This is a genomic window from Natronococcus sp. CG52 (genome assembly GCF_023913515.1).
GTDB classification, from domain to species: Archaea; Halobacteriota; Halobacteria; order Halobacteriales; family Natrialbaceae; genus Natronococcus; species Natronococcus zhouii.
Map to the genome: position 1 here is coordinate 1,000,284 of NZ_CP099391.1, position 112,298 is coordinate 1,112,581.

General features: G+C 65.4%; 112 protein-coding genes, 3 tRNA genes, 1 other RNA gene and 1 pseudogene (2 of these 117 cut by a window edge). 57 read left to right on the forward strand and 60 right to left on the reverse strand.

Translation table 11 applies throughout. The features are described from left to right. Both NED97_RS05185 and NED97_RS05190 read right to left on the reverse strand, forming a co-directional pair. On the reverse strand, positions 1 to 129 hold the beginning of the coding sequence (locus tag NED97_RS05185) for a class I fructose-bisphosphate aldolase (protein ID WP_252489660.1). 660 nt of this gene lie to the left of the window's left edge; the window shows 129 of its 789 coding nt (coding positions 1–129); its start codon is at positions 127 to 129; its stop codon lies beyond the left edge, outside the window. 166 nt (positions 130 to 295) lie between these two features. Beyond that, positions 296 to 979, reverse strand: coding sequence for a DUF7409 domain-containing protein (locus NED97_RS05190; protein WP_252489661.1), 684 nt, complete (start codon positions 977 to 979; stop codon positions 296 to 298). 137 nt (positions 980 to 1,116) lie between these two features. Here NED97_RS05190 and NED97_RS05195 point away from each other — a divergent pair, with 137 nt between their 5' ends. After that, complete coding sequence (locus NED97_RS05195; protein ID WP_252489662.1) at positions 1,117 to 1,971, forward strand: 3-hydroxyacyl-CoA dehydrogenase family protein; 855 nt, start codon at positions 1,117 to 1,119, stop codon at positions 1,969 to 1,971. A 51-nt stretch (positions 1,972 to 2,022) separates the two neighbouring features. Further along, positions 2,023 to 2,472 carry a hypothetical protein gene (locus NED97_RS05200; RefSeq protein WP_252489663.1) on the forward strand — a complete coding sequence of 150 codons (450 nt, stop codon included), beginning with the start codon at positions 2,023 to 2,025 and terminating at the stop codon, positions 2,470 to 2,472. Between the two features lie 10 nt (positions 2,473 to 2,482). Here the strand turns inward: NED97_RS05200 and NED97_RS05205 are convergent, their stop codons facing one another. Beyond that, the gene (locus NED97_RS05205; RefSeq protein WP_252489664.1) at positions 2,483 to 3,529 is read right to left on the reverse strand and encodes a phytoene/squalene synthase family protein; all 1,047 of its coding nucleotides are present in this window, start codon (positions 3,527 to 3,529) and stop codon (positions 2,483 to 2,485) included. A 136-nt stretch (positions 3,530 to 3,665) separates the two neighbouring features. Between NED97_RS05205 and NED97_RS05210 the strand changes: the two genes are divergently transcribed. Next, the gene (locus NED97_RS05210; RefSeq protein ID WP_252489665.1) at positions 3,666 to 4,811 is read left to right on the forward strand and encodes an acyl-CoA dehydrogenase; all 1,146 of its coding nucleotides are present in this window, start codon (positions 3,666 to 3,668) and stop codon (positions 4,809 to 4,811) included. Positions 4,812 to 4,817: 6 nt separating this feature from the next. Here NED97_RS05210 and NED97_RS05215 read toward each other — a convergent pair whose 3' ends face one another. Both NED97_RS05215 and NED97_RS05220 read right to left on the reverse strand, forming a co-directional pair. Next, positions 4,818 to 5,120, reverse strand: coding sequence for a PadR family transcriptional regulator (locus tag NED97_RS05215; RefSeq protein ID WP_252489666.1), 303 nt, complete (start codon positions 5,118 to 5,120; stop codon positions 4,818 to 4,820). 32 nt (positions 5,121 to 5,152) lie between these two features. Then, entirely contained in the window at positions 5,153 to 6,049 is an 897-nt protein-coding gene (locus NED97_RS05220) for a DUF3267 domain-containing protein (RefSeq protein WP_252489667.1), read from the reverse strand. Between the two features lie 115 nt (positions 6,050 to 6,164). Here NED97_RS05220 and NED97_RS05225 point away from each other — a divergent pair, with 115 nt between their 5' ends. Next, positions 6,165 to 6,470: a DUF7111 family protein gene (locus NED97_RS05225; protein WP_252489668.1), complete on the forward strand. Its 306-nt coding sequence runs from the start codon at positions 6,165 to 6,167 to the stop codon at positions 6,468 to 6,470. Between the two features lie 78 nt (positions 6,471 to 6,548). On the opposite strand, the gene NED97_RS05230 is transcribed toward NED97_RS05225, so the two are convergent. The 3 genes from NED97_RS05230 to NED97_RS05240 form a co-directional block, all read right to left on the reverse strand. Beyond that, complete coding sequence (locus NED97_RS05230) at positions 6,549 to 6,830, reverse strand: hypothetical protein (protein ID WP_252489669.1); 282 nt, start codon at positions 6,828 to 6,830, stop codon at positions 6,549 to 6,551. A 105-nt stretch (positions 6,831 to 6,935) separates the two neighbouring features. Beyond that, positions 6,936 to 7,400 carry an ester cyclase gene (locus tag NED97_RS05235; protein WP_252489670.1) on the reverse strand — a complete coding sequence of 155 codons (465 nt, stop codon included), beginning with the start codon at positions 7,398 to 7,400 and terminating at the stop codon, positions 6,936 to 6,938. 293 nt (positions 7,401 to 7,693) lie between these two features. Beyond that, on the reverse strand, positions 7,694 to 8,023 hold the full coding sequence (locus NED97_RS05240) for a hypothetical protein (RefSeq protein ID WP_345781225.1): 330 nt from the start codon (positions 8,021 to 8,023) through the stop codon (positions 7,694 to 7,696). A 129-nt stretch (positions 8,024 to 8,152) separates the two neighbouring features. Here NED97_RS05240 and NED97_RS05245 point away from each other — a divergent pair, with 129 nt between their 5' ends. From NED97_RS05245 to NED97_RS05255, 3 genes are all read left to right on the forward strand, one after another. Further along, positions 8,153 to 9,592: a heme o synthase gene (locus tag NED97_RS05245; RefSeq protein WP_252490574.1), complete on the forward strand. Its 1,440-nt coding sequence runs from the start codon at positions 8,153 to 8,155 to the stop codon at positions 9,590 to 9,592. 76 nt (positions 9,593 to 9,668) lie between these two features. Further along, the gene (locus tag NED97_RS05250) at positions 9,669 to 10,016 is read left to right on the forward strand and encodes a hypothetical protein (RefSeq protein ID WP_252489671.1); all 348 of its coding nucleotides are present in this window, start codon (positions 9,669 to 9,671) and stop codon (positions 10,014 to 10,016) included. A gap of 111 nt (positions 10,017 to 10,127) precedes the next feature. Beyond that, on the forward strand, positions 10,128 to 10,775 hold the full coding sequence (locus NED97_RS05255; RefSeq protein ID WP_252489672.1) for a thioredoxin domain-containing protein: 648 nt from the start codon (positions 10,128 to 10,130) through the stop codon (positions 10,773 to 10,775). A gap of 130 nt (positions 10,776 to 10,905) precedes the next feature. On the opposite strand, the gene NED97_RS05260 is transcribed toward NED97_RS05255, so the two are convergent. The 3 genes from NED97_RS05260 to NED97_RS05270 form a co-directional block, all read right to left on the reverse strand. Then, entirely contained in the window at positions 10,906 to 11,904 is a 999-nt protein-coding gene (locus NED97_RS05260; protein WP_252489673.1) for an aldo/keto reductase, read from the reverse strand. A 63-nt stretch (positions 11,905 to 11,967) separates the two neighbouring features. Beyond that, positions 11,968 to 13,236, reverse strand: coding sequence for an MFS transporter (locus NED97_RS05265; protein ID WP_252489674.1), 1,269 nt, complete (start codon positions 13,234 to 13,236; stop codon positions 11,968 to 11,970). Positions 13,237 to 13,343: 107 nt separating this feature from the next. Beyond that, positions 13,344 to 14,300, reverse strand: a complete 957-nt coding sequence (locus NED97_RS05270) for a TIGR03557 family F420-dependent LLM class oxidoreductase (protein WP_252489675.1) — start codon at positions 14,298 to 14,300, stop codon at positions 13,344 to 13,346. 290 nt (positions 14,301 to 14,590) lie between these two features. On the opposite strand from NED97_RS05270, the gene NED97_RS05275 reads away from it, so the two are divergent. From NED97_RS05275 to NED97_RS05285, 3 genes are all read left to right on the forward strand, one after another. Next, on the forward strand, positions 14,591 to 15,532 hold the full coding sequence (locus NED97_RS05275; RefSeq protein WP_252489676.1) for an ABC transporter ATP-binding protein: 942 nt from the start codon (positions 14,591 to 14,593) through the stop codon (positions 15,530 to 15,532). Next, entirely contained in the window at positions 15,529 to 16,302 is a 774-nt protein-coding gene (locus tag NED97_RS05280) for an ABC transporter permease (protein ID WP_252489677.1), read from the forward strand. The genes NED97_RS05275 and NED97_RS05280 overlap by 4 nt, the downstream gene beginning before the upstream one ends. A gap of 208 nt (positions 16,303 to 16,510) precedes the next feature. Further along, positions 16,511 to 17,785 carry an LVIVD repeat-containing protein gene (locus NED97_RS05285; RefSeq protein WP_252489678.1) on the forward strand — a complete coding sequence of 425 codons (1,275 nt, stop codon included), beginning with the start codon at positions 16,511 to 16,513 and terminating at the stop codon, positions 17,783 to 17,785. A gap of 303 nt (positions 17,786 to 18,088) precedes the next feature. Here NED97_RS05285 and NED97_RS05290 read toward each other — a convergent pair whose 3' ends face one another. The 9 genes from NED97_RS05290 to ribH form a co-directional block, all read right to left on the reverse strand. Further along, on the reverse strand, positions 18,089 to 19,135 hold the full coding sequence (locus NED97_RS05290) for a S1C family serine protease (RefSeq protein ID WP_252489679.1): 1,047 nt from the start codon (positions 19,133 to 19,135) through the stop codon (positions 18,089 to 18,091). Positions 19,136 to 19,318: 183 nt separating this feature from the next. Beyond that, entirely contained in the window at positions 19,319 to 19,921 is a 603-nt protein-coding gene (locus NED97_RS05295) for a DUF420 domain-containing protein (protein WP_252489680.1), read from the reverse strand. A gap of 78 nt (positions 19,922 to 19,999) precedes the next feature. Continuing rightward, the gene (locus NED97_RS05300) at positions 20,000 to 20,272 is read right to left on the reverse strand and encodes a HalOD1 output domain-containing protein (RefSeq protein WP_252489681.1); all 273 of its coding nucleotides are present in this window, start codon (positions 20,270 to 20,272) and stop codon (positions 20,000 to 20,002) included. Between the two features lie 511 nt (positions 20,273 to 20,783). Continuing rightward, positions 20,784 to 22,964, reverse strand: a complete 2,181-nt coding sequence (locus tag NED97_RS05305; RefSeq protein WP_252489682.1) for a S8 family serine peptidase — start codon at positions 22,962 to 22,964, stop codon at positions 20,784 to 20,786. Positions 22,965 to 23,058: 94 nt separating this feature from the next. After that, on the reverse strand, positions 23,059 to 25,863 hold the full coding sequence (locus tag NED97_RS05310; protein ID WP_252489683.1) for a S8 family serine peptidase: 2,805 nt from the start codon (positions 25,861 to 25,863) through the stop codon (positions 23,059 to 23,061). A 597-nt stretch (positions 25,864 to 26,460) separates the two neighbouring features. After that, positions 26,461 to 26,563 (reverse strand) — tRNA-Gln (locus tag NED97_RS05315). Between the two features lie 35 nt (positions 26,564 to 26,598). Beyond that, positions 26,599 to 27,348, reverse strand: a complete 750-nt coding sequence (locus NED97_RS05320; protein ID WP_252489684.1) for an HNH endonuclease — start codon at positions 27,346 to 27,348, stop codon at positions 26,599 to 26,601. A gap of 124 nt (positions 27,349 to 27,472) precedes the next feature. After that, positions 27,473 to 28,621 (reverse strand): pyridoxal phosphate-dependent aminotransferase, encoded by a 1,149-nt coding sequence (locus NED97_RS05325; protein WP_252489685.1) that lies wholly within the window; start codon positions 28,619 to 28,621, stop codon positions 27,473 to 27,475. Beyond that, the gene (ribH, locus tag NED97_RS05330; protein ID WP_252489686.1) at positions 28,618 to 29,040 is read right to left on the reverse strand and encodes a 6,7-dimethyl-8-ribityllumazine synthase; all 423 of its coding nucleotides are present in this window, start codon (positions 29,038 to 29,040) and stop codon (positions 28,618 to 28,620) included. Before ribH ends, NED97_RS05325 begins: the two co-directional genes overlap by 4 nt. 249 nt (positions 29,041 to 29,289) lie before the next feature. On the opposite strand from ribH, the gene NED97_RS05335 reads away from it, so the two are divergent. The 17 genes from NED97_RS05335 to NED97_RS05415 all read left to right on the forward strand — a co-directional run bounded on the left by NED97_RS05335 (position 29,290) and on the right by NED97_RS05415 (position 46,950). Then, positions 29,290 to 30,453: a 5-(carboxyamino)imidazole ribonucleotide synthase gene (locus NED97_RS05335; protein WP_252489687.1), complete on the forward strand. Its 1,164-nt coding sequence runs from the start codon at positions 29,290 to 29,292 to the stop codon at positions 30,451 to 30,453. A 15-nt stretch (positions 30,454 to 30,468) separates the two neighbouring features. Then, the gene (purE, locus tag NED97_RS05340) at positions 30,469 to 31,101 is read left to right on the forward strand and encodes a 5-(carboxyamino)imidazole ribonucleotide mutase (RefSeq protein WP_252489688.1); all 633 of its coding nucleotides are present in this window, start codon (positions 30,469 to 30,471) and stop codon (positions 31,099 to 31,101) included. Positions 31,102 to 31,426: 325 nt separating this feature from the next. Continuing rightward, positions 31,427 to 31,840, forward strand: coding sequence for an NADH-quinone oxidoreductase subunit A (locus tag NED97_RS05345; RefSeq protein ID WP_252489689.1), 414 nt, complete (start codon positions 31,427 to 31,429; stop codon positions 31,838 to 31,840). Continuing rightward, a complete protein-coding gene (locus tag NED97_RS05350; protein WP_252489690.1) occupies positions 31,837 to 32,544 on the forward strand; it encodes an NADH-quinone oxidoreductase subunit B in 708 nt (235 codons plus the stop codon). Before NED97_RS05345 ends, NED97_RS05350 begins: the two co-directional genes overlap by 4 nt. Then, positions 32,541 to 34,199 carry an NADH-quinone oxidoreductase subunit D gene (locus NED97_RS05355; RefSeq protein WP_252489691.1) on the forward strand — a complete coding sequence of 553 codons (1,659 nt, stop codon included), beginning with the start codon at positions 32,541 to 32,543 and terminating at the stop codon, positions 34,197 to 34,199. Before NED97_RS05350 ends, NED97_RS05355 begins: the two co-directional genes overlap by 4 nt. After that, complete coding sequence (locus tag NED97_RS05360; protein ID WP_252489692.1) at positions 34,196 to 35,278, forward strand: complex I subunit 1/NuoH family protein; 1,083 nt, start codon at positions 34,196 to 34,198, stop codon at positions 35,276 to 35,278. Before NED97_RS05355 ends, NED97_RS05360 begins: the two co-directional genes overlap by 4 nt. Then, a complete protein-coding gene (locus tag NED97_RS05365; RefSeq protein ID WP_252489693.1) occupies positions 35,275 to 35,736 on the forward strand; it encodes a NuoI/complex I 23 kDa subunit family protein in 462 nt (153 codons plus the stop codon). The genes NED97_RS05360 and NED97_RS05365 overlap by 4 nt, the downstream gene beginning before the upstream one ends. Before the next feature lie 41 nt (positions 35,737 to 35,777). Then, on the forward strand, positions 35,778 to 36,050 hold the full coding sequence (locus tag NED97_RS05370; RefSeq protein WP_252489694.1) for an NADH-quinone oxidoreductase subunit J: 273 nt from the start codon (positions 35,778 to 35,780) through the stop codon (positions 36,048 to 36,050). Further along, positions 36,047 to 36,517: a hypothetical protein gene (locus tag NED97_RS05375; protein ID WP_252489695.1), complete on the forward strand. Its 471-nt coding sequence runs from the start codon at positions 36,047 to 36,049 to the stop codon at positions 36,515 to 36,517. The genes NED97_RS05370 and NED97_RS05375 overlap by 4 nt, the downstream gene beginning before the upstream one ends. Beyond that, entirely contained in the window at positions 36,514 to 36,819 is a 306-nt protein-coding gene (gene nuoK / locus NED97_RS05380) for an NADH-quinone oxidoreductase subunit NuoK (protein ID WP_252489696.1), read from the forward strand. Before NED97_RS05375 ends, nuoK begins: the two co-directional genes overlap by 4 nt. Position 36,820: 1 nt before the next feature. After that, the gene (nuoL, locus tag NED97_RS05385; RefSeq protein ID WP_252489697.1) at positions 36,821 to 38,863 is read left to right on the forward strand and encodes an NADH-quinone oxidoreductase subunit L; all 2,043 of its coding nucleotides are present in this window, start codon (positions 36,821 to 36,823) and stop codon (positions 38,861 to 38,863) included. Then, positions 38,860 to 40,389 carry a complex I subunit 4 family protein gene (locus NED97_RS05390; protein WP_252489698.1) on the forward strand — a complete coding sequence of 510 codons (1,530 nt, stop codon included), beginning with the start codon at positions 38,860 to 38,862 and terminating at the stop codon, positions 40,387 to 40,389. Before nuoL ends, NED97_RS05390 begins: the two co-directional genes overlap by 4 nt. Continuing rightward, complete coding sequence (locus NED97_RS05395) at positions 40,389 to 41,903, forward strand: NADH-quinone oxidoreductase subunit N (protein WP_252489699.1); 1,515 nt, start codon at positions 40,389 to 40,391, stop codon at positions 41,901 to 41,903. Before NED97_RS05390 ends, NED97_RS05395 begins: the two co-directional genes overlap by 1 nt. A gap of 128 nt (positions 41,904 to 42,031) precedes the next feature. Next, positions 42,032 to 43,522 (forward strand): DHH family phosphoesterase, encoded by a 1,491-nt coding sequence (locus NED97_RS05400; protein WP_252489700.1) that lies wholly within the window; start codon positions 42,032 to 42,034, stop codon positions 43,520 to 43,522. Positions 43,523 to 43,588: 66 nt separating this feature from the next. Next, positions 43,589 to 44,395 carry a CBS domain-containing protein gene (locus tag NED97_RS05405; protein ID WP_252489701.1) on the forward strand — a complete coding sequence of 269 codons (807 nt, stop codon included), beginning with the start codon at positions 43,589 to 43,591 and terminating at the stop codon, positions 44,393 to 44,395. A 70-nt stretch (positions 44,396 to 44,465) separates the two neighbouring features. Continuing rightward, complete coding sequence (locus NED97_RS05410; RefSeq protein WP_252489702.1) at positions 44,466 to 45,203, forward strand: NAD(P)-binding oxidoreductase; 738 nt, start codon at positions 44,466 to 44,468, stop codon at positions 45,201 to 45,203. 46 nt (positions 45,204 to 45,249) lie between these two features. Further along, positions 45,250 to 46,950 carry an acyl-CoA mutase large subunit family protein gene (locus NED97_RS05415; protein ID WP_252489703.1) on the forward strand — a complete coding sequence of 567 codons (1,701 nt, stop codon included), beginning with the start codon at positions 45,250 to 45,252 and terminating at the stop codon, positions 46,948 to 46,950. Between the two features lie 77 nt (positions 46,951 to 47,027). Here the strand turns inward: NED97_RS05415 and arsN2 are convergent, their stop codons facing one another. The 5 genes from arsN2 to NED97_RS05440 all read right to left on the reverse strand — a co-directional run bounded on the left by arsN2 (position 47,028) and on the right by NED97_RS05440 (position 50,264). Further along, the gene (gene arsN2, locus NED97_RS05420) at positions 47,028 to 47,474 is read right to left on the reverse strand and encodes an arsenic resistance N-acetyltransferase ArsN2 (RefSeq protein ID WP_252489704.1); all 447 of its coding nucleotides are present in this window, start codon (positions 47,472 to 47,474) and stop codon (positions 47,028 to 47,030) included. Positions 47,475 to 47,539: 65 nt separating this feature from the next. Next, positions 47,540 to 47,827 carry a DUF7520 family protein gene (locus tag NED97_RS05425; RefSeq protein WP_252489705.1) on the reverse strand — a complete coding sequence of 96 codons (288 nt, stop codon included), beginning with the start codon at positions 47,825 to 47,827 and terminating at the stop codon, positions 47,540 to 47,542. Between the two features lie 232 nt (positions 47,828 to 48,059). Continuing rightward, positions 48,060 to 48,311, reverse strand: a complete 252-nt coding sequence (locus NED97_RS05430; RefSeq protein ID WP_252489706.1) for a DUF6684 family protein — start codon at positions 48,309 to 48,311, stop codon at positions 48,060 to 48,062. Next, positions 48,308 to 48,709: a DUF7541 family protein gene (locus tag NED97_RS05435; protein ID WP_252489707.1), complete on the reverse strand. Its 402-nt coding sequence runs from the start codon at positions 48,707 to 48,709 to the stop codon at positions 48,308 to 48,310. Before NED97_RS05435 ends, NED97_RS05430 begins: the two co-directional genes overlap by 4 nt. Before the next feature lie 490 nt (positions 48,710 to 49,199). Beyond that, entirely contained in the window at positions 49,200 to 50,264 is a 1,065-nt protein-coding gene (locus NED97_RS05440; protein WP_252489708.1) for a polyprenyl synthetase family protein, read from the reverse strand. 158 nt (positions 50,265 to 50,422) lie between these two features. On the opposite strand from NED97_RS05440, the gene NED97_RS05445 reads away from it, so the two are divergent. Both NED97_RS05445 and NED97_RS05450 read left to right on the forward strand, forming a co-directional pair. Continuing rightward, positions 50,423 to 51,733 carry a M28 family peptidase gene (locus NED97_RS05445; RefSeq protein WP_252489709.1) on the forward strand — a complete coding sequence of 437 codons (1,311 nt, stop codon included), beginning with the start codon at positions 50,423 to 50,425 and terminating at the stop codon, positions 51,731 to 51,733. A 55-nt stretch (positions 51,734 to 51,788) separates the two neighbouring features. Continuing rightward, a complete protein-coding gene (locus NED97_RS05450; protein WP_252489710.1) occupies positions 51,789 to 52,577 on the forward strand; it encodes an NAD(+)/NADH kinase in 789 nt (262 codons plus the stop codon). A gap of 136 nt (positions 52,578 to 52,713) precedes the next feature. Here the strand turns inward: NED97_RS05450 and NED97_RS05455 are convergent, their stop codons facing one another. Together NED97_RS05455 and nth are read right to left on the reverse strand one after the other, a co-directional pair. Beyond that, positions 52,714 to 52,959, reverse strand: a complete 246-nt coding sequence (locus NED97_RS05455; protein ID WP_252489711.1) for a hypothetical protein — start codon at positions 52,957 to 52,959, stop codon at positions 52,714 to 52,716. 88 nt (positions 52,960 to 53,047) lie between these two features. Next, positions 53,048 to 53,731, reverse strand: coding sequence for an endonuclease III (gene nth / locus NED97_RS05460; protein ID WP_252489712.1), 684 nt, complete (start codon positions 53,729 to 53,731; stop codon positions 53,048 to 53,050). A gap of 139 nt (positions 53,732 to 53,870) precedes the next feature. Between nth and mvaD the strand changes: the two genes are divergently transcribed. Then, a complete protein-coding gene (gene mvaD, locus NED97_RS05465) occupies positions 53,871 to 54,854 on the forward strand; it encodes a phosphomevalonate decarboxylase MvaD (protein ID WP_252489713.1) in 984 nt (327 codons plus the stop codon). Positions 54,855 to 54,985: 131 nt separating this feature from the next. Here mvaD and NED97_RS05470 read toward each other — a convergent pair whose 3' ends face one another. The 3 genes from NED97_RS05470 to NED97_RS05480 all read right to left on the reverse strand — a co-directional run bounded on the left by NED97_RS05470 (position 54,986) and on the right by NED97_RS05480 (position 57,421). Next, the gene (locus NED97_RS05470; protein ID WP_252489714.1) at positions 54,986 to 55,300 is read right to left on the reverse strand and encodes a hypothetical protein; all 315 of its coding nucleotides are present in this window, start codon (positions 55,298 to 55,300) and stop codon (positions 54,986 to 54,988) included. Between the two features lie 261 nt (positions 55,301 to 55,561). Then, entirely contained in the window at positions 55,562 to 56,539 is a 978-nt protein-coding gene (gene fen, locus NED97_RS05475; protein WP_252489715.1) for a flap endonuclease-1, read from the reverse strand. Between the two features lie 309 nt (positions 56,540 to 56,848). Then, positions 56,849 to 57,421, reverse strand: coding sequence for a GNAT family N-acetyltransferase (locus NED97_RS05480; protein WP_252489716.1), 573 nt, complete (start codon positions 57,419 to 57,421; stop codon positions 56,849 to 56,851). A 212-nt stretch (positions 57,422 to 57,633) separates the two neighbouring features. Between NED97_RS05480 and NED97_RS05485 the strand changes: the two genes are divergently transcribed. The 4 genes and pseudogenes from NED97_RS05485 (at position 57,634) to NED97_RS05505 (ending at position 59,889) form a co-directional block, all read left to right on the forward strand. Continuing rightward, the gene (locus NED97_RS05485; protein WP_252489717.1) at positions 57,634 to 58,185 is read left to right on the forward strand and encodes a hypothetical protein; all 552 of its coding nucleotides are present in this window, start codon (positions 57,634 to 57,636) and stop codon (positions 58,183 to 58,185) included. Positions 58,186 to 58,256: 71 nt separating this feature from the next. Then, positions 58,257 to 58,625: pseudogene (locus NED97_RS23450) on the forward strand (DUF7344 domain-containing protein). Between the two features lie 40 nt (positions 58,626 to 58,665). After that, positions 58,666 to 59,388: a DICT sensory domain-containing protein gene (locus NED97_RS05500; protein WP_252489720.1), complete on the forward strand. Its 723-nt coding sequence runs from the start codon at positions 58,666 to 58,668 to the stop codon at positions 59,386 to 59,388. 207 nt (positions 59,389 to 59,595) lie between these two features. Continuing rightward, positions 59,596 to 59,889 carry a HalOD1 output domain-containing protein gene (locus NED97_RS05505; protein WP_252489721.1) on the forward strand — a complete coding sequence of 98 codons (294 nt, stop codon included), beginning with the start codon at positions 59,596 to 59,598 and terminating at the stop codon, positions 59,887 to 59,889. Between the two features lie 191 nt (positions 59,890 to 60,080). On the opposite strand, the gene NED97_RS05510 is transcribed toward NED97_RS05505, so the two are convergent. Next, positions 60,081 to 60,151, reverse strand: a tRNA-Gly gene (locus NED97_RS05510). Between the two features lie 73 nt (positions 60,152 to 60,224). Further along, positions 60,225 to 60,884 carry a class I SAM-dependent methyltransferase gene (locus NED97_RS05515; RefSeq protein WP_252489722.1) on the reverse strand — a complete coding sequence of 220 codons (660 nt, stop codon included), beginning with the start codon at positions 60,882 to 60,884 and terminating at the stop codon, positions 60,225 to 60,227. 258 nt (positions 60,885 to 61,142) lie between these two features. On the opposite strand from NED97_RS05515, the gene NED97_RS05520 reads away from it, so the two are divergent. The 5 genes from NED97_RS05520 (at position 61,143) to NED97_RS05540 (ending at position 66,392) form a co-directional block, all read left to right on the forward strand. Continuing rightward, positions 61,143 to 61,613: a DUF5793 family protein gene (locus NED97_RS05520; protein WP_252489723.1), complete on the forward strand. Its 471-nt coding sequence runs from the start codon at positions 61,143 to 61,145 to the stop codon at positions 61,611 to 61,613. Between the two features lie 87 nt (positions 61,614 to 61,700). After that, positions 61,701 to 62,873, forward strand: coding sequence for an ABC transporter ATP-binding protein (locus NED97_RS05525; protein WP_252489724.1), 1,173 nt, complete (start codon positions 61,701 to 61,703; stop codon positions 62,871 to 62,873). A gap of 98 nt (positions 62,874 to 62,971) precedes the next feature. Beyond that, positions 62,972 to 63,631, forward strand: a complete 660-nt coding sequence (locus tag NED97_RS05530; RefSeq protein ID WP_252489725.1) for a DUF998 domain-containing protein — start codon at positions 62,972 to 62,974, stop codon at positions 63,629 to 63,631. A gap of 69 nt (positions 63,632 to 63,700) precedes the next feature. Then, a complete protein-coding gene (locus NED97_RS05535) occupies positions 63,701 to 63,979 on the forward strand; it encodes a UPF0058 family protein (RefSeq protein ID WP_252489726.1) in 279 nt (92 codons plus the stop codon). Between the two features lie 37 nt (positions 63,980 to 64,016). Next, positions 64,017 to 66,392 carry a DUF7527 domain-containing protein gene (locus tag NED97_RS05540; protein WP_252489727.1) on the forward strand — a complete coding sequence of 792 codons (2,376 nt, stop codon included), beginning with the start codon at positions 64,017 to 64,019 and terminating at the stop codon, positions 66,390 to 66,392. A gap of 127 nt (positions 66,393 to 66,519) precedes the next feature. Here NED97_RS05540 and NED97_RS05545 read toward each other — a convergent pair whose 3' ends face one another. Further along, entirely contained in the window at positions 66,520 to 66,825 is a 306-nt protein-coding gene (locus tag NED97_RS05545) for a hypothetical protein (RefSeq protein ID WP_252489728.1), read from the reverse strand. A 339-nt stretch (positions 66,826 to 67,164) separates the two neighbouring features. Here NED97_RS05545 and NED97_RS05550 point away from each other — a divergent pair, with 339 nt between their 5' ends. Further along, a complete protein-coding gene (locus tag NED97_RS05550) occupies positions 67,165 to 68,529 on the forward strand; it encodes an adenylosuccinate synthase (protein ID WP_252489729.1) in 1,365 nt (454 codons plus the stop codon). 16 nt (positions 68,530 to 68,545) lie between these two features. Here the strand turns inward: NED97_RS05550 and NED97_RS05555 are convergent, their stop codons facing one another. Both NED97_RS05555 and NED97_RS05560 read right to left on the reverse strand, forming a co-directional pair. Next, entirely contained in the window at positions 68,546 to 70,624 is a 2,079-nt protein-coding gene (locus NED97_RS05555; protein WP_252489730.1) for a hypothetical protein, read from the reverse strand. Further along, positions 70,621 to 72,186 (reverse strand): sensor histidine kinase, encoded by a 1,566-nt coding sequence (locus NED97_RS05560; protein ID WP_252489731.1) that lies wholly within the window; start codon positions 72,184 to 72,186, stop codon positions 70,621 to 70,623. The genes NED97_RS05555 and NED97_RS05560 overlap by 4 nt, the downstream gene beginning before the upstream one ends. Before the next feature lie 253 nt (positions 72,187 to 72,439). Between NED97_RS05560 and NED97_RS05565 the strand changes: the two genes are divergently transcribed. Then, positions 72,440 to 72,634, forward strand: a complete 195-nt coding sequence (locus NED97_RS05565) for a methytransferase partner Trm112 (protein ID WP_252489732.1) — start codon at positions 72,440 to 72,442, stop codon at positions 72,632 to 72,634. Positions 72,635 to 72,653: 19 nt separating this feature from the next. Continuing rightward, positions 72,654 to 73,241 (forward strand): DUF7524 family protein, encoded by a 588-nt coding sequence (locus NED97_RS05570; RefSeq protein ID WP_252489733.1) that lies wholly within the window; start codon positions 72,654 to 72,656, stop codon positions 73,239 to 73,241. 25 nt (positions 73,242 to 73,266) lie between these two features. Here the strand turns inward: NED97_RS05570 and NED97_RS05575 are convergent, their stop codons facing one another. The 5 genes from NED97_RS05575 to NED97_RS05595 all read right to left on the reverse strand — a co-directional run bounded on the left by NED97_RS05575 (position 73,267) and on the right by NED97_RS05595 (position 77,309). Further along, positions 73,267 to 74,415 carry a DR2241 family protein gene (locus NED97_RS05575; protein ID WP_252490575.1) on the reverse strand — a complete coding sequence of 383 codons (1,149 nt, stop codon included), beginning with the start codon at positions 74,413 to 74,415 and terminating at the stop codon, positions 73,267 to 73,269. Next, positions 74,412 to 75,320, reverse strand: coding sequence for a CbiX/SirB N-terminal domain-containing protein (locus NED97_RS05580; protein WP_252489734.1), 909 nt, complete (start codon positions 75,318 to 75,320; stop codon positions 74,412 to 74,414). Before NED97_RS05580 ends, NED97_RS05575 begins: the two co-directional genes overlap by 4 nt. 443 nt (positions 75,321 to 75,763) lie before the next feature. Further along, positions 75,764 to 76,126: a HalOD1 output domain-containing protein gene (locus NED97_RS05585; protein ID WP_252489735.1), complete on the reverse strand. Its 363-nt coding sequence runs from the start codon at positions 76,124 to 76,126 to the stop codon at positions 75,764 to 75,766. After that, entirely contained in the window at positions 76,110 to 76,559 is a 450-nt protein-coding gene (locus NED97_RS05590) for a DUF7344 domain-containing protein (RefSeq protein WP_252489736.1), read from the reverse strand. The genes NED97_RS05585 and NED97_RS05590 overlap by 17 nt, the downstream gene beginning before the upstream one ends. A 399-nt stretch (positions 76,560 to 76,958) precedes the next feature. After that, entirely contained in the window at positions 76,959 to 77,309 is a 351-nt protein-coding gene (locus NED97_RS05595) for a BsuPI-related putative proteinase inhibitor (RefSeq protein WP_252489737.1), read from the reverse strand. Positions 77,310 to 77,447: 138 nt separating this feature from the next. Between NED97_RS05595 and NED97_RS05600 the strand changes: the two genes are divergently transcribed. From NED97_RS05600 to NED97_RS05610, 3 genes are all read left to right on the forward strand, one after another. Further along, positions 77,448 to 78,041, forward strand: a complete 594-nt coding sequence (locus NED97_RS05600) for a class I SAM-dependent methyltransferase (protein WP_252489738.1) — start codon at positions 77,448 to 77,450, stop codon at positions 78,039 to 78,041. Positions 78,042 to 78,091: 50 nt separating this feature from the next. Then, complete coding sequence (locus NED97_RS05605; RefSeq protein ID WP_252489739.1) at positions 78,092 to 78,844, forward strand: DUF2797 domain-containing protein; 753 nt, start codon at positions 78,092 to 78,094, stop codon at positions 78,842 to 78,844. 76 nt (positions 78,845 to 78,920) lie between these two features. Further along, a complete protein-coding gene (locus tag NED97_RS05610; protein WP_252489740.1) occupies positions 78,921 to 79,295 on the forward strand; it encodes a hypothetical protein in 375 nt (124 codons plus the stop codon). Between the two features lie 414 nt (positions 79,296 to 79,709). Here the strand turns inward: NED97_RS05610 and NED97_RS05615 are convergent, their stop codons facing one another. From NED97_RS05615 to NED97_RS05640, 6 genes are all read right to left on the reverse strand, one after another. Beyond that, positions 79,710 to 79,886 (reverse strand): hypothetical protein, encoded by a 177-nt coding sequence (locus NED97_RS05615; RefSeq protein ID WP_252489741.1) that lies wholly within the window; start codon positions 79,884 to 79,886, stop codon positions 79,710 to 79,712. Beyond that, positions 79,859 to 80,701 (reverse strand): phosphatase PAP2 family protein, encoded by an 843-nt coding sequence (locus NED97_RS05620; protein WP_252489742.1) that lies wholly within the window; start codon positions 80,699 to 80,701, stop codon positions 79,859 to 79,861. The genes NED97_RS05615 and NED97_RS05620 overlap by 28 nt, the downstream gene beginning before the upstream one ends. Next, positions 80,702 to 82,462 (reverse strand): ABC transporter substrate-binding protein, encoded by a 1,761-nt coding sequence (locus tag NED97_RS05625; protein WP_252489743.1) that lies wholly within the window; start codon positions 82,460 to 82,462, stop codon positions 80,702 to 80,704. 64 nt (positions 82,463 to 82,526) lie between these two features. Further along, positions 82,527 to 83,381 (reverse strand): phosphatase PAP2 family protein, encoded by an 855-nt coding sequence (locus NED97_RS05630; protein ID WP_252490576.1) that lies wholly within the window; start codon positions 83,379 to 83,381, stop codon positions 82,527 to 82,529. Positions 83,382 to 83,388: 7 nt separating this feature from the next. Then, on the reverse strand, positions 83,389 to 85,323 hold the full coding sequence (locus NED97_RS05635) for an ABC transporter substrate-binding protein (RefSeq protein WP_252489744.1): 1,935 nt from the start codon (positions 85,321 to 85,323) through the stop codon (positions 83,389 to 83,391). A gap of 112 nt (positions 85,324 to 85,435) precedes the next feature. After that, complete coding sequence (locus tag NED97_RS05640) at positions 85,436 to 85,663, reverse strand: hypothetical protein (protein ID WP_252489745.1); 228 nt, start codon at positions 85,661 to 85,663, stop codon at positions 85,436 to 85,438. A 76-nt stretch (positions 85,664 to 85,739) separates the two neighbouring features. On the opposite strand from NED97_RS05640, the gene NED97_RS05645 reads away from it, so the two are divergent. The 3 genes from NED97_RS05645 (at position 85,740) to NED97_RS05655 (ending at position 87,226) form a co-directional block, all read left to right on the forward strand. Next, on the forward strand, positions 85,740 to 86,018 hold the full coding sequence (locus NED97_RS05645; protein ID WP_252489746.1) for a ribonuclease P protein component 4: 279 nt from the start codon (positions 85,740 to 85,742) through the stop codon (positions 86,016 to 86,018). Positions 86,019 to 86,096: 78 nt separating this feature from the next. Continuing rightward, on the forward strand, positions 86,097 to 86,345 hold the full coding sequence (locus tag NED97_RS05650; RefSeq protein ID WP_252489747.1) for a YhbY family RNA-binding protein: 249 nt from the start codon (positions 86,097 to 86,099) through the stop codon (positions 86,343 to 86,345). After that, on the forward strand, positions 86,342 to 87,226 hold the full coding sequence (locus tag NED97_RS05655; protein WP_252489748.1) for a mechanosensitive ion channel family protein: 885 nt from the start codon (positions 86,342 to 86,344) through the stop codon (positions 87,224 to 87,226). Before NED97_RS05650 ends, NED97_RS05655 begins: the two co-directional genes overlap by 4 nt. A 247-nt stretch (positions 87,227 to 87,473) precedes the next feature. On the opposite strand, the gene NED97_RS05660 is transcribed toward NED97_RS05655, so the two are convergent. The 4 genes from NED97_RS05660 to NED97_RS05675 form a co-directional block, all read right to left on the reverse strand. Beyond that, on the reverse strand, positions 87,474 to 88,247 hold the full coding sequence (locus tag NED97_RS05660; protein WP_252489749.1) for a Kelch repeat-containing protein: 774 nt from the start codon (positions 88,245 to 88,247) through the stop codon (positions 87,474 to 87,476). Between the two features lie 377 nt (positions 88,248 to 88,624). Continuing rightward, positions 88,625 to 88,937: signal recognition particle sRNA (gene ffs / locus NED97_RS05665), an RNA gene on the reverse strand. Between the two features lie 128 nt (positions 88,938 to 89,065). Then, positions 89,066 to 89,761 (reverse strand): DUF2270 domain-containing protein, encoded by a 696-nt coding sequence (locus NED97_RS05670; RefSeq protein WP_252489750.1) that lies wholly within the window; start codon positions 89,759 to 89,761, stop codon positions 89,066 to 89,068. A gap of 81 nt (positions 89,762 to 89,842) precedes the next feature. Then, complete coding sequence (locus NED97_RS05675) at positions 89,843 to 91,486, reverse strand: potassium channel family protein (protein ID WP_345781226.1); 1,644 nt, start codon at positions 91,484 to 91,486, stop codon at positions 89,843 to 89,845. A 309-nt stretch (positions 91,487 to 91,795) separates the two neighbouring features. Between NED97_RS05675 and NED97_RS05680 the strand changes: the two genes are divergently transcribed. Together NED97_RS05680 and NED97_RS05685 are read left to right on the forward strand one after the other, a co-directional pair. Continuing rightward, positions 91,796 to 92,128, forward strand: coding sequence for a DUF5798 family protein (locus NED97_RS05680; protein WP_252489751.1), 333 nt, complete (start codon positions 91,796 to 91,798; stop codon positions 92,126 to 92,128). Positions 92,129 to 92,238: 110 nt separating this feature from the next. Further along, positions 92,239 to 93,219: a PLP-dependent cysteine synthase family protein gene (locus tag NED97_RS05685; RefSeq protein ID WP_252490578.1), complete on the forward strand. Its 981-nt coding sequence runs from the start codon at positions 92,239 to 92,241 to the stop codon at positions 93,217 to 93,219. Positions 93,220 to 93,255: 36 nt separating this feature from the next. Here the strand turns inward: NED97_RS05685 and NED97_RS05690 are convergent, their stop codons facing one another. From NED97_RS05690 to NED97_RS05710, 5 genes are all read right to left on the reverse strand, one after another. Further along, a complete protein-coding gene (locus NED97_RS05690; RefSeq protein WP_252489752.1) occupies positions 93,256 to 93,435 on the reverse strand; it encodes a hypothetical protein in 180 nt (59 codons plus the stop codon). A gap of 144 nt (positions 93,436 to 93,579) precedes the next feature. After that, entirely contained in the window at positions 93,580 to 93,990 is a 411-nt protein-coding gene (locus NED97_RS05695; protein WP_252489753.1) for a CoA-binding protein, read from the reverse strand. A gap of 49 nt (positions 93,991 to 94,039) precedes the next feature. Continuing rightward, positions 94,040 to 94,651, reverse strand: coding sequence for an RAD55 family ATPase (locus NED97_RS05700; protein WP_252489754.1), 612 nt, complete (start codon positions 94,649 to 94,651; stop codon positions 94,040 to 94,042). Between the two features lie 163 nt (positions 94,652 to 94,814). Continuing rightward, positions 94,815 to 95,669 (reverse strand): geranylgeranylglycerol-phosphate geranylgeranyltransferase, encoded by an 855-nt coding sequence (locus NED97_RS05705; RefSeq protein WP_252489755.1) that lies wholly within the window; start codon positions 95,667 to 95,669, stop codon positions 94,815 to 94,817. A gap of 131 nt (positions 95,670 to 95,800) precedes the next feature. Further along, positions 95,801 to 95,983 (reverse strand): DUF7511 domain-containing protein, encoded by a 183-nt coding sequence (locus NED97_RS05710; RefSeq protein WP_252489756.1) that lies wholly within the window; start codon positions 95,981 to 95,983, stop codon positions 95,801 to 95,803. A gap of 167 nt (positions 95,984 to 96,150) precedes the next feature. Between NED97_RS05710 and NED97_RS05715 the strand changes: the two genes are divergently transcribed. Both NED97_RS05715 and NED97_RS05720 read left to right on the forward strand, forming a co-directional pair. Then, a tRNA-Arg gene (locus NED97_RS05715) sits at positions 96,151 to 96,225 on the forward strand. 502 nt (positions 96,226 to 96,727) lie between these two features. Beyond that, positions 96,728 to 97,033, forward strand: coding sequence for a hypothetical protein (locus tag NED97_RS05720; protein ID WP_252489757.1), 306 nt, complete (start codon positions 96,728 to 96,730; stop codon positions 97,031 to 97,033). A 178-nt stretch (positions 97,034 to 97,211) separates the two neighbouring features. Here the strand turns inward: NED97_RS05720 and NED97_RS05725 are convergent, their stop codons facing one another. After that, a complete protein-coding gene (locus tag NED97_RS05725; protein ID WP_345781227.1) occupies positions 97,212 to 98,294 on the reverse strand; it encodes a class I SAM-dependent methyltransferase in 1,083 nt (360 codons plus the stop codon). Positions 98,295 to 98,445: 151 nt separating this feature from the next. Here NED97_RS05725 and NED97_RS05730 point away from each other — a divergent pair, with 151 nt between their 5' ends. From NED97_RS05730 to fdhF, 5 genes are all read left to right on the forward strand, one after another. Continuing rightward, a complete protein-coding gene (locus NED97_RS05730) occupies positions 98,446 to 99,342 on the forward strand; it encodes a helix-turn-helix transcriptional regulator (RefSeq protein ID WP_252489759.1) in 897 nt (298 codons plus the stop codon). Positions 99,343 to 100,270: 928 nt separating this feature from the next. Then, positions 100,271 to 101,560 carry an L-lactate MFS transporter gene (locus tag NED97_RS05735; RefSeq protein ID WP_252489760.1) on the forward strand — a complete coding sequence of 430 codons (1,290 nt, stop codon included), beginning with the start codon at positions 100,271 to 100,273 and terminating at the stop codon, positions 101,558 to 101,560. A 237-nt stretch (positions 101,561 to 101,797) separates the two neighbouring features. Continuing rightward, positions 101,798 to 101,962: a hypothetical protein gene (locus NED97_RS05740; RefSeq protein ID WP_252489761.1), complete on the forward strand. Its 165-nt coding sequence runs from the start codon at positions 101,798 to 101,800 to the stop codon at positions 101,960 to 101,962. Positions 101,963 to 102,071: 109 nt separating this feature from the next. Then, entirely contained in the window at positions 102,072 to 103,655 is a 1,584-nt protein-coding gene (locus NED97_RS05745) for an NADH-ubiquinone oxidoreductase-F iron-sulfur binding region domain-containing protein (RefSeq protein ID WP_252489762.1), read from the forward strand. Beyond that, positions 103,652 to 107,023, forward strand: coding sequence for a formate dehydrogenase subunit alpha (gene fdhF / locus NED97_RS05750; protein WP_252489763.1), 3,372 nt, complete (start codon positions 103,652 to 103,654; stop codon positions 107,021 to 107,023). The genes NED97_RS05745 and fdhF overlap by 4 nt, the downstream gene beginning before the upstream one ends. A 183-nt stretch (positions 107,024 to 107,206) precedes the next feature. Here fdhF and NED97_RS05755 read toward each other — a convergent pair whose 3' ends face one another. From NED97_RS05755 to NED97_RS05770, 4 genes are all read right to left on the reverse strand, one after another. Then, entirely contained in the window at positions 107,207 to 107,848 is a 642-nt protein-coding gene (locus tag NED97_RS05755) for a MaoC family dehydratase (protein WP_252489764.1), read from the reverse strand. 179 nt (positions 107,849 to 108,027) lie between these two features. Next, entirely contained in the window at positions 108,028 to 108,855 is an 828-nt protein-coding gene (locus NED97_RS05760; RefSeq protein WP_252489765.1) for an alpha/beta fold hydrolase, read from the reverse strand. Positions 108,856 to 108,961: 106 nt separating this feature from the next. Beyond that, the gene (locus NED97_RS05765) at positions 108,962 to 110,551 is read right to left on the reverse strand and encodes a uracil-xanthine permease family protein (RefSeq protein ID WP_252489766.1); all 1,590 of its coding nucleotides are present in this window, start codon (positions 110,549 to 110,551) and stop codon (positions 108,962 to 108,964) included. Positions 110,552 to 110,702: 151 nt separating this feature from the next. Beyond that, positions 110,703 to 112,298, reverse strand: the 3' portion of a protein-coding gene (locus NED97_RS05770; RefSeq protein ID WP_252489767.1) for a VWA domain-containing protein. It continues 618 nt past the right edge of the window; the window shows 1,596 of its 2,214 coding nt (coding positions 619–2,214); its start codon lies beyond the right edge, outside the window — the gene reads right to left on this strand; its stop codon occupies positions 110,703 to 110,705.

The following is a 112,298-nucleotide window of genomic DNA, read 5'->3' on the forward strand; positions in this document are numbered from 1 at the left end:
CACCGTCGACGGGTCGAGCTTCTCCGGGACCTCTTCGAAGTCGACCGGCCCGTGTTCGAGACCGTGGTCCATCGCGAGAATCAGTGACTTACCGTCGCGTACGATCGGAGAGTCGTCGATCGGAAGCATCTGATAGATGGTCCGACAAGCGAGTATAAATCTCTGGTGGTCTACCCGATTTAAATTACTTACAGGCGTAGTAATACACGGTCGAACACGACGATTGTCCGCCGCAGTAGAAAAACCTGAAATAGTTTGAAATTACTCCGGTATCCTCCCGAGAACGCGAACCGAACTACTCGACGAGTTCACGCGCGTTGTAGCGCCAGGTTCGAACGTGCAACACGTCGAAGTCGAGCAGGTTCGCGACCGTCGCGGCGTCGATCGTCGCCAGGCGCTCGGCCGAGACGATCCCGGCCTCGGCCAGGACGGCAGCGTCGTCGGCGCTGACGCCGGTGACGGCGGTGATCGGCGTCGGCTTCGACCACGGCCGCTCGTCGGGACCGTCGTTTCTCGCCGCGAGCTGTTCGGTGTGGTCGTACTCGAACGTCTGCCAATCCTCTTCCCCGCTTTTGGCGATCCACTCGCGTTCCGCGTCGCCGAGTCCCCGGACTTCGCTCGAGCGGCGGTCCAGATCGTCGTCGCTCTCGAACGACCAGGGCAGCGAGAACCGTCGGCGAAGTGCGGCCGCGACTCCCTCGTCGACCCCCGCGTCCAGCAGCATGCGGTAGGAGTGCTCCTTGTCCGCGACGGATTCGGGGTCGACCTCGGCCGACGTGAGCGCCGCCCGCTCGTCGGCGTCGATCCTCGAGTCCGCGGTCGACTCGATCGACGGTCCGGACGCGCCGCTGAACAGCGATTCGATTGCGGTCTCGAGCGGCGCCTGATCGCCCGCCTCGAACGTGACACGTTGCTCGGAACCCTCTACGGTGTCCGTTTCCAGTTCGGTGACGACACACTCGTTGCTCACGCGATTCACCGGCTACCCGTATCTCACACCCACCCATCTTGAATATTTTCACTCGCTGAGAGGACGGGAAGCGCTCTTTAGAAAGACCTGTTCGAAGGCGAACACCTATCGGCATATTTACGGGAGCGATCGGAGAACTCGCTCGTATGGTACGGGATCAGATCGATCGAATCGGCGTCGTCGGCGCGGGGACGATGGGCAGCGGTATCGCACAGGTCGCCGCCACCGAGGGCTACGACGTCGTGCTCCGCGACATCGAACGGGAGTTCGTCGAGAACGGGTTCGACACCATCGACGACAGCCTCGGCCGACTCGAGAGCCGCGACGCGCTCGAGGAGGACCCCGAGACGATCCGCGGTCGGATCGAGGGAACGACGGTTATCGACGATCTCGCAGACTGCGATCTCGTGGTCGAGGCCGCACTCGAGGAGATGGACGTCAAGCGGGGCATCTTCGCGGACCTCGAGCGTGCCTGTGCGGAGGACGTGGTGCTCGCGACGAATACGAGCACGCTCTCGATCACGTCGATCGCCTCGGACCTCGAACACCCCGAGCGCGTAATCGGCCTGCACTTCATGAACCCAGTTCCGATCATGGAAGGCGTCGAGATCGTCGTCGGCGAGAAGACGACCGACGACGTGACGGAACTGGCCCGCGACCTCGCCGAAGACCTCGGAAAGACGACCTGGGAGTCCGACGACAAGCCCGGCTTCGTCACGAACCGCATCCTGATGCCCTGGATCAACGAGGGAATTCGCGCCTTCGACGAGGGCGTCGCCACGAAGGAGGATATCGACGCGGGGATGGAACTCGGGACGAACGTGCCGATGGGCCCGCTCACCCTGGCGGACCACATCGGCCTCGACATCTGTCTGCACGCCTCCGAGACCCTCCACGAGGAACTCGGCGACCGCTACAGGCCGGCCTACCTCCTCAAACGAAAGGTCGAGGCGGGCGACCTCGGCAAGAAGACCGGTGAGGGGTTCTACGAGTACGACTGATCGATCGTCGCGCTCGGCACTTTTATCTCAACGGGCGTGAACGTACGCCCGATGCCCTCCGGATACAGCCGCCGCCAACTCGTCGGTACGGCGCTCGGCGGTGCCAGTGCCGTGCTCGCGGGTGGATACACGTGGAACCAGTACGCGACGCGACGGCACCTCCGGTTCCGCCCGCTCGAGGCCGTCAACGAGTCTCCCGACTCCGTCACGCTCGAGATCACGGTCGAAGGCGACGGACGCGAGTCGCCGCGAACGGTTCGGCTGGAAGCCGTGGATGACGGGGACGGGGACACGAGCCACTTGCCGGGTCGCTGGATAAAACAGGCCAAAGAGTGGGCGATTCGGGCGGAACACGGCGACCAGCGCCTCGAACTCGGGGCCGCGACGATCACCGACCGACTCGAGGACTCCGGGTGGGGGCCAGACTGTGCGCACGTCGCGATCGTCGTAACGGCGGCCGGTGACCTCGAGAGTCGGGTCGCGCCCTCGGAGACCTGCTGAGGTCGCGGGGTCAGCGGTGTAGCGGCTTCTCGGACATCTCGCGGCGGAGATCGCGCAGGCGCGAGCGGGAGACGCCGTCCTCGAACTGCTGGATGACGGCGAACACTTCCGCACGGCAGATCTTCACGTCGCCCTCGCGAACGACGTCCTCGGGCCGCTCGCGGAGTTCGCGCATCGTTCCGACGGCGAGCAGGTACGGAATCGCCCACGCCGAGAGCCGGTTGCCGTGGCGCTCCGGGACGACCTCGAGATACCGATGAGCGTCGTCGAGGTAGTTCTCCGCACGGCCGGTAACCCGCCGGATGACGTTGGTGACGCCGCTCCGGTTGGCCTCCGCGGTCACCGCTTCGACGTCGACGTTCTCCTCCGCGAGCCACTCCGCGGGAAGGTAGACGTTGTTCTCATCGTGGTAGTCGCTCTCGACGTCCTTGGCGATGTTGACCAGCTGCAAGAGGAGGGCGAACGAGCGGGCGTTCTGGCGCATCTCTTCGGCCCGCTCGGGTGAGGCACTGCGAGCGACCAGCCCGGTGATGAGCGTCCCGACGGTGCCGGCGGCGTACCAGCAGTACTCCTCGAGTTCCTCGAGGGTCTGGAGGCGCAGTCCGCCCTCGTCGGCGTAGCGATCGGTAAACATCGCCATCCCGTCGACGAGTTCGCGGACGGGATCGCGCATGATCTCCCGGGGTTCCTCGTCGAGGGACTCGAACGTCCGCAGGACGCGCGGCGTCTCCGCGACGACCGTCCAGTCCTCGTCCGGGTCGGCGGGGATCCAGGGTTCGACGTCGTCCATGAAGGCTTCGACCGTAAGCGGATCGTCCGGATCGAGGAGGCGGTCGTACGCGGTCAGCAGTTCGGTCTGTGCCTCCGGCGGAATGTGGCCCGCGTCCTCGATCGTGTCCGCGACCCGACAGAGGAGATAGCCGAGACAGATATGTCTCGACATCGGTTCCTCGAGCCGATCGATAGTGATCGAGAAGGTCCGCGAGACCCCGTGAACCGCCTCGTAACACCACTCGAGGTCGGCGTCGATGTCTGTTTCGGGCTGGCCCGTTGTCATCTACTCGATATCGTTTCGTCCCCATCCCGGAAAAACACCGCGGTCGCGGCGGCATGTTCCGATCGACGAGGGTCACGCGAGAAAACGGGAATTCCGTTGCAATAACAATAAAGAACCGACCGACGAATACCGCGGTATGGAGTTCGCACTCTCGGCCGAGCAACAGCAGATACGGGACATGGTTTCCGAGTTCGTCGACGAGGAGGTCGTCCCCGTCGCGAGCGAGATCGATCACGACGACGAGTTCCCCCGCGACCTCGTCGACGAGATGGGCGATCTGGGGTTGATGGGGATGCCCTTCCCCGAGGAGTACGGCGGCGCGGGACTGGACTACCACTCCTACGCGATCGGACTCGAGGAGATCTCGCGGGGTTCCGGCGGCCTCGGGACGATCGTCGCCGCCCACACCTCGCTCGCGGGCAACATGCTCTACGAGTTCGGCGACGAGGACCAGAAGGAAGAGTACCTGACGCCGCTGGCGGAGGGAACCGATATCGGCGCGTTCGCGCTCTCGGAGGCTGGCGCGGGCAGCGACGTTCCGGCGATGGAGACGACCGCGAAACGAGAGGGCGGAGAGTACGTCCTGAACGGGGGGAAGCTCTGGATTTCGAACGGCTCGGTCGCGGAGACGGTCACCGTCTTCGCGAAGACGGATCCCGAGGCGGGCAACAAGGGAATCTCCTCGTTCGTCGTCCGGCCCGAGGAGGACGACGGCTTCCACGTCGAAGGTACCGAGGAGAAACTCGGCGACAAGGGCTGTCCGACGGCTGAGCTTCGCTTCGACGACCTCCGGATTCCCGAGGATCGCCTGCTGGGTGAGGAGGGCGAGGGATTCGTCCAGGCGCTGAAGACGTTGAACGGCGGCCGCATCACCATCGCGGCTCGCGGCGTCGGCATCGCCCGCGCGGCGCTCGACGAGGCCCGCGACTACGCCAACGAGCGCGAACAGTTCGGCCAGTCGATCGGCGAGTTCCAGGCGATCAAACACAAGCTCGCGGACATGGACACGAAGATTCAGGCCGCGAAGCTGCTGATGCACAAGGCCGCCGACAAAAAGATCCGCGGCGAGGACTACATCAAGGCGTCCGCCCAGGCCAAGCTCTACGCCTCCGAGGTGAGCCGCGAGGTCGCCAACGAGGGGATCCAGATCCACGGCGGCTACGGCTACACCAAGGACTTCCCGGCCGAGCGGTTCTACCGGGACGCAAAACTCAACGAGATCTACGAAGGGACGAGCGAGGTGCTCCGGAACACGATCGGCGACCAGGTGCTCGACGAGTAGGGCAGTTCATTCGGCTTTCTCGTCGGCCCCCGCCGCCTCGAGACAGTTCCGAACCCACGACCCGTGCTCGCGCACCCGCCGCTCTCCGGCCGCCGTGAGCGCGTGAACGTCGTGAATCCCCTCGGTTCGCTTCTCGACGAATCCCGCGTCGACCAGCGCCGAGAGCGAGCCGTAGAACGACTTCGGCTCGAGTCGGTCGTCGTAGTGGGACTCGAGGCGCGACTTGAGTTGCTGGCTGCGCATCTCGCCGTTGGCTGCGAGCAGGAAACAGATGTCTCGGCGACGGCCGCTCTGGAGCCACTTCGTCATACGAGCCACTTGTTCGGGGGGTCGCTCGAACGTTACGATCCGCCCGTTTCCGAGTACCACGTCGTAAAGAGCGCCCACGTGACGCCGCCGCCGAGTGCGATCCCGGCGAGAAGCCGGCCCCCGATCTCGAGCACGGCCGTTCCGTCGGCGCGGAGTTCGTGCCGGAGGAGGATCCAGCCGTTGGGCTCGAGAACGAGGGATCCGCTTCCGAACGCGAGCGACTGAAAGACGAGGCCGACCAGAACCGTCGTACTCGCCGCGAGCGTGCCGACGGTGCCGGTGACGGTCGTCGAGAGGAGGGCGGCACCCGGCAGTCGCTCGACGGACGTTCCGCCCGGGCCGTAGACGGCGAATCCCTGCGTGTCCGCGCGAGGAAGTTCGCCGACGCGCACGCCCGACGGGTACTGACAGAGCACGCCCGCCATCCAGAGATCGCCGATCGAGCCGGCGGCGTTCGCCGCCAGCGGGACGATCAGCAGCGGCGACGGGTACCAGACCATCGCAGTGAGACCGAGAGTGGTGATGACCGTGACCGGTGCGAGCAACACGACGAGCATCTGATTCCGGGTGTAGCTCGCACCTCGCGTCTCGGCGTAGGCGTACGGCAGCACGAAGTGGGAGACGCCGACGCCGTAGGAGGGCGAGTCACCGTAGCGCGCCATAAAGACGCCGTGGAGGAGTTCGTGGGGAACGACCACGAGAACGAGCAAGCCCAGCGCGCCGAGCAGCCAGCGGCCGCCGTCCGGCAGTGCCGTCCCCGTGACGACGATCGGCTCGAGCGACGTCCCGCGGACCACGGCGAGGACGATCCCGAAGCAGTAGGCGAGCGCGAAGAACCCGACCACCGAGGCGAGTACCCACTGGATCGCGACCGACCGGGTGAGCCGGAACGTCGCGATCGGGTCCCCGGAATCGGACGTGTCTGGCACCGAGGCTGGCACGCTCCCAACTCTCGAGGGTACCGAAAAAGGAATGTCGGTGTTCGCCGACCCCGGCGCGGCGGAAACCGACAGGTTCCCGGTGGTCGATTCCGCAGTATCGAGCATGACTGACGGCGATCGAACTGCCGAAGCCAGCGGAATCAGGGCCAGCTACGACGAAACCGAGGCGGAACGTCTCCTCGCGTTCGAAGTGACCGACGCGAGCGCGGGCGGACGGACCGGTGGGACCGCCGCTATCGCCCAGAACCTCGAGGGGTACGCGATGTTGAAGGTGCGGCCGACGGCTGACGGCGACGAACTCGAGCGCTACTACGGCCTCGACATGGCGCTCGACCACGTCGGGGAACTGCTCGGCGTCTCACCGCACGACCTGCCGATTCCGGAGGCGGCCAAGGACATGGGGATGTGACCGGCTGGCGACGGCTGCCGGCGAGCGAACCCGTACGGGCGCCGTTGAAACCCTCCGAAACTGGCGGAAGAACGTCTATCACGGCCGACAAATAGCTTTCCAGTCGTGTTCCGTACCGGTCGAACAGTTCGTAATCTGATCGGCAACGAGTGTTAGCGAAAAGGTGAGGACGGCGTAAAAGAGGGTTCGAACCCCGCCGAGGATCGGCGTCCGGCCGACGGACGCGTCGACGTCCTCGCGGGCAGCGGTGACGAGTGCTTCGTCGCCGCCCAGCGAGAATCCCCGGACGCCGATCCGGTCACCGTTGACGCCACCGATCGTGCGCGCGAAGCCGGCCGCCGCACGCCAGTCGGCGACCACAGCGTGCTGATGAGGGAGACTGTCCGCGACGCGGTATCCAGTCTATTTCGATAGCTGGTATCCAGCGCGGCCGTGAAAACCCGTGTCGAAAAATGAAGGGTCCGTTCAGGCCTCCGCCTTCGTGAGATCCGTCGACGAGGGTAGGATCCCGAGTTGCTGGAGGAATTCCAGACTGTCGGATTCCTCCCGACGTTCGACGATCTTGCCGTCTTCGAGCCGCATGAGGATCATGTTCGACCCCGTGACCCGTTTGCCCGTGGGTTCGAACCCGGCGAACGGTCCGTCGTTCGTTCCCTCGAACGTAAACCGAACCAGGACTTTGTCGTTCTCCGCGATCATCTCCTCGATCGTCACCGTCGCGTCGGAAAACGCCTCGCGCGCGCTTTCGACGTGACGAACGAACCCGTCGAATCCCCTCGCTTCCTCGGGAGCGAGCGTCTCGTCCGATACGGGATCGTGATTGACTACGTTCTCTGCGATCAGTTCCTCGAGCAGCTCGGTGCGCCCCTCGTTGAAGGCGTCTTCGTAGTATCGCCGCACGACTTCCTTGTTCTCGTCTGGTGTCGTCATGGGGACTCACCACATTACGTACGCTTCATAGCAGCATAAACCAGTCTGAAATAGCCGTAGTCAGACCACCGGTTCAGACCGTCTCGGAGATCGGTACCGTTCGGTACCGACCGGAACGAGACGTGCGTCTCCGCACTGAGCGCTCGTTCTCCGCTCCAAATCCGCCGTAGTCCGTGCTGCGTTCGCACCTCGTCTTCAGCACGACCCTCCCGACGCACGTGTAACAGCCGTTTCGGGTATCGTCACCGCTGAACAATGCGATTTCGACGAGGGCGCGATTTGGACAGGGCCGTTCAGGTGACGAACGCGTACAGAAACAGCATCACGAAGTAGACCAGGACGAGCGTCCCGAGCGCGTAGAGCCGGAACCGGCGAATTTCTGCATCCTCCTCGAGGTAGGCGCGCTCGAAGGCGGCACGCTCGCGGTCGGAGAGGCGATCGGGGTGCTCGAGACCGCAGTGTAACGTCCGTAGCCGTCGCTCGTGAAACGGCACTCCACAGTACGGGCAACGGACGGTCGGCTCGCCGCCGCGAACCGCCACAGGCGGCGAGTCGGCGGAGCCGGGCGTGCCGGTGGCTCCGTTCGCCCCGCCGCGTGGGTCATCGACGTCTGGTGTCGCCACAGTAGGCTGACCTACACCCTCCTCGACGGTAGATGTTCGCCTCCGTCGGCCGTGCGCGCCCGGTTGCACCGAGAAATGGCGATAAAAGCGGGAACCCTAAATACGCAGAGTCGAACGGTGTAGACGAGAATAGCCGTGGCAACCGAGTCGTTTCCCCGCCCGATCGGTACGCGACGTCGTTTCACTGGACTGCTCACAGCGACTGCACTCGGCGTCTACCTCCTGTTGATTATCGGTGCGACGACCTCGCTCACGGACGCGGCCGCCGCGTGTTCGACGTGGCCGACCTGCCACGCACCGGCCGATCCCCTGAGTCAAACGGGTCTGGCGATCGCCTGGGGACACCGCCTCGCCGCCGTTTTCGTCGGCCTGTTCGTCGCAGCGAGTGCGGTCGCCGCAACGCTCGGCGACGCCTCGAGTCGCGTCCGGGCCGTCCTGCTCGTCGGCGTCGTGCTGTACGCCGTCCAGATCGGCGTCGGCGCCGCCACCGCCACGCTCGGACCCGCTGCGATCGTTCCCGGGCTTCACCTCGCGCTCGGCCTCGTGATCTTCACGGCCGTCGTCCTCGCGCTCGCCTGGGATCTCGAACTCGCGACCGGACGCGAGAACGACGTCATCGAGTCGCCGGAGCCGCTCGAGGTCGATCCCGCCGCGACGGATGACCGATCGCTACCCTCGGGTGGACTCGCTCGCGCCCGACTCACCGCGTTCGCGTACTTCAAAATGATGAAGCCGCGGCTGATGTGGCTGCTCTGTCTCGTCGCCGCCGCGGGGATGGCCCTCGCCGCCGGCCCGACGATCGACCGATACGTCATCGTCGCCACGCTCAGCGGCGGCGTCCTCGCGATCGGCGCCTCGGGGACGTTCAACCACGTCCTCGAGCGCGACGTCGACCAGCGGATGTCCCGGACGGCCGACCGGCCGCTGGCGACGGAGCTGATTCCGGTCCGGAACGCGCTGCTCTTCGGCTTCTTCCTGTCGGGGGCGTCGATGGCCGTCTTCCTGACGATTAACCCCCTCGCGGCCGCGCTCGGACTCGCCGCGATCCTGTTTTACAGCGTCGTCTACACGCTGTTGCTCAAACCGAACACGGTTCAGAACACGGTCATCGGCGGACTCGCAGGTGCGCTGCCGGCGCTGATCGGCTGGGCGGCCGTCACCAACGAGATCGGCCTTCCCGCGCTCGCGCTCGCGGGCGTCATCTTCCTCTGGACGCCGGCGCACTTCTACAACCTCGCGCTCGCGTACAAGGACGACTACGCCCGCGGCGGGTTCCCGATGATGCCCGTCGTCCGCGGCGAGACGACCACGCGAAAGCACATCCTCTACTACCTCGCCGCGACCCTCGTCGGAACGGTCGGACTCGCCTGGATCACGGATCTCGGCGCGCTCTACGCGACGACGGTCGTCGTCTTCGGTGGCATTTTCCTCTGGACCGCCGTCGCCCTCCACTTCGAGCAGACCGAATCCGCGGCGTTCCGCTCGTTCCACGCCTCGAACGCGTTCCTCGGCGCCGTTCTCGTCGCGATTCTCGTCGACGCGCTCGTGCTCACCACGTCGCTGTTCTGATTTTTCGCTCTCTGTTCCCCGGGCACGTGCAGGCGATACCGTCACTGTCGGTCATCACCGAGTGCAGTCGACGCGTATGGTATTCGCCACCACCTTCGTCATCAGTCTCGTGACCGGCGGGCTGGGAGTGTACCTCGGCGCACGACTCGTCCTCGGGTCGGACGACCGCATCAACGCGCTCGTCACGGGGTTGCTCGGGGCCGTCGTCCTGGTCGGGGGTGGACTGCTCTTCGGCTGGGTGCCGGTACTGGGCCAGCTCTTGCTGTTTCTCGCCTACGTCGCGATGATCCGCCACCGCTACTCGGCCGACTGGATCGACGCGGCGAAGGTTTCGGGTATCGCCTGGCTCACGGTCGTCGTCGTGCTGGCGCTGCTCGCGGTCGCCGGCGTCGTGACGCTCGAGGTCGTCGGAATTCCCGGCTGACCGGCCGCGTTCCGGGTCGCGTCGACCGTCGGCTCTGGAACCAGCGTTAGTGCGCGGCCGACCGCGCGGAAACGGTATCCATAACACCCCCCACCCCATAGCGATTGTCGAATGAACCGCCGTTCGTTTCTCACACTGACTGCCGGAGTCGGCACGTCGCTGGCGCTCGCAGGCTGTACGGCGTTGTTCGACGCCTCGCTTCCCGACGACCTCGAGGACGTCGAACCCGACGCCGATCAGCTTCCGACCCCGACTGTCGGTGGGGGCGACGTCACCGTCGACGTCTACGAAGACTTCGCCTGTCCGACCTGCCAGGAGTTTCAGGCCGACGTGTTTCCCGAACTCGAGCAGCGCCTCCTCGAGGAGGACGAGGCGACGTACCGTCACTACGACTTTCCGTTGCCGGTGGAGGACGAGTCGATCCCGATGGCGAACGCCGCCCGAACCGTCCAGGCCGCGACGGGTACCGGCGACGAGCCGGCCGGCCAGTTTTTCAAATACAAGCGGACGGTGATGGACGCCGACGACTGGAGCGACGAGCGCCTGGCGGACCTCGCGGAAGCCGAGATCGGCATCGACCGGGGTATCGTCATCGACGGCCTCGAGGAGGAAACCTACTACCCGACGCTCGCCGCCGACTGGAACCGGGGCGACGAGAACGGTGTCGACCGCACGCCGACCGTACTGGTCGACGGCGAGGCAGTCGACGATCCGCTCGACGCCGACGAGATCGTCTCGATGGTCGACGGCTCCGCGTGACGGCGGTTTTACGGGAGTTCGAACGCGAGATTGGCGGTTCTAACCTGCGATACTGATTCGGGTACCGATCGGTCGTTTCGAAAACGACGGTTCGATGGCGACGGTTCGTCCGACCGTCGGATCGAGTTCGTTACTCGCCGCTGCCACGAGCCGAATCGATCCGCTCGAACTGCTCGTCGCTGAGGTCCAGTTCGACCGCGCCGACGTTCTCCTCGAGCTGGTCGGTCGACCGCGCACCGACGATCGGCACGCAGGTAAAGCGGTCCTGCTGCACGAGCCACCGCAGGGAGACCTGTGCGGGCGAGGCGTCGACCTCGTCGGCGACGGACTCGACGGCCTCGAGGACGTCCCAGGCCCGGTCCGTCGCGTACCGGTCCTCGAACATGCCGTCGAAGTCGCCACGCGAGCCGTCCGGCGCCTCGACGCTTCCGTCCTCGGCGCGATCGTACTTGCCGGTCAGGAAGCCGCCCGCGAGCGGGGAGTACGGACAGACCGCGAGGTTCTGGTCGGCGCAGACGTCGAGATAGTCGCCGACGGCGTCGTAGTGGGCCGCGTTGACCATCGGCTGGGTGACGTCGAATCGCTCGAGTCCCTCGACGTCGCTGGTCCAGAGCGCCTTCGTGAGCTTCCAGGCGGCCATCGTCGAGGCGCCGAGGTAGTTGACCTTCCCCTCGCGGACGAGTTCCGTCAGCACCGACATGGTCTCCTCGATCGGGGTGTCCTCGTCCCAGCGGTGGATGTAATAGAGGTCGAGGTAGTCGGTCCCCAATCGCTCGAGGGTGCCCTCGATCTGTGCTCGGATGTGCTTGCGTCCCAGTCCGGAGTCGTTCGGTCCGGGTTCACCCCAGCCGTCGAACGGGAAGTAGACCTTCGACGCGATGACGAAGTCCTCGCGGTCGCGGTCCTCGAGCCACTCGCCGATCCACTCCTCGCTGGTGCCGTCCGGGTCGCCGTAGACGTTGGCGGTGTCGATGAAGTTGATGCCGCTGTCCCAGGCCGCGTCCAGCAGTTCGTGGGCCTCCTCGCGGTCGGTCTCGAGTTCGCCGTCGCTTTGCTTGCCGAATCGCCAGGTGCCAAAGCAGAGCTTCGAGACGGTCGTCCCCGTGTTGCCGAGCGTGGTGTACTCCATGTTCGACGGTTCGGCGGCGAGGACCAAAACGGGTCGGGAAGCGGTAGTCGCCCCGCGCGATCGCTAATCGTCGCCGACGACGGCGTCCGTCGACCGTGCGGGTTCCGATGACGAATCGAGTAGCAGCTTACCTGCGACGCCGGCACCGAGCAGCGCGATCACCGAGAGCGACGCGAAGAACGCGCCCGTCGAGACGCGATCCAGTAGGACGCCGCCGACGGAGATGCTCGCCGCTCCGAGGCCGAACATTCCGAGGTACGTGTATCCGTACGCGAGTCCGCGCGTCTCGGCGGACGTGTAGACGGCGACGGCCTCCTGGTAGAACGGTTCGATCGCGAACAACGAGAAGCCGAGCGCACCGCAGAACAGCAGGATCGGACCGACGCCCGTCGACGACACGGGAACGAACGCGAGCGCGAGGAGCGCGAGGAGCGCGAATACGACGACGAGCCCGCGCGCTACGGGGACGCGGCTGGTCAGTTTCCCTGCCGCGTACTGCCCCGCCATTCCGGCTACGAGCAGCCAGACGTAGACGTAGTCACCGAGCGCGAACTCCTCGAAGCCGGCCGGCGCCTCGACCCCGCTCATCGCCGGCAACCCGTTCAGGATCTCCGGCAGGTACGTCAACGCGCCGCGGTAGTAGAGGCCGACGAGCGTGACGACGGCGAACACGAGGAGGAACGCGCCGCCGAACAGTGTTCGCGACGTCTCGACGAGGTCGGACGCCGACTGCGACCGACCGGCGGCGTCGGCCGCGCTGTCGTCGAGCGCGGCGGTCGGGTCGAACCGCACCCGGAGGCCGTACGCGGTCGCGAGCAGTCCCGGGGCGGCGAGCGCGACGGCGACGAGGCGCCACTCGAAGAGCACCAGCAGCGTCGCAGTGGCGAACGGGCCGAGCGCAATTCCGACGTTGCCGGCGATACCGTGCCACGCGAAGACGGTCCCGCGATCTTCGACGCCGGTGCTGATGAGCGCGAGCCCCGCCGGATGGTAGACGCTCGCGGTGACGCCCCAGAGCAGCAGGCTGGCCGCGACGGCGACGATCGAACTCGCGAACGCGAGCGAGACGAAGGCGACGCTCATACCGGCGAGACACACCAGAACGAGGGGTTTCGGCCCGTATCGATCGGTCAGCATCCCGGCGGGTAACGCGCCGATACCGAACGGCGCGTATCCGAGGGCGACGATGAGGCCGATGAGGGCGACCGATACCTCGAACTCCGCGATCCAGACGACCAGCAGGATCGGAATCGCCAGTTCGAACCAGTGGACGATTCCGTGGGCGGTCATCGTGAAGAGTGCGATCGATCTGTCGTTGTCGGTGAGCGTCATTCGTTGCGGAACCGATACCCGTACGGCGCCGGTCCGCCCACTTAGCGGTTCGGAAACGACTCCCGTGTCGCCGGATACGCTTCCCTGACAAACGAGGACGACCGCGCTCAGTCGAACGACGGCAGCACTTCCTCCTCGTAGAACTCGAGCGCCTCTTCCTGTTCCGGGCCGACCTGGTGGAAGTAGACGTGGTCGTAGCCGGCGTCGACGGCCTGCTCGATGCTGTCGATGTGGTCCTGCGGGTCCGGACTGGTCGTGGTGCCGGCCTCGGCGACGTCCTCTTTCTCGACCATCTGGGCGGCCTGTTCGAAGTGCGCCGGCGTCGGCAGCTCCTGGCCGAGTTCGCCCGGGATCGAGCCGTTCGGCCAGTACTCGTAGACCGTCTCGACCGCTTCTTCCTCGCTCTCGGCGTAACAGCCGTGCAGTTGGGTGTACTTCGGGCCGTCGCCGCCGGCGTCCTCGTAGGCCTCGACCGGCTCTTCCTTCGGTCCGGAGCACCAGAGCCCGTCGGTGTTCTCGGCGACCCACTCGGCGGTCTGGGGACCGAACGCGCTCCCGATCGTCGTCGGCTGTTCGTCGGGGCAGGTGTAGAGGCGCGCGTTCTCGACCGTGTAGTGCTCGCCGCGGTGACTCGTCGTCTGGCCCGTCCAGAGTTTGCGCATGACGTCCATCGCTTCGTCCAGCATCTCGAGGCGGACGTCGTGTTCGGGCCAGCGCTCGCCCGTGACGTGCTCGTTCAGGTTCTCGCCGGTACCGACGCCGAAGGTGAACCGGTCGCCGAACATCTCGTCGACGGTGGCGACGGCGTGGGCGACGTTGACCGGATGGATCCGGATCGTCGGACAGGTGACGCCGACGCCGACTTCGATCTCGTCGGTCGCGTTCGCGATAGCGCCGAGCGTCGACCAGACGAACGGCGATTCACCCTGCGCGGAGACCCACGGGTGGAAGTGGTCCGAGATCGAGAGAAAGTCGAATCCCGCCCGCTCCGCTCGTTCGGCGATGTCGACGAGTTCGTTCGGTCCGTGCTCCTCGCTCGAGAGGGTGTATCCGAGTCGTGCCATCGACGCAGTGCTACCACAACCGTGCGTCTAACGGTTCACCCTGCGAAAGCAAGAGCGCGGCCGAGGAGCGGTCCGCCGTACTGCCGAAGGAGAGGCAACTCTCGACGGGGCTCTGGAGGCGTAGTAGATGATCGCCACCGACGGCGGGGACGGAATCGCGAACGCCACGAACTCGGCTCACGCTGTCCCGTACTCGTCCGCCGCGAGCGCGTACAGTTCGACCGAGCGCACGTACTACCCGTCGGTCGGGAATCGAACGGCTTACGCCGGCCGCGCCGATAGCGGCCCGTATGGATACCCCGGTCGTCGCAGAGGGGCTGGAAAAGCGCTACGGCGAGACGGTTGCGCTGTCTGGTGTGACACTGTCGGTCGAACGGGGCGAGGTCTTCGCACTCATCGGCCCGAACGGCGCGGGCAAGACGACGCTCGTCCGCGCGCTCACGGGCACGACGGAGCCCGATTCGGGCAGCGCACGGGTCCTCGACGAGGAGCCGGCGGCCGTCGACCGCGATCGACTCGGCGTCCTTCCGCAGGCGTTCTCGCCGCCGGACCGGCTCACCGCCCGCGAACTGCTCGCCTACTACGCCGGACTCTACGCCGAGCACCGCGACCCCGAGGACGTGTTGGCCGACGTCGGTCTCGTAGACGCGGGTGAGACGTGGTACGAGGATCTCTCGGGCGGCCAGCAGCGCCGAGTCTGCGTCGGGACGACGCTGGTGAACGACCCGACCGTGCTCTTTCTCGACGAGCCGACGACCGGCATCGACCCCGCCGGCCGCCGAACCGTCTGGCGGCTGATCGAGGACCTCGCCGAGGCCGGGACGACGGTCTTTCTGACGACACACGACATGGCCGAGGCCGAGCGCCTCGCCGACCGCGTCGGCCTGTTAGCCGACGGCGACCTCGTCGCACGAGGGACGCCCGCCGACCTCGTCGCCGAACACGCCGGCTCGAGCCGCCTGACGGTCGAGACGGCCGCCGCTCCGGAGGCGTTCGACGACCTTTCGTTCCCGGTCGCCGCTCGAGACGGCGAGATCGTCGTACGCGACGTCTCGCCCACCGATATCGGGACCGTCGTCGACTACCTCGACGACCGCGAGGTCGCGTACTCCGGCCTGTCCTGGTCCGAACCCGACCTGGAGGACGTCTACCTCGCGCTGGCCGACGAGACAGAACTCGAGCGAACCGACCGGACCGGCGAGACGCTCGCTCGTACGGGTGAGACGGCATGAGTGCGGTCGACCGCGTTCGTGCGGAGACCGGCGCCGGCTGGCGATCGTTCGTCCGCCGGCGGACCGCGGTCTTCTTCACGTTCTTTTTCCCGGTGATCCTGATCGTCATCTTCGGTGCGCTGGTGCGGACGGACCCGACCGGCGAGGGGCTGTTCACGGAACCGCCGGCGTACTACGTGCCGGGTTATCTCGCGGTCGTCGTCCTCTTTACGCCGCTGTCGCGCCTGGGGAGCGAGGTCGCTCGTCACCGCGAGGGCAACCGCTTCGAGAAACTCGCGACGACGCCGCTGACCCGCGGCGAGTGGCTGCTCGCCCAGACCGCCGTCAACGCCGTCATCATCGGCCTGGCGAGTCTGCTCATCCTCGCGCTCGTGGTCGTCCTCACGGGCGCCGAGATCGTCTTCTCGCCGCTGCTGGTGCCGTACGTGCTCGTCGGCGTCGTCTGCTTCTGCGGGATCGGGACGATGCTCGGCAGCTACACCGACTCCCGGGACGGCGCGGTCGCCGCCAGCAACGCCATCGGACTGCCGCTGCTCTTTCTCTCCGAGACGTTCGTCTCGCTCGAGCAACTTCCCGGCTGGTTCGAACCGCTCGTCAATCTCTCGCCGCTGACGTACTTCGCCCGTGGCGTGCGGGCGACGACGTATCCGGACGCCGGACCGCAGACCGTCGCCGGGATCGACCCCGCGCTAGCGAACCTGGGGATTCTCGCGGCGATCGCCGTGATTTTCTTCGCGCTCGGCGCCCGGTCGATTCCGCGAACGGACTGAGTGAAACCGTCACTCGAGTCCGTCTTGCTGGCGTTCGCGACGGACTCGCCGATTCCACTCCGATCAACGAGGTTTCGGATCGAATACGAGTTCGTCCGTAGTGCCTGTAATAAAGTGCAGTACCTTTCGATATATATCTTCAGCTCCATTTCAATAACGTCAATCCACGACTATTATTTTATAGCGATAGTCGTACTGTTCGCCCGTTATGTCTCGAGAACAGGAGCAAACGGCTCGGCGAACGGTGCTGAAGGGGTATGCTGCGACCGCTGTCGGGATCGGCGCGCTGAGCGGAACCGGCGCGGCGCAGGGAAGCGGTGACGAGAACCGCAGTCCGCGGCTGGAACTGGTCGGTCACTCTACCCTGGGTGCTCCGGACGGCAACATCACGAACATGGACGTCCGCGAAGATTTAGGCCTCGCAGCGACGGGATCGTTCGTGTTCGGCGATACCGACGTTCATATCGCCGACGTCTCCGACCTCCAGAACCCGGAACACGTCGCCACCACCTCGGCCGGCATCGGCTACGTGAACGACGTGTTCTTCCATCCCGAGGAGCCGTGGATCTTCACCGCCAACGAGGGCGGCGGAGACGCGGGCTGGGCCGTCGTAGACGTCGACGATCCTGCAGAACCCGAACTGTACGGCCCGTTCACCGTCGACGACGGCGCGGGCGTTCACACCGTCATCGCCTTCGACGAGGAGCACGTCATCGTCTCGGGGACGGGCCGCGGAATCGTGATCTACGACGTTACCGATCCCGAGAACCCGAGGGAAGTCGGCGAGTTTCAGGCGACGGATCATTCGGTCGAGTCGTTGTCCCCCGACGATCCGGGCCACACCCATCCCAGCGGATACGTCCACGATACGCAGGTCCGTGGCGACTACGCCTATCTCGCCCACTGGGATCACGGTCTCTACATCGTCGATCTGAGCGATCCGGCGAATCCCGTCGAAGCCGCTTCGTTCGACTATCAGGAAGAGACGGCGGACGTCCCACTCCGGAACGCCCACCACGCGTTCCCGCACCCGGAAGACGACATCTGCCTCGTCGGTGAAGAGGTCGGCTCCGGTAATCCAGGGTACAAACACGTGATCGAGTTCGATCTCGACACCGGTAAGACCGAACTCCTCTCATCGTTCCGTCCGCCGCAGGGAAGCGCCCAGCAACCCACCGGTCAGCAGGGGTTCTGGTGGACCGGCCACTTCTCCGACTGGGGCGTCGGCGACCAGCAGGACGTCCTGTTCAGCGGCGACTACAAGGCCGGCGTCCAGACGTTCGATCTCTCCGATCCGGCGAACCCGGAGCGGATCGACCAGTACGTGACCACCGACGGGGCCGACGAGGTCCGCCGAAAGGATCCAGCGAGGGCGATCGACGACATCCCGATGGTCTGGGGTGCCAACACGAAAGACAGCGAGTACGTGTACGTCTCGGACGCCAGTACGGGGCTGTTCGTGTTCACGCTCGAGGGGTACTGACTGCCCCGGTCGTCACCTCGTCGCGTTCTTCGCGCGGGAGGTTCCGCCCCGACTCCGCCCCGATGAGCTATCGCTCGAGAGGCCCCGAAGGACCGCCGTTTCCGCGTCCGGATCGATCGACGCGGGCCGCAGCCCCAGTCCCCAGCGTACGGCGGCTCGGTCGTCGATTTCTCTGATGTGACTTCCGAATGCTCCGATCCGGGAGGATCGTCGTGTCTCGAGAACGGCCGTGATCTCGTTCCGAGAGCGGGTGCCGCGAATATCCACACCGGCAGTACTCGGCCAGCCCGATCAAACCGTTCGTCAGCGAACCTCGATTCGGTTGGGGGTCGACCCGGTCGGTCCGTCACGGGACGCCAGGGTCACCGTCTCCCGGCTCACCCCCGCGGGTCGACGCACCGTCAGCGTCACCGCGTCCCCGGGCCGCGTCTCCGTGAGCAGGTGGCTGGTCAACTCCTCCGTCGAGCGCAGCTCGCGGCCGTCGATACCGACGAGAACGTCACCGCCGACGGGGACGGACCGGCCGCGAACTCGTCGCGTCGAGTGACAGCCGCCCAGAACGCCGCTCGCCGGCCCGTCTCGAACGTCGACGACCAGCACCCCGCCGGATTCCTCGAGCCCGTTCGCCTCCGCGACCGTCGGCGAGACGTCGAGCGTCGAGACGTGAAGGGTCGCGTGGTCGCACCGGCCCGCGTCGATCAGGTCGGGGACGACGCGAGTGGTTACGGTCGGCGAGATGGCGAATCCGATGTTGTCCCCGCTTCGCGCTCGGTTGACGCCGACGATCTCGGGCGTTTCCTCGTCCGTGAGCGCAACCAGGGGACCGCCGCTGTTCCCAGGATTGATCGGCGCGTCGGTCTGGACGACGTCGGGGATCGTGAACCCGCCGCCGACGGGCATGGTCCGCGAGACGCCGCTGACGATTCCGGTGGTGATCGTCCCGTCGAGTCCCATCGGATTGCCGAACGCCGCGACCGGCGTTCCGGGCTCCGGATTCGCCGCAGCGATCGACAGCGCCGGAGCGTAGTCGGGAAGGGAATCGACGGCGACGACCGCGAGGTCCGTATAGGGATCGGTGCCGACCAGTCGACCGACGCGCCAGTCGCCCTCGCTAAAGCGGACCTTGAGGCGCGTCGCGTCGTCGGAACCGGTCGGCGGACGTTCCGCCCGGTCCGCTCGAGTGAGGTCGGCAACCACGTGGTAGTTAGTGACGATGTGCCCCGCCCGATCGTAGACGAAGCCGGAGCCGGCGCCGGCGGCTCGCGGAGTGTCAGTGGCCAGATAGAGCGAGACCACGGACGGAGCGACGTCAGCGTACAGGCCGGTATAGTTCGGGTTGTGCGTTTGCATCGAATCGTAACGGCCGGTATCGGCCGTAAGTAACCCGAGGTAAGGGGCGCTCAGCAATAACGCGCGTGGTAAGAGATGCCACGACAATTGTCGGAACGACACTCGAGGAGCCCACGGCGATCGGGGATTCGCGCTACTGCGAGTTCGAGAGAAACCGCGACTGGCGATGCGCGGCGTCCGCGATCAGAAAAGTGGAACGAGCATCGACGCGAACTCGTAGCCGTAGACGTGGTTGAGCATCAGGTAGGTAACGATCCCGAGGACGAGACTCAGAATCCACGACCCTGCGGCGATGCGCCCGATTCTAGCGTGGGCGGTGTCGCGCAGCTCCGTCGGCGTGTGGGTGAGTCCGAGGATCAGCGCGTAGAGCACGATGGGGACGGCGACGATCGAGAGGATGATGTGGATCGCCAGCATCGCGAGGTAGAGTCCGTACACCAGGGACGGACCGACGAACTCCTTCGTCCCGCCGCCGCCGACCCTGATCAGGTAGACGACGAGAAACAGGATGATCGTCGCGAACGCACCCGTCATCGCGAGGCGGTGTTTTTCGATCTCTCCGGCGCGAATCCAGTACCAGCCCAGCACCAGCAGAACCGTCGTCACCGTATTGATCGCTGCGATCGCGTGCGTAAACGCGTTTACCTGGGCGTTCGTGAGATCGGGATAGATCGGGATGTCGGCGACGAACGTCCCGATAACCAGCGCGTAGCCGACGATCGTGAACACGATCGTCACGCCGATCGATCGTTCCCGGAGCCGTCGTCTCGCGTTCGCCGTTGCCATTATCCGACGTTAGGAGAGACTCCGTATCTGTCTTGCTGTTCCGGAACGCAGACGGGACGGAGCCGAACCTGATCGGGGCTACTCGAGGGTAACCGCTCCGTGTCGATCGATCGTCACGCGATAGTCACAGTACCGAAACGAAACCTCTCCACCGAATCGCGGAGTACCGACGGCCTTCGGCCCGAAGAGTTTGTCGAGTGCCTCGGGATCGATGACCGCGTGCAGGGGCTCGTACTCCGGCGGACACAGGTGGTCCGGTCGAACGCCTTCCGCATCGGCTACGGCCTCGACGACCGCCAGACTCGGCGCGCTCCAGCCAGTTTTGTCAGCATCGTCGCTACCGCCGTTCATCGTTACTCGCCCTTTCAGACACGGTTGAATAAAGCTGTCCTTCACGATTGATTCCTGACCGCGCTGCGGCTTTGATATCGAAGGTTCGGCGCTCGAGGAGCCCTTTTGATACGTGTTCCCGACGGGCATGTGCCCGCATCAGGTGTTCCGTCGATCGGTTTGCTCGTCGACTCGTGAGCAGAGAGGACCGGGAGTAGAGGTCCGTATTCGATCGGAAGAAGACTCGTGTCGAAGTGGACTTCATACGAGACGGTTCGGACTTCTCACGCGGCATCCCCGCATCCCGAAACGCGACAGCGGGAACGAAAACCATGGCGACCGCGAACGCGATGAAGACGAACCAGCGGGAGGATCCCTCGAGCGCGTGCCCGACCGCGAGCACGCGGAGTCCGACCAGTCAGTAGTCATCCGAGCGCCGCGTTCCGGTGGGTCTCGTCGAGTTGCCCGCCGTGTCGGTCGTCTTCTATCGCCGGTTCCGACGATTCCGTCCCGTTAAACGGATCCCCACGCGTCAGGTTTCCTCACCGACCACGGCGTTGTCGTCGGATTCTCCGAACGCGACCCAGCCGTCGTCGGTTTTGGCTGCGTTCGCCTCGGACGGACCGAACGCGTACGTACCAGTCTCCGCCGGCGCCTCCGGGAAGTAGGTGAACGTGTGCGCCTCGTCCGGAACCGCGGTCCCGAAGTACACGTACTGAACGTCGCCCGCCTCCTCGACGCGCTCGACGTCGCCGTACGCTTCGTCGACCGACCACCCGTCGGGGACGACGTCTCGAACCGTCGCCTCGTGCGATACCGATTCGACTGTCACGTCGACGCGGTTGGTCTGGCCGGCGGTGAACGCCGAGCCGTCGTCCTCGCGAGAGCCCGTCACTTCGAGCGCCTCGGGCGTATCGGAATTGACCAGGTCGACTTCGTCGTGCGTCGCGAAGTCGCCGGTCTCAGCTCGCCGCACGGCCGCCGCGGCATCGACGAAGCCGGCGCCGGCATTCCACGGGGTGGAGGCGGTGTGAACGTCTTCGGCCTCCGCCTCGATCGTATCGATGATCTTCACGGGCGTCCAGTCGTGGCCGTTTTTGCGCGCGGCGTCGACCAGCAGCGCGCAGACGCCCGCCGCGGCCGGACAGGCCATGCTCGTCCCCGTCATCGGCGTGTAGTAGGGTTCCTCGTCGGGCTCGAGCGCGTCCAGCGGGTCGGTCGGTCCGACGGTGCTCATCACGGAGTTGCCCGGCGTCGCGACGCCGGGACGGTAGAGGCCGACCGGACGGTACCGGTGGGGCTCGCCCACCTGCTCGAACGCCTCGAGGTCGATCTCGTAGGTGACCGCGACGTTGGTCGCGGGCTCGACCTCGATCCAGTAGGTTTCGCCGCCCTCGACGTCGGTGGTCAGGGTCGTGTGCTGGTACACCGGTTCCTCGCCGAGTTTGGCGGTCTCTTCGCCATCCTTCGAGCCGCGGCGGACGATCAGCGTGATCTGCTCGCCGTCGGGGGTCAGCGAGAGGTCGAGTTCGAGGACGTCGGCGTTGTTCGGTGCGCCCCACTCGTAATAGTCGCTGCCGGTGCCGGTGGGACCGAGCTCGCCCGTCCACTCCTCGACGTCGACGACGTACCGGTCGTCGGTCATCGCGGCGTGGAACTTCTCGAGATTGTTCAGCGCCTTCCGGCGGTCGTAGTTGGTTTCGCGGCCCTCCTCGGGCGTTCGTCCGCGAGCGGAGAAGTCCGTAACGTGCTCGTCGTCGCGAGTGGCCGCCGCGCCGATGACGTGGGGCGCCTTCGCGAACCGCGAGAGCGTATCCGGGTCGGGGCCGTCGTTGCCCGCCGCGAAGACGGGTACGATATCTCGCCGGAACGCCTCCCAGGAGGCGACGTTGACGGGATCGTTCGGATTGTACCGCATGTCGCGGGCGACGCCGTAAGAGTTCGACACCACGTCGGGGTCGAACTCGTCGTCGGGATCGTCCGCGCGGGCGAGCACGTGATCCCACGCACCGACGACGAACGGGAGGTAGACGGCCTCATTGGTCGAGTACACCGAAACGCGCGCCTCGGGTGCCATCCCGCGGTACCGTTCGTCGCTCGCCGACCCGTCGCCGGCGACGATGCCGGCGCAGTGGGTGCCGTGGCCGAGGTCGTCGGTGTCCCCTTCGGGGCCGAGGTCGATCCACTCCAGATCGCGTTCGCCCAGCGGGGTATCGACCCACTGCCAGTTCGACTCGAGTCGCCCGTCGAAGTCCGGATGCGGACCCGAGAAGCCCGAGTCGATGACGACCGCGTCGACCGACGACCCGTCGTAGCCGAGATCGGACTGGACCGCGGAGACGCCCGTCGCCTCGCGGGAGTCATCGTTATAGAACCCGAGTTCGACGGCCTTGCGGACCCGTCGAACGGAGTCCCAGTCGGCGACGCTCGAGAGCTGGTCGCCGGTTAGTGCGGTGTAGGCCATCGGCAGCACCTCGTACTCGACGAGGCCCTCCCGCAGGTCGAGGTCCGCGAGGCGGCCGACCGATTCGGCGGCGTCGAAGACGACGATCACCTCCTGGACCTCGTCTGTCGAGGCGTCGAGTTGGTCGTCGAGCACCGACGTGTCGGCCGTGGACGTTCCCGAGAACGGGAGCAGCGACGCCGCGCCGACGGCGCCGGCGGTCGAGAGTACTGTGCGTCGATCTACGAGTCGCGGCGTATCCTCTGACATCGTGGGTGTGAGTTCGTATCGTGGGTAGCGCGCTTCGGTACGCGAGTCACAAACTCGAGTTCGAGACCTGAGTTTCGAGCCGTCGAATCGGTTTCTAAGTGCTCCGGCCGACGACGACGTTGGAGCCGCTGGTTCCCGAAATCGCGACCCAGCCGTCGCCCGCGTTCACCTCGGCCGGGCCGAAGGCGTAGGCGTCGCTCATCAGCAGTTCGTCGGGCGCCTCCGCGAAGTACTCGACCGAGGTTTCGACGTCGGCGGCGGCCGTTCCGAAGTAGACGTACTGGACGCCCTCGCCTTCCTCGACGCGCTCGACGTCGTCGGAGTACTCGATCAAGACGTCCCACTCGGCCGGGACGACGTCCCGAAGCTCGGCGTCCTCGCTCGGGTTCGCGGTCAGTTCGACGTGGTTGGTCTGCCCACCTGTGAAGACGCTGGCGTCGTCCTCGCGGGTGCCGTCGACGAAGAAGCCGTCCTCGACGTCGACCGAACAGTCGAGGTGTACCTGAACGTCGTCACCGTTGACGCAGCCAGGCACGTTCACCAGCTTCGCGACGACAAACGCCGTCCGATCGTCGCTGTCACGGCCGAACGAGACGGACGCTTCGGCGGTTCCGTCGAGCCCCTGCGTCCGTCCGAGCACGTTCGGTTCGCCGTTGTCGGCGGGGTTCTCGGCGTCGTAGACGAACAGATCGACGTGAGGATCGCCTTTGGCCGCCCCCTTATCGCCGCCCGAGAGGTGGCTGACCTCGACGCTGGCGGCGACCGTTCCCGGACCCGCCTGCACGTAGCCCGCCGCGGCGCGCTCGTCTTCGGGGACGTTCAGGCCGACGGCCTCGCTCGAGGTGCCCGACAGTTCCCGCGTCACCGCGTCGATCGCCGTGCCCGGGTTCACTCGGCCGAAGCCTTCGTAGGGGTCGCGGCCGCCGAAGTCGTAGCTGGGCGTTTTCGCACGGTGGTGCGGTGCTGCGGTGAGCGCCGTCTCCGTCGCCGTGGCGAGCAACACCTGTTTGAGGCGCACCACGTCGTCGAACGCAGTCTCTGCGGGCTCGGGGAGCGCGATGCTCGACGGAGCGTCCTCTTCCATCGCTTGTGCGACGAGGCCGGCGGTGCCGCAGGCGTACGGCGAGGCCATCGAGGTGCCGGCCTTGCCGGTGTAGCCCCGGATCGGGGGCTGCTCGTCCTCGGGTTCGTCCGCGACGCCCGTGTCCGCGGCGTTCGCGAGGTCCGTAATGTACCCGCCCGGCGCGGTGACGTCGGGCTTCATGTACGTGTCGTAGTCCTCCTCGTCGATCCCGCCGATGCCGCCGCTGGAGTAGCCGGAGATGCCGTCGAGCGGGCCCGTCGCAACAACCGAAATCGCTTCGTCGGCCACGGCCGGCGAGCCGTTCCCGTTCGCCGGCGTCGCGGCGTTGCCCGCCGCCGCGACCGTCAGCACGCCCGCGTCGGCGATCTCCTTGATGCGGGCGGGGATGCGATCGAGCGTGCCTGCGGCCGCGCCGAGCGGGAGGCCGCCGACGTAGCCCCACGACATGTTGACGGCGCGCATGTTGAACAGGTCGGCGAACTCCTCGGCGTGCCGGCCCAGGTCCTCGGTCGGCCCTGAGAGTCCCTGAAGGCAGACGAGACTCTCGTTAGGCGCGATACCCGAGTGGAAGCCGTCGGCCTCGCCGGTGCGGTCGGCCGCGGTCGCGTCGGGGTCGCGGAACGCCCCGACGGCGACCGAGTCGACGTACGCGGACGTCGCCAGTTCGCCCTCGGCCGTCCGGACGTAGACCGTGTAAGTGCCGGATCGTTCGGTCGGAGCCACCGCGGTCACGTTGTCCTGGACGCCCTCGTCGGTGTCGAGCGTGGTGCGCTCGAGCGTGCGCCCGTCGGGGCCCTCGACGACGACCTCGAGGAGTTCGCCGAAGGCGGAGCCGAAGACGCCCGTGCCGGCGTCGGCCTCGACCTCGTAGGCGAGGTAGTTGCCGGTCACCGCCGAGAGCGCGGTACGAGGTTCGTCCGTCCGGACTGTATCCGGGTCGAGGGCGCTCGCCCGGCCGCTCCCGCCCATGATGGACGCGCAGTGGGTCCCGTGACCGTTCTCGTCGCGAGGCCGGTCGTAGAAGCCGTAGCGGGACCCGGCGTCGTACCAGCCGACCGTCTTGGGCGTGTCGGCCGTCGGGGTGCCGTCGGCCCCCTCGAAGACGACGCTCGCGTCGTAGGTCGTCCGCTCGCCCTCGTACGCGAAGTAGGTCCCCGAGATTTCGTACTCGCAAGTCGTGTTGATGTACGCCTCGATGACGAACCGGTACCGCCGGTCGGGCGCGACCGATGCCCGAATCGTTTCGGGCATATCCGCCGAGGCTGCTCGGGCAGCGGTCTCCCACTGACCGTCGACGTACTCGTCCAGTCGGAGTTCGAGGTCGTTAGTGTTATCCACGTACGGCGACCACGAGAGCGAGGCGTCCAGTTCCTCCGCGTCGCTCGGCGTCGTGAACTCGTGGTACTTCTCATCGCCGGTGGCGAACGTCCCCGGCCCCATCGTGCTGGAGACGGACTTGGTATCGCCGGTTTCGACGCGCTCGAGGTCATTCTCGTCGGGCTTGGTGAGTTTTACCCGGTCGTCCTCGACGAACGCCCGTACTCCGTTCCACGGTCCGAGATCCGGGTGGCGGGAGTCCAGCCCCGAATCGGTCAGCGCGATCGTTCGATCGGATCTGCCGCGATACCCCCGGTCCCAGGCGTGGCGCGCCTCGAGCGCCCGCCAATTGAGGTATCGTCGGTCGACGTCGTCGGCTGCCACGGCGGTGTTCGCTCCGCCGAACAGGCCAGCTCCGAGGGCGACCCCGGTCGCTTTGACGAACGTTCGACGCGAGAAGCCGGTTCTTCCCTTCTGACTCCTATTATTCTCTGTCATGAGACGCGGTCACGTATTTCATCGAGACTAATACAATAATGGATTGTGACAATCCGGTACAAATGACGTTGCAATATTTCATAATACCGTTACGGCTGGTGAGAACGTTCGTTCGGATGTCGTTTCGACGACCGTCCGAGACTCGGACCGCGCACTCGCCACCTACGACGCCGTCGGCCGGGTACCGACCGGTGAGACGATCGAGGACGCACTGTGTCAGACAGAGTGAAACCGAATCCAAACGGATTCCAGCAGGACGTCGAGGACCCGTCCGGTCGGCGACTCTCCGAAGGCACCGACGACTCTCGCCAGCAGGGTTGGCGACGTAACTGAACTCCGGCGGCACGAAAACTCCGTTCACTCGAACGAGACGGCGTCTCCGTCGGTGCCAAACCTTCAGGCCGATTTTCCGGCCGGTAGTCGTCCAAATCGAGTGCCTGCTGTACACCTCCGCAGTGCATCATCACGTGCCACTCGAGCGTCACATGACGTGTGCACGAGACACAGGTAACTGGACGTCGCGAGGAACTCGAGGATTTAGACCGTCAACACGAGGTAAACCCTTCAAAACCGGATCAGACTGCTACTTCTGATTCATAGTCCCGGGCGGATTCGAACCGCCGTCATGGGCTTGCTTCCGTGACGGACTGAACCGAACACGTCCAAAGGCCCATATGATTGGCCACTACACCACGGGACTTCATTCGCTGGATAGGCCGCCGCCGCACAATAGTGTTACTTTTCGTGACGAGCCGTTACTGATATCGCTCCCGCTTCTGCACGCCGGTGACAGCTCCAACAGAGCGTAACAACGTTGTCAATCGTGTGCGCGTCTTCGACCCGATCGAACGACCGAACCGGCCGAATATGGTGGACGTCTGGGTTCCGATCGAGTTCCTCGGCGTCCGTTCCGCAATGCCGGCACTCGTACCCGTCTCGCTCGAGCGCTCGCCGCCGGATCCGCCACCATCGTTGACCGTATTCGATCGGTCCGCCTTCCCACTGATGGTGGTCCAGACCGACGACGTTCTCGGAGAGCCATTCGCCGTAGCACTCGAGCGTGCAGAACACGCCGCGCTTTCGCTTCTCGATGCGAGCGGGACGAACCTCGAGGTCGGTACCGCACGATCGACACGCAACCGTGAGCCGCTCTCCCGTCTCAGCGGGGTTCTCCGGAAGCAAGCCGTCTGCCGCCGTAACGCACTCCGAACAGTAGGTACCCTGTTTGTTGGACGGGTAAAACGAGAAGGTCGTTCCACAGGATTCGCACGACGCGACTTCGATCGCATCCTTCCAGTTCCCGTTGTGTTCTCCCGCGTTCGGGTTACAGTTCTCGCAGAACGATCGGCGAGCCTTCGGATCGTAGAAGTCGGTCTGGCAACCGCTGCAGGTCCGGTTCGGGAGCGGCGCTCCGTGAACCTTTGTGTGGTGTTGTCGCATTCCCTGCTTAGTTCGGAGCGATTTGTCGCACGTGGGGCAGTCCATCGCCCGGTTTCGCCCCGCTATCGCATATCAAATCGCGGTCGCTACGCGCTCGAGAGAACGGTGAGACGGTTCGAGTCGACTCCGACTCGAGCCTCGCCTCGAGAAACGGAACTCGCTCCGGAGCCTACAGGTAGCCTTCGTCGGCCAGCCGCTCGATCCCCTCGCGGAGTCGCTCCTCGCTCGCCGCGTAGGAGATGCGAGCGTAGCCGGGCGTCCCGAACGCGCTGCCGGGAACCGTCGCAACGTGGGCGTCCTCGAGCGCGCCCTCACACCATTCCTGATCGTCGTCGTCGACGGGCAGCATCATGTAGAACGCGCCCTCCGGGACGGCGACGTCGACCCCGTGATCCTCGAGCAGGTCGACGACCAGGTCGCGGCGCTCGCTGAACGCCTGGACCATCTGGTCGACGGCGGTGTCGGTGTTCTCGAGCGCCTCGATGCCGGCGTGCTGGACGAAATTGACGGCCGACGAAACGGAGTGGCTGTGGAGCTTGCCGGCCTGGTCGATCAGTTCCTCGGGGCCGGCGAAGTAGCCCAGCCGCCAGCCGGTCATCGAGTACGCCTTCGAGAAGCCGTTGACCGTGATCGTCCGGTCGGCCATCCCCTCGAGCGTGCCCAGACTCGTCGGTTCGACGCCGTACGTGATCTCCTTGTAGATCTCGTCGGAGATGACGGTCACGTCGTGTTCGACGGCGAGGTCGCGGACGCCCTCGAGCGCCTCGTCGGAGTAGACGGCGCCCGTCGGGTTCGACGGGGAGTTGACGATCAGCAGGTCGGTCTCGTCGGAGACCGCAGCCTCGAGGTCGTCGAGCGCGGGCTCGAGCTGGAAGTCGGAGTCGGAGAGATCGACGCGCGTGAGGTCGCCGCCGGCCATCTTGACCATCGCCTCGTAGGAGACCCACGCGGGATCCAAGAGAACCACTTCGTCGCCGTCCTGGACGAGCGAACTGACGATCTCGTACAGCGCTTGCTTCGCGCCGGGCGTGACGATGATCTCGTCCGTGCTGTGATCGAGACCGTCGTCGGCCAGCTTGTCGGCGATCGCCTCGCGCAGTTCGATGATGCCGGCGGAGGTCGTGTAGCCGGTGTGGCCGGCGTCCATCGCGTCCTTCCCAGCCTGAACGACGTTCTCGGGCGTCGGGAAGTCGGGTTCGCCGACGGAAAGGTCGACGACGTCGACGCCGTCGTTCTCGAGTTCGGTCGCGAGCGCGGAGATGGCAAGCGTTGCGGACGGTTCGACTCGGGTTACGCGGTCGGTGAATTCCATCGTCATTGTTGTGAATCGGGATCCGGAAGTTCGGCGACGAGATCGAGCGCGCCGTCGACGGCCGTCGCCGCGTTTTCGACGCGTTCGCGCGCTTCGGCGGCGGACATGCCGGGGCCCGTCACGCCGAGCGTCACGGGAGTGTCACGCTCGAGACTGACGTCGGAGAGCCGCTGTGCGGCGGCGTCGGTGATCACCTGATCGTGGTTGGTGTCGCCCGTGATGACCGTGCCGATGACGGCCACCGCGTCGACGTCCTCGAGGCGAGCGAGCCGGTCGGCCGCGAGCGGCGCGTCGTACGCGCCGGGGACGTGGACCGTCTCGTACACCTCGGCGCCGGCGTCGCTGGCGGCCTCGAGGGCGACGTCTTCCATCTGCTCGGTGATCGATCGGTTGAACTCCGCAACCACCAGTCCGAGCGCGGTCATACGCGAGCCGTGGTCTGGGTGAGTAAAAGAGGTACCGTTCTCACGTGACCGATCCGGTAGCTGATTCCGGTCGTGCTGCGATCGATCGTAGCCGGATACGACACGTGGGCACCGAGATCACCACGAAAGCCCCTGACTTTCGTAGTGTTCTCGATTGTGCTCAAATTCAAACCACCGGTTCCAGATAGTGAGCACGATCGTGACGTAAAGTGAGAACCCTTAAACGAGCCCGAGGCGAACGAGCGCGCAATGACGACGTTGCAGACGCCAGGACCGACGCTCGGCGTAGTCGGCGGAGGACAGCTGGGACGGATGGTCGCCGAGGCGGCGGCGCCGCTCGGTGTCGAGATAGTCGTGCTCGACCCGACGCCGGACTGCCCGGCCGCACCCGTCGCTCGCGACCAGATAGTCGCGGACTTCGACGACGAGGCCGGCATTCGAGAACTCGCCGCGCGGGCCGACGCGCTCACCTTCGAGATCGAACTGGCCGACCAGGACGTCCTCGAGCGCGTCAGTGAGGACTCGGGGACGCCGGTTCACCCCGATCCGTCGACGCTCCAGACGATCCACGACAAACTCGTCCAGAAGCGGGCGCTCGAGGACGCCGGCGTCCCGGTACCGCCGTTCCGTGCGGTCGAGGACGCCGACGACGTCCGGGAGGCGATCGACGACTACGGCGCGCCGGTGATGCTCAAGGCTCGCACCGGCGGCTACGACGGGCGCGGGAATGTCCCCGTCGAGTCGGTCGACGACGCCGAGGACGCCCTCGAGTCGGTCGCCGGCCCCGCGATGGTCGAATCGTTCGTCGACTTCGAGCGCGAGGTGTCGGTGATCGCGGTGAAGGGCTACGGCGAGACTGCCACGTTTCCGATCGGCGAGAACGTCCACGAGGACGAGATCCTGCGGGAGACGATCGTTCCCGCGGGCTCGAGCGAGGCCGTCGAAGAACGTGCACGGGGGGTCGCGAGCGACGTGCTCGAGGTGATGAACGGCCGCGGAGTCTACGGCATCGAACTCTTCGAAACGCCGGGCGGTGACGTACTGCTCAACGAGATCGCGCCGCGGCCGCACAACTCCGGCCACTGGACGATCGAGGGCGCACACAGCTCCCAGTTCGAACAGCACGTTCGAGCGGTTCTGGGGTGGCCGCTCGCCTCGACGGAACTCCGCTCGCCGACCGTGTCGGTGAACCTGCTCGGCGACGTCGAGGAGACCCAGAAGGCAGCGCTCCGGGATATCGACCGAATCCTCGAGACGCCCGCCGCCCACCTCCACTGGTACGGAAAGCGGCAGGTGCGCCCCTTGCGGAAGATGGGGCACGTCACGCTGTCGGCCCGCGACGGTGAGACGACCGACGAACTGCTCGAGGCCGCCCGCGATCTTGAGCGGTCCGTCACGTTCACGTCGGAGTGAGATCGACTGACTACTATGAGTGACAGCGTGTCAGACCTGATCGACCGATTGCACCGCGAGGCCGAGCAGGACCGACCCGACGCGGAGACCCCCGACGTGGGCATCGTGATGGGCAGCGACTCGGATCTCGAGACCATGTCCACCGGCGGCCGTCGCCCCGGCGCCTACGACGCGTTCGTCGACGAACTCGGTTTCGAGGAACAGACCGAGTACGAGAATCCGCCCGAATCCCGGTTCACCTTCGAGACCTACGTCACCTCGGCCCACCGGACGCCGGACCTGATGACGGCGTACGCCGAGACGGCGGAGGAGCGCGGACTCGAGGTGATTATCGCCGGCGCCGGCGGCAAGTCCGCGGACCTGCCGAACATGACGGCCTCGATCGCCTACCCGCTCCCGGTGATCGGCGTCCCCGTCCAGGAGAAGTCCGTCGACAGCGTCATCGGGATGCCGACCGGCGCGCCGCTGGTCGCCGTCGACGCGGGCAAGTCGTTCAACGCGGCGCTCTCCGCGGCCCAGATCCTCGCCCGACAGCACGAGGCCGTCCGAGAGCGACTCCTCGAGTACCACGAGGGGCTGCAGGAGGAAGTCGGCCGGGTCTCTCGAGCGCTCCACGACGAGGGAACGCCGTCGTTCTCGAGCGAGTGAGAGTCGGGGATGCGGACCGGTCATCTCGTGTACAGCGATGATTCGAACGGTGAACGGTCTTCGAATCGTGAACGGTCACGCGAGCGATCGGTGGTCGGCCGTCAACGGGCTGTATCCCGATTCCTGCCGTCCGTTCGCCGGATTCTGACCGGAGCGTAACTGAACGGTAACCCGTTCTTTACGGACAGATCGGCCAGCGATAGCCGTCCGAGATCATTCGACCAGGATCTACGGCTACGAAAACGGACGCTGATGCTCCTATCGGCCGAAACTCGAAGAATCAACCCTTATATGGATGCGGTTTGAACCACCGAACGTTACGGAGATGAATGATTGGATCGCTATCGGAGCGCTCGCGCTCGTGGGATTGTTGATACCGCTCGGGATGATGGCGGTATCGTACCTCCTGCGTCCGAGCGTCCCCGAAACGAGCAAACGTGCCACCTACGAGAGTGGCGAAGTTCCGACCGGCGGAACGCGCATCCGGTTCAATATCCAGTACTACATGGTTGCGCTTCTGTTCCTCGTCTTCGACATCGAGACCGTCCTGCTGTTTCCGTGGGCGGTCGTCTACCAGGATGCGCTCGCCGCGGAGGAGTACGGCCTGATCCACGCGCTCGGGCCGATGCTGCTGTTCGTCGCAATCCTGCTGGTCGGACTCGCCTGGGCGTGGCGCAACGGTGCAGTAGAGTGGGCCCAGACGCCGCGGCAGGTCGACGCCGGAGCTGATCGACCATGAGTAGTGACAAACCACGGCAAGATATCTACGAGAGTACAGCCCCGTCGACCGGTACCCGGGAATCGCGGATGGGTGCCGGCCCCGACGACCGTTTCAACTCGAAACTTCGCGAGGCGTTCGGCTCGTCGCCGTTCATTCTCACGAAGTTCGACAAGTTCATGAACTGGGTGCGGGGGAACTCGATGTTCATGCTGCAGTTCGGGATCGCCTGCTGCAGCATCGAGATGATCCACACCTACGCGATCAAACACGACCTGGACCGCTTCGGCGCGGGCGTCCCGCGCGCGTCGCCGCGACAGGCTGACGTGATGATCGTTCCCGGAACGATCGTTTCGAAGTTCGGACCCCGAATGAAGCGCGTCTACGACCAGATGCCCGAACCGAAGTTCGTCGTCGGGATGGGATCGTGTACGATCTCCGGCGGCCCGTTCCAGGAAGGGTACAACGTCGTCAAGGGCGCCGAGGAGATCATCCCGATCGACATCCACGTCCCCGGCTGCCCGCCGCGACCGGAGGCGCTCATCTACGGCGTCGCCAAACTGCAAGAGCGGATCCGAAACGGCGAGACCTCTCCCGTCGTGGTCAAACCCTACGAACTCGAGCAGTTCGGCGACCTCCCGAAGGACGAACTCGTGCAGAAACTCGCGAACGACATCGACGAGGACGACCTCGTCATGCGCTACAACTGGGCTGATTCACCATGAGCACGGGACTCGAAGAACAGGTTCCACGGACCGAGGTCACGGAGGACGAACTCGAGGCGCTGATCGGCGATCGAGCGCTCAGACGCGACGATCACCTCAACGCGCCCGGCTTCGTTATTCGGCCGGACGACGTTCAGGACGTCCTCTTCGACCTGCGAGACCGGGCGGGGTTCGACCACCTCTCCTGTCTCACCGCACAGCAGTACGAGGACCGCTACGAGTCGATCTACCACCTGAAGAAGTACAAGGACCCGACCCAGGAGGTGTCGATCGTCGTCCCGACGTCGACCGCCGACCCGGTTAGCCAGACGGCAGAGCCGGTGTTCCGGACGGCCGACTGGCACGAGCGCGAGGCGTTCGACCTGGTCGGCATCGACTACGAGGGCCACCCCGATCCGCGGCGGATTCTCCTGCCCGAGACGTGGCAGGGCCACCCGCTCTCGCTCGACTACGACCAGGAGAAACCCCAGATCGTCACGCTCTCGGAGCACGCTAACCCGATCCAGCCCGACCACCACGACGAGGAGTCGGACACGATGTTCCTGAACGTCGGGCCGCACCACCCGGCGACCCACGGCGTGCTCCACGTCAAGACCGTCCTCGACGGTGAGACGGTCGTCGACGTCGATCCCGACATCGGCTACCTCCACCGCTGCGAGGAGCAGATGTGCCAGCAGGGCACTTACCGCCACCAGATCATGCCCTACCCGGACCGCTGGGACTACGTTTCGGCGGGGCTGCTGAACGAGTGGGCCTACGCCCGCGCGGCCGAGGACCTCGCGGACATCGAGGTCCCGGAGTACGCCCAGATCGTCCGGACGATGGGCGCCGAACTGTGTCGGATCGCCTCCCACATGCTCGCACTCGGGACGTTCTGTCTCGACGTCTACGGCGACTTCACCGCGGTCTTCCAGTACGCGTTCCGGGACCGCGAGGTCGTCCAGGACATCCTCGAGGACCTGACGGGCCAGCGGCTGATGTTCAACTACTTCCGGCTCGGCGGGGTCGCCTGGGACCTGCCCGAACCCCGCGAGGAGTTCATCGAGAAGACGCGGGACTTCCTCGACGAACTGCCGGCGAAGATCGACGAGTACAACGACCTCGTCACCGGCAACGAGATCTTCCAGGTGCGCTGTACGGACACGGGCGTACTCGAGCCGGAAGTCGCCAAATCCTACGGCTGTACGGGACCGGTCGCCCGCGCCTCGGGCGTCGACTACGACCTCCGCCGGGACGACCCCTACGGCTACTACGAGAACCTGGAGTGGGACGTCGTCACCCGAGACGGCTGCGACAACTACGCTCGCGTGCTCTGTCGGATGCAGGAAGTCGAGGAGTCCGCGAAGATCATCGAGCAGTGTCTCGACCTGCTCGAGGAGTGGCCCGAGGACGAGCGAACCGTCCAGGCCAACGTTCCGCGGACGCTCAAACCGGACGCCGACACGGAAGTCTACCGCGCCGTCGAAGGGGCGAAGGGCGAACTCGGGATTTACATTCGCTCGGACGGCACCGACAAACCCGGCCGGTTCAAGATCCGCAGTCCGTGTTACCACAACCTCTCGGCGCTCGAGGTGATGAGCGAGGGTGAGTACATCCCCGACCTGATCGCCTCGCTCGGTAGCCTCGACATCGTGCTCGGAGAGGTGGATCGATGATCGAGGTGCCACTGCAGACCAGCGACACCGTCTTGCTCCCCGAGCGGATCGGCGAGCTAACCGGGCTGGATCAGTTCGGTATGGCCGGCGAACTGCTCGCGACGTTTCTCGCCGCGTTCGTCGTCGGAAACCTGATGCTGGCGATGACCGGCGTCGCCGGCCCGTGGGCGAAACGGAAGATCACCGCCGCGTTCACGGACCGAATCGCGGTCAACCGACTCGGGCCGGCCGGCCTGCTGATCATCGTCGCCGACTCGGTTCGACTGCTCTCCAAGGAGATCATCATCCCCGAGAACGCCGACCGACCGGCCTACGACCTCGCGCCGATCGTCGTCGCGTCGTCGGCGCTGCTCGGCTTCGCCGTTATCCCCATGGGCAGCGGAATCCACCTCGCCGATCCCGAGGTCGGCCTGGCGTTCGTCTTCGCCGTCGCCGGCATCGCGAGTATCGGCCTGGTGATGGCCGGCTACGCCTCCGCGAACAAGTACTCGATGCTCGGCGGGCTGCGGGCGGTCGCACAGAACATCGCCTACGAGATTCCGCTCGTCATCACGGGGATGTCGGTCGTCATCTTCGCCGGCTCCCTGCGGATGAGCGAGATCGTCGCCGTACAGAACCAGACGCTCGTCGACCTCGGACTCGTGACGATCCCGGCGTGGTTCGCGATCGTCAACCCGTTCGCGTTCGTGCTGTTCCTGCTGGCGAACTTCGCGGAGGTCGGCCGGAACCCCTTCGACACGCCCGAGGCGCCGACCGAGATCATCGCGGGCTACCAGACCGAGTACTCGAGCGTCTACTTCGTGTTGATCTACCTCGGCGAGTTCCTGCACATTTTCCTCGGCGGGGCGATCATCGCGACGATCTTCCTCGGCGGCCCGGCCGGCCCGGGTCCGGCGGAGATCGGCATCGTCTGGTTCCTCGTCAAGATCTGGGGCGTATTCTTGCTGACCCAGTGGCTCCGCTCGGCGGTGCCCCGGGTCCGCATCGATCAGCTGATCGAGATCGGCTGGAAGGGACTGCTCGTCCTCGCGTTCGCGAACCTCATCCTGACCGCAGTAATCGTGGGGGTAATAGCATGATCGGACTACTCAAATCGATGGCAACGACGATGAAACACGCGCTGGACGGCTCGACGTTCACCGTCGAGTACCCCGAAACCGCTCCGGACGTCTCCCCGCGGTTCCGGGGCGTCCACAAGTTCAGCCAGGAGCGGTGTATCTGGTGTCGCCAGTGCGAGAACGTCTGTCCGAACGACACGATCCAGATCGTGATGGACGACCAGCGAAACGGCGAGCAGTACAACCTCCACATCGGACAGTGCATCTACTGTCGACTCTGCGAGGAGGTCTGTCCCGTCGACGCGATCCTGCTCACCCAGAACTTCGAGTTCACGGGCGACACCAAACACGACCTGGTGTACAACAAGGAGCAGCTGAAGGCGGTACCGTGGTACAAGGACATCGACCCGCTCGAGTCGCGCGAACCCGACCGGGGCGCGTGGATCGGCGAGGGTGAGGGAGAGGTCGATTACCAGTAACCGGGTCGCCCGTCCCCGAGAACGGGCAGTTTAACACAACAATGACATACGAGCTGATCGCGTTCGCGCTGTTTGCGTTCGTCACGCTCACCAGTGCGCTCGGCGTCGTGCTCCTGGCCGACCCGTGGCACTCGGCGCTGATGCTTGGCGTAACGCTGGTCAGCGTCGCGGTTTACTACGTGATGCTGGCGGCCGAGTTCGTCGCCATGATGCAGATTCTCGTCTACGTGGGCGGGGTCCTCATCCTCATCACGTTCGCCGTGATGCTCACCCAGCGCGACGAAACCGAGACGAGCGAGGTGGCACAGACATGACGACCGGTCCGAAACTCCGACTCGGCGAATCACTGCTTCCCGGCGTGCTCGCCGTCGCGCTCTTCGGCGTGATGGCCCTGGTCGTGCTGAACACGTCCTTTACGACAGCGATGGCCGACGCCGGCTATCCGGAGGGGATTTCGATCACCTCCGAGATCGGCTACGCGATGCTCGATCTCGCCGCCCTGCAGTCGACCGAGGGGAACGTCGCCAACACCGAACCGTTCCTCGCCGCGTTCCTCCTGATCGCGGTCGTGCTCGACGCCGCACTCGACGCCTCGCTCGTGCTCGCAAAGCGCGAGACGGAAGGGGAACCGGTCGCGGCTCTCTCGAGCGTCTCCAGCCCGAGCAACACCGACCGCAGTCAGGTGGCCTCGACGGACGGCGGCCTCAGGGACGAGGCCGGAACGGACACCGTCCGCGAGGACGCCGACGGCGGAACGGAGACGGGAGGTGAGGACCGATGAGCGTCGCCATCGAGTACTACGTGCTGCTGTCGATGGCGCTGTTCTGCATCGGCCTCTTCGGGGTTCTGACGCGCCGAAACGCACTGATGTTCCTGATGTCCGTCGAGATCATGCTGAACGCGGCGAACATCAACCTGATCGCGTTCGCGTTCTACCACGGCAACCTCACGGGGCAGGTCTTCGCGCTGTTCACGATGGCGCTGGCCGCCGCCGAGGTCGCCGTCGGACTCGGGATCATCCTGGTGCTGTACCGCAACTTCCGTGACGTCGACGTCACGGTACCGACGACGATGAGGTGGTAAGATGGAAGGGCTATTCGACTACGCTCCGGCGATCGCGTTGTTCCCGCTTGCGGCGTTCGTCATCGCCCTCACCTTCGGCAACTATCTGCCGAAGAAGGGGGCGATCCCGGGTATCGTCGCGACGGGCGGCTCGCTGCTGCTCTCGCTTACGATGCTCGCGGCCGTCGCAGGTGGTGAGGAAGGATACTATCACGAGACGCTGTACACGTGGGCGGCCGGTGACGCCGCCAGCGAGGTCGGCCCCGAAGGGATCGAGTTCACGTTCGGGATCCTGATCGATCCGCTCGCGGCGCTGATGCTGGTGATCGTCTCGCTGATCGCGTTCCTCGTCCACATCTTCAGTCTCGGCTACATGAACGACGAGGGTGAGACCGGGCTGCCGCGGTACTACGCCGGTCTCGGACTCTTCACCTTCAGCATGCTCGCGTTCGTCTACGCGGACAACCTGCTGATGGCGTTCATGTTCTTCGAACTGGTAGGTCTGTGTTCGTTCCTGCTGATCGGCTTCTGGTTCCGCACCCGCTCGGCCCCGTCGGCCGCGAAGAAGGCGTTCCTGGTCACCCGCTTCGGAGACTACTTCTTCCTGATCGGGGTCATCGCCATCGCGGCGACGTTCGGAACGCTCCAGTTCGCGGGTAACGACTCGTTCGTCGCGGCCGCCGAAGCCGCCATCGACGGCAACGAGCAGCTGTTCGGCTTCGGTGCCGAGACCTGGGTGACGATCACCGCGCTGCTGGTACTGGGCGGCGTCATCGGCAAGTCCGCGCAGTTCCCGCTGCACACGTGGCTCCCCGACGCCATGGAGGGGCCGACCACCGTCTCCGCGCTCATTCACGCGGCGACGATGGTCGCGGCCGGGGTCTACCTGGTCGCCCGGATGTTCGGCTACTACGCACTCAGTCCGACGGCACTCGCGATCATCGCGTTCGTCGGCGGCTTCACGGCCCTGTTCGCGGCGACGATGGGCTGTGTCAAAGACGACGTCAAGCAGGTGCTGGCGTACTCGACGATCAGTCAGTACGGCTACATGATGCTCGGACTGGGCGTCGGCGGCTACGTCGCCGGGGTCTTCCACCTCATGAACCACGCCTTCTTCAAGGCGCTGCTGTTCCTCGGCGCCGGTGCCGTCATCATCCTGATGCACCACGAGCAGAACATGTGGAAGATGGGCGGTCTCAAGGATAAGGCGCCCGTCACCTACTACACGTTCCTCGCCGGTGCGCTCGCGCTCGCGGGGATCGTCCCGTTCTCGGGCTTCTGGTCGAAAGACGAAGTCCTCTACGACGCCCTGATCGTCGGGCTCGAGCAGCCGCTGATTCTCGCGGCCTACGCGATGGGGCTCGTCGCCGTCTTCTTCACCGGCTTCTACACCTTCCGGATGGTATTCCTGACCTTCCACGGTGAACCTCGAACGGAGACGGCCGAGGATCCGCACTCGGTCGGGTGGTCGATCAAGGTGCCCCTCCTCGTCCTCGGCGTCCTCGCGACGGCGGCCGGCCTCGCGAACCTCGCCCCGATCGCCAAGCTCACCGGAGCCGAGATCACGTTTCTCGAGTTCTGGCTCGACGGCGAGTACGGTGGCCTCGAGGGACTGACCTACCACGACTACCACGAGACGGTTCCGTTCGAGGAGGGGTACGTCGGATCCGATACGGCCACCATGCTGCTCGGCGCGGCGCTCTCGCTCGGACTGGCGCTCGCCGGGGCGTTCGCGGCACACACGCTCTACAACGTCCCCGAGCCCGTGCGCCACACCGAGAAGCTCGGCGGCGCCTACGACGTCCTGCGAAGCAACTACTACCAGGACGAGTATCAGGTCTGGCTCGCCGAGGGACTGACGCTGCCGCTGGCTCGAGCGGCCGACCGCTTCGACCAGACCGTCATCGACGGCTCGGTCAACGGCGTCTCGACGGCCAGTCTGTTCGGCAGCGATCGAGTCAAGCGGATCCAGACGGGTATCGTAACCAACTACGCGGCGTTACTGGTGACCGGGTTCATCGTCTTGCTGATCGTGCTCGGGATCCTCGGAGGGTGGTTCGTATGATAATCGAAGCGCTAATCGCGGTCGCACTGGTGGGCGCGCTGGTGACGGTCATCGCGCCGAATCGTATCGCTGGCAAACTGGCGTTCGCCATCAGTCTGATCCCCGCGGCGCTCAGCCTGTGGATGTTCACGGCGTTCGACGGCAGCGGGAACGCCTTACTCGACGGCGAACTCGCCTTCGAGTCCCGTACGGAGTGGATCCAGCTCGGCGACTACGCGATCTCGTGGTTCGTCGGACTCGACGGGATCAGTCTCCCGCTGGTCGTTCTGACGACGGTGCTCACGACGCTCGCGATCATGAGTTCGTGGACGCCGATCGACGAGCGCGAGTCGCAGTTCTACGGCCTTCTGCTGTTCATCGAGGCGAACCTGATCGGCGTCTTCACGGCGCTCGATTTCTTCGTCTGGTTCATCTTCTGGGAGGCCGTTCTGATCCCGATGTACCTGCTGATCGGCGTCTGGGGCGGCCCGCGCCGGAAGTACGCGGCGATCAAGTTCTTCGTCTACACGAACGTGGCGTCGCTGCTGATGTTCGGTGCGTTCATCACGCTCGTGTTCGGTCTCGGCGACGCCGTCACGAGCTTCGCGCTGCCCGAAATCGCGACGGCGATGACCGAGGGCGGCCCGGAAGGCTTCGTGGGCCTCGGCGGCTCGACGCTCGCCTCGCTCGTGTTCGTCGCGATGTTCATCGGGTTCGCGGTGAAGGTTCCCGTGGTTCCGTTCCACACCTGGCTGCCCGACGCTCACGTCGAGGCGCCGACGCCGGCGTCGGTGCTACTGGCGGGCGTCCTGCTGAAGATGGGGACCTACGCCCTGCTCCGGTTCAACTTCACGATGTTCCCGGAGCAGGTCGCGACCTACGCGGTACCGATCGCGGCCATCGCCGTGATCAGCGTCATCTACGGCGCGATGCTCGCGCTCGCCCAGACGGACCTGAAGCGGATCGTCGCCTACTCCTCCGTGTCGTCGATGGGGTACGTCATCCTCGGGCTGATCGCCTACACCCAGTTCGGGGTCGGCGGCGCGACCTTCCAGATGGTCAGCCACGGGCTGATCTCCGGGCTGATGTTCATGGCCGTCGGCGTCATCTACAACGCGACTCACACCCGGATGGTCACGGACATGTCCGGGATGGCGGACCGGATGCCGGTCGCGGTCGGCATCCTCGTCGCCGGCGCGTTCGGCTACATGGGGCTGCCGCTGATGAGCGGCTTCTTCGGCGAGTTCACGATCTTCTTCGGGGCCTTCGGCGCCGAACAGCTCCCGTACTCGCAGGTGTTCACGCCGCTGGCGATGTTCGGAATCGTCGTCGTCGCGGGCTACCTGCTGTTCGCGCTCCAGCGCACCGTCTTCGGACCGTACCACCTGGAAACCGACTACGAAGTGGGCCGCGCGCCGCTGCACGACGTCGCGCCGATGTTCGTGCTGCTGGGCATCATCATCGTCCTCGGCGTGGCGCCCGAACTGATCTTCGAGATGATTACCGACGCAGTCGATCCGATCCTCGAGAACGGAGGTGAACTGTAATGGCGGTGTTCGAACTGCCCGAGTGGACCGCACTCGCGCCGGCGTTGATCCTCGTCGCGACCGCGCTGGTGCTGTTCGCCTTCGACAGCATCAACCCGCGGACGACCAACCGGTCGCTGCTGGCGGGGACGTCGGCGATCGGCTCGCTGACCGCCCTCGGCGTCGCCGTCTGGTTCATGCTGGCCGGCGTCGGCACGCCGTCCGTCGACGGCGGGCGCGGCGTCGTCGAACTGTTCGACGGCCAGTTCGTCGTCGATCAGATGGCGCTGTTCTTCATGATCGTCGTCGCCGTGGTCACCGCGCTCGTCGCGGTGGCGAGCTACGACTACATGGCGGACCACGCCTACCAGGCCGAGTACTACTCGCTGGTTATGCTGGCGGCGACGGGGATGGCCACGATGGCCGCCGCCAACAGTTTGGTAACGATCTTCATCGCGCTCGAGCTGGCCAGCCTTCCGTCCTACGCGCTCGTCTCGATCCTGAAGGACAACCGCGGCAGCGTCGAGGCCGGTCTGAAGTACTTCCTGATCGGCGCGCTGTCGTCGGCGATCTTCGTCTACGGCATCTCGCTGGTCTACGGCGCGACCGGTCACCTGCAACTCGACGCTATCGCCGAGAACCTCGAGGGCGCCGAGGCCTACGGCGGCCTGCTCGGACTCGGCATCCTGATGCTGATCGGCGGCTTCGCGTTCAAGACCGCGAGCGTTCCGTTCCACTTCTGGGCACCCGAGGCCTACGAGGGCGCGCCGGCGCCGATCTCGGCGTTCCTCTCCTCGGCCTCGAAGGCCGCCGGCTTCGTGATCGCGTTCCGCGTGTTCACGACGGCGTTCCCGATCGAGGCGACGACCGCCGTGATCGGCATCGACTGGTCGCTCGCGTTCGTCATCCTCGCGATCGTCACGATGACGCTCGGCAACTTCGCCGCGGCGACCCAGGACAACGTCAAGCGGATGCTCGCGTACTCGTCGATCGGTCACGCGGGCTACGCGCTGATCGGACTCGCCGGGCTCTCCGCCGACGGCGGCGAACTCGTGATGGGCGCGGCGATGATGCACCTGCTGGTCTACGGCTTCATGAACACGGGTGCGTTCCTGTTCGTCGCGCTCGCGGAGTACTGGGGCGTCGGCCGAACGTTCGAGGACTACAACGGGCTCGCGAAACAGGCCCCGGTGGCCTGTTTTGCACTCGGGATCTTCATGTTCAGTCTCGCCGGCATTCCGCCGCTGGGCGGCTTCTTCAGCAAGTACTTCCTGTTCGTCGGCGCGATCGAAGCCGGAATGCTCGTCGTCGCCGCGGCGCTGGTCGTCAACAGCGCGCTCTCGCTGTACTACTACTCGCGGCTGGTGAAGGCAGTCTGGATCGAAGAGCCCGTCGCCGAGCGCGACACGCTCGCACAGCCGACGGGACTGTACGCGGCGATCGTCTTTGCAGCCGTCCTGACCGTCATCGCACTCCCGGTCTTCGGACCGATCGCGGACGCCGCCCTCGAGGCGGCGACCGTGGTCGTGAATTGAGACGGTCGAGCGGACCGGGTTCGGATTTTCGACCGCTCGTTCGGTGAACAGCCGTCGACGAGCGACGCCGGCCGTACGGACCGACCAAGCCGGTAGTTTTTACCCGTCGGGGTTGCAAGCCGCGGTATATGGTTTTCCGGCTCGTACTCGGGTGCGGAACCGTCGGTCGGCAGATCGCCGAGCAGCTTCCCGAGTACGACGGACGATTGCTGGTCATCACGGAGAACGAGAACAACGTCGAGACGCTTCGCGACGAGAGCATCCCGGCTCGCCACGCCGATCCGACGGATCTCGCGGTACTCGAGAGCGTCGAGACGCCGGACGTCATCCTCGTCGCCAGTGACCGAACCGACCGCAACCGTCTCGTGCTCGAGCGCGCCCGAACGCGGTTCCCGGCCGCGTCGATCGTCGCGTATCTCGGCGGAAACCCGTCGCCGGGCGACCGCGAGGCGTTCGACGAACTCGCGGATCACGTCGTCGACGCCGAGCAGGCGATGGTCGACGGCGTCCTCGCGGAGACGACGAGTCCGGCGGCCGAGTCCGCGATCGAACTGCGACGGCACCTGCTCGGGATCGACGGCCGGCTCGCGGTCGTGATGCACGACAACCCCGATCCCGACGCCATCGCGAGCGCCGTCGCCCTGGCCGACATCGCGGCTTCGGTGGGCGTCTCGGCGGACGCCTGCTACTTCGGCGACATCTCACACCAGGAGAACCGGGCGATGGTCAACCTGCTCGAACTCGACTTGCGCAATCTCGACCCCGGCGACTCGCTCTCGGAGTACGCGGCGTTCGCGCTGGTCGATCACTCTCGGCCGGGGGTCAACGACCAGCTACCCGACGACCTCCGCGTCGATATCGTCATCGACCACCACCCGCCGCGCGGGCCGGTGGCGAGCGCCTACGTCGATCTGCGCGAGCGGGCGGGCGCGACCAGTACCGTTCTCACCGAGTACGCCGAGCAGTTCGAGACGTTCGATCGGGCGACCTCGACGGCGTTGCTCTACGGCATCCGGGTCGACACGAACGAGTTCAGGCGGGAGCTCTCGGCGGCCGACTTCGAGGCCGCGTCGACGCTCTGGCCGCACGTCGACACGGACGTGCTCCGGCAGATCGAGCAGCCGTCGCTCGAGGGTGACACCCTGGAGACGATCGCACGGGCGATCAAGAACCGGGAACAGCGCGGCTCGGTCGCGGTCGCGAGCGTCGGCCAGATTGGCGACCGCGACGCCCTCCCGCAGGCGGCCGACCGCCTGCTCACGATGGAGGGCGTCGGGACGACGCTCGTCTTCGGCTTCATGGACGAGATGGTGTTCGTCTCCGCCCGCTCGCGGTCGAACGACGTCGATCTCGGCGAGACGCTGCGGGACGCCTTCGACCAGATCGGCAGCGCGGGCGGTCACGCCGACATGGCGGGCGCACAGCTCGAGATCGGCATTCTCGCCAGCGCGGACGACGAGGAGGAGGTCGAATCGATCGTCAGCGTCGTCGAGGAGGTGATCACGAACCGGTTCTTCGAGGCGATCGAGACGCAACCGGGGACGCCGGTCGGCACCTACGTCCGAACCAGCGAGTGGCTGTTCACGCCGGACAGTGTCGGTTCCGGCGAGTCCACCTGAACACGGCCGACAGCGAACGCCAGCGCGGCGACAGCGCTTTTGCACTGGGGTCCCGTGTGGCTCCGTATGGAGATTGCGTCGGACAGGAGCAAACCCCAGGTCGAGGACTACATGACCCGCGACGTGGTGACGGTCTCGCCGGACACGACGGTCGGCAAAGTCGCGAGCCGAATCGCGGAGAGCGACAACCACAGCGGGTTCCCGGTCTGTGAGCGTCGCCGCGTAGAGGGGTTCATCAGCGCCCGCGATCTTCTGGTGGCAGAGGAGGACGACCCGATCTTCAAGGTGATGACGACGGATCTGCTCGTCGCACATCCGGAGATGAAGGTGACCGATGCGGCCCGGGTCATCCTGCGATCCGGCATTCAGAAACTTCCCGTCGTCGACGACGCGGGAAACCTCGTCGGCATCATCTCGAACGCCGACGTGATCCGGAGCCAGATCGAACGCGCCACGCCCGAGAAGGTCGGGAAACTCGTCCGCACGCTCGAGCAGATCCACGACATCGAACTGCGCCAGGAGCGACGGACGGTCCCGCTCGGCGATCTCACGCCGACCCAAGGACGGGTGTACGCCGACGAACTCGAGGGGCGGCGCTACGAACTCGAGCACGGACTGGCCGAACCGCTGGTCGTGATCGACAACGGTGGGGCGCTGTTGCTGGCCGACGGCCACCACCGGGTGCTCGCGGCCGACCGACTGTCGATCGACGAGATGGACGCGTACGTGATCGTCATCGATCACCCGATCGATCTCGGGATGGCCCGAACGGCGGCAAAGGAGGGGCTGGAGTCGATCGACGACATCGAGGTCGTCGACTACGCGCGCCACCCGCTGGTCCAGACGACGAAGCGGCTCCAGTCCGAGGACTGACGCGACGCGAGATACTCCGTCCGGCTGACCACTGGTGAGGGTTTTCTACCTCGGGCGAGTACCCCGTTCGATGACCGATGAGACTTCAGACCGCGTCCTCGTTGCGGGCGCAAGCGGCGACACGGGGACCGAACTGTTAGCCGTGTTGCGACCGACGGATCTTCTCGTTCGCGCGGCGACGCGGTCCTACGCGAACGTCGAACAACTCGAGCGGCTCGGCGCCGACGAGGTCGTCGTGGCCGACTTCTTCGAACCGGCCGACGCGGTCACGGCCGTCGAGGACTGTGATATCGTCTACTGCGCGCTCGGGACGCCGCCGAGCTACCGCCACACCCTCGGTGGAAAGCTGGTCGACCGAACCGGCGTCAGCAACCTGCTGACGGCGGCGGTGAGCGAGGATATTGCTCACTTCGTCCACCTGAGCGCGATCGGCGTCGGAAGCTCTAAGGCCGGTCTTCCGCTCCCGGCCAGACTGCTCATCCGGGGATCGTTGCGGGCCAAGCGGGACGCCGAGACCGCGATCCGTCGGTCGGGGATCGACTACACGATCCTCAGACCCGGCAAACTCACGAACGAACCGCCGAACGGCGGGGTCGTCGTCGGCGAGGGTGGCAAATCCGTCTCGGGGTCGATTTCTCGAGCCGACGCGGCGCGGGTTATGGCTGCGGCCCCGTTCACGCCGGACGCACGCAACCACACGTTCGAGATCGTGAACCGCGGCGGGCTCTCCGGATCGCCGAAGCGGACGGTCGACGTCGACTGGGCGTTCGATCGAATCAACGCCGATCCGGACCGGATGCGTCTGTAGGCTCGCACCCGGAATCCTTAATGGATCGTCCGGCAAAAATTACGTCATGTACGACGATGAGGATCTCGAGTCCATTCGCCAGGCAACCGAGAAGTGGGAGGACGAGACGCTCGAGCCGACGCTAGACGCACACGGCGAACGCCAGGACCGGTTCGCGACCGTTTCGAACCTCGAGGTGGACCGGCTCTACACGCCCGAGGACGTCGCCGATCTGGACTACCTCGAGGATCTCGGCTTCCCGGGCGAGGAGCCCTACACTCGCGGCCCGTATCCGACGATGTATCGCGGGCGCACGTGGACGATGCGCCAGTTCGCCGGCTTCGGAACGGCCGAAGAAACCAACGAGCGGTTTCACTACCTGATCGACCAGGGCCAGACCGGGCTCTCGACGGCGTTCGACATGCCGACGCTGATGGGGCTGGACTCGGACGATCCGATGAGCGAGGGCGAGATCGGGAAGGAGGGCGTCGCGGTCGACACCCTCCGGGACATGGAGATCCTCTTCGACGGGATCGACCTCGAGAAGATCTCGACGAGTTTCACGATCAACCCCTCCGCGCCGGTGATCTACGCGATGTACATCGCGCTGGCCGACCAGCAGGGCGTCTCGCGAGAGAACGTCCGTGGAACCCTCCAGAACGACATGTTCAAGGAGTTCATCGCGCAGAAGGAGTGGGTGATCCCGCCCGAGCCCTCCCTGGATCTGGTGACCGACACGATCGAGTTCTCGACCGAGCAGACGCCGAAGTTCCACCCGGTCTCGATCTCGGGCTATCACATCCGCGAAGCGGGGTCGACGGCCGTCCAGGAACTCGCCTTCACGCTCGCCGACGGCTTCGGCTACGTCGAGGACGCGATCGAGCGCGGTCTCGACGTCGACGAGTTCGCGCCTCGGCTCTCCTTTTTCTTCAACTGCCACAACTCCTTTTTCGAGGAGATCGCGAAGTACCGCGCGGCGCGACGAATCTACGCCCGCGTGATGGACGAGTGGTACGACGCCGAGAAGGCCGAATCCAAACGGCTCAAGTTCCACACCCAGACGGCGGGCCAGTCGCTGACGGCCCAGCAGCCGCTGAACAACGTCGCTCGCGTGACGATCCAGGCCCTGGCCGGCGTTCTCGGGGGCACGCAGTCGCTGCACACCAACAGCTTCGACGAGGCGCTCGCGCTGCCGGGCGAGAAGGCCGTTCGCGTCGCGCTGCGAACCCAGCAGATCATCGCCGATGAGTCAGGTGCCGCGGACATCGTCGATCCGCTGGGCGGGAGCTTCGCCGTCGAATCCCTCACCAACGAGACCGAGGAGCGCGCGATGCGCTACATCGAGGAGATCCGCGACAAGGGCGACGGCTCGGTTCGCGACGGGATCCTCCAGGGGATCGAGGAGGGCTACTTCCTTCGGGAGATTCAGGAGGCCTCCTACGAGTACCAGGAACGGGTCGAACGCGGCGAAGAGGTCGTCGTCGGCGTCAACGAGTACACGATCGAGGAGGACACCAGCCCCGACATCCTCCAGGTCGACGAGACCACGACCGAGCGACAGCTCGGGCGCCTCGAGGACGTCAAGGCCGAACGCGACGACGCCGAGGTCGCGGCGACGCTCGAGGAACTCCAGGAGGCCGTCGACCGCGGCGAGAACACGATGCCGTACATCATCGACGCGGTGAAGGCCTACGCGACGATGGGCGAGATCATGCAGGTGTTCGAAGCCGAACACGGCGCCTACAGCGAACAGATCGGACTCGCCTGAGACGCCGGCCCGTCTGACCGACGCGGAGCGCCTCGAGGGGAAGCGAGGACGTGCCGATTACGCGGGCGAGGTCCGGACTACAGGGATTTCTTCATACAGGCGGCCGTCGCGGGGCAGAGCTCCTCGAACTCGGTGGTTTGCCGGATAGCGGCGGGAGCGTCGGTCCGTTTGATCGCCGCGTATCCGTGGGTAGCGAAGAACTCGGGAGCGGTCGTCGTGAGCAGGTAAAGCGTCTCGACGCCGCCGGCTCGAGCTTCCGCCTCCAGCGCGTCACACATCGTCGCTCCGAATCCCTTCCCCCGTTCCGATCGTTCGACGACGACCGATCGGAGGAGCCCGTCGGTTCCGTAAATTTCGACACCCCCGATACCGACCCGGTCGTCGTCGCCGTCGTACCCGACGTAGAACCGCTCGGGCTTCGTCCGCACGTCCGCCGACGGTAAGCCGTTCTCCTCCAGCAGGGTTTCAACGTAAGAGAGCGCGGTATCGTCGGCTCGCTGGAGCGTGAGGGGCGATCCGCTCATGTTCTCCACGACGATTCGCCGCGGCTAATACCTTCTCCCGGGGCGTGTACGAGATCCGTGCCGGTTCACTCGAGCGCGTGCTCGTCGAACCGGGACACGCCCCTCACGACGAACAGAAGGGTCGCCAGAAAGGTGCCGACGGACACGCCGCCGTAGAGGGCGAAGGTCGCCGGCGAGACGACGAACGTGATTCCGAGGACGGTAACCTCTTCGAGGCCGCTCTGGACGGGAAGCGCGTAGCCGAGGAGCGCCCCGAAGACGGCCGTCGCGAGGACGAGCGCGAGGCCGAGGGTGAGCACGATGCGCCGCCCCTCGAGCGTTCGACCGGCGTTTCGGTCGGCGTCGGTCGTCACGGTCGACGGTTCGCCGACGTGCTATAGACTTTTGTCGGTTTCTCGCGTCTACTCGGGTATGGAGGAAAAGGAACTGTTCGGCATGCTGCTCGTCGGGATCGCCCTCATGATGGCGCTGGCCGGATTTGTCCTCATCGTCAACTGATACTGTCGACCGGAAGCCGTTTTCGAGACAACCGCAAGACGGTTCGCGGTTGTCCCGGTAACCCGTTGCGGCCGACAGTGTGTGGCGTCACTGCGACTCCGGCGTCTCGCCCCGCGTGTGCTCGTCGCCCTCGATTACGCGCGCCGCGATGTAGGTCGCGAGCGTGAGTCCCCCGGCCATCGACAGCAGGATGGCGAACTGGATTCCCGATCGGAGGGGGTCGAATCCCCACGGGTTGAACGCGGCGAAGATCGCGACGAAGAAGAGCAGTATCGCTAACGGGATCAGGTTGACTGCGAGGTCGAGCGCGACTTCGGCGTCGAATGCGCTTCTGCTCATGGTTGATCCGTGTGTCGGGCGTTTCGGTACCGCAAGACGATCGCGCCGACGATCGTGACGCCGCCGGCGACGGCGATCGCGACGCCGCGGGTTACGAGGCCGAACAGTTGCTCGCTGCCGGCGACGGTCACGAGTTCGGTTCCAACGGCGTACAGCAGCGAACCCAGCGCGACGAAGACGAGCCCCAGACCGATCGCGAGCGGCCACGGACTCGAGACGTGTCCCGATTCGGCGACGAAGCCGGTGACGCTCGCCACGAAGAGCACGATTCCGACGACTGCAATCGGAAAGAGATCGACGAACACCCCGAGCTCGGAGAGAACGAGTCCGACGGCGACGAGGACGGGCCAGGGACTCGAGGTGGTCGCCCCGTCGGTAGCCGCCGAGTGGTCGGCCATACCGGGCCTACGATCTCCAGGATGTAGTACCTAATCCTACTCGTCTGACAGAACGACAGTCGTAGAGTTGGATCAGTCACTCTCCGAACGCACGAGGTCCCTGTAACCGTTAGTAACAGCCGCTCGGTCTCGAGACTAATTCGGGGTGGATTATCCGTCGCGTGCAGCGTGTACACTGCGCGGAACTGTTATACTCGTATATTGGTCACACTGACTGTGGTCTCGAGAGAGAATCGTGTGATCTCGATTGCAATCTTCGTACTCGTCCCCCTCTCACTTCTCGTGTTGAACAGACTCGGGCGGCGGTACGACCTTCCGCTGTGGGCGGGTTCAGCAGTTCTTCTCAGTACCGGTGTACTCCTTCCGCAATTGTCTCTCCGGCAGACGGCCCGAAATGTGAGCCACACCGAGTGATAGCTGAACTTCCGCTATCACGTTCTCTCCGCTCTGTGAAGGGGCGTTAGGTCCGGTGAAGCCTACTCGACTTCTGTCAGACGTCCCGGTCGATGACGAACTCCGTGAACTCGTCGAGTTTGCGCGTGGTCTCCGGATCGAAGTCGAGGCCGTCGATCTCTCCCCGGGCCTCGGCGGCCAGTTCGAGCGCGCGTTCGCGGGCGTAGTCGATGCTGTCGGCCTCCTCGAGGATCGAGAGCGCCTCCAGGATCTCCTCGTCGGTGTTCTCGTCGTCCTCGAGGATCTCCTGGAGTCGGTGGGACGTCTCCGGGTCGGTCTCGTCGATGGCGTGGATCACGAGTAGCGTCTTCTTTCCCTCGCGGACGTCGTTACCGAACTCCTTGCCGAACTCGCCGGCGCGGCCGAGCGAATTCTCGACGTCCAGGATGTCGTCGCCGATCTGGAAGGCGACCGCGGTCAGTTCGGCGTAGCTGGCGACGGCCTCCTCGACGTCTGCCGGCTGGTCGGTGATGATCGCCGCCAGTCGCGCGACGATCCGTCCCAGACAGCCGGTCTTGCACGCGCACATCTCGAGGTACTGCTCGGGCGTGACCCGAACCTCGCGTTCGTTGTGCCAGCAGATGTCCATCCCCTGGCCGAGGTGGGTCCGGTTGAGTTCGTCCATCAGCATCTCGTAGGCGGCCAGCCGTCGGTCCGCCGGGAGATCGGCGTGGTCCCGGGTCAGGATCTTCAGCGGCAGGAAGTACATCGCGTTGCCGGCGTTCAGCGCGACGTCCTCGTCGAAGACGTGGTGCAGCGCCGGCCCCCCGCGGCGCATCGAGGCTTCGTCCTCGACGTCGTCGACGATGATCGTCCCGTTGTGCAGAATCTCCGGAATACAGGCGTACTGCAGGTAGTCGGCCGGCTCCTCTCCGAAGGCGTCGACGAAGACCAGAAAGAGTACCGCGCGCCAGCGTTTCCCGCCCCTGTCGAGCAGTTCCCAGAGGGGGTCCGCCAGCGCTCGCTGGATCCCCGCCGAGTCGTACTCGTAGGTCGGCTCGCCGAAGAACCCCTCGAGGTAGTCGGGGTCGACCTCGCGCGGAACGAGATCGGCGATCGCCTCGTCGATAGCCGGCCGCCACTCGGCAAGCGTCTCCCGCATACCACCCTCGAGTGGGAGCGGGGTAAAAAAGATTCAGTTATTCCTGTCTCTTCCGGGATCGCGAACCTCGCCCGATCGCTCGCCCCTTTCGCGCGGAACCGGGGCCGGGCGTCGACGAAGCCGATACTGTTACCCGACGGTAGATCCACGGTTCGCGCATGTCCACGTGGATCGGTGAACTGTTCACCAGTACCGTCGGCTGGAATCACCTCGAGGGCCTGGTCGATATCGGCGACCGCATGGCCGGCAGCGAGGGCGAGCGCGAAGCTGCGGAGCTAACCCGCGACGCGCTCGAGGACGCCGGCGCCCGGAACGCCCGACTCGAGTCGTTCGACGTCCAGGGCTGGAGCCGCGGCGATAGCTCGATTCTCGCCGGCGAAACCAGCCAGGACTGCATCGCGCTGCCCCGAAGTCCCGCCGACCGCGTCGAGGCGCCGCTGATCGACCTCGGCTACGGCCTGCCGGAGGAGTTCGAGGAGACCGACGTCGAGGGCGCGGTCGTCATGGTCCGCAGCGACATTCCGAACTACTACGATCGGTACGTCCACCGCCGGGAGAAGTACTACCACGCCGTCGACAACGGCGCCGTCGGCTTCGTCTACCGCAACCACGTCGAGGGCTGTCTGTCGCCGACCGGCAGCGTCGGAACTGAGGCGGACCCGATCGGTGACATTCCGGCCGTCGGCGTCTCGAGCGAGGTCGGGGCGCGCCTGGCCCGCCGGTTCGACGGCGAGGACGTCACGGTCTCGGTCGACGCCGACGTCCACCCGGCCGAGAGCCAGAACGTCCACGCCGAACTCGGGCCCGACACCGACGAGCGCGTGCTCGTGACGAGCCACGTCGACGCCCACGACATCGCAGAGGGCGCCCTCGACAACGGCGCGGGCACCGCGATGGTCGTCGAACTCGCGAACGCCCTCGCCGGCCGCGAGGACGACCTCGAGACGCGCGTCGAGTTCGTCGCCTACGGCGCCGAGGAGGTCGGGCTGGTCGGTTCGAACTATCACGCCGACGAGACCGATCACGACTCGATCGAGGCGATCGTCAACAACGACGGCGTCGTCCGGGGTCGAACGCTCGAGTTCACCACGCACGGGTTCGACGACCTCGAGGACGCCGCCGACGAGGTCGCGGATCGGTACGGCCACCCGATCGAAACCGTCCCCCGGCTCGGCCCGCACAGCGACCACTGGCCGTTCGTCCAGTGGGGCGTGCCGGGCTATCACGTCATGTCGACCTCCGACGAGGTCGGCCGCGGCTGGGGCCACACCGTCGCCGACACGCTCGACAAACTCGAGCAGCGCGACCTCCGCGAGCAGGCGATCCTCCTGACGGATCTCGTCGTCACGCTCGCGAGCCAGGAGACCGCTATCGAACGCCGCTCGCCCGAGGAGATCGTCGACGACCTCGAGGCCCAGGACCTCGCCGAGGGGATGCGGATCACCGGCGACTGGCCGTACGATACCTGACGCCCCGCTCGCGAACAACCGTATCCTTTTGGACCGGCCGCGTGAACTGGCGAGCATGGATGCCGCGTGGAGTCCGGGTGACGACGGAGCTGTCGTCGGCGTCGTCGATCGCGAAACGGCGGCCAGCGAGACGCTCGCTGGCGCCGTCGACTCCCTCGAGGCCGGCCTCTCGGACGCCGACGCGACGACCGTCAGCGGCTCGCTCGAGGGCGTCCTCGCCGCGGAGCCGTCGCTGCTGGTCGTAGCCGGCGAAGCGGCGCTGTCGGACGTCGCACGGAACGGAACGGGAACGCCGGTCCTTCCCGTCGGCGACGTCGATGGACTCGAGTCGGTCCCCGTCGATCGACTTCCGGAGGCGCTCGAGGTCGCGCTCGCGGGAGACGCGCGGACGCGGGCCCGCCCCGTTCTCGGCGTCGAACTCGAGGGAGCGACGTACCGCGCCCTGTTCGACGCGACGCTGGTGACGGACGAACCTGCTCGAATCTCGGAGTACAGCGTCCGCAGCGGCGGCGATCCCGTCGACTCGTTTCGCGCGGACGGCGTCGTCGTCGCGACGCCCGCCGGAACGGAGGGCTACGCCAGTGCCGTCAACGCACCCTCGCTCTCGGCGTCAGTCGACGCCGTCGCCGTCGCCCCGATCGGGCCGTTCGCCACCCGAACGCAGCGGTGGGTACTCCCCGACGACGCGGTCGAACTCGCGGTCGAACGCGACGAGGGGGCGGTGACGCTCGTCGTCGACGGCCGATCGGTCGGAACGGCTCCGGTGGGTTCGCCGGTCGGTATCGGCGTCGACGGAACGCTCGAGACGCTGGTCGCTCCGACGGCGTCGCTCGAGGAGCGGTGACCACCGTGCTGTGACCTGCGTACGCGGACCTCAGAACTGATTCTCGAGCGGAGTGAACGGCAAAAAACGGAGTCTGACCGGATTCCAGCCGGGTGAACGGGAGAGAGATGGTCGCTTCGGGCGTCGAACGAACTCGTTAGCCGTTGAACGGCTCTTCGTCCCGGTGATTATCCGGATTGACGTGCTCTCGAGCGTCGTCCTCCCGGTCGTCGGATTTGTGTTCGATGTCCTGTCGTCGCTGCTCCTCGTCCTGCCGCTCGCGGGCCTCTTTTTCCTCCTCCGTCAACTCCTGTTCTTCCTCGTCGGCGTCCGTGTCCTCGTGTGTCAGTTCGACGTCCCGACCGTGCTCGTCCTTTCCGGTCTCGTCGCTGTTGTCGGACATGGTGATTCTAGCAGGGGATTCCGTCGGTTTCGGAAAAGGGATTTGGCTTGCAACGGACGGCGACGAAACCTCGCGGGCGACGCGCCGGCTACCAGGGTTCGCCGGAGGCGAGGTCGATCTCGCTATCCCCCTTCTCGGAGGGACAGACGTCGGCGAGCACGCACTCGCTACAGTCAGGGTTCCGGGCCGTACAGACCGCGCGCCCGTGGTCGATACAGAGGTGGGTGAACTGCTGCCAGTAGCCGTCGGGGACGAGTTCCATCAGCTCCCGTTCGATCGCCTCGGGTCGCTCCTCTTCGGCGATCCCGAGCCGTCGGGAGAGACGCTGGACGTGCGTGTCGACGACGATCCCCTCGACGACGTCGTGGGCGTGCTGGAGCACGACGTTGGCCGTCTTCCGGCCGACGCCGGAGAGTTCGGTCAGTTCGTCCATCGTGTCGGGAACCTCGCCGTCGTGCTCCTCGAGGATCGTCTCGCAGGTGCTCTTGATGTAGCCCGCCTTGCTGTTGTAGTAGGTGATCGAGTTCAGATCCTCGGCGAGTTCCTCCTCCGGAACGGCCGCGTACTCCTCGGCTCCGTCGTACTTCTCGAAGAGGCGTTTCGTCTCCTGGTTGACGCGCTCGTCCGTACACTGCGCCGAGAGGATCACCGCGATCAGCAACTCGAGGCGATTCGAGTACCGCAGCGAGATGGTCGAGTCGGGGTACTCGGACTCGAGTCTGTCGACGACCTCCGCGGCCTGTTCCTCGCGGCTCTCGAGAGGGGTTCCCATTACGCGTCCCTTTCGATGGCGTCCATTTCAGGTGTTCGGTTCGACGGGAAGACGGCGCGACACACCGGGATCGAACCGGCTAACCGACGGGCACCCGGATGCCGTGAGTTTTAAGCGGCCCTCAGCCACCTATCAGGGTATGAAAGCGACCGCGATCGCCCACCCGATCCAGGGACTCGTCAAGTATCACGGGATGCGCGACGACATCGAGCGTCTCCCATACCACGACAGCATCAGCGTCTGTACGGCCCCGAGTCACACCCGGACGACCGTCGAGTTCTCGATGGAGTACGACGGGGACACCTACGTCGTCGACGGCGAGGAACTCGACGGTCGCGCCGCGGAGCGCGTCGACGCCGTCGTCGAGAAGGCGCGAGACCTCTCCGACGCCGCCCACACGGTGTACCCGGTGCGCCTCGAGAGCGAGAACAGCTTTCCGACGAACGTCGGGCTGGGTTCCTCCTCGTCGGGCTTCGCCGCCGCGGCGATGGCCCTCGCGGAGGCGGCCGAACTCGACGCCGACCGGGGGACGATCTCGACGATCGCTCGCGTCGGCTCGGCCTCGGCCTCCCGCGCGGTGACCGGCGCCTTCTCGCAGCTTCACACCGGGCTGAACGACGACGACTGTCGATCGGAGCGCCTCTCCAGCGACCTTCACGAGGACCTGAAGATCGTCGTCGGTCTCGTTCCCTACCACAAGGAGACCGAGGACGCCCACGACGAGGCCGCCGACAGCCACATGTTTCAGGCCCGCAACGCCCACATCCACGGGCAGATCGCCGAGATGCGCGACGCCCTCCGGAACGACGACTTCGAACGGGCGTTCGAACTCGCCGAACACGACTCGCTCTCGCTCGCCGCGACGACGATGACCGGCCCCGAGGGGTGGGTCTACTGGCAGCCGGCGACGCTCGCCATCTTCAACGCGGTGCGAAAGCTCCGCGAGGAGGAGGATATCCCGGTCTACTTCTCGACCGACACCGGCGCCAGCGTCTACGTCAACACGACCGAGGAGCACGTCGACCGGATCGAGGAGGAAGTCTCGGACTGCGGCGTCTCGACGACCGTCTGGGACGTCGGCGGTCCCGCACGGCTGCTCGACGAAGAGAAGCACCTGTTCTAAGCGATCGCGATCCGCTGCGACCGGGGTTTCTCGATCACTCCGCGGCCACTGCTGTCCGGGCGGATTCGTCTCGTTCAAAAAATCGGGTGAGCTACGTCGAATCGGATCGCGTCGTGTCGGTTGCGTGTGAGTTACCAACGGGGTCGTGTGAGACTCATCGCTCGCAGTGCGGCGCCGACGACGATCAGTGCGATCACCGCCACCGCGAGCCACTGACCGGTGTGGGTCGCGAGCGCCTCCCCGATCATCCCGAGGAGGTCGGCGCCGACTGCCTGTCCGACGGCGAACAGCACGACTGCGAGGCCGACGAGTACGACGATCGTCTGAACGACTGTCGAGGCCATCCACGCTCCGGGGGCGAACCGCCGACCGCGCGGCTCTTCTTCCGGCGGTCGACCGTCGTTCGGCTCGGTGCGGGAATTACCGCGTTCAGTCTGTTCGGACATAGGCAATCACCCGATCACGGCTATTTCCGATAGACGGATTATTATGCCCCGGATAACGTTTCGCGTCGATCGTCTGCTATCGCTTCCCGAACGGGAGGTGGATTTCTCACGGAAACCCCACCGTCGTAACCGTGGCGGTATGAAATGGCGTACCATGCAAGCGCGTTCGCTTTTGGCGTCTTTCCTCGAATCCGACTCGAGACGCATTTTACTACTGTTTGTCTGGTGAAACAGTGGGAGTGAGAGCGCTATCGCGACCACTCACGTCCAGCGGTCCAACCCCGTCTGCGTAGCGTGCTCCTCGATCCGATCGAAGCTGCGCTCGACCTCGTCGGCGTGGACGCCCCACTCCTCGACGACGTACTCCCGCGCGGCCGCCAGGTCCGGGTCGATCGTCGGATCGAACTCGTAGTCGTCGGTCACGTTCGGGTCGCGGAACAGCTGGCGGACCCGGTCGCCGTACTCCACGGTGTCGCCGCGGGCCTCGAGGACGCTCCAGAGATCCCCGTGCTCGGTGATCTCGCTGAGCGCCGTCTTCGGGCCGATTCCCGAGACGCCCTCGTTGAAGTCCGTCCCGATGAGGATCGCGGCGTCGATCAGCTGCTCGAGCGTCAGCTCGTGGTGTTCGAGGGTGGCCTCGAGGTCCATGAGTTCGGGGTCGCCCTTGCTCGTCAGCTGGCGGAGCGTCAGCGGCGCGCCGAACAGCAGCGCGTCGTAGTCCTCCGAGCCGACGTAGTCGGCGTCGCCGCGCTTGGCCATGTGGGCGGCCTGAGCCTCGCCCTCGGCGGGGGCCTCGACGACCGGGACGTCGAGCAACTCGAGCAGCTCCCGACTGGTCTCCTGGATCGTCTGCGTCAGCCGCTGCGTGCGGGACTCGAGCCGGGCGATGGCCACCTGGTCGCCCTCCTCGCGGGCGGTCTCGAGTTGGTCCTCGTAGCTCCGTCGCTGCTCGCGACGGGACTCGATCTCGTCTTCTTTCAGCGTGGAGGGGCCGCCGTCGAACACCATCACCGGCGTGACGTCGTGCTCGAAGAACCTCGAGATCCCCTGGACGATGCCGATGAGGTTCGCCACCTCGGTGCCGTCGGCGGTCGTGTACTTCTCGCTCGACGTCCACTTGACCGTCGTCGTCAGGTAGCGGTAGAGCCAGTTGTGGGCGTCGACGGCGATGGTCCCCTCGATCTCGTCGAACGGCACGTCCTCGATGACCGCGATGTCCCGCAGTGCAGCGTTACCCATTACCGGTCCTTGGAGCGTCTCGGATTTGAATCGTTGGCTTCCCGCTCGAGATTCCGATAGCCGAATACGGACTTCGAGATCGGCGTAGTGACTTCGGGTACAGTATCGTAACCGACGGCTTCGAGAACAGCGACTCACACGAACACCAGGGATTCCACGTCCTCCCCAGCCGACTCGCTCGCGTTCGCGAACGCTCGCTCGTCCCTCGCGCTTCGAGCCGCGGCTCGCTGCCGCTCGCCGCGGCACTGCGCGCCGGTGAGAGGACCGACCCACTGCGGTCTGTCGGTCCGGTAGTTCCAGTCTGCTGTTTCACTCGTCGCGCGGCTGTTCGTTCGTCGTGCGGTCTCGTTCGGGCGGTCCGCGGTCGGCCCTCGACTCGAGAAAGTCGACTTCCTCGCTCGAGAGATCCCGGTCCCGAAACTCGTCGAGACCTGCCTGGTACCGGTCGCGACTCGAGAGCTCGTCGCTCGATTCTCCGAGGGGGTCGGGATGCTCGAGGATCAGTTCGGCGATTCCCGTCGTCTCATCGGCGTAGCCGAAGCCGGCTCGGTAGAGCGCCTCGTAGGCGAACGGGTTGTTGACCGCGATGCGGAGGCGGTCGTACCCTCGTTCGGTGGCGTGTTCGCGGACGTGACGGACGAGCGCTGGCCCGATGCCGTTGCCGCGACGATCGCCTGCGACGGTCACGTAGCGCAGCCAGAGGGTCCCCTCATCCGTGCGGTCCTCGTTGAACGCGACGGCTCCGACGATCGTTCCGCGCTCGTCTCGAGCGACCGCCTTTCCCGTGTTCGTCATGACGAACTTCCCGGCGTAGCTGAACCGTTCGTGATCGAGACGCAGTTTCGGCCCGTCGGGCGGCCACCCCAGCAGTTCGTACTTCACACCGCCGTCTACGTGCCGGATACTATAGTAGCCCCTGAAAGCCAGTGCACACCCGATCGCACCGCGGGTGTGAACCGTTTCGGGCGGTACTAGAAGGGCCACGTATCGGCGTCGATTTCGTGCGACTCGGCGGGGTACGCTTTCCAGGAGAATCTCGAGCTAGGCTTTTCGGGTAGGTCTTTTTGCCGCTGTTCGTGGGAGCACCCCTCACCATGAGCACCGAACAGAGCGAGACGGCCGAGACCGGAATCGGAGGAAGTACGGGGTGGGTACTCGGCGGCGCGATCGGCGGCGCGATCGGCGCTATCGCGTTCGGGGCACTCATTTCGGCCCTGGATCCGGCGGTCGTCGAAGTGGCCATTCCAGCGATCTACGGGCTGGATCTCGTCGGTATCGTCGGCTGGGGGATTCACGTCGCTCACGGGATCGTACTCGGCGTGCTCTTCGCCTTTCTCGTTACGCGCGAGTTCATCCTCGGAACGCTGCGGATGACCGTCGAGACCGACGCCCTCTCGAGAACCAGCGTCTGGATCCGCGTCGTCGCTGCGGGGTTCGTCTTCGGGCTGGCGATCTGGGCGATCCTTCCCGTGGTCGTTCTTCCCGCCTGGGTCGAGGCTCTCGGTGCCGACCCGGCCGGCGAGTTCCCCGTCTTCGCCGTCGAGAGCCTCGTCGGACACCTCGTGTTCGGCACCGTTCTGGGGCTCGTCTTCGCCACCGTGTTCGATCTCACCGATCGGCTGGCGCCGCCGCCGCTCGAGGAGTGAACCGGTCCGAAGAGGGGTAGCGAATGCAAGGGAAGGCATAACCCGCGATTCGAGCGTAGTGAATCGTGTGAATGAATAACAACCGGTCCGCCTCGGATCGGTCCTATACCGATCGAGACGTGATCGACGACGCGTTCTCCGTGCTTCGAAACCGGAATCGTCGGTACGCGCTGTACTTTCTGCTCGAGCACGAAACCGCGTCGCTGGAGGAAGTCGCCGACGTCGTCACCGGCTGGACGTGAGCGTCGGAGCACGGAATGGTTGGCCGTGAAACCCGAGATCGGGTCCACCTGAATCTCCGCCACCGTCACGTTCCAGTGATGGTCGAGGCCGACGTCGTCAGGTACGACGAGGTGACAGACACCCTCTCGCTCGCTCCGTGTCCGCCAGCGACGCGATCGTTCGTTCGGCTGGCCTGCCTCACCGAAACCAGTTCCTAAGCATGTCAGGTGAGCTACCGCATGCGCAGGGAGGAACCCGATGACGCTTCGTGAGATTTTCGATCGCTTCGAGCGCACACAGCGGACGATCACCGTGTACGCGTCGAGTCCCCAGCCCGACATCGTCGACCAGTTCGAGACCCGGGTCGTCTCTGTTACGCACGCGCCCCTTCCGTCGGTGTCTCGGGACGACGGGTTTCTCGTCATCCGGGACGCGAACGGGTTCGCCGCCTCGATCGGTCTGCGGGAGGTTCGCGAGTTCCTCGAGCCGCCGATCTATCGGCCGTGGGACGAGGCGTTCGCGGACGCGGAGTATCGAATTCTGCTCGAGATCCTCGACGACACGGTGTGGTACTCACTCGATCGCCGCCAGCTCCTCGCGACGAGCCGGGAGATCGAGGATCGAGCGTGGCGCGTCGGCGAGGGGACGCTACACGTCGGCTTCCAGCGACTGTCGTTACTGCACCACCAGCTCCCGATTTACGAGCGACTGACCGAGGAGACGGACCTCGAGATCCACGTCTACGGGCAAGCCGACGGTTCCTCCCCGAATCCCGACGGGATGACGATCCACACGGTCGACGGCGCCGACGACGAGATCGGAGATTTCTGGCTGCTCGCGTTCGACGGCGGCGGCGACGACCGGCAAGCCTGCGCTCTGCTCGCCGAAGAGTGGGATCTGGACGAGTTCGCCGGCTTCTGGACCTACGACCCGGCCGTCGTCCACGAGATCGCATCGTCCCTCGAGGCGACGTACGGCTGAGCTCGGTGGAACGTTCACCGGCCGGTTTTTTCTTCGATTACATCGTACGCCGACTCTGCGCACCCCTGCAGAAGAGACAGCACGTTTTCGCTCCCCAGACGTATTTCTGCAATAAATCGTAGGGCTAGATCAGCCTTTAACTGCATATAAACAAATTTCGCTACTATCGCCAGAAAACATTTAACTGCTGCTTGGTAAGTATCTCCTGTGTCCTCAGCGTTTCACGAGCAACCAACCGACAACGCTCCCGACTTTCTCGAAGCCATCGTCGAGCAGGTGGCCGAACTCGAGGGCGTCTCCCCGATCGAACTCCATCCGCCCCTCTACAGCGCCATCGACGCCGAGGCCCTGGACCAGCTTTTCCATTCGTTCGACGGGCAGGGCTGCGTGGTGTTCGAGTGGCTCGGGTACGAGATCGCAGCGCATCAGTGCGGCCAGGTGACCATCCTCGATCCACCCCGTCGTACGGACAGTTCTTCGGCCGAGGATACGCTCGAGTAGTGCTGTGCCGCGGAGACCGTGGGTTGGTCAGCGGCGATAACTGGGAAACCACGCTCTCTTGACCACGGTGCGCGGACCGGGACTTGGACCACGCGAAGACGGTCGCGTTCGCTTCGCTCACGCGCTGCGACTTCTCTACTTCAAATCCCTCGTACGATTTCTGCTGCTCGCGGTGTTGCTCGCAGCAGAAATGCGCGGACCGGGATTTGAACCCGGGCCATGAGCTTGGAAGGCTCAGGTCCTACCACTAGACCATCCGCGCGCACTCTCCGGTTTTCGCTCCTCGTTTAAGGCTCTTCCTTTTCGATCCGATCGGTGGGTATCGGCCGCACGTCTCACCGTTCCGAACCGGCCACCGTCGCGTAACAGTTCCCGCTCGAGAGTTCCCACTCGAGCACCGCGAGGGCGCTCGCCTCGAGGTCCGCCTCGAACTCGTCGGGCGCGTAGATGTGGTAGAAGCGATCGACGGCTTCGCCGCCGGGGAGGGTCCACTCGACCGTCGTGTCGAACCCCTCGGTTTCGTCGAAGCGGTCGTGGGCGGTCGACCAGGCGCTGACGAGCGCTCGCCCGTCGGGGGCAAGCACACGGGCGAGTTCGTCGAGGCTGTCCCGACGGGCATCCCGCGTCGGCAGGTGATGCAACGTCGCGACGTAGACGGCGATATCGACGACATCGTCGGCCAGCGGGAGCGCCGCGGCGTCGCCCTGGACCAGCGAGACGTCGAACTCGCGCTCGAGCGCCCGTGCCCGCCCGGTCTCGAGCAGCCCGCGACTCACGTCGAGGCCGACGACGTGCTCGAGCGCCGCTGCGTCGGCCAGCAGTTCGGCGTGACGGCAGTTGCCACAGCCGAGATCGAGACCGACGGAGCCGCCGCGAGCGGTCACCCCGTGATCCCGGACGAAGCGCTCGACTTCCGGCCAGGCGTACTCGCGGGTCGAGGCGAAGTGACTCGCGATTCGGTCGTACGTCTCCCGGACGGTCGTTCGACGGTCCATCTCGGTCGATTCGAGAGCGCGTGCGCGGAAAAATCGTTCGCTACGGACTGACGGGGTAATCACAAATAGCCGCGTGGTTCGATCGCTTCGAGGGTGTCCGACAAGTCGTTCGAAAGATGAGTGACTCTCTATATGTTAGTAGAACGGTGACAGATACCGCGATTGCTCGTGAGACTCACACCGATCGACGGACACTTTGGAAATGTGACTAATCGTGCGTTACGTTCATACGGTGGGAGTGCCAAGCCATGGTACGGAATGAGGCGCGAGCACTTCACGCTAGATGTCAGCAATGTCGACTGGGTCGAAACCGATGGCGAACCGGCGAAGCCGTCAGTATCGATCGATTTTACCGGCCCAGCGACGGATCTCCGCGAGCGCCTGGCCGGACCCGACGGCGAGATTCTCGAGGGCAGCGAAACCGACGCCGCGCTTCGGCTGCAGGGGTCGCTCGATTCAGACACCGACGGTGTCGTGAGTCTGGCCAACCGGACCACCGGCGAGTTCGTCCTCGAACTCAACGAGAAGGCCAACGACGTCCTGAAGTTCATCCGGGCCGCCCGCGGCTACGGTGAGCAGGAACCGGACGACGAGGGCCGGTACGAGATCGAGATCATGCTCGACGGCGACGAGTTCGTCAGCTACGACAAGCAGACGTTCCTGGTCTACGACGAGGAGGGGAACCTCCTCCGAAAACACAGTCTGATCCCGAGCGGTATCGAACTCTAACCCTGTCGAGCAGAAATCGACCGGCAATTATAAGTATTTTAGGCGCACCTAAATCGAATGTGCGCCGGCAGACGCCGGAGAGTCGATATGGGGTACGGACAACTACTCACGACGGCGGCCGACGAAACGCAGCGGGAGTCGCTGCCTCCACAGACTACGGACGGCGTCGTCCTCGAACTCGAAGACGTCGCCAAACGCTACGGGAGCGAGACCGTGATCTCGAATCTCTCGCTTTCCGTCCGCGACGGCGAAATTCTCACGCTGCTCGGACCGTCCGGCTGCGGCAAGACGACGACCCTGCGACTCATCGCCGGACTCGAGAAACCGAACCAGGGCGACATCCGCCTCCGGAACGACCCCGTCGCGGGGAACGGTCGGTTCGTCCCCGCCGAGGAACGCGGTATCGGGGTCGTCTTCCAGGAGTTCGCCCTATTTCCGCATCTCACCGCCCGGGAGAACGTCGCCTTCGGCCTTCAGGACCGGTCCGAACCGGAGCGTGAGGCCCGCGTCGCGGAACTGCTCGAACTCGTGGGCCTCGAGGCACACGACGAGGACTATCCGGACGAACTCTCCGGCGGCCAACAGCAACGGATCGCGCTCGCGCGCTCGCTCGCGCCCGAGCCGGAGATGCTCCTGCTCGACGAACCGTTCTCGAACCTGGACGTCGACCTGCGCGTCGAGATGCGCGAGGAGGTCCGCCGGATCATCAAGGAGGCTGGAGTCACCGCCATCTCCGTCACGCACGACCAGGAGGAGGCGATGTCGATCTCCGACCGCGTCGCCGTGATGAACGGCGGCGATATCGAACAGATCGACACCCCCGAGCGGGTCTTCCAGCAGCCCGAGTCGCGGTTCGTCGCGGGGTTTCTCGGCCACGCTAGCTTCCTCTCGGGCGCGGTTCACGGGGATCACGTCGACACCGCGCTCGGACGGGTGCTCCGCGACAACGTCAACGGGCTCGCCGAACAGTACGACGGAACCACCGTCGACCTGCTCGTCAGGCCGGACGACGTGACCGCCTGCCCGACCGAGGTGGCCGACACGGAAGCCGACGGCACGGTCGTCTACCGGCGCTATCTCGGTCCGACAGTCCTCTACCGCGTCGAACTCGACAGCGGAGAGACCATCGAGTGCATGCACAACCACTCGGACCGGATCGACCTGGACGAGCGCGTCGCCGTTCGCGTCACCGCTGACCACGAACTCGCCTGGTTCCCGGCCGGTCAGCGGAACAGGAATCCGTCAGTCGACGCCGACTGATCCGTCCCCGCCCTCTCCCCACCGTCCGTTCTCGCGCTGTCCTTCTCGAGTCGTACCGAACGGGCAGATTGATGTACCGATAGCTTCGAGTCGGTTCCGTGCGCGTCAGCGACCGATATCGGATTTCGAAACGCACCGCGACTCGCTGCGGACTCGCAGCACCGGTCGTCGCACTGACTGCGATCGTGCTCGCGACCCTCCTCGCCGCGCCCGAGACGTTCACCTGGCGCGAGCGCGCGCTCTCCGACATGGGTCGTCCCGGGACGCGGACGTTCCTGCTGTTCAACGGCGGGCTGATCGTCGGCGGCCTCTTCGGACTCCCGTTCGCCTGGCGACTCTGGATCGTGGGCCGTCGACGACTCGAGCGACTCGGGGCCGCCCTGCTCGCAGTGACACTCGTCGGTATGATCGGCGTCGGCGGTTTCTTCATCGGCCACACGAACTACTACTTCGATACCTACCTGCACGGCGCGGCAGCCGTAACGTTCTTCGGCGCGGCGCCGGTCGCACAGTGGCTCTACGGCACCGGCCAGGTGCTCGCCGGAACGCGACGACTCGGCCTGCTCTCCATCTGGCTCGGCATCGTCCATCCCGTCGCCTGGCTGGGCTGGCTGCTGTCTCAAGCCGGCGCGGCGGGCCCCCGGACGTGGTTCGCCATCCCTGAGTTCGTCGCCGCGGTCGCGTTCGGGGGCTGGATTCTCGTCCTGGCTGGCGATTCGTACGTCGCCAGCGACGAACTGAAGGAATCGCAGGACTGAGCGCCCCTATCCGGCTTTGCGACCGTTCGGCACACAACGCTTAAATTGAAACCGTTCCTACACGCGTCTATGCATAAAGACGAACTCCTCGAGCTCCACGAAGAACTCGTCGTCATCATGGAATACTTTTCGGAGCGTGAGGAGGTCAACGAGAAACTGTTCGAGCCGTACCGACAGCTCGACGTTGACCCCTCACACGTCCACAAGTCCAAGAGCGAGCACAAACACGCCGTCTTCGTCCTCGGCAACGCCCTTGCGAAGGCGATGAGCGAAGACGAGTTCTCGAGTGCCGGCCGAATCGGCAAGCGCATGAAGGAACTGGCCGAGGACGCGGAGTCGAAAATCTAGGCGAAACGTATTTGTTCCGGATCCCGCATGTTGGACTATGGACTCGCGCACGCAAGAGCGCGTCGAACAATGGGATTCTCGTGCCTTCAGTGGCGGATACGACGGGCTCCGGACTCTCGTCGATTCTGACTTTTCGGGCGCCGTTACCGCGGCTAGATCCTGGCTCTTTCTGCTCAACGGTCGCATCGTCGGCACCGTCGACGGTGTCGTCGACGACTTCGAGAACGAATCGGGAACTCGCTACGAGGCACCACACCCCTCGCTGCCGTTGCTCTGTGCGATGGAAGAACAGGGAGGCGAGACGAGGGCGAAGTACTACACGAACGAGACCCCGCTCCGAGAGGTCGACGAGACGCTTCGGAACAGTTCGTTCACCGGTTACGTCGAGTTGAGCGAGAACGTTCTCAGCGGGGATTACTACGTTATCTACTACGGGGGCCGGCGGATGGCTGCCGCGTACATCGGCAGCGCCGAGCGGTTGCTCACCGGCGACGAGGCGTTCGAGCGCGCGGCCGACGAGGTCGGGATCTACGAAGTGATCGACGTCGAGATCGAGGTCGAGGACGTTCCCCGCGCGGATGACTCCACACCCGACTCGGACGCGACGGAGTCGACCGACGGGAGCAACGGGAGCAACGGGAGCAACGAGACCGACGAGACCGACGAGACCGACGGAACCGACGAGCGGCCGACGACCGAGCCCCGGCCGTCGGAGCCAGAGGGAGAGAGCGCGCCGAATCCGCGTACCGATTCGGCGACGCCGGCCGCGAGTTCGGGGGTCAGTTCGCCAGCGCCCGACAGCGAGACGTCGAACGCCGCTTCGGGAATCACCACGGCCGACGAGACCGACGCGGATCAGGCATCGACGACCGGGATCACCGATGCCGCACCCGAAAGCGGGGCGTCGAACGCGCAGACGGAATCGAGTGGGCCGGATCAGGCGAGCGAACGGGACGAGACCATCGACTCGCCCACAGATACTGCCGACGACGCCACGACGGAGACGGACGCTGACGAAGCGAGTGCGGACGCCGACGAACCGGACACCGAAACGAGCGACGACGAGAGCGCGCGAACGGACTCGTCACCGGATCCCGAAGTGGTCGAGGCGGCGGCCAGAGAACTCGATCGCCAGGACATCGACTGGGTCGACGACGACTCGGAAGGTGGGGAGCAGCCGGAGGACGCCGAACTCGAGGAACGATTCGAGCAAGAAGAGCAGTGGCGCGAAACGCGCAGCATTCCGTCGATCGATCCGGACAACACCGAGGCGAGCGACGCAGCGACCCCGGCGGGCGGCTCGGGGTCGGCCAGGCGAGAGGACGCTGCCGGGAATCGATCCCGGCCGGAATCAACGCAGACGTCACCGTCGAAATCCGAGAGCGGACGCTCGAGTTCCCAGTCGGAACGCCAGTCCGATCGCACACAGCGTTCGGACGCCACGACAACTGAAGCGGACGACGAGCGACGCGCGAAGGCGAGCCAGCAACTCGAGCAACTCGAGAAACAGCGGAACGCGCTCCGGACGAAAGTCCAGGAACTCGAGGCCGAACGCGATCAGCTTCGCTCGAAGAACCAGCAGCTGTCGTCGACCGTCGACAAACTCCGGTCGCGCGTCGAGGAACTCGAGACGGAGCTCGAGCGAGCCCGCGCCGCCGGTGAGACGGAACGCGAGCGGGCCGGCGGCGCGCAACTGTCGCGCAAGGAGGCGCTGTCCGGGACGAACCTCTTCGTCCGGTACGCGTCGAAGAGTCGACCCACCCTCGAGACGGCCCACGACGGCGGCGCCGACCGCGGCGAGGTCGAGTCGAACCTGCGCCTCGAGCATCACACCCAGTTCGACGAGTCCGATGCCGTCGTCGACGGCGACCCCTACGAGGAGGCGCTCACCTCGTCGATGGAGTACCGGTTCGTCGACTGGCTCACGTCGGTCGTCCTCTACGAGATTCGTGATACCGGTCACGCGGACGCGCTGAGCGACCTCTACGACGCGATCCCCATGATCGACCGCGCCGAACTCCACGCCACGATCTCGCTCGAGGACGACGAGACCGAAGACGTTCCGGATCAGGTCGGCTTCGACGTCGTCGCCTACGACAAGATGGGGAGTCCGCTCCTCGTCGCGAACCTGAACGACTCCCGGGAGCCGGCCTCGCAGGCGATGCTCGAGGAGATGGAGGAAGCCGCGTCGGCGGTCAAGGCGAACTACCCCGACCTCGCGTCGGCGATCGTCGTCACCTCGAGTTACTTCGAGCCGGGCGCGCTCGAAGTCGTCGAGCGGGCGACCAGCGGCGGGTTCCTCAGCCGCGGCTCGCGGCTGAGCTACGTCAACCTGTCGCGAAAGCAGGGCTACCACCTCTGTCTGGCCGAGTCGCGTTCGGAGGGATTCCACATGAACGTCCCCGAACTGTAGCGTCGGCTTCGCACCATCGTTTTCGCGTTGTGCCGTCCAGCGAGCGGCGGCGCTCACGCTCGAGACCGTGGGGCGTGAAGCGCCGTCGCGGTCTCCCGAGACGGCGGCGGACGGCGAGAAAGAGAGACTACCCTTCGATTTCTGCGACGTCTTCGATCTTCATGCCGTCGAGCTTGCCGACGATGTTGTCGATCTTACCGTCGAGTTCGTCGACGAACTCGGCGGTGCGCTCGGTCTTGATCGCGCCCTGACTCGAGGGTTCGATGAGGTTCTCCTCCTCGAGGACGCGCAGCGAGTAGCGGACCTTGTGGTGGGGGTATCCCGTCTCGTTCGACATCTTGACGATACCGATGGGTTCGTTTTCGATGACCATCTTCAGGACCTGCAGATGTCGTTCCAGCATATCGACTTCCTTCTCTAGTCGGTCTATCATGGCATTTGTTAACTTGTCTTTGGGCCCTTTAAAAGTTACTCTCTGCGAATGAAACGACCACGCTCAACTGTGTGCCAATTCCTGTCAGTAGTTAACGCTTCCGATCCCGGAGATTTCACGCTAACGATCGTTGAAAACCGCTGATGGGTCAATCGTTCCGTAGCGATAGCGCGTGTCGGTCGGCGGCGTCCACCGGTCTCGCTGCACGGAAGTGGTCTCGTCGTCGCCCATAACGCCGAGGTGACGGGGGATGGTGTTCACGTTCGTGAGTATTCGGCGGTGGATTTCCCCCGTCATACCGTAATCTGTTTATCGGCTGGGCAAGAATCCGCCGCTGTTATGACCGTCACAATCGTCGGGTCGCAACTCGGCGACGAAGGCAAGGGTGGCGTCGTCGACCTCTACGGCGACGCCGCCGACGTCGTCGCCCGGTATCAGGGTGGCGACAACGCAGGACATACCGTCGTTCACGACGGCGAGAAGTACAAACTGTCGCTCGTTCCGTCCGGTGCCGTCCGGGGCAAGGTCGGCGTGCTCGGCAACGGCTGCGTCGTCAACCCGGAGACGCTGTTCGAGGAAATCGACACCCTTCACGACAAAGGACTCGACCCCGACGTTCGCGTGGCCGAGCGCGCACACGTGATCCTCCCGTACCACCGCGTCCTCGACGGTATCGAGGAAGACGAGAAGGAGGATCTCGCGGCCGGGACGACCAAGCGCGGCATCGGTCCGACCTACGAGGACAAGGCCGGCCGTCGCGGCATCCGGGTCGGCGACCTGCTCGACCCCGACGTCCTCCGCGAACGCCTCGAGTACGTCATCCCCCAGAAGAAGGCTCTCGCCGAGGACGTCTTCGGGAAGGAGACCGGCGAGGAGTTCGACATCGACCACCTCTACGAAACCTATCGGGAGTACGGGGAGCGACTCGCCGAGGAAGAGATGACCGTCGACTGCGGGACCTTCCTGCAGGAACAGATCGACGGCGGCGACAACGTCATGCTCGAGGGCGCGCAGGGCACCTCGATCGACATCGATCACGGCATCTACCCCTACGTCACCTCCTCGAACCCGACCGCCGGCGGCGCGACCGTCGGCACGGGGCTCGGCCCGACCGTCGTCGGGCAGGGCGAGGTCATCGGCATCGTCAAGGCCTACCTCTCGCGGGTCGGAACGGGGCCGCTCCCGACCGAACTCGGCGGCGTCGAGGGACAGACGCCGGAATACGATCCCGAGGCGAACGCAGATGCGGACGAGGAGGAACTCGCGACGTACATCCGCGACGAGGGTGGCGAGTACGGAACCGTAACCGGCCGCCCCCGGCGGGTCGGCTGGCTCGACATGCCGATGCTGCGCCACGCCGCGCGCGCGAACGGCTTCACCGGACTCGCGATCAACCACATCGACGTGCTCGCCGGCCTCGAGGAGGTAAAGGTCGGTCACAGCTACGAGCTCGAAGGCGAGACGGTGTACACGATGCCGCCGACGACCGAGAAGTGGGGCGACTGTGAGGCGACGTTCGAGCGCTTCGACGGCTGGCCCGAGGTCGACTGGGCCGACGTCGCTGCCGAGGGGTACGAGGCGATCCCCGAGAACGCTCGGACCTACCTCGAGTACGTCGCCGACGAACTCGAAGCGTCGATCTACGCGGTCGGCGTCGGACCCGGCCGCGAGGAAACCGTCGTCGTCGAAAACCCCTACGAGTAGTCGAACCCCTCGACCGCTACGAGACGGGGTAAACCAGCTGTTTCCGTTCGTCCATCCAGTAAAACCGACCGTCGTAGAAGATCGGCCGATTGCTGAACGAGAGGTACCTGTTGAGTTCGTCCGGTGAAACGTCGAACGCGATCGGCGTCGAAGTCAGGTGTTTCGCGTCCGACCAGTCCTGCAGCCAGTAGGCACCGACCGGATCGACCGGGAACGGCACGACCGTCACCTCTACGCTTCCATTTCCAGTCGACTGTAACACGTGTACCGACGAGGGCTGCCATTTCGCCACGAACCGATGGGTTCCATCACCGACGACGAGACCCCGTCCGTCTTCTCCGCAGACGGCGCACGTGTGTGCGGCGGCCAGAGACTGCCCGCTTAGCACCAGTTTCCCGATCGTCGTCGAGACCGCCGGAGGCGACTCTTCCGGGGTCGACTCCGATTCGGTTCTCACGACGCCGGCGATGCTCCCCGACTCGACCAGTCCGACGCCGGCCGCTCGAGAGTCCGGCGCATCGAGCTGGAACAGCTGTACGTCGTTCTCGCGAAGGTCGGCGGAGTCGAGTACTCCGTCCTGACACACCAATCCGCCGTCCTCGCAGCGCCCGACGTAGTGGAGGAAGTCGCCGCCGCTTCGGAACGCGGCGGCGAGTTCGTCGCACGTCGGGGCGTCGAGTCGGCGGACCGTCGTCGAGGAGGGAACGGACCGTCCCACGTACTGTTCGGCGACTGCACGCCGGTCGGCGTCCCGTTCCCCGGCAAAGACGACGATGACGGTTCGTCCAACCCGGTTCTGCTCGAGATGCGCCAGCCGATTCTCGTAGGCTCGCCGTAGCGCCGAGAAGCCCGGGGCGTCTTCGACGTCTCCGAGGGTGCCCCGAGCCGTCCGACACCGACTTAGCTCGGTGACCGGGGTCGACTCGGGTTCAGGTGCGGGGCGCGTGGTGCTCTCGGGGTCGAATGCGCGTTCCGGAGGCAGCACGATCGCAGCGAGGTCGTAGAGCAGATGTGGGAGCGAGGTCACGTTCGAGACCGACGGTTCGACGGTCATCACGTACGGCCACTCCGGCAGGACGTCGTCGATGGGATCCGTGGGGAACTCCAGATAGGCCGCCAGACGCTCGGCGGCCGTCCCGTCCGCGCAGTGATCGAGGTCGACGCCGGCGGCCTCGAGACGCTCGAACTCGTGGGTCGTCGGGCTGCCCGGATCGTTCCAGGAGGCCATCTGGTCCAGAAAGAACACCCGACGAAGGAGGTCCGGTGCGGCCCGCTCGAACTGTGCCAACCCGTCGAACTCGTAGTGAAGATCGACCGACGGCGCGCGGAGGAGCGGCGCAGTCGCGTCGGTCGGACGCAGGCGTGCTCCCAGGTAGTACGCGAGCGGCGCGCCGAGAAAGAGCGCTGCCAGCCGATCCGGGACGAGCAGTTCGATCCCGGTTTCCGGCGTTTGCTCCGCGACCGGTTCCGGGACGCGGGTTTCCTCACCGAGGGTGAGCAACGGTGGGTGGCCGCGGTAGTTTCGGTGGACGCGATCCGCCGTCGTCGTCTCGATCGTCGCCGAGAGGTGTGAGAGCCCCGTGGCGATACCTTCGGTCGTCGGCTCGACGGTCACCTCGTGTCGTGGGTAATCGACGGGTGACTTGAAACCGAACGTCACCGGCGTCGGTTGCGGAAACGATATCTCCAGACGCTCCCCGGGGCGGTTCGAGACCGTTGCCGCACCGTCGAACCGGAGGCGAACGAAAAGCGTCGTATCGAACCGGAAGAAGTACTCCCCCTCTGGAAGCGTTACTCGTTCGTCCTCGAACGCCGCCAGGACGCAGTCCGCGCGGTCCGCCGTCTCCGCGGCGTCGGTATCGGCCGACTGCTCGTCGAGTCGGGCGATATCGACCATGTTCCGAAAGTCGTAGCGGATCTCGGAAACCCGACCCGCGACGACGGCGTCGATCGGTTCGTCGAAGCCGTGTGGATCCGAGAGGCGATCCCAGCCGGTCAGATCGAACGCGATCGAGTTTCCGCCGATGTCGGTGGCCCGAAGCGACGTTCCTGTCACTTCGATCGAGACGGGATCCGCGTCGTTCGGGACCGTCATCGACGGCCCTCCGTCGCTTCACTGCCGGGCTCGGGCTCCATCTCTCTGGAGGGGCGCTCGGTAAACTCGAATCGAGCGCCGCCGGTCTCTCCCGTCCGTAGATCGGCCGTCCAGCCGTGCGCCTCGCTGATCTGGCGGACGATGGCGAGTCCGAGACCGGTGTTCTCCCCTTCGGTCGTGTAACCGGGCTCGAAGACGGCCTCGCGCTCGTCGGGTGGTATCCCCGGCCCGTCGTCGGCGACGGCGAACCCGTTCGGGAGCGACTCGACGCGGAGACGGATCTCCGAGCCGACGTGTTCGACGGCGTCCTGCTGAGCGTGCGAAACAGAGTTCGTCGAGCCGTGCTCGACGCTATTCCGAAAGAGGTTCTCGAAGAGCTGGAGCAGCCGACTCCGATCGGCTTCGATCGATCGATCAACGTCGACCTCGAGAATCGCGCGTTCTGTCGAAACGTTCTCCCACGCCTCGCGTGCGGTCGCCTCGACCGAGACGCGTTCGAACCCGTCGGTCTCGCCGTCACGCGCCAGCGTGAGAACGTCGTCGATGAGCCGGTCCATCCGGTCGTGTGCACGCTCGATCTTCTCGAGTTCCGTCGACGAGTGGCGGTCCATCGCGAGTTCGAGGTAGCCGTTCGCGACGTTCAACGGGTTCCGGAGGTCGTGACTGACGATGCTCGCAAACCGGTCGAGCCGCTCGTTCTTGCGCTCGAGTTCCCGCTCGCGATCTTTCAGCTCGGTCAGATCGGTGTAGATCAGATATCCACGGATCGTCTCGTCACCGGTGGCGACCGGAACGTTTCGCAGCAGGAAGGGGCGCGGACCGGTCGATGTCTCCCGAACGACCTCGATGTCGGTCTGTCGTCCCGCGTCCATCGCGTACCCGAGTTCCGGCTCGGTATCTTCGTCGTCGGGGACGAGTAGCGTCTCGAGTGGCTCGTTCACGACTTCGGTCGCCTCGCACCCGAAGGTCCGGATGAACGACGAGTTGACGGCGTCGACGAGTTGCGTCCCGTCCTCGATACGATACTGCAACGCCGCGTCGGGAACGTTTTCGAACAGTGCCGCGAACCGATCTCGCTGGCGTCCCAGTTCCTCCTCGTAGGTGATCCGAGCACGCACGTTCGTCACGATCGCTGCGAGCAACTCACCGAGCTGACGGTCGACTGCCGAGAACGCCTCGCACTCCCGTGAGTGAAGCTGTATGACGCCGTCGTGGCCGAACGGAATCGAGAGCACCGATCGGAAACACTCGCTTGCAGGGGCAGCCGCTGGCTCGGCTTCGAGATCGTCGACGACGAACGTTCGTCCCTCCTCGAGCGTCTTGCCGGCGATACCGTCGCCTGCGGCTAACGGGGCCGCAGGAACGAGTCGGTCGACGTTCACTGCCCTGGGTTCGAACTGCCCGTTTTCGGCCGTACAGATGATCGCGGTGTCGAACTCGATGAGGTCCTCGACGGCCACCACGGTGTGATCGTAGACGTCGTCGATAGTGTCGCAGGTGTCGAGGCCGGAGACGAGGCTCCCGACCGTATCGACGGTGTTCCGAAATCGATTCGATGGCATCGTTTATTCGTTCTTTCGTGACATACTGCGTACTGTAACTGTTTGTGAAATTCGCCGCGACCATCCGGCGAATCCATTACACAGCCGGCAGTATGCTACTGGAGTCTCTTCTGATAGATGCAACTGGAGCATAAAGATTCACCGGCTGTTGACTGTCAGTTCGAGACTGATCCTCCGTCGACGGGTCGGTCAGCGGCTCCGTTCGCGGAGTCGTTCCCGAAGCCTTTTGCTGGATGCGTCCGCCCGTAGTACTATGAAGGAGTCGCTGCTGGAGATCCTCTGCTGTCCACTCGACAAACACGATCTGGAACTCGATGACGCCGAATACGACGGCGACGAGGTCGTCGGCGGCGTTCTCGTCTGCACCGAGTGTGGCGAGCGATACCCGATCGAGGACGGGATCCCGAACCTGCTGCCGCCGGACATGCGCGAAGAATCACCCGCCTGAGTATCCACGCCATCGAACCGTGCCCAAGCCAACGGTCACCGTCCACGTCAACCGCGACTCACCGGAGCGGCTCGAGCCAGCCGTTGGTACGTTCGAAACCGACGAGTCGTTCACGCTGATTCTCGAGGGTCACGACTCGCCCGCACACGTTCACTGTCGACTCGACGGACCGCTCGATCGCGTGGCATCGCTCGTCGGATCCAACTACTACGTCGAGCCCGAAGCGCAGACGCCCGTGGCGATCGACGTGAACGCGGAGGGGATCGAGGAACCCGTCGAGGGAACGCTCGAGGTCCTGACCGGGTACGGCGCCGAGTCGGTGTCGATCGGGATCACCGTCGAACCAGCGCCGCCCGGCGTCGAAGTCGACGAGTCGCTCGCGAAGCCGAACCGGTCGCCGTCCGAGCCGTCCGCGCCGCCGCTGCTCGAGCGGCTCGAGGCCGCGAGCGGCGCTCAGTCGTCGACGATCGCGGTACTCGCGCTCGGTCTCGTCGCGGTCGCCATCGCGATGACGGCGGCCGCAACCATCGGCGGACCGATCGCGACGGCCGGGCTCACGGTCGTCGTTCTCGGATTCGTCGCCGCACTCGGCTTGCTGTTCCGGTAGTCTGGGAACCGCTCGTCCGCCGTGCTTACTCGCTGTTCTGTTCTGTCGCCTCGATCCCCCCCTCGTCGTCGAACCGTTTTGCCCGGAGGTACCGCGCCCGGTAGCGGTTCGCGCCGTCGTGAACGTCCGCTTCGCGGATCTCGTCGGTTCGCCCCTCCGCGACCGCGTCGATCAGCGCCGAGAGCTGGTTCAACTCGGTGGTCGTCAACTCGAGTTCGTACGTCCGCTCCTCCTCGGACTCGAGGATGGTCCACTTGCGCGCGGCGGCGACCACGAGCGAGCACGGCTCCCGGCAGGGGAACGGGCCGTCGCCGCCGTCGACGTCGAGCTCGTCGCCCTCCTCGTACTGCCACTCGCGGCGACGGAGACACTGCGAGTCGACGCAGCAGGCCTCGGCCATCCAGTCGACGGCCTCGCGGGGCAGTTCGTCGATCACGTCGTAGATGCCGCTCTGGCGCTCGGCGGTCTCGAGCCAGTGATCGACGTCGAGTTCGTCGCGCAGTTCGCGGTGCCAGTTGGCGACCGTCGCCGGGTAGAAGAACTCGACCGCGTCGACGAGTCCCCGGCCGGAGAGTCCCGTGAAAGCCCAGCCCGACCGCAGCGTCGGCGCCGTCTTCAGCGGCCGGTAGCGGCCGTCCTCGTCCTCGGTCGCTAGCGCTCGCGCGTCGCGCGGATCGTCGTAGACCTCGAGGTCTGCGAGGTCGCTCCCGGCGTCGTCGACGTGCCAGAGGTCGTAGACGCGCTCGCCGTTCGGTCGCTCGACGTCGACGAACCGTGTGGTGATACACAGCTGTCCCCACTCCCGGTCGATGCCGTCCGCGAGCGCGTCGTACCGTTCCGGGACGTCGAGCGTCGGTTCGTCCAGGGATCGGTGGTCGATCCGCTCGGCGTCGGCGATCGGCGCCCGTTCACACCACCGGAGGAAGGCCCGGCGCGCGGTCCCGTCGCCGCCGATCTCGTGCTGCCAGTACCGCCAGTTCGAGACGTACGCCTCGAGCGGCTCGAGCGCGTCGCGCAGCGCCGCCTCGTCGAGTCCGGTCCGGTCCGTCTCGGACGTCTCGAGCGCGTACTCGTCGTCCGCGCGCTCGAGTCGGAGCCCGTCGAACGCGACTTCGCCTTCTTCCGCCGCCGCAGCGAGCAGGGGCTCGAGATCCGCTGATTCCGCCACGGTCAGTCACCCGCTCCCGTGCCCGGTTCCGTCTCGCGCCGGACCTCGTCGGTTCCGACCGCCGTCGCCGCTCTGACTCGTTCGATCGCGTCGCCGAGATCCGCGCCGGCGTCGGCCGCCCGCTCGAGGATGACGTCGGCCATCAGCCCCTCGGTGCCGACGGCGCCGGCGTACCAGATCCGGTGGCCCTCGACTTCCGCGGGGACGTTCCACCCCAGTCGGTAGTCCTCGGTCAGTCCCACGTCCTCGGGGATGTCCTCCTGGGTGTGGTAGCCGTCGGCGATGAACAGCGGAACGACGACGATATCGTCCGTCTCGAAGAAGTCCGTAACGTCGTCGACCTCCGGCTCTTCGTCCATGAACAGGGCCTTCACCTCGTCGAACCGGTCCTGTTCGCGGATGCGCTCGGTGTGGTACTCGACCGCCTTCGCGGAGTTCTCGTTGCGCTCGGTGCCGTGGCCGACGACCGCCAGTCCGAACCCCTCGCCGACCTCGGGGTCCTCGGTGATGCTCTCGGCGCGCTGGACGATGACGTCCGTCATCGCGTCGTGAGTGCCGACCGGTCCGCAGTAGTGGATCGTCTTCCCGACGTCGGTCGCCTCGAGCGTTACTTGCGAGGCGTCGGTGCCGTCGGACTCCCACTTCTCGGGGTCCCAGTCCTCGAGTCGCAGTTCCCGCGGGATCACCTGCTCGGTGAAGTAGCCCTCGCTGATGAACAGCGGAACGACGAACACCTCGTCGGACTCGAGGGTGCGGATCACCTCGCGGAAGTGCGGTTCCTCCTTCCAGAACGCCTCGCGGACCTCGTCGAACGCGCCCGTCTCGCGGACGGTGTCCGCGTGGGCGTAGGTCGGATCCGAGGCGTCCGGATTCAGGTGCGATCCGTGCGCCGCGATGACCAGCGCTTGCATACGCGGCCGTTAGGAGGGGGACGGTTTAGGGACTTCGCTGGCGGCCCGCGTCGCCGACGGTCTGCATCGAACGGCACACCTCGCCGGTTCCCCAATCGATGGTAGCGCGGACTCGCTGTTCAGAGTGAAACTACTGTTACGTATCGGGAAGAAACGCATCGCGTTGTACTGATTTACTCCGTGCGGTGGCGCGTGCTGTCGACCGTCCGAGCGCGAGTGAGGACGGTCGACGACATCGTGCGAGGGATGAGTGAGTGAGCGAACGTGAACGAGCGAATCGGCTGGGGAGGGCGTGGCGATCCCGTGTTGCCACGATAGCAGAGCGTGTCATAGAACAGTTCGCATACCCTCTCTACGACTACCCGACGAACGGTAAGTACAGGGAGAACATTGAGCGGCCGAATGTCTGGCGTGCGAGGACGTAGTGGCTGCAGAGTGGCTTTCTACGACAGGTCTGCTTCGGTCGGCTCGTACACCTGAATCCACCCGTCGCTCCGGATTTCCACGAGGTAATTGGTGTACTGAAACTCGACAGTGCCGACACCCTGCCGAGAATCACCGGCTACGTCTGGCCCGAAGAACGCGTCTTCGAGGGCCGCCGCGTCTACGCACTTGTACAACGGTGGCGACTTCACCTCGGTCGGAGACACGCCATTACCCTCTGCGATTGCGTACACGATTGCGGTCGTGAGTTCTCCCCGTCCGTTGGGTTCGTAGTGGCGTTGTGCTACCTGTGACCAGTGCGTGTCGGCACCACTGGTGGGGTCGTCTCCGTCCATGATTCCTTCGTCAGTCTTCTTGCTCATCCATCTCACTCCGAGCGTGCGTTTCCTGATTAGCGTCGAGGCTGGCACCAATTCCTTCGAGAGCGGTCATGACCTGTTCGGCGTGTTCGGCGGTCGTAATCGTCTCGGTCGCCTCACCGAACGTAATCACGCCTTCATCCACCAACTTCGGGACGTGGGCGTGGTACAGCGAGACGTACACCCCTTCGTGATGGTTTTCCGTTACTTCGTGTTCGGGAACGTCGTTCTCCCACGCGGCGATTTTCGTCGCCAAGTCGCTTAGTGACCATTCGGTGTCTTCGAGAAGGGTGTAGCACAGGTAGCGCCGTCGGGGGTGCCCCAATGCCTCGTACACCGGTTCGATTTCCAAAATATCGACCGATGGCAGTTGGTTTTCCGATGACGCGGACGCGTCGGACGTTACTTCCTCACTCGGGTCAGGTTCGCCAGTCATAGATGAGCAAAACTACGAGGTGGTAAAACAGTTCCCCCAAACCAGACAGGAATCGGGGTTTAATGTCGTATACGACCGATTTGAGTTCTTATACGTTCCATTTACAACCCCTCGAACGAGTCGTAGTTTCCGACTTCTCTACTATTGATGGCACTGGGGGCGTGTGAGGACGTGTCGTCTTCGGAGTGACGTAACAACGCGCTCCTGATGGTACATACGCACATTGCACCTAACAGCACGTTCACTACAAATCCGCCGAAATCTACTACCGTGTGAATCGTTCTATGACACCCTAACGATAGCAGGGCACTTCGTTCAGTTACCCCCTTTCAAGCACGCTGTTCGGTACACACAGCGACATACGGAATCGACTCCTGAGTCCTGGACCACAACCGACTGCTACGGAACCGAGACGTCAGTCCGGGCTTCACAGATTGCCTCCTGGGCGTGCAACTCGGCTACCGCGGTGTACTCGCCCGACCGCGGGTCCTCCCACTCGGCCTCGTAGGTCGCTTCCTCGCCGGGTGCGATCCGCTCGGAGCTGATCATCTGGGCGAACATTCGACCGTCGGTGTAGCGCCAGACCTCCCGGCCCTCGTCCTCGACGACGAACTCCGCCTTGCAGGCGTCCGAGAACTGCAGTTCGACCGGCTCGGAGCCGGTGTTGGTGACGGTGAACGCGAACGTCACCGCGTCCGATCCCGGCGTCCCCGACGATACCGTCGCCTCGAGCGTCCCCTCGAGTGCCATGCACGGAGATTCGCGAGTGGAGCGTATAGTTCTTCGTCCGGAACGAATCGCGACGTTCCACCCGGCTGCCCGTCCACGATGGCGCGTCTCCGAACTGGAGATCAAAACCGTATCGTACGCTGACCGGGAGTAGTCGGCATGGACCGCTTCCGAAACACGCGCCAGCCCGACTGGGACTGGTGGGGCAAGCTCTGGCCGACGCCGGGTGCGACGCTTCGCCGACTCGGCGTCGATCGCGGGAGGACGCTCGCGGAGGTCGGTTCGGGCAACGGCTACTTCGCGCTCCCGGCCGCCCGGATCACCGAGCCGGGGCCGGTGTACGCCGTCGACCTCGACGAGTCGCTGCTCGCTGAACTCGAGGAACTCGCGGCCCAGCAAGAGATCGAGAACGTCCGGACGGTGCGCGGCGACGCCCGCGAACTCGACCGGATACTTCCCGAGCCGGTCGATACCGTCCTGCTGGCGAACGCGTTTCACGGCATCGACGACCGGGAGACGGTCCTCGAGGCCGCGTCCGCTTCGCTCCGGCCCGGCGGAACGTTCGTCGTCGTCAACTGGCGGGATCGTCCTCGAGCGGAGACGACCGTCGACGGCGAGCCCCGCGGCCCTCCGACCGACCTCCGTGTCGGGGTCGACGAGACGCGCGAGAGCGTTCTCGAGCGCACCGACCTCGCGTTCGAACGGGCGGTCGACCTCCTGCCGCACCACTACGGACTGGTGTTCGCGCGGTAGCGCCGCTCCGGAACAGTACGCATATTTGCGCTCGTCGCTAACTCCGCCGCGTGCAACTGGTCGGCTACGAACCGAGCGGACGGGGGTCGGCGCTGCTCCTGAGCGGCGGCGACGCGGTGGAGCGCCGCGCCCTCGAGTCCGGAGACACGCTCTCCTATTCGCTGGGTTCGCGCCACTGTGCCGGCGTTATCGACGACGGCAAGCACGTTTCCTGCGATCGTCCGGCCGCGCCCTACTGCGAGTACCACACGAGCACGTGGGTCTGTGCCCGCTGTACGGGCACCTGTCTGAAGGACGAGATGGACTGTTACGAGGAGCACGCCGTCTACATCTCCGCGTTCGCGCCGGACACGTTCAAGGTCGGCGTCACCAAGCACCGGCGCCTCGAGACGCGGCTCCGCGAGCAGGGCGCCGATCGAGCGGCCCACGTCCACACGGTCTCGAACGGCCGGATCGCCCGAGAACTCGAGAGCGAGATCGCCGAGTGGCTGGTCGACCGGGTCCGAACCGGGTCGAAGGTCGCGTCGCTTTCGAGCACCGTCGACGAACCGGCCTGGGAGAGGGTCCTCGAGCGGTTCGACGTCGTCGAGCGGTTCGACCTCGAGTACGGACTCGAACTCGACGCCCGTCCGGTTCGCGAGACGATCGCCTCGGGGACGGTCGTCGGCGTCAAGGGACGGCTGCTCGTCCTCGAGACCGGCGGCACGACTTACGCCGTCGACATGCGCGACCTCGTCGGCTACGACCTCGAGGAGGGGAGGACGGATCGGAGCCTCCAGTCCTCGCTCGGATCGTTCGGCTGAAACGAAACGCCGGATCGCTGCAGCGTAAAGTCGTGACATGGCAATCCTTTTCCCCGGTGATCGTGAACTCGGACCTATGACGGACGAAAACGAAGCAAACGGCGACAACGGCGACAACGGCGACGGTGAAGAGAAATCGTTCCGTGAGCGGGTCGAGGAGATCCGCGAAAAGCGAGCCGAAGAGGGCGAAGGCGAGGGCGAGCCGCCGGAGAGTCCGTTCGGCGGTGGCGGCGGCGGTCCCGGCGGCATGGGCGGCGGTGGCGGCAACCCGTTCGCGCAGATGATGGGCGGCATGATGGGCGGCGGCCCCGGCGGTCCCGGCGGACCGGGCGGCCGCGGCCAGGAGGAGAGCAACGAGGAACTCGTCCGCGAAGTCCGACAGCTTCGCGACGAGATGCGCGATCAGACCCGCGCGATCAAGCGCATCGCCGACGCGCTCGAGGACAACTAACGCACATCCTTCGTTTTTTGCCGCTCGCTCTCAGTCTGCGAGCGGCGCGCACACCTGCCGGAATCGATCGACCGAGCGGTCGACCCCGATCGACGTTCGCCGCTCGAGACAGCGCTCCGCGAACGGGGCCGACTCGTCGAGGACGCGCTCGATCGCGTCTGCAAACGCCGCCGGGCGACCCGGCGGGTGATGCAGCCCGATTTCGCCGACGGGACGAGCACGAGGTCGGCGCGGTCGTAGAACCGGCGTACGGGCGTGGACGACGTCGACGCGGGGGAGGGTCCGCGGAACGCGCGGCCGGCCGAGTCGGAACCCGCCGTAGAACGGAAACCCGATACTCGAGACGGGATGGTCCCCGTCACCCGGTTCCTACCCCGTCGCGCCGGGAAAGACGACGTCCATCCGACCGCCGCGTCACACCCACCGATCGCGCCAGGTTCGGACGGTGTAGGCGACGCCGTTGACGGTCGCCAGGTAGGTGTCGGTAAGGGCGGCGACCCGCTCGAGCGTTCCCCCGAACGGTCTCCGCCGTCGCGTAAATGCGTCGGCTCGAGAAGTGGCGCTTACTGCCGACGAATCGAGGGCACCCACCGCTCGAGGTTCACTCGCTCAGAGAGCGACCAGCGGCCGACGAGCACCCGCGAGAGTTCGACGCAGACGTACGCGAGGACGATCCCGGCGAGGACGTCGATCGCCCAGTGGATCCCCAGGTACATCGTCGAGATGGCGACGCTGATCGCCAGCAGGCCTGCGACGGGATACCAGCGCGGGTAGACGTCCCGCGTCCGGTAGGCGAGGATGCCGACGGTGGCCGCGAGCGAGGTGTGTAGCGACGGGAAGACGTTCGTGTTGCGGTTGACCTGGCGGGTGAGGTGCTGGTACTTCGGGTACGTGTCGTACATGAGCGCCTCGACGAGTTCGGGCATTACGTTGCGCGGTCCGTAGGCGATGACGAAGACGTACAGCACCAGCCCGAGCGTGTAGTTGAGCGTGTACGCCGTCAGCAGCTCTCGCAGCGGTCGGGTGTTCGACAGCGCGAAGTAGGCGACGACGGGGAAGACGAGCAGGAAGACGTAGCCGTAGATGTAGATGAAGGAGAAGTACGCCGTCACCGCTGGCGTCGCCTGGGACTGGAGCCAGAGGATGAACTGACCTTCGATCTCGTAAATCGGCCCCGTGAGGTTCCAGCCGATCATCCACGAGAAATCGGGGACGAAGTGTCTGGCTGCGCTGTTGCCGAGCAACACGGTCGCGAGAAGCAGGGTGATCGGCGCGGCCGCGCGCAGTCGGTCTTTCCACTCGAAGCGGGTCTCCCGAAGCCGGTAGCGACCGACGAAGAGGACGATTCCGGCGAGCGTCATGAGGGTGATGACGACGACCAACTGAACAAGTACCTGGGCCAGCATTCAGCGTCTCACCCGGAGGGTTCCGTCGCCGTACCGGAAGCCAGCGTCCTCGAACGCCTCCCTGGCGGCGCCGACGTCCAGGTCACCGTCGGATCCGAGAAACGGCGTGACCGGATCCTCGCCGTTCCAAGCGAGGTCGTCGGGCGTCCACTCGTCGGTCACGGGGGTCGCGGTCGGATCGGCGTAGCCGTGGAACACGTCCTCGACCAGCCAGGCCTTGTCGATCAGGCCGGCGACGGCCCGGCGGAACCGCGGATTGCCGAACGGTGCCCGTCGCGCGTTGAACCCGACGTGGTAGAACGTCCACGAGGCTGACTCGAGCACCGCCACGTCGTCCTCCGCCTCGATATCGTCGAGGACGTACGTCTCGAGGGTCGAACTCGTGACGTCCGCGTCGTCCGTGGAGACGAGCTGAATCGCCGACGTGCTCCGCGGATCGATCTGGATCCGGAGCTCCTCGACGGTCGGCGCCGGGAGGTCGACGTCGTCCCGGAGCGTGAAGTGATCCTCGTAGCGCTCGAGCGTGAGGTGTTCGCGCTCGGTTCGGCTCCCGAAGCGGAACGGGCCGCTACCGATCGGCGGGACGTTATCCGTGGTGATCGCCTCGGTCGCACCCTGTGCGACGCGAACGCCGGGGACGTCCGCCTGGATCGCCCGCTCCGACCAGACGTGCTCGGGGAGAACCGGTACCGTCAGCGCGCGCTCGGCGACGGCCTCGCCCGTCTCGACGGCGAGTTCGAGTTCGTGGTCGCCCTGCACGTTTACCTCCTCGACGGCCGCCGCCAGTCCCCGATACTGGGGTGGCGGCGACGGGCTCTCGCCGCTGCCGAGTTCAGTGTCCTGCAGGAGCCGGTAGGTAAAGTCGACGTCGGCGGCGGTGAGCCGTTCACCGTCGTGGAAGGAGCAGTCCTCGCGAAGCCGCACCTGAAGCGTTCCGTCGTCCCACTCGACGGACTCGGCGAGCCAGGGCTCGAGTTCGCCGTCGCGTTCGGTCGCCAGCGAGTCGTACAGCAGATCGATAACAGGGTCGTGATCGCGGTACTCGGCCGTGAGCGGATTGATGTTCTGTGACGGACGCGCGTCCAGGTGGACGGCGCGCAGCCGCTCGGTGTCCCCGCGCGTCTCGAGACCGAGATAGCCGAGTCGGGTCGCCAGGTGTCCTCGCTTCCAGCCGTCGAAGCGGTCGGTCCTGACCATCCGGTGTTCCTCGGGGACGCAGATCGGCACGAACGGCTGCTCGCGAGCGACCTCTTCGAGCAGGTCATCGACGGCCGCCTCGCGGTCGTCGCCGCCCGTCCGCCGCTGTTCCTCGAGCAACTCGTCGATCCGCAAGTTCGTGAAGCCGAAGGGGTTCTGCCAGCCGGACTCGTCGGCGTACAGCGAGTGCAACGCCTCGTAGAGGAAGTCCGGATCGGTTCCGCCCGGATGCTGGCCGACGTAGAGGTCGAAGTCGTGGTTGATCAGGACCGCCCGCAGGAACTCCTCGTTCGAGCGCATCTCGATCGAGACGTCGACCCCGACGGCTTCGAGGACGGCGGCGACCTCTCGTGCTATCTGGATGCTCTCTCGGTCACCGTCGGCGGGGACGGTCGTGATCGTGAGCGAGAGCTGTTCGACGTCGTCCCGGTTGACGACGGTCCGAACCTGTCGAACGCAGCCGCTGGTTGCGACGGTCAGCCCGGCCGCTCCGGCGAGGACGGCGCGTCGGCTGGTGGCGCGTTCGGCGGCCGTCTCGCTCGAAGCGGCTTCTCGCTCGCTCATTCGGTGGATACCTTCAGTTCATCTGTGGCGATATAACAGTATTACGCTGTAGAGCGCTGCGTCGTTACTCGCCGTTACGGCGTCGCTCGGCCAGCCGATGTCTCGCGGACTCGTACAGTTCCGTGAGCGACCAGCGGCCGACGAGACGGTCCGAGAGAACGACACAGGTCGTCGCGAGCACGAGGCCGGCGGCGACGTCGACCCCCCAGTGGATGCCGAGGTACATCGTCGAGATGGCGACGCTGATCGCGAGCACGACCGCGACGGGGAACCAGTTCGGATAGCTCGAGCGCGTCGTGTAGGCGAACATCGCGACGGTAGCCGCGAGCGAGGTGTGTAGCGACGGGAAGACGTTCGTATTCTGGTTGACCTCCCGCGTGAGGTGCTGGTACTCGGGACTGTTGTCGTACAGCATCGTCACCTCCAGCACCTCGGGCATTACGTTTCGCGGGCCGTAGGCGATGACCAGCAGGTAGAGGCTGAGCCCGATGACGTAGTTGAGCGAGTACGCGGTCAGCAGTTGCCGGAAGATCCGGGTATCCGAGAGCACGAAGTACGCGATGACCGGAAAGACGAGCATGAACGTGTAGCCGTAGATGTAGATCGCCGAGAAGTACATCGTTAGCTCGTCGGTCGCGATCGACTGGAAGACCAGGACGAACTCTCCCTCGAAGCGGTAGAACGTCTCGGTCATGTGGTAGCCGATCTCGTCGGAGATGGCCGCCGCTCGCCAGCGTATAACCCTGTTGATCACCAGCACGATAGCCAGGAGAACGATCGCCGGCCCGGACACGCGGATCCGGGTAGGCCACGTTGCTTTCGTCTCGAGCAGTCGCTCGCGGCCGACGAAGAGGGGAATCGAGATCAGGAGTGCGAGTGCAACGACGACGACGAGCTGCGTCAATACCTCGGTAAGTATCGTCGCCTCAGGTATCATCGTTCCTGAGAAGCCGTCCCTGATCGTCGTACCGGAACTCGGTCGCGAAGGCGTCCCGCGCCGCGTCGACGTCGAGTTCGCCGTCGGATCCGAAGAACGGCGTCACCGGATCCTCGTCGTCTTCGTCCATCGCGAGCGCATCGGGAACCCACTCGTCGGACAACGGAACCGCGACGGGCTCTGCGTGATTGCCGAACACGTCCTCGATGATCCACGACTTGTCGAGCAACCGGGAGACGAGGTGTCGAACGCTGGAGTCACTGAACGCCTCAGTCCGGGTGTTGAACCCCACGTGGTAGAACATTCGCGACTGCCGTGGTCCGATCCACCTCGTTTCGGACGCCTCGTCGCCGTCGAGCCACTCCTCGTCGCCCTCGAGTCTGCCCTTGAGCGCGTGCGTACTGAGCATCGAGGCCGTAACGTCTGCGCCGTCGTTTGCGACGCGCTCGACCGCGGTGCTACCGGGGTCGATCCCGAACTTGATCGACTCGACGTCGGCGTCGGGAAGGTCGTCGTCGTCCCGCGTGAAGTGGTCCTCGAAGCGCTCGAGCGTGAGCGATTCGCGCGGGCTGTTGTCCTGGAAGCGGAACGGACCGCTGCCGGTAGCCGGGATGTTGCTCATCGTGACGAGTCCCCACTTTCCCTGCGGAGCGTCCGCGCTCTCGGTGCGGGAGTCGACCTGATTCTTCCAGAGGTGTTTCGGGAGGATCGGAACGGTCAGCGCACGCCTGGCGACGGACTCGATATTGGTCGCCACGTCGATTCGGAGCTCGTAGGAGTCGTCCTCGAGAAAGTCCTCGACGACGATGTCCGTGCTCGGATCGTCGATCATCGAGGTCTGACTTCGGTACCGCGGTGCAGGAGAGGGGGTGTCGGCTTCGCCGTACGAGGTGTCCGCGAGGAACTCGTAGGTGAACGCGACGTCCTCGGCGGTCACGTATCTGTCCGTCTCCTCGTCCTCGTCGTCGTCGTGGAACGGACACTCCTCTCGGAGCTTGATGTGGAGACTGCCGTCGTCCCACTCGACGGACTCGGCGAGCCAGGGCACGAGTTCGCCGTCGCGTTCGGTCAGCAGCGAGTCGTACAGCAGGTTGACGATCGTTCCTCGATCCCGAATCGTCGCCGAGAGCGGATTCAGGTTGCGCGTCGCCCGCGTGTCCGTGATGAGCGCGCGCAACCGGTCGACGCCGGGCTCCGGGTCGAGGTTGAGAAACCCGTGTCGCGTCGGAAGGTATCCGTCGCTCGCTCCGTCGTCCTCGTCGTTCGCGTCCCAGGTGCCGAAGTGTTCAGTCCGGGCGACCCGGTATTCTTCGGGAAAGCATATGGGGTCGAACGGCTTCTCCTCGACCAACTCCGCGAGCAGGTCGGCGATGACGGCTTTGCGATCGTCGTCGGTGTCCGCCCGGCGCTGCTCCTCGAGTAATTCGTCCATAGACGACCCCCCAGGCGGGGTCTCGGACAGGTTCTTGGACGGAGACGGGTTCTCAAACAGGATCTCGGGCTGGGTCTCGTCGAACCCGAAGGGGTTCTGCCAGCCGGACTCGTCGGCGTACTTGGAGTGGAGGGCACCGTAGAGGAAGTCCGGATCGAAGCCACCTGGGTGGCGACCGACGTAGAGGTCGAAATCGTGGTCGATCAGGATCGTCTCCAGGAACTCGGAGGGCGACCGCATGTCGATGGAGACGTCGGCGCCGACGGCCTCGAGGTTGGCCTCGAGATGGCGGGCGATCCGTACGGCTTCTCTGTCGCTGTCTGCGGGGACCGTCGTGATGGAGAGGGCAAGGCGGTCTGTGACATCCTGGCCGACAACGCTTCCAACGCGGTCGATACAGCCGCTGGTCAGGAGGGCGAGACCGGACGCACCTGCGGCTAAAACGGATCGGCGACTCGCGTTGTCACCAGAATTAGTTGGCTTACGATTCATTCCGTTCTGGTAGATCGGTTCGTCACTGGTATATAACAAGTTTGTGTTCTATGCTCGGCAATATATCGATAAATAAATGTGATACTCATTGCCACTGTCATTTAGTTCGCGCCTACCGGTACTGGTCACGGAGGCGGCGGTACCGCCTGTACAGTCGTGCTCCGACTCGCTCGAGGCGGTGGGTACTCGCGAGCCCGCTCGCCGAGCGTCGACGCTGGGTCGAGTCCCGAGCGAGGTGGTCGAGGGCGGTTCCGGTCCCGCTACGGGCGAACAGCGAGGGCCACTCGAGGTAGTCGAGCACGCGCAGGCTGCTGATCGACGCGTTTCCGGACGGAATCAAATCGGTACCGTGTTCTCGCGGCCCGCCGCATCGCCGGAACGTAACACCAATAGGGCGACCGGTGAAACACGTTCCCGTGAACGTCGCCGCCGAGCGAATCGAACGGCTCCACGAACTGGCTCGAGCGGCGGCTGCGTCGGGTGAGAACGACCGCGCCCGCGAGTACGTCCGGCTCGCCCGCCGCGTCGCGGAGCGAAACCGGCTCACGCTCCCGCGGCAGTTTCGGCGGTTCACCTGCGACTCCTGTGACGCGTATCTTCGGCCGGGAAAGAACGCTCGCGTTCGACTCCAGGACGGTCACGTCGTCGTGACCTGCGACTGCGGCGCCCAGGCGCGGTACCCCTACGAGAAGTAGGGTACCGGTGTAACTCCCACGACGCGGGGAGATTCTGTATTACGAAGATTCAAACCGCTCGCGCTGTTACGCGGGGTTATGAATCAAGAGGAACGCAAACGCCGAGCCCACGACCTCGACGTCACGGTCTGGGTCGGCAAGAGCGGTATCGAGTCGGTCGTCGACGAACTCAACGATCAGCTCTCGGACAAGGACCTCGTGAAGGTGAAGTTCCTGCGAGCGGCTCGTGCCGGTAGCTCTACCGAGGAGAAGGCAGCCGACCTCGCCGACCAGGTTAACGCCGAACTCGTCGATACCCGCGGGCACACGGCAGTACTGTATCGATGAGCGTCGGCTCGGTACTGGGACAGCTCGACGGACTCAGCACGGCGGCGCTCGCGGCGAGCGTGATCGCGGCGCTCCGGTTCGTCGTCGCCTTCGTCGTCGTCTGGACGATCGGCCGCCTGGTCGTCGTGCCGTTGGCCGATCGCGCGTTCGATCAGCGGGGTCTGGACGAACACGCCCGAAATCCGCTGTTGATGCTCACGAAGTTCGGTATCGGCTTCGTCGCGGTCGCGGCCGCGTTCGGCTTCGCCGGATTCGAGAACTTCCTGGTATCGCTGGCCGGCATCGCCGCGGCCGGGGCACTAGCGGTCGGTCTGGCGATGCAGAACGTCATCTCGAACTTCGTCGCGGGAATCTTCATCTACGCAGACAAGCCGTTCCGGATCGGCGACTGGATCGAGTGGGACGGCGGCGACTACTCCGGGATCGTCGAGGACATCAGCCTCCGCGTCACTCGCGTCCGAACCTTCGACAACGAACTGCTGACGGTACCGAACTCGGAACTCACCGGCGGCGTCGTCAAGAACCCCGTCGACGGCGGGAAACTCCGGCTGAAGTTCGTCTTCGGCATCGGCTACGGCGACGACATTCAGCAGGCGACCGACGTCATCATCGAAGAGGCCGAACGCCACCCGGACATCATGGACGACCCTGCGCCCTCCGTCCGTCTGACCGAACTCAACGACTCCGACGTCGGCCTCCAGTCACGGATCTGGATCGCGGACCCCTCGCGAGCGGACTTCGTCCGCACCAGGGGCGAGTACATCACCGCGGTCAAACAGCGGTTCGACGAGGAAGGGATCGACATCCCCTACCCTGTCCGGACGTTCGAGGGTGGACTCGAGTTCGAGGGTCGCCAACAGATCGGACAGCCGGCCGAGTAGGCGCACTCCGGACGTCGGCGGAACGTTTTTTGCCGGTTCGAACGCGGTTTCAAAGATGGCCGAGCGCGGACAGTCGCTATCGATTCGACGGGATCCGACGAACGCACTCGGAGATTCGTCTCCGGCGACGAACGCGTCGGTCTCACCACGTGGGTTCGCGATCCCGTCTTGGAAGGCGACAGCTCTCTCGAGAAGTGGTGAGCTCCGTGATAGCTCTCGTTCGGGCGCCGACGACTCTCGGATCCGTTCAGGGTTCGTAGACGAACGTCCGATCGCTCCAGGCCGTCACGGAGAGGGGCCCATATCGCCACGCGCCGCCGATGACGTAGACGGCGTCGTCGTGGGTTAGCGCCGTCGGGCCGTGCAGCGGGAGCGGGACGACTGGCGCGTCCCTCCAGTCCTCGCCGTCGAAGGCCTCGTGGGCGTCCGTCGTCCAGCCGGTGAGCGTCGACGGGTCCTCGCCGCCGCCGAGGTGAAACTGTCCGTCGACGACGGCCCCTGCGGTGCCACTGCGGGCGGTCGGCTCCGCGTCGATCGACGCCCACTCGTCGTCCTCGGGATCGTAGGCCTCGACCGTCGGATCGTTTTCACCGTCCCAGCGGCCGCTGACGGCCAGTATTCGGTCCTCGAAGACCTCGTCGGCGAGGTGATCGCGAGGCGTCGGGATCGGGGGACCGCGGTCCCACTCCTCGCCGTCGAAGATCAGTAAGTCGTGCGTGTCGGTCGTTCGTCCCCCGACAGCGTACAGTCGACCGTCGTACGCGACGAGTTCGTGCCCCCAGCGTCCCTCGGGAAGCGGGTCCAGTTCTGTCCACGCGTCGGCGTCGGGATCGTACGCGAAGACGTGGTCCTCGGGCGGCTCGTCGAACTCGCGGTTCCCGCCGACGACGTAGAGCGTTCCGTCCAGCGCTGCCGCAGCATGGTGGTTCAGCGGTTCGGGCATCGAGCTAACTCCCTCCCGCTCGTCGGCGTTCGGATCGTAGACGCCCGTCCGGGCGGTCGAGTCTCCGAGCCCCGTCAATCCGCCAGGGACGTAGATTCGGTCCTCGAGGACGGGCCCCTTTCATTTCGCCGCGCTTGGTCGGCATACGGGCGCGTTCGCTCCAGCCTTCGCTGTCGCTCACCGGGTCCGGACGGAACGTCCACGCCGTGGCTCCGCCGACCGCGAGGAATCCCCCGCCGACGAGAGCACGACGTCGCGTCAGCAGCGTGCGATCGTCGTCGCTCATGCGAGGTTCGACGACGCAAGGAACGAAAGTTCGTCGGCACGACGCGCGGCCGGTGACGCCGACCGCGGTCACCGGGACGATGCGTCTCCCGATCGGATGAGTCGCCCTCGTCGATTGAGAAAAACGAACGGCGCGGCCGCTCTGTGGGGTTTCGTCGGTATGAAGTATGAATGTGGAGGGCCGCGGTTGCCCGACGTTCCGCCCGGGGGAATCCCGGTTGCCTTCTCCACCCCGCGACCCGTCGAGCGACAGGTGTCCGGCGGTCCACTGCTCGCTTCCGCGCCTGATGGGCTGTCGCCGGCTAACCACGATGGGACGTCCCTGCGGACGGCCATCGTGGACCGCTGTCCCCGACGGACGAGGCTTCTCTGTTGGCTCCCGGGGCCCCGGTCGGTCTGACCGGACGCCCGCGGCGTTCGGTCCCCGCTAATGACCATAGCGCGGGTAGTGAGCAGGGCCAAACTGCCCGACCTATCCACTTACTCGTAGCGGGTTATGACTTAAGGACCTTTCGCCTCCGTAATCGCTCGAGGGCACGACGGTCAGTCTCGGGTAGGACGGACTCGAACGGACCTCTCGAGACGGCTCTCGCTCGACTCGACGGCAGGGCTCACTCGAGATCGCCGTGGTCCGCCGCGCCGGATTCCCCGCGTTCCTTCCGCGAGAGCGGGACGGCGAGGACGAGCAACGTGACGTAGTAGACGGCGACGGCGACGACGACGTAGACGCCGTCGATTCCCGGAAGCGACGCGCTCTCGAGGAACGATTCGTCCGGATTGAACGCCCAGATGTGGAAGACCCAGCCGACCAGCATCGCGGTCATCAGTGGAAGGTAGACCCGGCGCAATCGGTGGCTGAACGCGCCGCGATAGCTGATGTTCGGCGTCGGATTGCGGTAATCCCCGCTCAGTTCCGCGCGCCACGCGTCGCGTTCGACGCCCTCGGAGGGGTCGAGTGCGTTCGCGAAGAGGTTCTCCTGGAGCATACGGACGCGCGAGCGCCAGATGTCGTAATCCCGGAACCGTCGCGCCTCGATGAACAGGAAGACGGTGCCCATGATGAGCCCGGCGAGGATCACCGCGTGGGATACCTCGCCGGAGTAGGCGTACGCAACGATCGCCGACATGACAGTGACCGCCCAGTTGGTGGTGGTGTCGAGTCGGTCGCGCCATCCGACGGTGCGTTCCATCTCGCCTCTGTAGAGGTGTGCCGCGACGGAGCCGAGACCGGTACTCTGGTCGACCATCTCGCGGCCGATCTCCTTCTGCTCGGCGTCCTCGGGATCGAAATCGGAATTACCCGACATAGCTGGCTGTACGCCTCGAAAACGGATTTTCCTTCGCACCATCACGAACGAACGAGTGTCCGTCGTTCAGCGGTGTTCGGGTCACTGTTCGATTCCGTAGGCTTCCCGAAACCGGGCGATCTGGCGGTCGGTCCCGGAAACGACGAGTGAATCTTCGGCGCCGAACCGCACCCCGTCGACGTCGGTGTGAAGCTCCCCGTTGCGCTCGAGTGCGACGGCGGTACACCCCGTCTCCCGGCGTATCGCCGCCGTCGAGAGTTCGTCGCCCACGATCTCGGGCGCTGCCAGCCGGCGCAAGTGTAGCCGGTCTCCGAGCGTCATGACCTCGCGTTCGAAAATCCGGAGAGTGACCATGCGCCCCGCGACGTTCGGGAGTGCGAGAACGTAATCCACTCCTGCGGTTCGTAGCGGATTCACGCTATCCGCGGTGTTGGCCCCGACGATGATCTCGATGGCCGGATTGAGCGTGCGGGCGGTAAGTACCGTGAGAATCGCGTCGTCGTCGCTCTCGAGGGCGACCACCAGCGTTCCGGCATCCTCGATCCCCGCCTCGAGGAGGGTCTCCTCGTTCGTCGCGTCGCCGACGACGTCGACGTGATCGCCGGCCTCGCGGTCGACGACCGCGGTCTCCAGCCCGGCGCGCTCGAGGGTGCCGTACGCCGACCGTCCGACGAGTCCGGCGCCGATCACGACGACGGGGCTGTCTGCCGTCCGGTAGCGGTTGCCCGTCGAGCCCGTCATGCCGGCAGCCGCCTCGAGTTCCGACTCGGTTCCGGCTACGAGCAGCGCAGTGTTCTGGTCGATGCGGACGCGTTCGGACAGCGTCGTGACGAAGTCGCCGCGAACCCACGCGCCGAGGACGGTCGCACCAGTCCGTTCGAGTCGGCGGGACGAGGCGACGGTCTCGCCGAAGAGGTCGGCGTCCGGATCGACGAGGAACTCGACGACGTCGAACGCTTCGCCCAGTTCGATCTCGTCGCCGAGGTCGGACTTGACCACGTTGCGGACTCTGTCGCCCAGGGCCTTTCCGAGCCGGTGTTTCGGCGACAGTACCTCGTCGACGCCAGCGTAGCGAAAGTACCGGGCCCGCGACGGGTCGGTGACGAGGACGAGCACCGAGGCTTCGGGATCACGATTTTCGACCGTGAGGACGGCCCTGACGAACTCGCGTTCGGTGGCGTCGACGACGACTGCGGTCGCGTCCTCGAGTTGCGCCGCGTCGAGCGCGTCGTCGCTCTTCGGATCGCCGTGGAGAACCGTGAGTCCACCCTGATGGAGTTCCTGTGCGCGGTTCTCGTCGGCCTCGAGGACCACGTACGGGGTCCCGCTCGCCTCGAGTTCGTCGACGAGCGTATCACAGATATCGGTGTAGCCGACGATAATGACGTGTTCCTCGAGTTCGTTGACGTGCTCGGGCGGCGTCGGCTGAACGATCGTCTGCAGCCACGGAATGACGAACAGCGGGACGGCGACGAAGATGTAGGTGATGCCCGTCACCTGGATCAACATCATCAGCGCCGTCATCTCGAGGGTTTGCCAGGGTGCATCCTGTCCGTACCCCGTCGTCGTCATCGAGTGAAAGACCACCTCGAGCGCCTGGTACCACGTTCGCGGTTCGCTCTCGAGGGTCGCCATTCCCCAGTGGTAGACGTACGCGTACGTGCTTATCAGGAGTAGTAGCGAACCGAAGTAGCCCGCAATTCGATAGGTGAGTCGAACCACCATTACCCACCCCGGGCGTTCGATCCGTCGTCGCTGTCGCCGTCGATCATTCGGTCACATCCAGGTTTTGCAGCGGACGGCTATCCCTCTTGGTGGGGACAGTGCAAGGACCCACACTTGGCACCGCTGGACGGCGATCGCGGCGAACCGGTAGTGCGGGAAGGGACGATCTCTCCCGGTTCCCCTTCGCTCTCGGCATCCTCGAGCACGTCGTCGAGGCCGACGCTCTCCGGTCGCTGCCGCGCGGACGGCGGCACTCCGTAGTCGCAGAAGAGGAAAAGGCCCAACTAGGATGGCCCCCAAAGGCCGCTCATGGGACTTGGAAGCACCGCAAAGAAGATCCAGGGTCTGTCGGAGCGGGCCGAAGCGATGTACAAGCAGGTCCAGGAACTCCAGCAGCGTATCATCAACCTCGAGGGCGAGGTCGAGAACACTCACGAGACCGTCCGTCGGAACGACCACCAGCTAACCGAACAGCGCGAACTGCTGCTCGCGATCGCCGAGGAGCAGGGGATCGACGGCGAGGAAATTCTCGCCGACGCGGCGATCGACCAGGCCGAACTCGACGGCGAGGGCGGCGAGGCAGATGACGCCACCGAGAACCGCGACGAGCAATCCAGCCCGGGCGACACGACCGCTGAGTAGCCGCTGACGAACATCTTCCGATCCACCGCCTACCCGGATAGCGGCGCGGCCGTCCGGCGAAATGCACCGGATAGCAAGACCTAACAATGGGGGCAACATTTGCCAGCACGATGACGACCCACGAGCGACCGGTGGACTCGGTGCTCGAGACGATCGGTCGGACGCCGCTCGTCCGCCTCCACGAAACGCCCGGAAACGTCCGGATTTACGCCAAACTCGAGTCGTTCAACCCCGGCGCGAGCGTGAAAGACCGCATCGGCCGCTACATGCTCGAACGGATGCTCGAACGCGGTGACGTGCCGGCCGGCGGTACGGTGATCGAACCGACGGCCGGCAACACGGGAATCGGGCTCGCGATCGCAGCCGGACAGCTCGGCCTCGACGCGATCTTCGTGGTTCCGGAGCGGTTCAGCCTCGAGAAACAGCAACTGATGAGCGCCCTCGGTGCGGAGGTTATCAACACGCCCACGGAGGACGGAATGGGCGGCGCGATCGACCGCGCCCACCAGCTCGCTGAGGAACTGGACGACGCTGCCGTCCCGCAGCAGTTTTCGAACCCCCTGAATACGGAGGCACACTACGAGACGACCGCACCCGAGATCTACGAGGCGCTCGACGGCGAGGTCGGTGCCGTCGTCGCCGGCTGTGGAACCGCCGGGACGCTGATGGGGATCGCCCGCTACGCCCTCGAGCAGGACGCCGAGACCCACGTCACCGCCGTCGAGCCCGAGGGCTCAGTGTACGGCGAACTCTTCGACGAGGACCGCGAGGAAGACGAGTACAAGACCGAGGGGATCGGCACGCACGACACCGAGACCAACGAACTGTTCGATCCCGAACTCGTGGACGAAATCCAGGCCGTCGCCGACTCGGACGCTCACGACGAACTCAAGCGGCTCGCCAGCGAGGAAGGTCACCTCGTCGCCTCGAGCGCCGGTGCGGCCAGCGTGGCCGCCAAACGCGTCGCCCGACGGATCGACGAGGGCGAACTCGAGACGCCCTACGAGACGATCGTGACGTTGTTTCCCGACTCGAGCGAGCGGTACCTCTCGAAGGGGATCTATCGCTCGTTCGAGGAGTGGACGTCGTAGCGAAGCGCAGCGACCTTCCGCGGGGAGCGTGACGGTCTACTGGTATAATTTTTCGGCGTCGACAACGTCTAGCGTATCCTCCTGTTCGACTTCCCAGACCCGGAGGACGAGATGTGCCTTGCAGTGATACTCGACCATCTCCATCCCCGTCCGCTCGTTCCTGAGTACGAGCTGACAGGTCTCTTCGTTCGAACAATCCCCAGACCGTTCACACATTCTATGTTCCCGTACTCTTCTGGCCGATAAGTCTCTGTCGGTGGGGAGGTAAACCTACGAATATCTGTGTGTAGTTCTTGCGGGTGCCCGAGCAACTCGAGGGTGCGACCGCGCGTCGATCGCGCTCCGCTGTGATCGCCGCCATCATGCGACGAGTCGGCGATGGTCGACTTTCATACACCGGTCTTGAACGACGGTTCGTCCCGCCTCCTCGGCGCGAGCAGCCGCCTCGTCGTCCCGGATCCCCTGCTGGGCCCAGATCGCGTCGACGTCCTCACGAGCGAGCGCCTCGTCGACGATACCGTCGACCTCCTCGCTCGGCCGGAAGATACAGACGACGTCGATCTCCCTGTCGACGTCCGAGAGCGCGTCGTACGCGCGCCGGCCGAAGATTTCCTCGGCGTGGGGGTTGACTGGGATCACGTCATACCCCTGTTCTACGAGGTAGCTCGGGACGTAGTGGGACGGTTTCCCCGGCGTACTCGAGCAGCCGACGACGGCGATCGTCTCGGCGGCGAGAATCTCCCGAAGCTGATCGGGCGCGTTCACTGGCATGGCAGACCTATCGTCGCCAGCGGTAAACGTTGTGTGGCTCCGGGGATGGTTACCTCGAGAGGCCCGCCGTCCGAATCTCGGGGGTAGCTTCCTCGCCCTCGTCGACTTCGATGACCGCGTCGAACAGCTGTTTGAGGGTGTTCATCGTCTGGTCGTCGTGGGACGTCGAGTCGATGACGTAGACGCCGAGAGCGTTCGCACTCTGAATGCGACCGGTGAAGACGTGCAGGAACCGAAACACCGTCTGGAGGTCCGAGTACATCAGCAGCGTCGAGATCGAGTGGAGGAGCACGCGGTTTCGCGGTAGCTCCCGTCGGTCGTAGAACTCCTGGAGGAACTCCGAGAGTTTGATCCCGATCCCGGTCATGTCGACCGGCGACGACGCGTACTTGACCCGCGAGTTGTCCTCGACGGCACCGACTCCGCGCTGTTTCGTCACGCAATCGACGACGCCAACGTCGGCATCCTCCGGCAGTTTCGCGAGAACGACGTCGGCACTGTCTTTCGTCGTGATGGCGATCGATCCATCGCCGCGGTTCGCACCGCTCTCGAGGATGCTGAGGGCGATCGATCGCTTCCCCGTCAGTGGCGGACCCGCGACGAGCACGTTCGTCCCGGCGTCGACTTCGGTATCCGGAAGGACGTCTGCTAGTTCATACATACCAGACATTCACTCACTCTCTCCGCAGCTATTGGACGGATAACTGCTATAACCGCTGCGGACTCGAGTGTCTGGTGTGAAAATACACCAACTTAGTTATAATACTTTTGATTATACATGATATTCGAACGGTCGTCGACCGTCGATCGCTCGAATCGTGTACTCAGGCCATCGCAGCGGCCTCGAGGGCGGCGCGGCCGGCGATGAACGCGACGGCGGCGAGAAACATCCCGTACTTGAGGTGGGACTGTCCCGCCGTCGGATCCTCGAAGCTCTCGTAGGCCGCGTAGAGCATGATCGCGTTGGCCGGAAGCACCAACAGGAGGTACGCCGTCCCGAAGTACTCGAGGAGGTACGGGAGCGGACTCGCGAGGACGGCGACGACGAGCAGCACCGTCGCGACGAGCAGGGCGCGTCGTTCGCCGATCGCGATCGGAAGCGTGTTGAGCCCCTCCTCGCGGTCCCCCTCGAGGTCTTCGACGTCCTTGACGATCTCGCGTGTCAGCGTTGCGACGGCCGCCAGCAGGAAGAGGACGGCCGCGGGTCCGATCTCGCCGACGGCCGCGGCGCCGAAGAGGAACGTACTCCCGACGAGGTAGGCGACCAGGGCGTTGCCGAGCCCCGGGAGCCCCTTGAACACCTCCGTGTAGGCGACCAGCGCGACGAGGTTGATTCCCGCGAGCACGATGGCCAGCAGGGGGAGGGTCAGCGCCAGGCCGACGGAGCCCAGAAAGAGCACGAGGCTAAACACGAGTGCTCCCCGCGGACTGACCGCGCCTCGAGGGATCGCCCTGTCCGGCTGGTTGATTCGGTCGATCTCCCGATCGAAGTAGTCGTTGATCGCGTTCCCGGCACCGACCGCCAGCCCCGTCGCTGCCGCTGCTGTCGCCACCTCGAGCGAATGTGTGATCACGCCCCCGGCGACGAACGCGCCGATAAACGTCAGCACGCTCGCGGCGATCACGTTTACCGGCCGCGTCAGCTCGAGCAATCCACGGAGCGTCTCCCCCGCTGTCATGGCCGCATCTGCTCAGGCGGAGCGGTTAAACGGTACGATCTGCCAGCGAACGACCGGTTCGCCGCGATTCGTTGGCGACGAGGAGTACGGGATCCGCGACGCGCAGCCACCGCTCCGTATCACGCCCGCCGTTATCGCCACGCCTCGAGATCACAGAGGTCTTCGTCCGCGACCGAGAGCCACGCGCTCACCCGCTCATCTTTGGACGCGTCGACGGGCGTGGCAGTCCAGACCCGCTCGTCGTCGGTGCGCAACTCGAGGGTTGCGTCTCTCGGTTGCTCGCCAGTGGGTGTCGAGGTCTCGTTCACCGTCATGGGACAGCCGACCGTTCGATTTCGATTACGAAGACCTTCGGAGCTGATTTTCACCGACTGGGAACGCGTGATCGAGAGGGGTTCGGTTCGCTCGAGTGTGCTGACGACTCTCAGAACGGATAAGAATCGAGTGACTTATACGGAACCGACGGAAACGAACGTGGTGAGGGCGCTTAGCTCAGTCTGGACAGAGTACTTGGCTTCGGACCAAGCTGTCGCGGGTTCAAATCCTGCAGCGCCCATCATTCTGCGAGACGCTCAGGAGAGTTCATCACGTCGCGTTACGCGGATCGCCTCCGTCATGGGATTCGGCGGAGCAAACCACTCGGCACAGCAACATAACGCTGGCGCAACGCTCAGTCGAATTGGACGATTCCGATCCGCTAATTTACTCTCGAAACATCGGAACTGGCCGAAAACAAGTTTGAACCAAATGGTTGATCTCTGCTGTCCTCAGTTCCGGAGTCGGAGGGTTCGGAACGCACTCCGTCCTCCTTATTGGTGAATCGACTCGCCGTTCATGTACCGGTTCGCCGTTCGGCCGTTTATCAAGATAGCCGAACCGTCTTTATACGGCTCACTGTTCCCCATCAGCTGTCTCGAAGGACGAGAGCGATCTCGTCTCCGATCCCTTCCTCGTCTCTGCCGGCGGAGATGCTGTATTGTCCGTCGAATAGTTCGGAAGCGGCGTGTCATCGGTATGTTGAATGTGACTGGGAACGATGTCGAACGAGTCGGGAGTTGGTGGATTTCGTCGAGGCCAACGAGTCGGAGATACTGGCGTACAACGTCTACTTCAGTGCCGACGGCCGTCGAATGACCGTTATGCATATGCACGCTGATCAGGCCTCGTTGGAGTCACACATGGAGGTTGCGGGCCCGAAGTACCCTCCGGTCGGCGAGTTCATCGACCTCGAGTCCATCGACGTGTATGGCCATATAAGCAAGAATCTTATCCAGCGGCTGATGGACAAAGCGTCGGAGTTAGGAAGCGGACGTGTGTCAGTCCACGGACTTCACCGAGGCATCGATCGCGTTACAGACAATTGAGTCGAAGAGAGGGTCGGACGGTCGGCGAGGTACGGTTCGAGTGCGCGGAACGAATCCAACGGTGCCAGCAACCCGTCCGGACCGCCGAGCGTCGGGGCGACCAGCAGAACACCCAGTAGCACTACCATCGTGCTCGGTAGTACGAGCTGAACCGCCGACAGTTGGGGTGGAATTGTCATCACGGTCTGGCTTCGAGCACGAGGTTGAACGGCGTCTCAGTCGCTCGACGGACCCGCGTGAACCCGCCCTCAGTGATTACCTTCTGGAGACGCGCTTCGCCAGCTTGGGCTCCCAGGACCGGGTCGCCGCCCTGGTCGAGCGAGTTCGGTATACAGGCCAGCGTCGAGGCGCAGTAGAACGCCCTGCCCACCGGGTTCAGGTTCTCCTCGACCCGATCGTTGGCGAACGGCTCGACCAACACCCACGCCCCGTCGTCGGCGAGCGTCTCCCGGACGTGTGACGCCACGCCGACCGGATCACCCATGTCGTGATACGCGTCGAACATCATCACGAGGTCGTAGTCGGACCCGTTGTACTCCTTCGCGGTCGCCACCTCGAAACTGATACGGTCTGCGACACCAGCGTCTTCGGCTCGCTCGCGGGCCACCTCGATCGAGTGATCGTGGTAATCGATGGCGACGAACTCCGAATCGGGGTAGGCCTCGGCTACGACGATCGTCGATGCACCGTGACCACAGCCCACATCGGCCACGCGAGCACCCGCCCTGAGCCTCCCGTCCATTCCATCGAGCGCGGGGATCCACTCCTCGACGAGATTAGTCTCATAGCCAGGCCGGTAGAAGCGCTCGGTGCCGTGACACACGTCCTCGTCCTGCTCGTGCCAGCCCACGCCCTCGCCGATCCGGAAATCAGCTTCGAGCTCCGAGAGGCTCTTCTGATAGCCCATTAGACCCTGGAACCCGCCAGCGATGAACGCGGGGCTGTCTTCGTCGGCCAGCAGCGCCGCCTGCTCGGGCGTGAGGTTGTAACGGCCCGTCTCAGGGTCGTAGGTAACGTATCCGCCAGCCGCTCCCGCAGCGAGCCACTCGGTGACGTAGGGTTCCACGGTATCGGTCCGCTCGGCCAACTCGGCGGGCAGGAGTGGTCCGCTATCGGCCAGCGCCTCGTAGAGGCCGAGCCTGTCGCCGATGACGATCAGTGGCGCGTAATAGGCCGCTCCGAGTTCGTTGACGGCCATTCCGACGACTTCGTCTAATTTTTCTTCGTCGATCGGTTCGTCGGCGATAGTCGGCGGTGCCATGCCTGAACTGTGGGCTGCAGACCTATTGGCCTCATCCACGGTAACGACGTTCGACGGCGTGAAATGGCGTTTCAGGACGTGAGAGGGATTTCGCGTCGTGTGCGGGATAGAATTACTACTCGTGACACCGTACCCCAGGCTAGTGAATGACATGGGATCTCCCGAAGACCACCAACTCGCGTTCAATCCACCGGCGTCGCCGATCGTGGAGGCGGTCATGCAGAACGCGCGGAACCAGCAATATCTCGGCAAGCGCCTCGACGCTGCGGGGGACCGCGCCGACCCAGACCATCTCGGCGACATCGTCCGGCACGGTCCGGTTCTCGAAGCACTCCGAGCGGAGCCACTGGATCGCCGCGAGATCGAGGAACGCCTCGACGTCTCGCGGGCGACGAGCCACCGCTTGACAAAATGGCTCGACGAACAGGGGTTCGTCGAGAAGGTTAACGGCCGGTTCCAGTTGACGGGACGTGGCGAAGCGGTCACCGACGAGGTACTCCGGTTCGAGGCGAACGTGAGCACGGTCCACCGGATGGGACCGCTGCTGGACGTGATCTGTCCGCACCACGCGGAGTTCGCCATCGAACCGATGATTGATGCGACCGTCACGGTCGCGGAACCGGCCGTTCCGGACCGGCCGGTCGAGCGGTTTATTTCGCTCGTCAGCGAGTCGGAGACGTTCCGGGGGTTCAACACGACACATCTGGCGCCATTGATGATAGGTAAGTTCTACCAGCGAGTATTCGACGGTACCGAGGCCGAACTTATTTACATGCCACACATTGCAGATAAAGTATACGAAACGTACCCGACCCGCATGACCGAGGCAGTCGATCGCGGACAGTTATCCATTCGGACCCGCGAAAAACTCCCCTACGGACTAGCGATCTTCGACGAACGCGTCGGGCTCGGCGGATACGACGATGACACAGGGCTGATGCAGGTGTTCGTCGATACGGACTCGCCCATGGCCCGCGAGTGGGCCGAACGGATCTACGCGTCGATCAAGGCGGATTCTACGCGACTCGACAGCCGGGTGGAGCAGTGAGGCCCGCGGACCGACCCGAGTAATCATCGCGGCTGAAAAGAGGCACCATTGACTGCGGCTGTATTCTCATGCCTTCGTGACTTCGAGCGAGATGAACCCTGCTTCGCTTGACCTCGCACGATGGATACGCGCGTTGCATCTCGCACGGAAGTTGCAACTACAGTAGACAGTCGTCAGAATGTCGCTCTCTCGAACCTACGCTTTCGACTGTCCCACGCCTCAAAGCGCGATTCGTTCGAGGGTCGAACGCGAGCCTGCAGCGCCTATATTTGAGCGAACTATAATCGCCAGGAACCGGCGGGTCGTTAGCTCGAACCGGCGTTCTCGGTGCTTTTGTTCGATGATCGAACGGGAGAGTGGACGCCACACAGCAGGATCCGATCCCGCGCTCTCGTACAGGCGACGTGGAGGAGCCGCTTCGCTCCGGCCCGTTCGAGCGTCTCAGTGCGGAGTCGAAACGACTCGCACGACTCGGCCCGCTGTCCGCGACGCGGCTGCGTCGAGCGTCGTTCCGCGTCAGGTAGCAGATACTCCCGATCGAGTCCCCGGCGATCCGATCGGCCGCCCGGAACGCTCGCGCCTCCAGACGCTGGTGGCGAGGACCGGTGAGAAGTACTGGATCCATTGAAATTCGGCTTCGAAGAGTATCTCGATTTTCCCGATAGAACTTCTCTTACAACTAATGAACGACGCTAACTGGAATAGCTAATACGAGGCTGACATATCCTTTGAAAGTACTCTGATAATTATTCGACTCCGTGTGTCGCCCCGAGCGGGTGCGCGCTCGTCGTCGAACACATTCGTTCACGGGAGTGGGCGATATAGGACCGTACAGCGCGTTCCTCGAGGAAGCAGGATTTTCTTGAGCTGCCGACCGAGCAAACGCGGGCCTTGAGAATTTATCCGGTAATCCGATACGCAATGGTAAATGGTACAGACTGATGCCGACAAGAACCGGTGGCTGATCGCGGCCTCGGCCGTGGCGATTCACCTCTCGATCGGCTCGATTTACGCGTACAGCGTGTACCAGAACCCGCTGCGCGCCGAACTGGGATGGGCGATTTCCGACGTCTCGTTGGCGTTTACCGTCTCGATCGTCTTCCTCGCGCTGTCGGCGGCGTTCCTCGGCGGCTTCGTCGAGGACCACGGCCCGCGAATCTCGGGACTGATCGCCGCCGGAACCTTCGGTCTCGGGACCGTCGGCGCGGGGTTCAGCGTACAGATAGGGAGCTACGTCGGATTCCTCCTGACGTTCGGCGTGATTAGCGGTATCGGCATCGGGCTGGGATACATCGCCCCGATCTCGACGCTCGTCCAGTGGTTCCCCGACCGGCGGGGGATGGCGACCGGAATGGCCGTGATGGGCTTCGGTGCCGGCGCGCTCGTGACCGGACCGATCGCGAACTACATCATGGAGACCGCGAGTATTCCGTCGACGTTTTACGCGCTCGGCGTCGGCTACTTCCTCCTGATGGCCGCCGGCGCGAGCTATATGAAGAAGCCGCCGGCCGACTGGGTCCCCGAAGGGGTCGACGAGAGCGAGATCGAGACCGACAACAAGAAGGGCGTCTCCGTCAACACCGACCTCGAGGAACTCACCGCCAGGGAGGCGCTGCGGACGCCGCGGTACTACCTCGTCTGGCTGATCATGTTCATCAACATCTCGGCCGGGATCATGCTGCTGTCCGTCGCGTCGCCGATGACGCAGGCCATCACGGGAGCCGAAGCGGCGACGGCGGCGTCGATCGTCGGTATCATCGGAATCTTCAACGGCGGCGGTCGCCTCGTCTGGGCGACGATCTCCGACTACATCGGTCGGACGACCGCGTACGGGACGTTCTTCGGGCTCCAGATCGCCGCGTTCCTGCTGATGCCACAGATCACTCACGTCTGGCTGTTCGCGATCCTCCTGTTCCTCGTTATCTCGGCCTACGGCGGCGGGTTCGCCTGCCTGCCGGCGTACCTCGGCGACCTGTTCGGGACGAAGGAACTCAGCGCCATCCACGGCTACACGCTGACGGCGTGGGGCGCGGCCGGCGTCGCGGGACCGCTGCTCATCTCCGAGATCGTCGAGCGGACCAACAGCTACGTAATGGCCTTCTACATCGTCACCGCCGCGCTCGTCGTCGGGTTGATCGCCGTGGGCATCCTGTACTACCAGATCGAGGACGTCCGGGAGTCCGCGCACGCGACCGAGCGGGAAGCCGTTGGAGACTGAACCCGGGTCGCATCTTCGCTCTCGTCGGCGTTACGGCGGTTGCGGACGCACGAGACTACCGTAAAACCGAACTCGACTCGGTCGAGCGGCCGCGCGATCGGCACGACCCGAACGATCGACCGCCGGACGCCGCGTGAGAGCGCCGATTCGACGGATTCGTCGGTGACGTGCTCGAGTACCGTAGAGCGTTACTATACAGCGGGAAAACCTATCCGTGACGCTCGAGAACGGTAGGTCATGTTCGGCGACCGAACGCCGCCGGAAGACGACCGAGCCCAGCCTGCGAGCAACCGACGCGGACGGGCCCTGTTACTGGTCCTCGGTACGTTGGTAGCCGCACTCGCCCTGCTGGTGCTCGGAACCCGCCGCGCGAACGAGTCGACGCTGGAGCCCCCCTTCTGACGGAGGCGGGCGGACCGGCGCCGTTCTATCACACAGACGATGATATACTCCCTCCCTCACCGTTTTTCATGCCGTAGTTTTTCGTATCGTGCTGTCCGACGGGTGGCTAATGAGTGAACGAAGCGATTCAACTGCCGGAGAGGTCAGTATTCGTATTTCTGCCGGATCGAAGAGCAGACGGCGGAAGCAGCGCGCGCTCGACGAGATTCGCTCGGCGGCGGACGACGCTCGCGTCGTCGAAACGGGACCCACCGGAATCCGGAGTCACGAACCGCTCGTCTTGCTGACGCGCGACGGTCGGACGACGTTCCATCCGGCGCCGGTCACGGGGCGGCTCGAGTCGCTAGTAAAAACGCTCGAGCGGGGCGACCTCCCGACCGACGAGGCGGCCGCGGTCGTCGAGCACGACCCGGAGCCGTCGTCGCTGCCGACGCCGGACGACGGGCCGCTGTCCGTGGGTCGGCGACGCGTGCTCGGCCGGTGTGGCTGGATCGAGCCCGCGTCGGCTCCCGAGGAGTCGGCGGCCGAACTGGCGAGCGACCGCCCGGCGGACGCCCGGTCGCGCGTTCGCGACGTCGGACTGTTAGGTCGCGGGCGCGGGGACTGGAGCACCGACGAACCCGTCACCGAGGAGTGGAACGTCGCCGGCGACGCGGCCGACGCGGACGACGACGCTCGCGACCCGGTGGTCGTCGTGAACGCGAACGACAGCGACGACCGCAACGAGACCGATCGGACGCTTCTCGAGTCCGCGCCGGGCGAGGTCCTCGACGGGGCCCTGGCCGTCGCCGAACTGGTCGGGGCGACGGACGTCGTCGTCTACTGTAACGAGGCCGACGACCGGGCGCGCGAGCGCGTCCACGAGGCCGCGCGGGCCGTCGAAGAGACGCTCTACGAGCGACTCGACAGGGAGAAGGGACCGGAGGTCGTCGTCGGACCGAACCAATATATCGCCGGCGAGCCGACGATGGCGCTCGAGGCGATGGAGGGGAACGACCGACTCGAGGCTCGCCTTCGCCCGCCCTCGCCCGCCGAGCACGGACTGTACGGGCGGCCGACCGTCATCCACACGCCGCGGACGATGGCACAGCTCCGCCAGGCGATGTTGCACCCCGAAACGTTCGACGCCGACGACGCCGACCCCGGAACCCGTCTCGTCACCGTGACGGGGGACGTCGACGCGACGGCGACCGTGGAACTGCCGACCGGCGGGAGCCTCGCCGACGTGCGCGAGGCCGTCGAGCTCGACGGACAGTTCAAGATGGCCTGCGTCGGCGGCCAGTTCGGCGGCTTCACCAGGTCGCTCTCGCACTCCCCGTCGGTGCCCGCCCTCGCGGGTGCCGAACTCGGGACGGAGGGCGTGGTCGAACTGCTGAACGACGAGCACTGCGTCCTCGCGACGGCCGGACGCAGGACGAACTTCGCGATGGAGGAGAACTGCGGCCGCTGCGTCACCTGCCGAGAAGGATCCAAACAGCTCACGAACATGCTTCGAGACGTCTACGACGGCGAGTACGAGGACGCAAAGATTCGCGAACTAACTCGCGTGATGGGCGAGACGAGCCTCTGCCAGTTCGGCCGTTCGGCCGTCCGCCCGGCGGTTACGGGAATGAGCGAGTTCGAGCGCGAAGTGACCGCCCACGCCGAGGGCCGCTGTCCCAGCGGCGAGTGTGAAGTCGGAGGGAAACGATGAGCGGCAAGAGTCCGGGAAGCTACGTCGACGACGCGGAGACGGAGCGGCGTCCGACGCCGGTCGAACGGCTCCCGTCGGTGCCGGACGTCACCGATCCGCGGCCGAGCACGCCGCTCACCGAGCAGTTCGAGACCGGTACCGCCAACGACCCCGACGTCACGAGCGACGGCGACCGAATGACCCACCTCACGGTGGACGGCACCGCGACGGCGGTGTCGCCGGGATCGACGATCATCGACGCGCTCGAGTCGACGGAGACGAGCGACGAGGTAGCGGCGCTCTGCTACTACGACCGGGACACGGAACAGGCCGACCAGATCGGGCCGCGGGGCGAGTGCCGGACGTGCACCGTCCAGACGGACGAACACGGCCTCGTTCCGGCCTGCTCGTTTCCGGCCGAGGACGGCCTGACGGTCCGGACCGACGCCGACGACGCGGCCGAGGCGCGGGAGGTGAACCTCGATCTCCAGCTGTCGGACCACAATCTGCGCTGTACGACCTGCGGGCAGAACGGCCGCTGCGAACTCCAGGACACGTCCATCGAGCAGGACGTCGAGGAGCCCCGCTGGGACGTCTTCGAGGACCGCGACCAGTACGAACCGCTCGACGACACGTCGTCTGCCATCCAGATCGACCGCAACAAGTGCATCCTCTGTAACCGCTGCGTCGAGGCCTGCAACGACGTGCAGGTCGAGGGCGTCCTCCGCATGGAGGGCAACGGCCAGGACACCCGCATCGCCTTCCAGAACGGCGAGGAGACGTTCGACGACTCCACCTGCGTCTCCTGCGGTCACTGCGCCACCGTCTGTCCGACCGGCGCGCTGGTCGAACAGGGCCTGACCGACGCCGCGACGATGCCCTTGCCCGGGTTCACCCAGGAGAACTCCATCGGGAAGGTCCTCGAGAGCCCGAAGGCGGAGACGGCCGACCGGACGGAGGCCCCGAACCGCGACATTCCCTACGACCTCGAGGACGCGGCCGAGGATCGCTCGGGAATCGCCCGCTTCATGTCGATCGCCAAGGCACGCGCCGTTGACGCGAAGCGCCACGCCGGCGACGCCGCGAAGGGGGTCGGCGACCGCGCGCTCAAGGAGGTCGAACACGTCGCCGAGGAGATCGCCAGCGAGACGATGTCGGCCGGACAGCTGTTCAACGTCGCGACGACCGTCGGCGACGCGCGCCTCTCGCGGGTCACGAAGGCCGAGACCACCTGCAACTACTGCGCGGTGGGCTGTCGCTTCGACCTCTACGGCAAGGACGGCGAGGTGCTCGGCGTCAGACCCGCCGACCCCGACTCGACGCCGGCGAACGACTTCTCCACCTGCGTGAAGGGGAAGTTCGGCTACGACTACGTGGACGCCGCCGACCGACTCGAGACGCCGCTGATCCGGAAGGAAGACGCCCCCGACGGCCCCGTCGGCCGCGACGGCTTCCGCGAAGCCACGTGGGAGGAAGCGCTCGAGCGCGTCTACGAGGGGCTCTCGGAGGTTCGAGACGAGTACGGCCCCGAGGCGCTCTCGGTCATCTCGTCGTCGAAGACGACCAACGAGGAGAACTTCCTCAACCAGAAGTTCGCCCGGCAGGTGCTCGGAACGCCCCACGTCGACAACTGCGCCCGGCTCTGTCACTCCTCGACGGTGGCGGGGCTGCAGCAGACGGTCGGCTACGGGGCGATGACCAACCGGATCAACGAGGACATCGGCAAGACCGACTGTTACCTCATCACCGGCTCGAACACGACCGAATCCCACCCCGTTCTCGCCACGCGAATCAAGCAGAACGTCCGCGACGGCGCGGACCTCATCGTCTTCGATCCGCGCGAGATCGGCATGGCCGAGCACGCCGACCAGTACGTCCGGACGACCCCCGGCGAGGACGTGGCGTGGATCAACGGGATGATCCGGTACATCGTCGAGAACGACCTCCACGACGAGGAGTTCGTCGAGGAGCGGACGAAGCACTTCGACGACCTGGTCGAGAAGGTCGAGCCGTTCACGCCCGAGAAGGTCGAGGAGCTGACGGCCGTCCCCGCCGAGGAGCTGAAGAAGGCCGCCGAGACGATCGCCACCGCTGACACCTGTATCTTCGGCTGGGCGATGGGGCTGACCCAGCACACCACCGGGACGCGGAACGTGCTGGCAATCGCCGACCTCGCGCTGGTGACGGGCCACCTCGGCAAGCCCCGCGCCGGGCTCTCGCCGTTCCGCGGGCAGAACAACGTCCAGGGCGGCGGCGGCGACATGGGACCGGCCCCGCACACCCTCCCCGGCTACCAGGACCTCGGCGACGACGAGGTGCTGGACAAGTTCGAGGACGAGTGGGGCGTCCGCCCGCCGAACGACATTGGCCTTCGGCTCCCCGAACAGTTCCACGCCATCTCCGACCGGGACCTCCGCGGGATGTTCATCATGGGCGAGAACCCCGTCCTCTCGGAGCCGGACGTCGACAACGTCGAGGGAGCGCTGCGAAAGATCGACTTCCTCGCCGTCCAGGACATCTTCCTGACCGAAACGGGCGAGTACGCGGACGTGATCCTCCCGGCCGCGTCCGCCGCCGAGAAGAACGGCACGTTCACGAACACGGAGCGCCGGATCCAGCGCGTCCGCCCCGCCGTCGACTCGCCGGGGAAGGCGAAGGCGGACCACGAGATCCTCACCCAGCTCGCCAGGCGGTTCGGCTACGACTGGGACTACGATTCGCCGGCCGACGTGATGGACGAGATCAAGGAGTTAGTTCCCATCTACGGCGGCGTCACCTACGAGCGCCTCGAGGAGGAGACGAAGGGCATCCAGTGGCCCTGCTTCGACGAGGACGATCCGGGGACGCCGTACCTCTACGAGGACGAGTTCAACTTCGAGGACGGGAAGGCGCGGTTCGTCCCCGCCGACTACGCGAGTCCGCCGGCCATGCCCGACGAGGAGTACCCGCTCACGCTCTCCTCCGGGCGGGTGCTCTACCACTGGCACACCGGCACGATGACCCGCCGGGTCGGGACGCTGATGGACCACGTTCCGGAGAGCTTCATCACCATCCACCCTGAGATGGCCGACCAGCTGGGAATCAGCGACCAGGAGTACGTCCGGGTCCAGTCGCGACAGGGCGAGATCGTCGTAAAGGCGAACGTCGAGGACACGTCCGACCCCGGCGTCGTCTTCATTCCGATGCACTTCCCGCAGGGGGCGATCAACAAGCTCACCCAGCACGAACTCGATCCGACGTCGTACATCCCGCAGTACAAGGTGACGAGCGTCCGCGTCACGCCGCTCGAGATCGACCCCGAGGAGGCGGCCAACGTCGTCTCTCCGACGCCGGGCCAGCTCGAGGGCCAGGACGGCGACCCCGAGGAGGTCGGCGGCCGCCGCGACTGAGCGCGGGCGGTCAGGACTCCCTCGAGGCTAGAATCGCAAAGTCGATCCCGTCACGTCGTACGCGTATGCTATCCGCAGTCGTGACGGGATCCTCGAGAGGAGTCGACAGCGCGGTCGCGCGTCGCTTCGCCGCGGACGGGTACGACGTCGCCGTGAACGACACCACTCGAGCGAGTCGGCGTTCTACTCCTCGGGTGCGTGGTCGATCAGGACGACCGCTTCGCCGTCGATCACCGGCTCGCCGTCCGAACGTACCGTCGTCCGGATCCGGTACCGGTTGCCGCCGAGTTCCTCGACGATCTCACAGTCGGCGGTAACCGTCGCGCCGATCTCGACCGGCGCCTGAAACTCGAGGTCCTGCGAGAGGTAGATCGTCAGGCCCGGGAATCGGGCCAGGGCTGCGCTGATGGTGCCGGCGACGAGCGTCCCGTGGGCGATCGGTCCGCCGAACTGGGTCTCTTCGGCGAACGACTCCTCCAGGTGCAGTCGGTTGGTGTCGCCGGAGACCTGGGCGAACGCCGAGACGTCGGTGTCGTCGACTGGTTTGGTGAATCGGACGTAGTCGCCGACCTCGAGGGCTTCGACGCTGTCGGTCGAGCGTTCCATCGACCACTCCCGATCGTCGTACGCGACTTCTTCGACTGCCGGCGATTCGGTCGTCGATCGCTCCTCGCTCGAGGACTGCGCGTCGGAGAGACCCATCGCTGCCAGGACCGCGTTGTTGGCCTCGACGTAGCTGTTGACGACGTGCTGGGAGATGTTCGCCCAGCGCTCGGTACTCGGTACGGAGTCGACGGAGTCTGCCGGAGTTGGCTTACTACTCATTGATTTTCAAGTTGTGTGGATTCTCGGTGGCGCTGAGGGGCCGGCGTGTCGAACCGGGAATCGAGCGAGTCGGGCTACCACAGCGGACCCCTTGGCAACACCGCCAAACCATGTTGGCAGACCGGTCGTGAACGTTACGGTTCAGCGTGCTTTCTTCGCGGAATCGCGCGCGATCGCTCTTAGGTCAGGGGTAGTCGCCCCAGAAACGTCGTGCTGGCGTCGTTGAACGCTCGCGGCCGATCCTGGTTGACGAGGTGCCCGGATTCGGACAGTTCGAGCCAGTCGCCGTCGTCGACTTCCGAAGCGATCTCGCGCCCCTGTCGCTTGACCGGCGGCGCTTCCTGCTCGCCGTGGACGACGAGCGTCGGCGTCTCGACGTGGTCCAGCGCCGGCGGCTCGAACCGGTAGAGCGCGCCGAAGACCTTCCCGAACTCCGCGCTCGAGACCTCGCCGACGGCGTCTATCGCGTCCGCTCGAACCTCGGGGTCCACCGACAGCCACCGTTGTCCGGTCGTCGCCCGGATCGAACACAGCATCGATCGGAACGTCGTCTCGGATCCCAGCATCGACGCCGACGCCGTGATTCCGGGAAGCGGCGACAGGAACGGCTTCGTCCCCGGTGGGAGCTCGATCGGCGGCATCGACCGGACGGCGCCGCCGAGAATCGCGCCCGCCGCACGGTCCGGGTGACGGTCGAGGTATCGCTGTACGACCATCGAACCGAGCGAGAGTCCGCAGAGGATCGGCCGGTCGAGGTCGAGGTGGTCGAGAAGCGCCTCGAGATCGTCCGTAAAGAGGTCGATCGAGTACTGGTCGGGATCGGTTGCGCCGGTCCGGCCGTGTCCGCGGACGTCGAACGTGGTCGTCCGGTAGTCGGCCGCGAAGTGGTCGATCTGCGGGCGCCAGGCGCGACCGTTCATCCAGCCGCCGTGGACGAAGACCAGCGGCGGGCCGTCGCCGCGCGTATCGTACCAGAGGCTACCGTCCTCGAGCGAGAGTTCTGACACGGATACACTCTAGCGACCGTCGCTAATAGACCTCCGGTCTTGCAACGCAGGTCGAGAAAGCGCGGACGAGAGAACGGAGCGCGCTCGGAACCGTCGTCTCCGCCCCCTACGAGCGGTCGTTGCCGGTCCCGAGCCGGCGCTCCCAGAAGGTCTCGAACTCCGAGTCGTCCTCGGTGAGACGCTCCCACTGGGCGAGACCGCGCTCTTCGCGCGTGCCCGGAACGGTGTTGTCGAGCAGGAGCGCTGCCAGACCGCCGACGGCCATTCCCGTCGAGCCGATGATGAAGACCGAGTCGGCGACGGCCTGGGCAGCGGCCCCGATCCAGACTTCGAGAGCGGTTCCCGCGACGAGATCCACCTCGAGCAACGGTGCGATCGTCGCCGCGAGATCGATCGCTGCGCGGAACTCGAGCGGCCCCTCGAAGTTCGCCATGTACTCGGGGACGGCGAGTCCGACGAACATGGCGAAGCCGATGATGAACACGTTTCGGGAAGAGTCGAGATCGACGTGTTTCAGGTTCGAGATGCCGACGGCGACGATCTGGCCGAACATCGCGACGAAGAGGCCGCCGATGATCGGGTCGGGGATGGTCGCGATAAGCTGTCCGAAGTAGCCGACGAAGCCGACGACCAGCATGATGGCGGCGCCGATCTGGACGACGTACCGCGAGGCGACGCCGGTCATTCCGATGGCGCCGATGTTCTCCGAGTAGGAAGTCGAGCCGCCGGTCCCCATGATTCCGGAGAAGACGTTCATCAACCCCTCCATCCCGATTCCGTGGTTAATTCGCTTCTCGCTGGGCGCCGCGGCGCCGGTCAGGTTCGCCACCGCGTAGTAGTCGCCGATGCTCTCGACGATCGAGGCGAGAACCCCGGCGATCATCCCGATCACGAACGCCGTCGTCACCTCGGGCATCCCCCACTGGAGCGGGTGGATCGGCAGAAGTAGCTGCGTCTCCGCGACCTGTCCGAGAGGGACGTACCCCGGGTGGCCGCCGCCGAGCATCCCTAGCGCGGAGAGCATCGCGGCAACGCCCCAGGCGATGACGAGCGCCAGAATTACGGGATAGAGTCGGAACGCCCTGTGTTTGACCTCGAGGTACTGCGAGAAGAGGAGGATGAGCCCGAGCGTCAGGCCGAGCAGCCACCAGCTCTGGTCGGTGCCGGTGATCTGCGGGGCGTCGAACAGCGCCAGACCGATCAGCGCGATCGTCGGCGCGATGACGACCGGGGAGAGGAACCGTCGAAGCTTCCCGACCAGTCCGAGGTAGCCGAGCGCGACCTGGACGGTCGCGGCGACGATGATCGCGCCCTGTAACTGGACGAGGGCGGCCTGCCAGTCGGCACCGGAACCCGCGCCGCCGGCGGTCACGACGATGACGATGGCGAGCGCGGGGGCAAGCATCGAGAACGGCGCTCCCTGGACGATCGGATACCGGTTGCCGAACGTCGTCTGGGCGAGCGTTGCAATCCCGGAGACCACGAAGAAGGTGCCGACGAACTGCGCCGTGATGCCGGACGGCATCTCCATCGCTCCGGCGAGTAGCAGGGGAACCGCGATGTTCGCACCGACCATCGTGAGGTAGTGTTGTATCCCGAGGACGACCGATTCGTCCAGCGGCGGTCGGTCGTCGATGTCGTACTCGATTTCGCGACCGGAACCCTCGTCGGCCGCGGCTGACTCGTCTGCAGTCATTCGTCGTCGGATAACGGAAGAGCCGGCTCAAATGGGTGTTGATCCGGTTTCGAGCGGCCCGATTCCGCACCATTGATACGCGGCGAGACCTCCGGAGTGCGTCGACTGCTAGTCGAATCAGTTTTCGGTAGTGCCCGTCGCGACTCACGAGTCAGTGCGACCGTTCGTCTGCGGCCCGGTCGGCAGCGGCGCGCACCGTTTCGGCGGACAGCGACGAGAGCGGGACGAGGTCTCCGTCGGTTTCGTCGGCGACCAGTTCGGAGAGCCCGGCGCGGGAGTCGTCGCCGGCGTCGACGACCACCACGCGCGTTCCCGACCTCCGCAACGCGCGAGCGGCCCGTCGGGTCGTTTCGGTCGGGCTGCCGTCGGCCACGTTCGCGCGCCCGTCGGTCACGAGGACGACGACCGCGGCGTCCGTCTCCGCGCGCTCGAGGACGGTTCGCGCGGTCTCGAGGCCCGCCGGAAGCGGCGTCCGATCGCCCGACGGGAGTTCCTTGAGGTGGCGCGCGGCGAGGCCGACGTTGTCGGTCGGCGGCAACAGCACGTCGGCGTCCTCGCCCGCGAAGGCGACGAACGCGACCTGATCCCGGTGTTCGTAACTGTTCCGTAACAGGTCGAGGACGACGCCCTTGGCGGTGCGCATCGCCGGCCGCATCGAGGCGCTGGCGTCGACGGCGAAGACGATCGTCACCGAGGTCTCGCCGGTGCGAACCGACTGGCGGAGATCTCGCTTCTCGACTCGCGAGTCACCGCGAGCCGCGGCCGAGCGAACCGATGCGGCCGCGTCGATGGGGCCGTTACCCGAGGCGGGTTCCGTTCGGACGCGAGCGCCGCGGTTGTCGACGCTCGGTGCCGCGTCCGCTCGCGACCCGCCCGCTCCCGAGGCGTTCCGGTTTTCGGCTTCCGGTGACTCGAGGTCCGGCGCCTTCGCCTCGCCGACGCCGGCGACTTCGGCTCGCTGCTGGCCGGGAATCAGCGGCTGGGCTTCGTCGTCCTCCTCGCCGTCTCCGCCGTTCTCGTCGTCGCCTGATCCCTCGCCCGAGTCGTCGGAACCGGAGTCGGTACCCTCGTCTCCACCCGTCCGTGAAGGCGACGGCTCGCCCCCGGACGGCCGTTCGGCGCCGTCGAAGTCGTCCGATTCGGCGCCGGTACCGTCGCCCGATCCATCGGATTCGTCCCCTCCGTTTCCGGACCCGGTATCGTCGGCGGAATCACCGCCGCGGCGCTCGCCGCCGCCCCCGTTTCCCGTGTCACCGTCGTCACGCTCGTCTTCGGCCTCGCTCTCGCCGGATCCTTCACCGTCGTTCTCACCTTCGCTACCCTCCTCGTCGGCGGACTCCTCGTCGAAGCGGTCCTCGAGCAACTCCTCGAGGTCCGGTTCGTCCTCGAACGGCGTGCTCCGGAGTCGGTGGGGGAGCGCGTAGGTCGCGGCCTCGTAGACGTCCGACTCGATGACCGTCGTTCGCCCCTCGAGCGCGGCGAGGGTCGTCGCGGTGCGGGCGGTCGCCACGTCGCCGCGGTGGCCGTCGACGCCCGCCTCGAGGCAGAGTTCGGCGATCTCTTCCTTGAACTCGTTCGGGAGGGCGACGCTCGAGAGCAGGTCGCGAGCCTCGACCAACTCGTTCCGGAGTTCCTCGACGTCGGCGACGTCCGTCGCCCGGTCGGCGTCCCCGTCGCCGGCGAGCGCCCGGTCGATGATCTCGACCCGGTCGTCGATCTCCCGGCAGCCCTCGACCGTCGCCTGGAG

Coding starts and splice junctions, on each gene's coding strand:
- NED97_RS05195 (WP_252489662.1), top strand. CDS start 1,117: ATGGTACGGGATCAGATCGATCGAATCGGCGTCGTCGGCGCGGGGACG.
- NED97_RS05200 (WP_252489663.1), top strand. CDS start 2,023: ATGCCCTCCGGATACAGCCGCCGCCAACTCGTCGGTACGGCGCTCGGC.
- NED97_RS05205 (WP_252489664.1), bottom strand. CDS start 3,529: ATGACAACGGGCCAGCCCGAAACAGACATCGACGCCGACCTCGAGTGG.
- NED97_RS05210 (WP_252489665.1), top strand. CDS start 3,666: ATGGAGTTCGCACTCTCGGCCGAGCAACAGCAGATACGGGACATGGTT.
- NED97_RS05215 (WP_252489666.1), bottom strand. CDS start 5,120: ATGACGAAGTGGCTCCAGAGCGGCCGTCGCCGAGACATCTGTTTCCTG.
- NED97_RS05225 (WP_252489668.1), top strand. CDS start 6,165: ATGACTGACGGCGATCGAACTGCCGAAGCCAGCGGAATCAGGGCCAGC.
- NED97_RS05235 (WP_252489670.1), bottom strand. CDS start 7,400: ATGACGACACCAGACGAGAACAAGGAAGTCGTGCGGCGATACTACGAA.
- NED97_RS05250 (WP_252489671.1), top strand. CDS start 9,669: ATGGTATTCGCCACCACCTTCGTCATCAGTCTCGTGACCGGCGGGCTG.
- NED97_RS05255 (WP_252489672.1), top strand. CDS start 10,128: ATGAACCGCCGTTCGTTTCTCACACTGACTGCCGGAGTCGGCACGTCG.
- NED97_RS05260 (WP_252489673.1), bottom strand. CDS start 11,904: ATGGAGTACACCACGCTCGGCAACACGGGGACGACCGTCTCGAAGCTC.
- NED97_RS05265 (WP_252489674.1), bottom strand. CDS start 13,236: ATGACGCTCACCGACAACGACAGATCGATCGCACTCTTCACGATGACC.
- NED97_RS05270 (WP_252489675.1), bottom strand. CDS start 14,300: ATGGCACGACTCGGATACACCCTCTCGAGCGAGGAGCACGGACCGAAC.
- NED97_RS05275 (WP_252489676.1), top strand. CDS start 14,591: ATGGATACCCCGGTCGTCGCAGAGGGGCTGGAAAAGCGCTACGGCGAG.
- NED97_RS05280 (WP_252489677.1), top strand. CDS start 15,529: ATGAGTGCGGTCGACCGCGTTCGTGCGGAGACCGGCGCCGGCTGGCGA.
- NED97_RS05285 (WP_252489678.1), top strand. CDS start 16,511: ATGTCTCGAGAACAGGAGCAAACGGCTCGGCGAACGGTGCTGAAGGGG.
- NED97_RS05290 (WP_252489679.1), bottom strand. CDS start 19,135: ATGCAAACGCACAACCCGAACTATACCGGCCTGTACGCTGACGTCGCT.
- NED97_RS05295 (WP_252489680.1), bottom strand. CDS start 19,921: ATGGCAACGGCGAACGCGAGACGACGGCTCCGGGAACGATCGATCGGC.
- NED97_RS05300 (WP_252489681.1), bottom strand. CDS start 20,272: ATGAACGGCGGTAGCGACGATGCTGACAAAACTGGCTGGAGCGCGCCG.
- NED97_RS05305 (WP_252489682.1), bottom strand. CDS start 22,964: ATGTCAGAGGATACGCCGCGACTCGTAGATCGACGCACAGTACTCTCG.
- NED97_RS05310 (WP_252489683.1), bottom strand. CDS start 25,863: ATGACAGAGAATAATAGGAGTCAGAAGGGAAGAACCGGCTTCTCGCGT.
- NED97_RS05320 (WP_252489684.1), bottom strand. CDS start 27,348: ATGGACTGCCCCACGTGCGACAAATCGCTCCGAACTAAGCAGGGAATG.
- NED97_RS05325 (WP_252489685.1), bottom strand. CDS start 28,621: ATGACGATGGAATTCACCGACCGCGTAACCCGAGTCGAACCGTCCGCA.
- ribH (WP_252489686.1), bottom strand. CDS start 29,040: ATGACCGCGCTCGGACTGGTGGTTGCGGAGTTCAACCGATCGATCACC.
- NED97_RS05335 (WP_252489687.1), top strand. CDS start 29,290: ATGACGACGTTGCAGACGCCAGGACCGACGCTCGGCGTAGTCGGCGGA.
- purE (WP_252489688.1), top strand. CDS start 30,469: ATGAGTGACAGCGTGTCAGACCTGATCGACCGATTGCACCGCGAGGCC.
- NED97_RS05345 (WP_252489689.1), top strand. CDS start 31,427: ATGAATGATTGGATCGCTATCGGAGCGCTCGCGCTCGTGGGATTGTTG.
- NED97_RS05350 (WP_252489690.1), top strand. CDS start 31,837: ATGAGTAGTGACAAACCACGGCAAGATATCTACGAGAGTACAGCCCCG.
- NED97_RS05355 (WP_252489691.1), top strand. CDS start 32,541: ATGAGCACGGGACTCGAAGAACAGGTTCCACGGACCGAGGTCACGGAG.
- NED97_RS05360 (WP_252489692.1), top strand. CDS start 34,196: ATGATCGAGGTGCCACTGCAGACCAGCGACACCGTCTTGCTCCCCGAG.
- NED97_RS05365 (WP_252489693.1), top strand. CDS start 35,275: ATGATCGGACTACTCAAATCGATGGCAACGACGATGAAACACGCGCTG.
- NED97_RS05370 (WP_252489694.1), top strand. CDS start 35,778: ATGACATACGAGCTGATCGCGTTCGCGCTGTTTGCGTTCGTCACGCTC.
- NED97_RS05375 (WP_252489695.1), top strand. CDS start 36,047: ATGACGACCGGTCCGAAACTCCGACTCGGCGAATCACTGCTTCCCGGC.
- nuoK (WP_252489696.1), top strand. CDS start 36,514: ATGAGCGTCGCCATCGAGTACTACGTGCTGCTGTCGATGGCGCTGTTC.
- nuoL (WP_252489697.1), top strand. CDS start 36,821: ATGGAAGGGCTATTCGACTACGCTCCGGCGATCGCGTTGTTCCCGCTT.
- NED97_RS05390 (WP_252489698.1), top strand. CDS start 38,860: ATGATAATCGAAGCGCTAATCGCGGTCGCACTGGTGGGCGCGCTGGTG.
- NED97_RS05395 (WP_252489699.1), top strand. CDS start 40,389: ATGGCGGTGTTCGAACTGCCCGAGTGGACCGCACTCGCGCCGGCGTTG.
- NED97_RS05400 (WP_252489700.1), top strand. CDS start 42,032: ATGGTTTTCCGGCTCGTACTCGGGTGCGGAACCGTCGGTCGGCAGATC.
- NED97_RS05405 (WP_252489701.1), top strand. CDS start 43,589: ATGGAGATTGCGTCGGACAGGAGCAAACCCCAGGTCGAGGACTACATG.
- NED97_RS05410 (WP_252489702.1), top strand. CDS start 44,466: ATGACCGATGAGACTTCAGACCGCGTCCTCGTTGCGGGCGCAAGCGGC.
- NED97_RS05415 (WP_252489703.1), top strand. CDS start 45,250: ATGTACGACGATGAGGATCTCGAGTCCATTCGCCAGGCAACCGAGAAG.
- arsN2 (WP_252489704.1), bottom strand. CDS start 47,474: ATGAGCGGATCGCCCCTCACGCTCCAGCGAGCCGACGATACCGCGCTC.
- NED97_RS05430 (WP_252489706.1), bottom strand. CDS start 48,311: ATGAGCAGAAGCGCATTCGACGCCGAAGTCGCGCTCGACCTCGCAGTC.
- NED97_RS05435 (WP_252489707.1), bottom strand. CDS start 48,709: ATGGCCGACCACTCGGCGGCTACCGACGGGGCGACCACCTCGAGTCCC.
- NED97_RS05440 (WP_252489708.1), bottom strand. CDS start 50,264: ATGCGGGAGACGCTTGCCGAGTGGCGGCCGGCTATCGACGAGGCGATC.
- NED97_RS05445 (WP_252489709.1), top strand. CDS start 50,423: ATGTCCACGTGGATCGGTGAACTGTTCACCAGTACCGTCGGCTGGAAT.
- NED97_RS05450 (WP_252489710.1), top strand. CDS start 51,789: ATGGATGCCGCGTGGAGTCCGGGTGACGACGGAGCTGTCGTCGGCGTC.
- NED97_RS05455 (WP_252489711.1), bottom strand. CDS start 52,959: ATGTCCGACAACAGCGACGAGACCGGAAAGGACGAGCACGGTCGGGAC.
- nth (WP_252489712.1), bottom strand. CDS start 53,731: ATGGGAACCCCTCTCGAGAGCCGCGAGGAACAGGCCGCGGAGGTCGTC.
- mvaD (WP_252489713.1), top strand. CDS start 53,871: ATGAAAGCGACCGCGATCGCCCACCCGATCCAGGGACTCGTCAAGTAT.
- NED97_RS05470 (WP_252489714.1), bottom strand. CDS start 55,300: ATGTCCGAACAGACTGAACGCGGTAATTCCCGCACCGAGCCGAACGAC.
- fen (WP_252489715.1), bottom strand. CDS start 56,539: ATGGGTAACGCTGCACTGCGGGACATCGCGGTCATCGAGGACGTGCCG.
- NED97_RS05485 (WP_252489717.1), top strand. CDS start 57,634: ATGAGCACCGAACAGAGCGAGACGGCCGAGACCGGAATCGGAGGAAGT.
- NED97_RS05500 (WP_252489720.1), top strand. CDS start 58,666: ATGACGCTTCGTGAGATTTTCGATCGCTTCGAGCGCACACAGCGGACG.
- NED97_RS05515 (WP_252489722.1), bottom strand. CDS start 60,884: ATGGACCGTCGAACGACCGTCCGGGAGACGTACGACCGAATCGCGAGT.
- NED97_RS05520 (WP_252489723.1), top strand. CDS start 61,143: ATGAGGCGCGAGCACTTCACGCTAGATGTCAGCAATGTCGACTGGGTC.
- NED97_RS05525 (WP_252489724.1), top strand. CDS start 61,701: ATGGGGTACGGACAACTACTCACGACGGCGGCCGACGAAACGCAGCGG.
- NED97_RS05535 (WP_252489726.1), top strand. CDS start 63,701: ATGCATAAAGACGAACTCCTCGAGCTCCACGAAGAACTCGTCGTCATC.
- NED97_RS05540 (WP_252489727.1), top strand. CDS start 64,017: ATGGACTCGCGCACGCAAGAGCGCGTCGAACAATGGGATTCTCGTGCC.
- NED97_RS05545 (WP_252489728.1), bottom strand. CDS start 66,825: ATGATAGACCGACTAGAGAAGGAAGTCGATATGCTGGAACGACATCTG.
- NED97_RS05550 (WP_252489729.1), top strand. CDS start 67,165: ATGACCGTCACAATCGTCGGGTCGCAACTCGGCGACGAAGGCAAGGGT.
- NED97_RS05555 (WP_252489730.1), bottom strand. CDS start 70,624: ATGACGGTCCCGAACGACGCGGATCCCGTCTCGATCGAAGTGACAGGA.
- NED97_RS05560 (WP_252489731.1), bottom strand. CDS start 72,186: ATGCCATCGAATCGATTTCGGAACACCGTCGATACGGTCGGGAGCCTC.
- NED97_RS05565 (WP_252489732.1), top strand. CDS start 72,440: ATGAAGGAGTCGCTGCTGGAGATCCTCTGCTGTCCACTCGACAAACAC.
- NED97_RS05580 (WP_252489734.1), bottom strand. CDS start 75,320: ATGCAAGCGCTGGTCATCGCGGCGCACGGATCGCACCTGAATCCGGAC.
- NED97_RS05585 (WP_252489735.1), bottom strand. CDS start 76,126: ATGAGCAAGAAGACTGACGAAGGAATCATGGACGGAGACGACCCCACC.
- NED97_RS05590 (WP_252489736.1), bottom strand. CDS start 76,559: ATGACTGGCGAACCTGACCCGAGTGAGGAAGTAACGTCCGACGCGTCC.
- NED97_RS05595 (WP_252489737.1), bottom strand. CDS start 77,309: ATGGCACTCGAGGGGACGCTCGAGGCGACGGTATCGTCGGGGACGCCG.
- NED97_RS05600 (WP_252489738.1), top strand. CDS start 77,448: ATGGACCGCTTCCGAAACACGCGCCAGCCCGACTGGGACTGGTGGGGC.
- NED97_RS05610 (WP_252489740.1), top strand. CDS start 78,921: ATGACGGACGAAAACGAAGCAAACGGCGACAACGGCGACAACGGCGAC.
- NED97_RS05620 (WP_252489742.1), bottom strand. CDS start 80,701: ATGCTGGCCCAGGTACTTGTTCAGTTGGTCGTCGTCATCACCCTCATG.
- NED97_RS05625 (WP_252489743.1), bottom strand. CDS start 82,462: ATGAGCGAGCGAGAAGCCGCTTCGAGCGAGACGGCCGCCGAACGCGCC.
- NED97_RS05635 (WP_252489744.1), bottom strand. CDS start 85,323: ATGAATCGTAAGCCAACTAATTCTGGTGACAACGCGAGTCGCCGATCC.
- NED97_RS05650 (WP_252489747.1), top strand. CDS start 86,097: ATGAATCAAGAGGAACGCAAACGCCGAGCCCACGACCTCGACGTCACG.
- NED97_RS05655 (WP_252489748.1), top strand. CDS start 86,342: ATGAGCGTCGGCTCGGTACTGGGACAGCTCGACGGACTCAGCACGGCG.
- NED97_RS05670 (WP_252489750.1), bottom strand. CDS start 89,761: ATGTCGGGTAATTCCGATTTCGATCCCGAGGACGCCGAGCAGAAGGAG.
- NED97_RS05675 (WP_345781226.1), bottom strand. CDS start 91,486: ATGGTGGTTCGACTCACCTATCGAATTGCGGGCTACTTCGGTTCGCTA.
- NED97_RS05680 (WP_252489751.1), top strand. CDS start 91,796: ATGGGACTTGGAAGCACCGCAAAGAAGATCCAGGGTCTGTCGGAGCGG.
- NED97_RS05685 (WP_252490578.1), top strand. CDS start 92,239: ATGACGACCCACGAGCGACCGGTGGACTCGGTGCTCGAGACGATCGGT.
- NED97_RS05690 (WP_252489752.1), bottom strand. CDS start 93,435: ATGTGTGAACGGTCTGGGGATTGTTCGAACGAAGAGACCTGTCAGCTC.
- NED97_RS05695 (WP_252489753.1), bottom strand. CDS start 93,990: ATGCCAGTGAACGCGCCCGATCAGCTTCGGGAGATTCTCGCCGCCGAG.
- NED97_RS05700 (WP_252489754.1), bottom strand. CDS start 94,651: ATGTATGAACTAGCAGACGTCCTTCCGGATACCGAAGTCGACGCCGGG.
- NED97_RS05705 (WP_252489755.1), bottom strand. CDS start 95,669: ATGACAGCGGGGGAGACGCTCCGTGGATTGCTCGAGCTGACGCGGCCG.
- NED97_RS05710 (WP_252489756.1), bottom strand. CDS start 95,983: ATGACGGTGAACGAGACCTCGACACCCACTGGCGAGCAACCGAGAGAC.
- NED97_RS05725 (WP_345781227.1), bottom strand. CDS start 98,294: ATGGCACCGCCGACTATCGCCGACGAACCGATCGACGAAGAAAAATTA.
- NED97_RS05730 (WP_252489759.1), top strand. CDS start 98,446: ATGGGATCTCCCGAAGACCACCAACTCGCGTTCAATCCACCGGCGTCG.
- NED97_RS05735 (WP_252489760.1), top strand. CDS start 100,271: ATGGTACAGACTGATGCCGACAAGAACCGGTGGCTGATCGCGGCCTCG.
- NED97_RS05740 (WP_252489761.1), top strand. CDS start 101,798: ATGTTCGGCGACCGAACGCCGCCGGAAGACGACCGAGCCCAGCCTGCG.
- NED97_RS05745 (WP_252489762.1), top strand. CDS start 102,072: ATGAGTGAACGAAGCGATTCAACTGCCGGAGAGGTCAGTATTCGTATT.
- fdhF (WP_252489763.1), top strand. CDS start 103,652: ATGAGCGGCAAGAGTCCGGGAAGCTACGTCGACGACGCGGAGACGGAG.
- NED97_RS05755 (WP_252489764.1), bottom strand. CDS start 107,848: ATGAGTAGTAAGCCAACTCCGGCAGACTCCGTCGACTCCGTACCGAGT.
- NED97_RS05765 (WP_252489766.1), bottom strand. CDS start 110,551: ATGACTGCAGACGAGTCAGCCGCGGCCGACGAGGGTTCCGGTCGCGAA.